Genomic DNA, 115343 nt, shown 5'->3' on the forward strand with positions numbered 1-115343 from the left:
GGCGCAAAGCGCCCCGGGATCTCAAGCCAGTGGCGAATTCAGATCATTCAATCTGACCATGGCAATGCTTGAATTTCTTGCCCGAACCACACCAGCACGGCTCGTTGCGGCCCAGCTTCATGTCGTTGCGAACCGGCGCGGAGGCCACGGCGACTTCGGCGCCCTCCTCGGCCAGCTGCTCGCCTTCCAGGCCCGGGGCGGCGGCGTGCTGGAACTGCATGCGGCTGGCCAGCTCCTCGGCCTCGCGGCGCAGGCGCGCCTCTTCCTCGGCCGGGTCTTCGCGGCGTACCTGGACGTGCGAGAGCACACGGATGGTGTCGCGCTTGATCGACTCCAGCAGCTCCTGGAACAGGGTGAACGACTCGCGCTTGTACTCCTGCTTCGGGTTCTTCTGCGCATAGCCGCGCAGGTGGATACCGTGACGCAGGTGGTCCATGGTCGACAGATGGTCTTTCCACAGGTCGTCCAGCACGCGCAGCAGGATCTGCTTCTCGAAGGTGCGCAGGGCGTCGATGCCGGCCTGATCTTCCTTCTCGTTGTAGGCGTCGGTGATTTCCTTGATCAGCCGCTCGCGCAGGGTCTCCTCGTAGAGGTGATCGTCCTCGTCGAGCCACTGCTGGATCGGCAGCTTGATGGCGAAGTCGCTGGCCAGCGAAGCTTCCAGGCCGGCCACGTCCCACTGCTCGGGCAGCGATTGCGGCGGGATGTGCTGGCTGATGGTGGCATCGAGCACTTCCTGGCGGAACTCGGCGATGGTGTCGCCGATGTTCTCGGCGGCCAGCAGGCTGTTGCGCATGTGGTAGATCACCTTGCGCTGCTCGTTGGCCACGTCGTCGTATTCGAGCAGCTGCTTGCGGATGTCGAAGTTGCGGCCTTCGACCTTGCGCTGCGCCTTCTCGATGGCGTTGGTCACCATGCGGTGCTCGATGGCCTCGCCGGACTGCATCCCCAGCGCCTTCATGAAGTTCTTCACCCGGTCGGAGGCGAAGATGCGCATCAGGCTGTCTTCCAGCGACAGGTAGAAGCGGCTGGAACCGGCATCGCCCTGACGGCCGGCACGGCCACGCAGCTGGTTGTCGATACGGCGCGACTCGTGGCGCTCGGAGGCGATCACGTGCAGGCCACCGGCCTCCAGCACCTGCTGGTGACGCTTCTGCCAGTCTGCCTTGATCTGGGCGATCTGCTCGGCGGTCGGGTTGTCCAGGGCGGCCACTTCGGCCTCCCAGTTACCGCCCAGCAGGATGTCGGTACCACGGCCGGCCATGTTGGTGGCGATGGTCAGTGCGCCCGGAGCACCGGCTTGCGCGATGATCTCGGCTTCTTTCTCGTGGTACTTGGCGTTCAGGACCTTGTGGTCGATACCTTCCTTCTTGAGCAGGTTGGACATGTGCTCGGAAGTTTCGATGGTCGCGGTACCGACCAGGACCGGACGGCCATGGGCCATGCTTTCCTTGATGTCGGCGATGATCGCCGCGTACTTCTCGTCGGCGGTCAGGTACACCAGGTCGTTGAAGTCCTTGCGGGCCAACGGCTTGTTCGGTGGGATGACCATCACGTTGAGGTTGTAGATCTGGGCGAACTCGAACGCCTCGGTGTCGGCGGTACCGGTCATGCCGGACAGCTTGGTGTAGAGGCGGAAATAGTTCTGGAAGGTGGTCGAGGCCAGGGTCTGGCTCTCGGCCTGGATGTTCAGGTTTTCCTTGGCCTCGATGGCCTGGTGCAGGCCTTCGGACAGCCGGCGGCCCGGCATGGTGCGGCCAGTGTGCTCGTCGATCAGGAGGATCTGGCCTTCCTGGACGATGTACTCGACGTTGCGGTGGAACAGCTTGTGCGCGCGCAGGCCGGCGTAGACGTGGGTCAGCAGGCTCAGGTTGTGCGCCGAGTACAGGCTCTCGCCCTCGGCCAGCAGGCCGGACTGGGTCAGCATGTCCTCGATGAACTGGTGGCCGGCCTCGTTCAGTTCGACCTGGCGGCTCTTCTCGTCGATGGTGTAGTGGCCCTCTTGGGTCACCTGGCCTTCGACTTCCTCGATGTGCTGGGTCAGACGCGGGATCAGGCGGTTGATCTCGATGTACAGCTTGGAGCTGTCCTCGGCCTGGCCGGAGATGATCAGCGGGGTGCGCGCTTCATCGATGAGGATCGAGTCGACTTCGTCGATCACGGCGAAGTTCAGCTCACGCTGGAACTTCTCGTCCTGGCTGAACGCCATGTTGTCGCGCAGGTAGTCGAAACCGAATTCGTTGTTGGTGCCGTAGGTGATGTCGGCGGCATAGGCGGCGCGCTTTTCTTCCGGCGGCTGGAAGGCCGAGACGATGCCGACGTTGAGGCCGAGGAACTCGTACAGCGGACGCATCCAGTTGGCGTCGCGGCGGGCCAGGTAGTCGTTGACGGTGACCACGTGCACGCCCTTGCCGGACAATGCGTTGAGGTACACGGCCAGGGTACCGACCAAGGTCTTGCCTTCACCGGTGCGCATTTCTGCGATCATGCCTTCGTGCAAGGTCATGCCGCCGATCAGCTGGACATCGAAGTGACGCATGCCCATCACGCGCTTGCCGGCCTCGCGGGCCACGGCGAAGGCTTCGGGCAGCAGCTGGTCTAGAGTCTCGCCTTTGGCCAGACGCTCCTTGAACTCTGCGGTCTTGCCCCGCAGCTGCTCGTCGGAGAGGGCCACCATCTTCTCTTCGAAGGCATTGACGGTGCTCACCGTCTTGAGCATGCGTTTGATTTCACGCTCGTTCTTGCTTCCAAAAAGTTTTTTTAACAAAGGCGCAAACATATCGGCAGGATCTTCCACACGTAGGGATGGAGGGCGGCCCCGTGAGTCGCCCGTGCAGCCCTGAGGCCGCATGCGAACGAGCATTCTACCCGGAAACGATGGTGAGGAAAGTGGTGGATTTCCACGATGCTGGCACAGCGCTTTTAGGGGGCCTGACTAACATAGGGGCTTTTTGCGCAAGTTCAAGGTGCGCGAAGATGAAACGTATCGCGAATGACTTGCATCAAGATCCGGCGACCGCTCGCGGGGCAAGCCCGCTCCCACGCCCGGCCACACGCTGGCGTGGGAGCGGGCTTGCCCCGCGATGAATGCCCAACTGGTAGACTGTCGATCCTGTAACCCTCTGCAGACCTCCATGGCCTACAAACCCACCCCTGCCCGCCCGCCCGCCGACCTGCTGCGCAAGGCCCGGCCACTGCGCCTGCTGCTCAACCAGGCCGAGCGCCTCGAGCACCTGCAGCGCCTGCTGGAAAGCCAACTGCAACCGGCCGCCCGCGAGCACTGCCACGTGGCCTCCTGGAAGGAAGGGACTTTGTTGCTGGTGGTGACCGACGGCCATTGGGCCACCCGCCTGCGCTACCAGCAGAAGCGCCTGCAACGCCAGCTGCAAGCCATGGAGGCGTTCGCCAACCTGAGCCGCATCCAGTTCAAGGTACAGCCGCCGCTGGTGGCGGCAAAACATGAAGGCCAGGGGCCTGAACTGTCGGAATCTGCCGCAGACAGCATCCGCGGCTCGGCCGAAGGCATCAGCGATCCGAAGTTGCGCGCAGCGCTGGAGCGCCTGGCGACGCATGCGCAGGTAAAGGATAAGAGCTGAAAGGTCCTGTATATTTCTACATTGCCCACGCGGTCCTTTGCAGAGCAGGTTTGGTGCTGAAAACTCCAGATCCGCATTGTGCCTACAGATCATAAGTAACAGCCCCTAACCAAGCTGCTCAAAGTAATTCGTTTTTCCGTTTTCCTCGGGGTTCATTCCTGGAGGGCATCGCGCCACAGTGCAGAATGGCGCCGATTAGGCACCCCCAACCTACGACGGGATTCGCGCTCAAGAAATCCGGATGATATCCAAAGAACAGAAAATAGGAACGATCAATCACACGCATATAATATGTTATAAAAAACATGTTATAGAAAAAGCATAGGAAAAACAGGCCATAGCCAAGTCGTGCACCCGAACATTTGAAGCGCAATGCATAAGCACTCCACACCCCCAAAGCGACAGCCGAGACAAAGACCAGAGCCATCATCGTTTGCCCCACTCTATCAGCACCTGCTCCCCCGTCAGCATGTCAATGCCAACTTCAAACATTATCGCGCCCTTACCCATTTCCTTATAGGCCCTGACCTTATCCGCCTGAATATATCTAAAAAGTCGCCAAGCCCCCTCTTTCAGAACCATACGGCTCAGTCCAAAGCCTGACAAGGCGATATCAGCAGCCCCATAGGCGACATTACCATGTGAAGCGCGCCCTCCGGACAATTCCGCAAACTTTTGATAGCCTCTGCGAATGGGACCTACCGTGTCGTTTCGCCTACTGATAACATTCCTGCCATTCTCATAGACATTATTGACACCATGCAGTATCAGAGGTATGCCTCCTGCAACACAGCCAACACCCAGTGATAGCTTACAAACTGCCAAGCCGGTACCTACCTGTAACACCCCAGCAGCAACTCCCGCCACAAGCTTTAAATACTCATCAACTTGCGCATAAAGCTCTCTATGTTCACGTCTCAGCGCAACTGACGCTTGCTCAGCAGTAAGCTCTCCCCTTCGAACACCCTCCACAACAGCCTTGGAGCTGGATGAGACCTCTTGGATGAACTGCACCCTCAAACCGTCATCACTTATGTATCGAGCACCAATCTCGCATGCATAACTGTTAAGTCTGCCAGCCAGATGGCTTACTTCCCAGAGCTCGCGTTCCCCCGAGGAGCCGTCTCTTCGCGCCCTGTTCAATCTCCTCCACCCCAGTTTGCATAGCCGCTAGTACCAGAGATCAAATGTTGCCAACATATAGAGCTGTAGCGAATGGCAAGGTACTCCTGCGGGTCCTGATCATTGAGCAAGACCGAGTGCGGCATTTCTATACGCTGATCAACAAGTAGCCCACCAGTGAGCTCAATGTGAAGAAATCGCTCTTGCTCACCACTAGCGTTTATCCGATAAAAAATTAATCTTGCAGTCTACAATTTCACGACTGACCAGTGCTTCCGCGAGCAACGGGGTAGACTTATCGAGATGCTTAGTAATTAAAACGGGACGATGTGTCGCCCGATCAGTGTTATCTATATTCGAGAGATTGTGCGAAAACGAGAGCACCATGATTTCATCTGTATGCCCAGCCTGATACCGATTGCCAAGAGAGTCCTGAGTTGAACATCCTGCCGAAAGCAGCCCTCGGAACCGCCCCTTGATAGCCATATATCCGTGATAAGCCATTCGCAAACTCCTTGTAGATGGACCTCACTAGACTGCACAGCCATATGCTTAATGTATGTAGGATGCGTCCGAAACATCCAAAACAAAATGATTAAAACTATGTCCGTAACGAGACGCATACAACATTTGTAAAGCAGCGCCCCCTCTGCAACCGACGACCTATGGAACTCCAGCTGACACACTGTAGTTTTCACGAAGCATAAAAAAGGCCACCCGAAGGTGGCCTTAATCACACTAGAGAGAGTGTTCGAACTTACACGGCCGCAACAGGGCGCATGTACGAGATCGGTGCCGTGCTGGCATCTTCGAAGGTGACCACTTCCCAAGCGTCCGTTTCAGCGATCAGCTTGCGCAGCAGCTGGTTGTTCAGCGCGTGTCCGGACTTGTAGCCCTTGAACTCGCCGATCAGGCTGTTGCCCAGCAGATAAAGGTCGCCGATGGCGTCGAGGATCTTGTGCTTGACGAATTCGTCTTCGGAACGAAGGCCGTCTTCGTTGAGCACGCCATCTTCGTCGACCACGATGGCATTTTCCACGCTACCGCCCAGCGCAAGGTTATGCTTGCGCAGGTACTCGATGTCACGCATGAAGCCGAACGTGCGGGCACGGCTGACTTCCTTGACGAACGAGGTGCTGGAGAAATCGACGACCGCGCTCTGGGTCTGGCCCTTGAGGACCGGGTGATCGAAGTCGATCTCGAAGCTCACCTTGAACCCGTCGAAAGGCAGGAAAGTGGCGCGCTTGTCGCCCTCTTCCACCGTCACTTCGCGCAGGATGCGGATGAACTTCTTGGCTGCGTCCTGTTCTTCCAGGCCGGCCGATTGGATCAGGAATACGAAGGGTCCGGCGCTGCCATCCATGATCGGCACTTCCGAGGCGGAGAGCTCGACGTAGGCGTTATCGATGCCCAGGCCCGCCATGGCGGAGAGCAGGTGCTCGACCGTATCGACTTTGACGTCACCGTTGACCAATGTCGTGGACATGGTGGTCTCACCGACGTTGGCCGCGCGCGCCGGGATTTCGACCACAGGGTCAAGGTCGGCGCGACGGAAGACGATGCCGGTGTCGACAGGCGCAGGCTTGAGGGTCAGGTAGACCTTCTCCCCGGAGTGCAGGCCGACACCTGTGGCACGGATGGTATTCTTCAGGGTGCGTTGTCTAATCATGGCATTGGCCGCTTCAGCGCAAATTGCGAACAGGTATCAACAAAGGCTGGGGATGATAACAGACCCGGCCTTTGCTGAACACCAATCACCCTAATACCCCTGATAAATTCCATTAATCGGCCTGACGACGCAGGAACGCCGGGATATCCAGGTAGTCCAGATCATCCTGAGGGTTGAGTTTAGCTGCCGCCGCGGCACCCGCGTGGGCCTGGTTGCGCATCACGGTCGGACGCTCCAGGTCACGGTAGTTGACCGCCGACTGCTCCTGGCGAACCGGGGCCGGGTTGGAAGCCTCGTACGCCTGCTGAGCGGTCTGCAGGGTGTTGTCGACCACCTTGACCGGTTTCTCGATGCGCGCGCCCAGGCCAGTGGCCACCACGGTCACGTGCAGCTCGTCACGCATGTCCGGATCGATCACGGTGCCGACCTTGACCATCGCGTGGTCGGAGGCGAAGGCTTCGATGATGCTACCCACGTCGGAGTACTCGCCCAGCGACAGGTCTGGACCTGCGGTGATGTTTACCAGGATGCCGCGGGCGCCCTGCAGGTTGACGTCTTCGAGCAGCGGGTTGCGGATCGCCGCCTCGGTGGCTTCGCGCGCACGGTTCGGGCCGCTGGCGCAACCGGTCCCCATCATCGCCATGCCCATCTCGCCCATCACGGTGCGCACGTCGGCAAAGTCGACGTTGATCATGCCCGGACGCTTGATGATGTCGGAGATACCGCGAACGGCACCGGCCAGCACGTCGTCGGCCTTGGCGAAGGCGGACAAGAGGCTTGCATCCTTGCCCAGGATGGTCAGCAGCTTCTCGTTGGGGATGGTGATCAGCGAGTCGACGCTTTCAGCCAGCATGCGGATGCCTTCGTCGGCGATCTGCATGCGCTTGCGGCCCTCGAACGGGAACGGACGGGTCACCACCGCAACGGTGAGGATGCCCATTTCCTTGGCCACTTCGGCGATGATCGGCGCCGCGCCGGTACCGGTACCGCCGCCCATGCCGGTGGTGATGAACACCATGTTGGTGCCTTGCAGCACTTCGGCGATGCGCTCACGGTCTTCCAGCGCGGCCTGACGGCCGACTTCCGGATTGGCGCCGGCACCCAGGCCCTTGGTCACGCCGGTGCCCAGTTGCAGGATGGTGCGCGCGCCGATGTTCTTCAGCGCCTGGGCATCGGTGTTGGCGCAGATGAACTCGACGCCTTCGATGTTGCTTTTGACCATGTGGTTGACGGCGTTGCCGCCACCACCGCCAACGCCGATCACCTTGATGACCGGACTCTGCGGGACGTTGTCTACGAGCTCGAACATTTTCCCTCTCCTTACAGTTCTCTAGTTGTCGCGCCTACCACTACTGCTTTGAAACTTAGAAGTTGCTCTGGACCCAACGCTTGAGTCGTTCAAGCACAGGGCCCTTCGGTTCATCGCCATAGCTGTTGTTGCTGCTGTTGCTGTTGCTGATACCGGTCAGGGACGGATCCTCGGACTGCTTCTGCAGCCCGTAGGTGAGCAGGCCCACACCGGTGGAATAGATCGGGTTGCGCACCACGTCGCTCAGGCCCCGAACGCTGTGCGGCACGCCCAGGCGTACCGGCATGTGGAAGATTTCCTCGGCCAGTTCCACGGCGCCTTCCATCTTCGCGGTGCCGCCGGTGAGGACGATGCCGGCCGGCACCAGGTCCTCGAAGCCGCTGCGACGCAGTTCGGCCTGGATCAGGGTGAACAGCTCGTCGTAACGCGGCTCCACCACTTCGGCCAGGGCCTGGCGCGACAGCTCGCGCGGCGGGCGGTCGCCGACACTTGGCACCTTGATGGTCTCGCCGGCGCCGGCCAGCTTGGCCAGGGCGCAGGCGTAGCGGATCTTGATTTCCTCGGCGTACTGCGTGGGGGTGCGCAGGGCCATGGCGATGTCGTTGGTGACCTGGTCGCCGGCGATCGGGATCACTGCGGTGTGACGGATCGCGCCCTCGGTGAAGATGGCGATGTCGGTGGTGCCGCCGCCGATGTCCACCAGGCACACGCCCAGCTCTTTCTCGTCGTCGGTCAGCACCGAGTAGGCCGAGGCCAGTTGCTCGAGGATGATGTCGTCGATTTCCAGGCCGCAGCGACGCACGCACTTCTCGATGTTCTGCGCCGCGTTGACCGCGCAGGTGACCACGTGGACCTTGGCTTCCAGACGCACGCCCGACATGCCCAGGGGCTCGCGCACGCCTTCCTGGTTGTCGATCACGTAGTCCTGCGGCAGGGTGTGCAGCACCCGCTGGTCGGCCGGAATGGCCACGGCCTGGGCGGCGTCGAGCACACGCTCGAGGTCGGCGGTGCTGACTTCGCGGTCGCGAATGGCGACGATGCCGTGGGAGTTCAGGCTGCGGATGTGGTTGCCGGCCACGCCGACGAACGCCGAGTGGATGCGGCAGCCGGCCATCAGCTGGGCCTCTTCGACGGCGCGCTGGATCGACTGCACGGTCGATTCGATGTTCACCACCACGCCCTTCTTCAGGCCGCGGGACGGATGGGTGCCGATCCCGACGATCTCCAGGGTGCCGTCCTCGCCGACCTCACCTACCAGCGCCACCACCTTGGAGGTGCCGATGTCCAGCCCGACGATCATTTTGCCGCTATGCGCGTTTGCCATGGTCCTGCCTCTCTCTAATTCTTCGCAACGGCGGGTTGGGCCGTCGTCGGTGCATTCGGTTCCCGCCAACCAACGGCAAGTCCGTTGGAATAACGCAGATCGATGCGGGCGATATTGGTGATCTGGTCTTTAAGCGATTTGTCGTAAATGGCAATGAAACGGCGCATCTTCTCCACCAGATGGTCGCGCCCCAGCAGCAGCTCTACGCCCGGACCGGCGCTGCCCGCACCGGTGGTCAGGAACCAGCTGCCTCGCTCGCGCAGCTCCAGGCGAGCGATGGAAAAGCCCATGGGGCGCAGCATCTGGCTCAATACCTGATACTGCTGCATGACTTGTTGCTGAGCGCGCTGCGGCCCGAACAGCTGCGGCAGGTGCTCGTAGTTGGCCAGTTCGCGCGGGGTGAAGGCCTGGCCCTGGTTGTTGAGCAAGGCCTCGTCGCCCCAGCGCGCCACCGGCAACTGTTCTTCCAGGCGGATCACCACCTCGTCCGGCCACACCCGGCGCACTTCGGCGTGGGCGATCCAGGGCATCTGCTCCAGTTCCACGCGCATCGCCGCCAGGTCGACGGTGAAGAAACTCGCCGCCACATAGGGGGCGATCCGCTGCTGCACCGACTGCTGGCTGATGTAGCTGAGGTCGCCCTGCACGTCGATCTTGGTGATCGGCCGGTCGGCGTAGGGCATCAGGCGGATGGCGCCCTCATAGGCGCCAAAGCCCGCGGCCACCAGCAGCACCGGCCACAACAGGCGCTTGAGACCGCCGAAGCTTGGCCGTGGCAGGCGCGCCGATACGGGCTCGTCGGCCACCAGTCGGCTGGCACCACGTGGCACCGGCTTGCTGCGGCCGGTAACGGGTGGTTGCTGACGTATCATCGCGCCTTGCATGGCTGGTTAACCTCGCTTCGCTACGCTGTCGGCCAGGATCGCCAGCACCAGCTGCTGGAAGTCCAGACCGGCGGCGCGGGCCGCCATGGGCACCAGGCTATGGTCGGTCATGCCCGGTGCGGTGTTGACCTCGAGCAGCCAGAATCGGCCCTGCTCGTCCTGCATCACGTCCAGACGGCCCCAGCCCTCGATGCCAACGGCATCGCAGGCGCGCGCGGTCAGGTCGATCAGCTCTTGCTCCTTGGCACTGTCCAGGCCACACGGGATGCGGTACTGGGTGTCATTGGCGATGTACTTGGCGTCGTAGTCGTAGAACACATGCGGGGTGCCAAGCGCGATCGGCGGCAGTACCTGGCCACGCAGCACGGCGACGGTGAACTCCGGACCGTGGATCCACTGCTCGACCAGTACCTGCGAATCGTATTTGGCGGCGTCTTTCCAGGCGGCAACCAGCTCTTGCTCGCTGTTCACCTTGGCCATGCCGATGCTCGAACCTTCATGGGCAGGTTTGACGATCAACGGGAAGCCCAGTTCCGCACTGGCGGCAACACAATCCTGCTCGCTGCCCAGCACCGCGTGACGCGGGGTCGGGATGCCCAGGCTCTGCCACACCTGCTTGGTGCGCAGCTTGTCCATGGCCAGCGCCGAGGCAAGGATGCCGCTGCCGGTGTAGGGAATCCCCAGGCACTCGAGCAGGCCCTGCATGCTGCCGTCCTCGCCGCCACGGCCGTGGAGGATGATGAAGGCGCGGTCGATCTTCTCGCGCTGCAGGCGATCCAGCAGGTCGTCACCGACATCGATGGCGACGACGTCGACACCGGCGCTGGTCAGCGCCTCGATCACGGCCTTGCCCGACTTGAGCGAAACCTCGCGCTCGGCGCTCTTGCCACCGTACAACACGGCGACGCGGCCGAAGGCCTTGACGTCGAGGGTGGAATGCAGCGTGTCGTAGGCGCTGGTCATTTCGACTTCTCCTGCTTGGCGCCAGCGAACAGCGGGCTTTTCATCAGTTGCGGGGCCAGGCCGCCGACATCACCGGCACCCTGGCAGATCAGGATGTCGCCAGCGCGCAGCAGCGGCTTGACCAGCGGCGCGAGCTCGGCGCCGCGTTCGATGTAGATCGGGTCGAGCTTGCCGCGCTGGCGGATGCTGTGGCACAGCTGGCGGCTGTCGGCGCCGGGGATCGGCTCTTCGCCGGCCGGGTAGACCTCCATCAGCAGCAGTACGTTGGCATCACCCAGCACTTGCACGAAATCGTCGTACAGGTCGCGGGTACGGCTGTAGCGGTGCGGCTGGTAGACGATCACCAGGCGACGGCTCGGCCAGCCGCCACGCACGGCCTTGATCACCGCGGCGACTTCGGTCGGGTGGTGGCCGTAGTCGTCGACCAGCATCACGCTGCCGCCGTCGACCGGCAGCTCGCCGTACACCTGGAAGCGCCGACCGACGCCCTGGAAGCCCGACAGGCCCTGGACGATGGCCTCGTCACTGATGCCTTCGTCGGTGGCGATGGCGATGGTGGCCAGAGCGTTGAGCACGTTGTGGTTGCCCGGCATGTTTACCGACACCTCGAGCGGCTCGCAGTCGCGGCGCAGCACGGTGAAGTGGGTCTGCATGCCCTGCTGGCGCACGTTGATGGCGCGGATGTCGGCCTCTTCGCTGAAGCCGTAGGTCACGGTCGGACGCTTGACCTGCGGCAGGATCTCGCGCACCACCGGGTCGTCCAGGCACATCACCGCCAGCCCGTAGAACGGCAGGTTGTGCAGGAACTCGACGAAGGTCTTCTTCAGCTTGTTGAAGTCGCCCTCGTAGGTGGCCATGTGGTCGGCGTCGATATTGGTGACCACGGCGACCATCGGCTGCAGGTGCAGGAAGCTGGCGTCGCTCTCGTCGGCCTCGGCGATCAGGTAGCGGCTGGTGCCCAACTGCGCGTTGGTGCCGGCCGCGGTCAGGCGACCGCCGATGACGAAAGTCGGGTCCAGGCCACCGGCGGCGAACACCGAGGCCAGCAGGCTGGTGGTGGTAGTCTTGCCGTGGGTGCCGGCCACCGCCACACCGTGGCGATAGCGCATCAGCTCGGCGAGCATCTCGGCGCGCGGCACCACGGGAATACGCCGCTCCAGCGCGGTGGCGACTTCCGGGTTGGCCGGGTTGATCGCGCTGGACACCACCAGCACATCGGCGTTGGCGGCGTTCTCGGCGCGGTGGCCGACGAAGATCTGCGCGCCGAACGACTGCAGGCGCTCGGTCACCGGCGACTCTTTCAGGTCGGAACCGGACACTTCATAGCCCAGGTTCAACAGCACTTCGGCGATGCCGCACATGCCCACGCCGCCGATACCGACGAAGTGGATGCGGCGAATACGGCCCATTTTCGGGTGGGGCATGGCTTTCTGGCTCTCAACCATTGGCCACCTCCAGGCAGATATCGACCACGGTGCTGGTTGCGCCAGGTTTGGCCAGGCGGCGGGCGGTGCCGGCCATGGCGTTGAGTTTCTCGGGTTGCATCAGCACCTCGTTCAGGCGTTCAGCGAGCTGCGCTGCGCCAGTAGTCGCTTGTGGCATCAGGAAGGCGGCGCCTTCGCGAGCCAGGTATTGGGCGTTGTGGGTCTGGTGGTCGTCGATGGCATGGGGCAAGGGCACCAGCATCGAGGGCAGGCCCGCCGCCGCGAGTTCGCTGACGGTCAGGGCGCCGGCCCGGCACACCACCATATCGGCCCAGCCATAGGCATGGGCCATGTCCTTGATGAACGGTTCGACCTGGGCCTCGACACCCGCCTCGTGATAACGCTCGGCGGTGACGGGGGCGTGGTTTTTCCCGGCCTGGTGGAACACCTCGGGGCGCAGGTTTTCCGGCACTTCGGACAGGGCCTTAGGCAACAATTTGTTCAATGGTTCCGCACCCAGGCTGCCGCCCATGACCAGCAGGCGCGCACGGCGCTCGGCCAGGGGCGCGCGCGCCGCGTCCATGAACAGCTCCGGGCGCACCGGATTGCCGGTGGTGCGCAGCTTGTCGCTGGCGGCGAAGGTGTCCGGGAAGGCTTCGCAGACACGCGCGGCCAACGGCAGCAGCAGGCGGTTGGTAGTGCCGGCGCGGGCATTCTGCTCGTGGATCACCAGCGGCACCCCGCACAACCGGGCGGCAACACCGCCGGGGCCGGTCACATAGCCACCGAAGCCGACCACGCAGACCGGCTTGAGCTCACGCACGATGCGCCGCGCCTGCAGCACGGCTTTGACCAGGGTGAACGGCGCCTTGAGCAGCGACAGCTTGCCCTTGCCGCGCAGGCCGGTGACCTGGATCAGGTGCAGCGGCAGGCCGGCCTGGGGTACCAGTTCGTTCTCGATGCCACGCGGGGTTCCCAGCCAGTGCACCTTGTAGCCACGGGCCTGGAACTCGCGGGCGCAGGCCAGGGCCGGGAACACGTGGCCCCCGGTACCGCCAGCCATGATCAGGATGTTCTTGCCGTCAGCGGCCATGACTGGTCTCCTCGGCAAAATCGCTCTCCTTGAATTCGTGTTCCTCGCTGCCCAGGTGCGTGCGGCTCTCCCACTCGATCCGCAGCAACAGCCCCACGCAGGCGCAGCAGATCACCAGCGAGCTGCCGCCGTAGCTGAGGAACGGCAGGGTCAGACCCTTGGTCGGCAGCAAGCCGACGTTCACGCCGATGTTGATCAGAAACTGGCCGATCCACAGGAACGACAGGCCAAAGGCCATGTAGGCGGCAAAGAACTGCTTGGCCTTCTCGGCCCACAGGCCGATGTACAGCGCGCGCACGGTAATGAAGACGAACAGCGCGATGGTCAGCAGCGAGCCGATCACGCCGAGCTCTTCGGCCAGCACCGAGAACACGAAGTCGGTATGCGCCTCGGGCAGGTAGAACTGCTTCTGCACGCTGTTGCCCAGGCCCACGCCCAGCCACTCGCCGCGGCCGAAGGCGATCAGCGCCTGGGTCAGCTGGTAGCCGGAACCGAACTGGTCGGACCAGGGGTCGGTGAAGGTGATCAGTCGCGCCATGCGGTACGGCTGGGCCTGGACCAGCACCACCACCGAAATGACCGCCAGTACCACCATCAGCGAGAAGCGGAACAACCCCACCCCGCCAAGGAACAACATGGCCGCCGCGGCGCCCATCATCACCACTGTGGCGCCGAAGTCCGGCTCCATCAGCAGCAGGCCGGCCATCGGCAGCAGCACGATGAACGGTTTGAAGAAGCCCATCCAGCTCTCGCGCACCTCAGTCTGCCGGCGCACCAAGTAGCCAGCGAGGTAGATGACCACGAAGACCTTGGCGATCTCCGACGGCTGCACGTTGAAGAAGCTGAAGCCGATCCAGCGCATCGAGCCGTTCACCTCGCGGCCGATGCCCGGCACCAGCACCAGCACCAGCAGGCCGAAGGCACCGATCAGCATGAGGAAGCCCATGCGCTGCCAAGTGGCGATCGGCACCAGCATGGTCATCAGCCCGGCGCCCAGGCCGAGGGTGACGTACACCAGGTGGCGGATCATGTGGTACAGCGGGTTGCCCGACTGCACCGCGGCCACTTCCGAGGAGGCCGAGGTGATCATCACCAGGCCCAGGCCGAGCAGCGCCAGGCAGCCGGCCAGCAGCGGGAAGTCGAGGTCGATGCCACGGCCGCTGATCAGCGGCGACGGGTACGGCTTGAGGATGCCGAAGATCATGCCAGCCCCTCCGCCGCCTGGGCGAACAGGCGCCCGCGTTCTTCGAAGTTCTTGAACATGTCCAGGCTGGCGCAGGCAGGTGACAGCAGGACCGCGTCACCCGGCTGGGCCAGTTCGGCGCAACGCTGCACGGCTTCGTCGAGGGTCTTGACCCGGACTTGCGCCACGGCATCGCCCAAGGTTTCAGCCAGACGCTCGGCGTCACGACCAAGCAGAACCACGGCACGGCAGTGTTGAGCCACCGGCTCGCGCAGGGCGTCGAAGTCGGCGCCCTTGCCATCGCCACCGGCGATCAGCACCAGCTTGCCTTCGATATCGGCACCCAGGCCTTCGATGGCGGCCAGGGCGGCACCGACGTTGGTGGCCTTGGAGTCGTCGTACCAGTTCACCCCGTTGCGCTCGCGCACCCACTGGCAGCGATGGGCCAGGCCCTTGAATTCACGCAGCGCCTCGAGCATCGGCTCGAAGGGCAGGCCGGCGGCATGGCCGAGGGCCAGCGCGGCCAGGGCGTTGCTCTGGTTGTGGGCACCACGGATCTTCAGCTCACGCACCGGCATGAGGGTCTGGAATTCGAACGCCAGGTACTTCTCGCCCTCGACCTCGCGCAGGCCAAAGGCCTTGAAGTCCGGCGCGTTGAGACCGAAGCTCCAGCTCGGCCGGCCTTCGACCGGCAACGGACGGCTCAGGGCATCCTGGCGGTTCACCACCACCTGGCGGGCACCGCGGAAGATCCGGTGCTTGGCCAGGTGATAGGCCGGCAGGCCGCTGTAGCGGTCCATGTGGTCTTCGCTGATGTTCAGCACGGTGGCCACTTCGGCGTTGAGCTGGTCGGTGGTCTCCAGCTGGAAGCTCGACAGCTCCAGCACGTACAGCTCGACGTCGTCGGCCAGCAGGTCGAGGGCCGGGGTGCCGAGGTTGCCGCCGACCGCCACACGTTTGCCTGCCTTGGCGGCCATCTCGCCGACCAGGGTGGTGACGGTGCTCTTGGCGTTGGAGCCGCTGATGGCAACGATCGGTGCCTTGGCATGGCGGGCGAACAGTTCGATGTCGCCGGACAACTTCACGCCCCGCGCGGCGGCCTGCTGCAGGGCAGGCGTGGCCAGGGCCAGGCCGGGGCTCACGTAGAGCTCGTTGGCCCGGCACAGGAAGTCCACGTCCAGCTCGCCACAGCGCACTTCCACCTGCGGGTATTCACGGCGCAGGGTGTCCAGTTCCGGCGGTTGCTCGCGGGTGTCGGCGACCGCAAAGGCAATGCCCCGGTTCGCCAGGAAGCGAACCAGGGACATGCCGCTCTTGCCGAGGCCGACAACGATGCGGAATTGGTCGGAAGCGATCAGTGACACGCTCGTTTACCTCAGTTTCAGGGTGGCAAGGCCAATCAGCACCAGAATCACTGTGATGATCCAGAAGCGGACGATCACCCGTGGCTCGGGCCAACCCTTGAGTTCAAAGTGGTGGTGGATAGGCGCCATGCGGAACACGCGCTTGCCGGTGAGCTTGAACGAAGCCACCTGGATGACCACCGACAGGGTTTCCATCACGAACACGCCGCCCATGATGAACAGGACGATTTCCTGACGGACGATCACCGCGATGGTGCCCAGGGCCGCACCCAGCGCCAGGGCGCCGACGTCGCCCATGAACACCTGGGCCGGATAGGTGTTGAACCACAGGAAGCCCAGGCCGGCGCCGATCAGCGCGCCGCAGAACACGATCAGCTCGCCCGCGCCCGGCACGTAAGGGATCAGCAGGTATTCGGCGAACTTCACGTTACCCGACAGGTAGCAGAAGATGCCCAGGGCACCGCCGACCATCACCGTCGGCATGATCGCCAGGCCATCGAGGCCGTCGGTCAGGTTGACCGCGTTGCTCGAACCGACGATGACGAAATAGGTCAGCACGATGAACCCGGCGCCCAGCGGAATCGCCAGGTCCTTGAACATCGGGATGATCAGCGTGGTCTCGACGCTGGTCGGCGCGGTCTTGTACAGGAAGATCGCCGCGGCCAGGCCGAACACCGACTGCCAGAAATACTTCCAGCGGCTTGGCAGGCCGCGGGAGTTCTTCTCGATCACCTTGCGGTAGTCATCGACCCAGCCGATGGCGCCGAACGCCAGGGTGACAATCAGGACCACCCATACGTAGCGGTTGCTCAGGTCGGCCCACAGCAGGGTGCTGATGGCGATGGCCGACAGGATCAGCGCGCCGCCCATGGTCGGGGTGCCGGACTTGGACAGGTGCGATTGCGGGCCGTCGTTGCGCACGGCCTGACCGATCTGGCGGATCTGCAGGGTACGGATCATCCACGGGCCCAACCACAGGGCCAGGGACAACGCGGTCAGCACACCCAGGATCCCGCGCAGGGTCAGGTACTGGAAGACCGCGAAGCCCTTGTGGAACTGTTGCAGATACTCAGCCAACAGCAGCAGCATTAATGTTTCTCCCCGCTGGCACCACACAGTGCGGCCACGACGTTTTCCATCGCAGCGCTGCGCGAGCCCTTGATCAAGATAGTGGTATCGCTGGTATTCTCGGCGCCAACGGCAGCGATAAGCTCAGCTTGATTAGCGAAATGGCGGCCATTGGCGCCGAACGCCTTGACCGCATGGACCATGTTGGTGCCCACCGCGTACAGCGCATCGACCTTGCCGCGTGCGTAGTCACCCACCTGGCGGTGGCCTTCCTCGGCCCATTGCCCCAGTTCGCCGATATCCCCGAGCACCAGAACGGTGCGTCCGGAAAAGCCGGCGAGTATATCAATGGCGGCGCACATCGAGGTGGGATTTGCGTTGTAGCTGTCGTCGATGACCCGCACGCCGTTCGGCGCGATCTGCGCCACGGTGCGGCCCTTGACCGGCTGCACGGCGGCAAGGCCGGCGGCGATGCCGCTCAGGCTCAGACCAACGGCATGAGCGGCGGCGGCGGCGGCCAGGGCGTTGCTGACGTTGTGGGTGCCGAGCAGGTTCAACTGCACCGGGACGCTGCCAGTCGGACCGTGCAGGGTGAACGACGGGCAGCCACGAGCGTCGCGCCCGATATCACTGGCGTGGAAGTCCGCCTGCGAGTTGTCCAGGGCGAAACTGAAGATCCGGTGAGCGCCCGCCCGTTTGCGCCAGATCTCGAACGCCTTGTCGGCCAGGTTAAGGATGGCCGTGCCGCCCTCGCCCAGGCCTTCGAGGATCTCGCCCTTGGCTTCGACGATCTTCTCCGGGCCACCGAACTCGCCAACGTGGGCGGTACCGGCGTTATTGATGATCACCACCTGCGGCTGGGTCAGGCCAACGGTGTAGCGAATCTCGCCAATACGCGATGCGCCCAGCTCGATCACCGCGGCGCTGTGCTCCGGGGCGATCTCCAGCAGGGTCAGCGGTGCGCCGAGGTCATTGTTCAGGTTGCCCCGGGTGGCATGCACCGGCCCGCGGGTACGCAGGATCGCGGCGAGCATTTCCTTGACCGTGGTCTTGCCGCTGGAGCCGGTGATGGCCACCACCGGCTTGTCGAAGGCGGCACGGTTCAGGGCGCCGAGCTGACCGAGGGCGACGCGGCAGTCGGCGACCAGCAGCTGCGGCAGGTCGACACCGGCGACTTCGCGCTCGACCAGCGCAGCGACCGCGCCCTTGGCTTTCACGTCGGCCAGGTAGTCGTGGCCATCGAAGCGCGGGCCGGTCAGGGCGACGAACAGTTGGCCGGCAGCGACGGTGCGGCTGTCGATGCTCACCCCGGTGAAGCTGGCGTCGGCGCCTGCCAGGCGCGCACTCAGGGCACCGGTCAGTTGGCTGAGAATCATCGGCTTAAGCATGTGGCGCCTCCCAGGCTGCAAGTGCCTTGTCGGCTTCGACCAGGTCGGAGAAATCATGGCGCTGGCCATTGATCTCCTGGTAATCCTCATGACCCTTGCCAGCCAGGACGACCACATCGTCGGCAGCGGCAGTGGCGATCAGGTGGGCGATGGCCTCGCCACGACCGGCGACGAACTCGACGTCGGCGAGGCGGACGAAACCAGGGCGAATATCGTCGAAGATGCGCAGCGGATCTTCGCTACGCGGATTGTCGTCGGTGACCAGCACGCGGTCGGCCAGGCGTTCGGCCACTTCGGCCATCAGCGGACGCTTGCCGCTGTCGCGGTCACCGCCGCAGCCGAACAGGCACAGCAGTTTGCCATGGGCGTGCGGGCGCAGGGCCTCGAGCACTTTCTCCAGGGCATCCGGGGTATGGGCATAGTCGACCACCACCAGCGGCTTGTCACCGCCACCCAGGCGCTGCATGCGGCCGATCGGCCCTTGCAACTGCGGGATGACCTTGAGGATTTCATCCAGCGGATAGTCCAGCGCCAGCAGGGTGGCCACCGCCGCGAGCATGTTGCTCAGGTTGAAACGACCGAGCAGACGGCTGCGCAGGACATGCTCGCCCTGCGGGGTGACGATCACGGCGTGCACGCCATCGTCGCTGAACGTGGCCTGTTTGCAATACAGCGTCGCCTCAGGATCCTGCAGGCTGTAGCTGATCAGGCGCGATGTGGCAGGAGCGTCTGCCAGGCGACGGCCAAAGTCATCATCCAGGTTGACCACCCGGGCACGCAGCCCCGACCACGCGAACAGCTTGGCCTTGGCGGCCTCGTAGGCCTCCATGCTGCCGTGGTAGTCCAGGTGATCACGGGACAGGTTGGTCATCACCGCGATATCGAAATCGAGCGCGGCCACCCGGCCTTGCTCGAGCGCGTGGGACGACACTTCCATGGCCACGGCCTTGGCACCTGCGCTCTTCAGGTCGGCGAGGGTCGACTGTACGGCGATCGGATCGGGCGTGGTCAGGCGGCCGCTCTGCAGCTCGCCGTAGAAGCCGGTGCCGAGGGTGCCGATCAGGCCACAGCGCTTGCCCAAAGCGTCGAGCGCCTGGGCCAGCAATTGGGTCACGCTGGTCTTGCCGTTGGTACCGGTGACGCCGACCAGGTCGAGCTGACGGCTCGGCTCGCCATAGAAGCGCCCGGCGATCTGCGACAACTGGCCAATCAAACCCTTGACCGGAATCAGCGGTGCATCGGTGAGCGGCAGCACGCTGGCGCCCTGCTCTTCATAGGCCACCGCGGCGGCGCCACGGCCCAGGGCATCGGCGATATGCGCGCGACCGTCGACCTTGGCGCCCGGCACGGCCAGGAACAGGTCGCCTGGACGCACGGCGCGGCTGTCCAGGGTCAGCTCGCGGATCAACGGATCGCGGCTGGCATGGGCGAACAGTTTGCTCAATGGCATCGTCATCAACCTCGCCCTCCCTTGGCGGGTACTGCGCTGGCTTGCTGCGTCGAAGGCGGCAGGTTGTCCGGCGGTACATTCATCAGGCGCAAGGTGCCCGACATTACTTTGCTGAATACGGGGGCCGAGACCAGGCCGCCGAAGTAGCCGCCCTTGCTCGGCTCGTCGATGACCACGACGATGGCGTAGCGCGGGTCGCTCATCGGGCCGAAGCCGGCAAACAGCGAACGGTAGGCGTTCTCGGTGTAGCCCTTGGAGCCGACGGTGGCCTTGCGCGCGGTACCCGACTTGCCACCCACGTGATAGAACGGCACCTGGGCGCGGAACACCCCGCGCGGCGCCTCGATCACCTGCTGCAGCATGGCCTGCACGGTTTCGGCGGTTTCCTTGGGGATCGCCTGCACGGCTTCCGGCGCCTTGTCGACCTTGAGAATCGACAGCGGCACCATCTTGCCGTCGTTGGCCAGCGCGGCGTAGGCATGCACCAGTTGCAGGGCGGTCACCGACACGCCGTAGCCGTACGACAGGGTCGCGGTCTCGGCCTTGCGCCACTCGCGGTGGTTGGGCAGGTTGCCGACGCGCTCACCAGGGAAGCCCAGGCCGGTGTACTGGCCCAGACCGACCTGGGACATCACCCGGTAGATGGCCTCACCACCGATATCGAAGGCGATCTTGCTCATGCCGACGTTGGACGAGTTGATCAGGATGCCAGTCAGGTCGAGGATCGGGCCCTCGCTTCTGGACACGTCCTTGATGGTATAGCGACCAATTTGCAGGCTGCCCGGATACACCTCGACCTTGTCGGTGGGTTTCCAGCGGCCGCTCTGCAGCGCGGCGCTCATGGAGATCGGCTTGACCGTCGAGCCCGGTTCGAAGACGTCGATGATCGCCCGGTTGCGCATGGCCGCCGGGAACATGCTGCGGCGGTTGTTCGGGTTGTAGGTCGGTTGGTTGACCATGGCCAGGACCTCGCCGGTCTTGACGTCCATGATCACCAGGCTGCCGGCCTTGGCTTCCTGTTCGGCGATGGCGTTGCGCAGTTCGCGGGTGGCCAGGTATTGCAGACGCAGGTCTATCGACAACGCCAAGGTCTTGCCGGCCTTGGCGTTCTTGGTTACCTGGATGTCCTTGATCAGCCGGCCGCGCCGGTCCTTGATCACCTGCCGCTTGCCGGGCACCCCGGCGAGCCACTCGTCGTAGGCCAGCTCGACGCCTTCACGACCATGGTCGTCCAGGTCGGTGAAGCCGACCATGTGCGCGGTGACGTCGCCGGCCGGATAGAAGCGGCGGAACTCTTCCAGGCCGTAGACGCCCGGCACCTTCAGGTCGAGCACGTGCTGGCCCTGCTCCGGGGTCAGGCCACGGACCAGGTAGATGAATTCCTTGCTGGCCTGCTGGGTGAGGCGTTCGGTCAGTTGCTGCGGGTTCTGCCCGAGCGCGGCGGCCAGTTGCGGCCAGCGCTCCTTGGCTGCCTGCATTTCCTTGGGGTTGGCCCACAAGGTGGTGACCGGGGTACTGACCGCCAGCGGCTCACCGTTGCGGTCGGTGATCAGGCCACGGTGCGCGGGAATGGGAATATGGCGCAGGCTGCGGGCATCGCCCTGGCCCTTGAGGAAGTCACGGTCGACCACCTGCAGGTCGATGATGCGCCAGCAGATGGCACCGACCATCAGCGCCAGCAAGCCGATCACCACCCTGAACCGCCAGGGGTAGAGTGCACCCTCGAGCTTCATCATGGCGCCACCATCCGCACTTCGTCAGCGGCGGGTACGCGCATCTTGAGCTGCTCGGAGGCCAGGCTCTCGATACGGCTGGACGCGGTCCAGGTGCTTTGTTCGAGGATCAGTCGCCCCCACTCGGCCTGGGCCTTGTCGCGCTCGCTCAGTTCACCGTACAGGGTGTTGAGCAGTTGGCGGTTCCAGTGGGCGCTATAGGAGACGGCAATGGCCGAAATCAGGACGGCAACGAACAGCAGAAGCATCAGGAAGCTTCCGCCTGGCAAAGGTTTGGCAAACAGCCGGCTCACCGCAACTTCTCCGCCACCCGCATCACGGCGCTGCGCGATCGCGGGTTGGCCTTGAGTTCGGCTTCGGAGGCGAACTGCGCCTTGCCGATGAGCTTGATCTTCGGCTCGAAGGTCTTGTGCTGCACCGGCAGGTTGCGCGGCAGGTTGTCCGCCTCGCCCTTGACCAGCTTGCGCATGAACAGTTTGACGATACGGTCTTCCAGCGAGTGGAAGCTGATCACCGCCAGGCGACCACCCACTTCGAGGGCATCGAGCGCGGCGTCAAGGCCCGTCTCGAGGTCACCCAGTTCGTTGTTGACGTGAATGCGCAGACCCTGGAAGGCGCGGGTTGCCGGGTTCTTGCCCTTTTCCCAGGCCGGGTTGGCGACCTTGAGCACTTCGGCAAGGTCGGCGGTACGGGTGAACGGCTGCTTCTCGCGACGCTCGACCACGGCACGCGCCATGCGCCCGGCGAAACGCTCCTCGCCATACTCCTTGAACACGCGGGCGATTTCCTCGACCGGCGCAGTGGCGATGAACTCGGCGGCGCTGATGCCCTGGTTCGGGTTCATGCGCATGTCCAACGGGCCGTCGTTGAGGAAACTGAAGCCACGCTCGGGGTCATCGAGCTGCGGCGAAGACACGCCCAGGTCAAGCAGGATGCCGCTGACCTTGCCTGCCAGGCCGCGCTCGGCCACCTCGGCGCCCAGCTCGGCAAAGCTGCGCTGCACAATGACAAAGCGGCCGTCTTCGGCCGCCAGCGCTTGCCCGGTGGCAATCGCCTGTGGATCCTTGTCGAACCCCAGCAGCCGCCCTTGCGGCCCGAGCTTGCTGAGGATCAGGCGGCTGTGGCCGCCGCGCCCGAAGGTGCCGTCCAGATAGCAACCGTCGGCGCGCAGGGCCAAGGCCTCGACGGCTTCGTCGAGGAGGACGGTGATGTGGTTGAAGCCGCTATCTATGGTCACAGGATCAGGTCACGCAAATCATCGGGCATGGCGCCCGGTTGTTGAATAGCTGCAAGGTCGGCTGCCGAAACCGCGTTCCAGGCATCCTCATCCCACAGCTGGAATTTGTTCAGCTGCCCCACCAGCATCGCCTTCTTGTCCAGCTTGGCGTACTCACGCAGGCGTGGCGGCACCAGGAAACGCCCGCTGCCATCGAGCTCCAGGTCAACCGCGTTACCGATCAGCAAACGCTGCAGGCGACGGTTTTCCTCACGCAACGACGGCAAGGCGCGCAACTTGGCTTCTATCTGTTCCCACTCATCGAGGGGATAAACACACAAGCAGGGGTCAACGGCGTCGATGGTCACGATCAACTGACCATTGCAACGCGAATCGAGCTCGTCACGGTACCGGCTCGGCATGGCGAGACGGCCCTTGGCATCGAGGCTGACGGCGTTGGCTCCGCGGAACACGGCTGCGATTCCCCACAATGTTAGCTTTTTTGTGTCAGAAAACCCACTTCATCCCACTTTCTGCCACTTGCGCACACTATAGGAATCCGCCCGCCACACCGTCAAGGCACGTTCATAAGGAAATCCCTTACAGGACGGCGATTTAGCTCAACAAAGGAAGGTGGAAGGACTACCAGAGAAGAAAACTGACGGGAAAAATCAAACACACTCAAGTGGATAGAGTGCGAAGTTAAAGTGATTTATTAAGAGTAAGAATTTTTCGGTATTACCAGGACGCATCTGCTATCGATTCAAGCAGGGAAGGAAGGGGTGGAGAGTCGATCTGTAAGCCGGGTTTTGTCGAGGACAGTCATTCCTCTACGACGGCCATCACTGGACGCCTCTAGCAACCTACCCGGTTCCGACGCGGGCCACGCCGTATGGAACCCTATTTGGTCTTGCTCCGAGTGGGGTTTACCTAGCCACGGACTGTTGCCAGCCGCGCGGTGCGCTCTTACCGCACCTTTTCACCCTTACCGGCACCGAAGTGCTTAGGCGGTTGTTTTCTGTGGCACTTTCCGTAGGCTCGCGCCTCCCAGGCGTTACCTGGCACTCTGCCCTATGGAGCCCGGACTTTCCTCCCCCGCCTCTTGCGGAACAAAAGACGGCAGCGACTGTCCGATCGACTCTCCGCCGCCAAGGTTACCGGTAGGCGCGCTCAAGAACAAGCGATGTGACAAACAATGTCATTACGCTATCAATGGGTTTTCTGTTTTTCCAGCGCCAACTGGTAGAGCAGGTTCTTGCGAACACCGGTGATCTCGGCCGCCAAAGCCGCAGCCTTCTTCAACGGCAGCTCGGCCAGCAGCAGGTCAAGCACGCGCTGGGCCTCGGTGCTGATCGCCTGCTCGCCCTCCGGCACGCTCCAGCCAGCCACCAGCACCACGCACTCGCCGCGCTGCTGGTTGCTGTCGCCCTGCACGAACGCGCGCAACTCGGTCAGGGGAAGCCCCTTCAGGGTCTCGAAGGTCTTGGTGATCTCGCGGGCCAATACCGCCGGACGCTCGCCACCGAACACCGCCTCCATGTCCTCCAGGCACTCGAGGATGCGATGCGGCGCCTCATAGAAGATCAGCGTGCGCGGCTCTTCCTTGACCTGCTCCAGGCGCGCCCGACGCCCGGCGGCCTTGGCCGGCAGGAAACCCTCGAAGATGAAGCGGTCCGAGGGCAGTCCCGCCGCCGACAGCGCGGCGATCAGCGCGCAGGCGCCGGGCACCGGCACCACCTGCACCCCGGCGGCGCGCGCCTGGCGCACCAGGTGATAGCCCGGGTCGGAAATCAGCGGCGTGCCGGCATCGGACACCAACGCCACATCGTCGCCGGCCAGCAGGCGAGTGATGAAGCGCCCGCCTTCGTCGCGCTCGTTGTGCTCATGGCAGGCCGCCAGCGGTGTGTCGATGCCGAAGTGTTGCAGCAGGCGCACCGAGTGACGGGTGTCCTCGGCGGCGATCAGGCTCACGTCGGCCAGCACCTTCAGCGCCCGGGCACTCATGTCGTCGAGGTTGCCGATGGGCGTGGCGACGACGTAAAGCTTACCCAACGTGGATTTCGAAACCCCTGCAACATCAGTCACTGCGCACACCTGCTTTCCGGATCAAAGGTCGCATTGTAGCCCGAGCACCGGTAACAGGGCGCAAAGAACTTCACCCCCGGCGCAGCCGGCGGCCACCTATAGTGAAGGATCAGTGTCGACGAGATCGCGCCCTGCCCCCCGCTTGGGTACAATTGCCGGCCAACTTGATCGAGTAACAGGACCTTTACATGATCGCTTGTCTGCGGCTGCTCTCAGCCCTCTGCCTTGCTGCCCTGCTGGCAGCCTGCGCCAGCTCGCCCTCATCCAGCCTGGGCGAACTGCCGCGCACCCCGGACGCCAGCATCGAGCAACTGCTCGAGAAGGCAGCCTCCAGCAAGTCCGCCGAGGACGCGGCCCTGCTGCGCCTGAGCGCCGCGGACCTGGCATACAAGCAGAAGGACTTCCCGCGTGCGGCCCGGATCCTCGAGCAGGTCCCGCTGGAACCGCTCAAGCCCGCCCAGCAGGTGTTCGCCTCGACCCTGGCCGCGGAACTGGCCATGAGCCGCAACCAGCCCAAGGCCGCCCTGACCGCCCTCGGCCACCCGAGCCTGCAGCGCGTCGGCGAACTGCCGGCCGAGCAGCAGGCACGCACCTACAGCGTCCACGCCGCCGCCCTCGAAGCCGATGGCCAGGCCCTGGCCGCCGCCCAGCAGCGCGTGCTGCTGGCGCCGCTGCTCAGCGAGCAGGCCGCCGCCGCCAACAACGACGCGACCTGGGCCCTGGTCGCCTCGCTGCCCGCCGAACAGCTGCAGCAGCCCGCCGCCAACGAGACCCTGGCCGGCTGGACCAGCCTGGCCCTCGCCGTCAAGCGCGCCGGCACCCTGGAGCAGCAACAAGCCGCCATCGACAGCTGGCGCCAGCAACACCCCGAGCACCCGGCGGCCAGGCAACTGCCGACCGCCCTGGTCAAGCTCAAGGAACTGGCCAGCCAGCCGCTGACCAAGATCGCCCTGCTGCTGCCTCAGGAAGGCCCGCTGGCCGGTGTCGCCCGCGCCCTGCGCGACGGCTTCATGGCCGCCCACTTCCAGGCCCAGCAAGGTGGCCAGCCGGCCCCGGCCGTGCAGGTGTTCGACAGCTCGCGCATCACCTCGCTCGATGACTTCTACCGCCAGGCCCAGGCCGCCGGCGTGCAACTGGTGGTCGGCCCGCTGGAAAAACCGCTGGTCAAGAAACTCGCCGCCTACCCGCAACTGCCCATCACCACCCTGGCCCTGAACTACGCCGACGCCGGCCAGAAAGCCCCGCCGCAACTGTTCCAGTTCGGCCTGGCCGCCGAAGACGAAGCCCGCGAAGTCGCCCGCCGCGCACGCGCCGATGGCATGGTCCGCGCCGTGGCCCTGGTGCCGAGCGGTGAATGGGGTGATCGTGTGCTCGCTGCCTTCCGCCAGGACTGGGAAGGCAATGGCGGCACCCTGATCAGCGCCCAGCGCATCGCCCAGCCGGTCGCCCTCGCCCAGCAGATCGCCGACCTGTTCCAGCTGCGTCAGAGCGAAGGCCGCGCCAAGAGCCTGCAGAGCACCGTCGGCGGCAACATCGCCGCCCAGCCTTCGCGTCGCCAGGACATCGACTTCATCTTCCTCGCCTCGACGCCGCAGCAAGCCCAGCAGATCAAGCCGACGCTGAACTTCCAGTACGCCGGCGACGTGCCGGTCTACGCCACCTCCAACCTGTACAGCGCCAGCGGCGACGTGAACCAGTACAACGACATGAACGGCATCCGCTTCTGCGAAACGCCGTGGCTGCTGGACAGCAGCAACAGCCTGCGCCAGCAGGTCGTGCAGCAGTGGCCGCAGGCCGCTGGCAGCCTCGGCCGCCTGTATGCCATGGGCGTCGACGCCTACAGCCTGGCGCCACGCCTGGGCCAGCTCAAGGCACTGCCGGACAACCGCGTCGAAGGGCTGTCGGGCAGCCTGAGCATGAACGCCAGCCAGCGCGTCGAGCGCCAGTTGCCGTGGGCCGAGTTCGCTGGCGGCCAGGTCAAGCGCCTGCCGGACACGCCGCGCTGATGCCCGGCGCATCGCCCAGCCACGCCGGCCAGGCCGCCGAAGACCACGCCCTTGAATACCTTCAGGGGCAAGGTCTGCGGCTGCTGGCGCGCAACTGGCGATGCAAGCGGGGCGAGCTCGATCTGGTCATGCTCGATGTCGATACAGTAGTATTCGTCGAAGTCCGCTACCGGTTGAATGCGGAGTTCGGCGGAGCGCTCGCCAGTATCGATGGGCGCAAGCAGCAGCGACTGGCGCTGGCCGCCAACCTCTTCCTGCAGCAAGCGCCCCGCTGGGCCACCCACCCCTGCCGTTTCGACGTTGTCGCCCTGCAGGGCCAGGGACATGCGGGGCAACCGCTTCAATGGCTGAAAAACGCCTTCGAATGCTGAACCCAATTCGATTTTCTAGCTCTATGTTTCGCGGGCTGGTCACTGTTGCGCCTAGCAAAGGCCACCGCCCCTCTTAAGGTCACCCAGATGGACATGCAATCCCGAATCCGCCGACTGTTCCAGAACAGCATCGACACCAAGCAACAGGCAATGGACATCCTGGCACCCTACATCGAGCAGGCCAGCCTGGTCATGGTCAACACCCTGCTCAACGACGGCAAGATGCTCGCCTGCGGCAACGGCGGCTCGGCCGGCGACGCCCAGCACTTCTCGTCGGAGCTGCTCAACCGCTTCGAGCGCGAGCGCCCGAGCCTGCCGGCCATCGCCCTGACCACCGACAGCTCCACGCTCACCTCGATCGCCAACGACTACAGCTACAACGAAGTCTTCTCCAAGCAGATCCGCGCCCTGGGCCAGCCCGGCGACGTTCTGTTGGCGATCTCCACCAGCGGCAACTCGGCCAACGTGATCCAGGCGATCCAGGCCGCCCATGACCGCGAAATGATCGTCGTAGCCCTGACCGGGCGCGACGGCGGCGGCATGGCCTCGCTGCTGCTGCCCGAGGACGTGGAAATCCGCGTACCCTCGACCGTGACCGCACGCATCCAGGAAGTCCACCTGCTGGCGATCCACTGTCTGTGCGACCTGATCGACAGCCAACTGTTCGGGAGTGAAGAATGATCTCCAAGCGTCTCGGCCTGATGGCCCTAACCCTGTGCCTGGGTGTCTCCGGGTGCAGTTCCGTGCTGACCTCGACCCGCAATTCGCCCATCGAGGACGACCGCGGCACCCGCACCATCGGCAGCAAGATCGACGATTCGCTGATCGAGACCAAGGTCTCGGTCAACATCGCCAAGGCCAACCCGGAGCTGGACAAGGGCTCGCACATCGTCGTCAGCAGCTACAACGGTGTGGTGCTGCTCGCCGGCCAGACCCCGCGCGCCGACCTCAAGTCCCTCGCCGAGCAGACCGCCGGCCAGGTGCAACGGGTCAAGAAGGTGCATAACGAGTTGCAGGTGATACAACCGTCGTCGATCCTGGCGCGCAACAACGACGCCTGGCTGACCACCAAGATCAAGACCCAGATGCTGACCGACGAAAGCGTCCCCAGCTCGCGCATCAAGGTGATCACCGAGAATGGCATCGTCTACCTGCTCGGCCTGGTCCGGCAGCAGGAGGCCAACGCCGCCACCAACGTGGTGCAGGGCGTGTCGGGCGTGCAGAAGATCGTCAAGCTGTTCGAATACATCGACTGACAACCCTTCGGCGGGCGTCATGACGCTCGCCTTTTCCCTCTAATCCAGGAAGTACCCCATGAAAAAGCTGCTGCTGCCTGCCCTGCTGATCGGCGCCTTCGCCACCCTGGCCGGCTGTTCCACCCCGAGCGTGATCACCCTCAACGATGGTCGCGAACTGCAGACTACCGACACGCCGCACTTCGACCGCAACTCCGGCTTCTACGAGTTCAAGCAACTGGACGGCAAGCCGACCCGCATCAACAAGGACCAGGTGCAGAGCATCAAGGACCTGTAATTGCAAATGGCTGTTCAAGCAAAACGCCCGATGCACAGCATCGGGCGTTTTGCTTTTCAGGGCCTCAGAACGCCCAGTCCAGGGTCAGGCCGACCCCGTGGCTCTTGTCGCGGCTACCCAGCAGTCCGTTGTAGTCGAGGTTGACCCGGGCCTGACGCCCCAGGCTGATCCCCGCCCGTGCGCCGACCACCGCCGCATCACGGTCCAGGGACAGCGCCTGGACCTTGTAGCTATCGCCCTGGCCGGCAAAGGCCAGGTGCTGGTCGGACCCGGTGGAGCTCAGGTTGTGCTGCCAGCCCAGGGTGGCGGAAAGCTCCACCGCCTGGCCGCTGGACAACTGCAGCTGCTTGCCGGCGCGCATGCCCAGGGTCGAGAGCCAGGCATCACGGTTATCCCGCCCACCCTCGAGCGCGGCGGCGCCGCCATGTTCCTTGAAGCTGTCGCTGGCGATATGCACATAGGCCAGGTTGGCGAACGGCTCCAGGGCCATGCCCGGCACCGCGACCTTCCAGGCGGCCTCGCCGAACACCTGGGTGCTCTGCGCATCACGCTTGCTCTTCTGGCGATCGCTGACCTCGTTGTACTGCAGCTCGCGCTTGGTCTCGATGCGGTGCCAGCTGTGGCTGCCGCCCAGGCTCAGGCGCACCTGCTCCAGTTCCTTGCCGGCATAGGCACCCAGGTGGTAGCTGTCGACGCTGGCCGAGGAATGACGACCATCGCCCATGCTCAGCGAGCTGTCGCTATAACCGGTGAAGACGCCGAGGCGGGTATCCTCGCTCATCTGCCCATCGACACCCAGCAGCATGCCGCCGATCGAACTGCTGTAGCGCGCATGCCCGGAATCACCGTCGGCCTTGCCCCAGGCTCCCAAAGCCTTTACCCACAGGCCGTTGCCCTGGCCGTCCACGACGGGTGCGGCGGCGACGCCCTGCTGGCGGGTACGCTCGCCCACGGCGTCGCGCAACTGGCGGCTGTCGTTGAGCAGCAGGTTGCCCACCGCCGGGTGGATTTCACCGGACAGCTGATCGAACGCCCGCTGGGCGCTGCCGGCATCGGCCGACAACAGCAGACTCTCGTAAACCGGGTTGCCCGCGCCGAGCCGTTCGGCGGCCGCAGCCACCGAACGCTGGTTGGCGGTCAAGCCGACACTGTCGAAGCTGGCGCTACGTTGCACCGCCAGCTGCACCCCGTTTCCGGTATAGGCCAGGCCACCATCGAGGAACAGCAAGTTGGACTGGACAGCAGAGAAACCGCCTTGCACGCCGCCTGCGGCCTGCAGGATATCGAACTGACGCCCCACCAGGCTGGTTGCCTGCTGCGACTGCAGTGAAACCCCAGGGTTCTGCAGATCCAGGGCCAGGTTCGCGCCGTTTACGGAAACCGTGCCATCACTGACCAGACGGTCGGCGCCAGTGGCATCCACTTCCACGGCATAGGTCGAGCCCGGCTGGAAGGTCACGTCGGAGCCCACGCGCAAGGTACCGATGGAGTTGCCTGGCGCCACCACGCCACCACGGTTGACCACCAACGCACCGATCCGGCCATTGCCGCCCAGCACGCCGCCGTCATTGACCGTCACCGTCGATTGCAGCGAGCCATTGACCGCCAGCCGCCCCTGGTTGACCAGGGTCGGCCCGGCATAGGTGTTGTTGCCGCTGAGCACCAGGGTACCGATACCCTGCTTGGTCAGGCCGCCATGACCGGAAATATCGTTGCTCCACAGGTCCAGCACGCAGCTCAGGTCGTTGCAGCGTCGCTGGGTCGGCCTGCCGGCGTCCACCACGGCGCCTACACCCGGCAGATCGACCACGAACTGGCTCGGGCCGTAGCCACCGGCGATGCGGAACTCCTCGGGGATATCCTGCTCGGTGACCAACATGCCCGGACCGCGGATCCCCTTGTCCAGGTTGATCATGCCCCAACCGTACAAGGCGTCGATGCCAGGCGCGCCCATGTCGGTGGCGGTGGTGCGCAGCACGCTGGCGATCTGTGCACCGCTCATGTAGGGGAAGCGCTCCATCAATACCGCCGCCGCACCGGCGGCATGGGGCGCGGCCATGGATGTGCCGTTCTTGTTGGCGTAGCCCTGGGTCAGGTCTTCCAGGCTGGTGCCGCCGATCACCGCGCTGTAGATGCGGGTGCCGGGGGCCGATACGCAGAAGCTCGCGGTATAGCCGCAACGGGAAGAGAACGTGCTGGCCAGGTACGGGTTGGCGCTGCTGGTGTCGGGGTTCTGCTGCAACGCCGCCACGGTCATCCAGTTCGGGGCGATGTCCGGGACGAAATAGGCCAGACCGGCAATCGCATCGGGGTTGTTCAGGTTGTAGTCGTTGCCGGCGGCGAAGATCGTCAGGACCCCGCTGCGAGCGGCGGCGATAGCCCCGTCATAGGCACCGCCGGGCAAGGTGCCCAGCAGCGGCTGGATCTGCGCGAACTGTGCCCGGGCATCGTCCACGGTGAAATGCGGGAAGTCCGGATTGCGCCCACCCTTGGCGAAGCGGTCGGTAATGCCGATGCCCCAGCTGTTGTTGATGATCCGCGCGCCGCTGGCCACCAGGCTGTCCCAGCCGGCCTTGTACACCGCGCCATCGTTGCCCAGTACGATGCCATCCTCGGGGCCGGGGTCGCCGTTGTCGGCGCTGATGATCTGCGCATCGTAGGCCACGCCGTGCATCGACTCGCCATCCCGGTTGCCGGCGGCGATCCCGCCGACGTGGGTGCCGTGGGAGCCGAGCTTGCCGTCCGAGCCCACCGACGGGCTGCCGTCATAGCGGAACGCATCGCCGGCCTTCACCGGGATGTAGGGGTCGGTGTACTGGCGGATGCCGCTGGTGACCAGGGTCACGATCTTGTCCTTGCCGGCGAACTCGGGGTGCTTGGCGTAGACCGGCTGGTCGAAGATCCCCAGCTTCACCCCCTTGCCGCTGTAGCCGGCGGCATAGGCGCTGTCGGCGTGGATCGCCCCCAGCCCCCAGTCGGCCTTGAACTCGCTGCTGCGCCAGCTGCCGGCATCACCTAGGCGCCCACTCTCCACGTAAGGCGCGGCCTGGGCCGTGCCCATGAGCGCCACCCAACCCACCAATGCCCGCCCCAATGGGGCCAGGGCCCAGCCCTGCGCGAGTGCGCTGTCATCCTTTCTGACTTGCTTCACTACAACCTTCCTTAGTTTTGTTTTGGTTTAGTACCGCGTTGGTCACACTCCGTGTTGCAACGCCTGGCCCGTTTCACGCCAGGGCGCTTCAGAACCGCCATTGCAGGTTGAGCCCTGCGCCATGCTGTTGCTCGCGACTGGCCAGGCGCCCCTGGTAGTCCAGGCTCAGGTCCAGGTCGCGGGTCAGCCCTACCCGTGCCTGCAGCCCCACCAGCGCGGCATCGCGCAAGGCCGGCGCAGTCTCCACCCGGAACGGTTGGTCGCTGCCGGCGAAAGCCAGGTGCTCGCGATCCTGGGTGCCGCTCAGACGGTGCTGCCAGCCCAGGCTTGCCGCCAACTGCAGATCTTGCTGCGGGCCCAGTTGCCATTGCTGCCGCCCACGCAGGCCCAAGGTGCTCAGCCAGGCATCACGCTGCTCGTCACCGGCATGCAGCGCCGCGGCGTCGCCTTTCTCGTGGAAGCCGTCGCGGTCCAGGTGCTGGTAGGTCAGGTTGGCGAAGGGCTCCAGCTGCACCGCCGGCAACGCCAGGCGATAGGCCGCCTCGGCAAACAGCTGCTGGCTGCGGGCATCGATCCGTGCGCGCTGGCGGCCGGACACCTCGCCATAGGCCAGGTCGCGCCGGACCTCGGCACGGTGCCAGCTGTGGCTGGCGCCCAGGCTCAGGCGCAGCTGGTCCAGGTCATGGCGGACATAGGCGCCCAGGTGGTAGCTGTCGACCGTGGCCCGGGAGTGGCTACCGCCCATGCTCAGGGAGCTGTCGCTGTAGCCTGCGGCCAGGCCGGCCCGGGTCTGCTCGTCAAGGTCATGGTCCACGCCCAGCAGCATGCCGCCCAGGGAGCTGGTGTAGGACTCGCTGCCCTGCACGCCCTCGATGCGCCCCCAGCTGCCCAGGCCCTTGAGCCAGAGCTGGGTCGAACCTGGCTCGCTGGCACTCGTTCCAGAAACGCTGGCATTCAGTGCAGGACCTTGCACGCGCTCGCCCAAGGTGTCGCGCAAGACCGAGCCCTGGCTGAGCAGCATCGAGTCCAGCGCCGGGTAGATCTCTCCGGCCAGCTGTCGCAGGCCGTCCCGGGCCTGGTCCGCCGAGGTCGAGAGCAGCAGGCTTTCATACACGGGATTGCCCGGTCCCAGCCGCTCCACGGCGCCGCCGCTGGCGCGCTGGTTGGGCGTGGCACCAACACTGGCGAACGTCGTGGCGCTGCGCGTCACGTCCAGTTGCACGCCGTTGGCCGAATAATCGAGGAGGGTCCCCAGGAACAGGTAAGCGGGCTGTACCTGGGCGAAGCGCCCGTTGACACCACCCGCCGCCTGCAGGATGTCGAACTGGCGCCCCACCAGGCTGGATACCGGACCACCGGCCAACAGGTTCGGCCGCGCCTGGGGCTCCAGGCTGAGATTGGCGCCACCGACACTGGCCTGGCCAGCAACGATGAGCCGGTCGCTGGCCGCAGGCGACAGCTCCACCCGATAGCTCGAACCCGGCTGCAGGTCCATGCTGCCGGCGACATTCAAGGTGCCGATGGAGTTACCCGGGGCCACCACGCCCCCGGCACTGGCTGTCAGGGCACCGACTCGCCCGTTGCCGCCCAGGGTGCCACCCGCGTTGACCGTCACCGCCGATTGCAGGCTGCCGTTGACCGCCAGCAAGCCGCCATCGACGCGGGTCGGTCCGCGGTAGCTGCTGTCACCCGTGAGCTCGAGCCAGCCGCCCCCGGACTTGACCAGGCTGCCCTGGTAGACCCGCTGCGCGGCAGCCGCGTCACGGGCCATTCCCAGGGCATAGTCGCTGCGATCCTGCTGGCTGGCACCCGCTGCCAGGCCATGCTCCCAGCCGCGATCCTTGAGGGTCTGCTGCCAGGCCTGGCGTTCCGCGGCGTCCTCGGCCTGACGCTGCGCCAGGGCCTGGTCGGAAATGCCGTTGCTCCAGGTATCGCCCTGCCCCCGCCCCAGGTTGACGTCGAACTCACCCAGCAACTGCCCGGGGCCGTGCAGCGCCCGGCCCAGGTCCGGAACGCCCCAGCCTACCCGCTCGCTGGGTCCCTGGGTCGGCGAGCCGTCGAGCTGGCGCGAGGTGGTCAGCAGCACTTGCAGGGCCTGCTGGTTGTTCAGGTAGGGATAGCGCTCCATGACCAGGGCCAAGGCCCCTGTGGCATGGGGCGCGGCCATCGAGGTGCCGTTGTAGGTGGCGTAGCCGCCACCGGGCACGGTACTGCTGATCGCCGCGCCCGGAGTCGCCAGGCACCAGTACTTGGCGATGCCGCACTGGTTGTATTTCTGCTGGTTGTTCTTGTCCAGGCCCGACACTGCCAGCCAGTGGCCTTCCAGTTCCGGCTGGAAGTACGGCAGCGCCGAGCGCACGCTGGCATTGGCATAGCCGCTGTTGCCAGCGCTGAATACGTTGATCACGCCACGGCGCGCCACATCGCCCGCAGCGTCGAGCCAGGTGTCCTGCTGGAAATGCTGGGCGTAGGCCGCGCGCAAGTCGCCGAGGGTCTGGTAGCTGACATCCTTGGGCTGGCTGCCCCAGCTGTTGTTGATGGCCCGCACCCCGGCATCCACCAAGGCATCGTAGACCGCCTTGAAATACTTGGGATCGGGGCTGGGTCCGAACAGGAACTTGTCGTTGTGGTTGGTATTGCCCACATACACCTGGGCATTGAAGGCCACGCCATGCATGCCAGCGCCATCACGGGCCGCGCCCATGGTGCCGGTGACATGGGTGCCATGGCTGTCGTTGGCACCATTGAGCACCCCGGACACACTGAAAGGGATACCGTCCAGGTACTGGCCAGTGGCGGTAACGGCGTGAAAACGTAGGGGGCTGGCTTCGGGGTGAGCGGCATCGAATCCCGAGTCCAGGGCGCCGATGCTGACGCCGGCGCCGGTGATACCGGCGGCATAGGCCTGACTCGCCTGCATGCGCTCCAGGCCCCAGTCCTGCTGGTACTCGGCCGACCGCCAGCTGGCGGGGTCGCCCGGGCGACCGGTTTCCTGATAGGCCGCCGCAGCAGACAGCGGCAGTCCGGTGGCGAACGCCAGGCACAGGGTGCCCGTCAGCGCCTTGAGCTGATCACATCTCACATCCATGTCGATGACTACTCTTGTTTTTGTTGTCGGGTCGCCCGTCCTGGGTCGACCGGTGTGTCGCTGCATTGCCTGGCCGCAAGGCCCCATCGAGCCAGAGGCGGTTTCCCGCCCCTGGCCAGGTTACTTCGGCCTCAGGCCTGGAGGCAGCCTTCGGCTGCAAGTCGTGAGCTTCTGAAATTGATTACGATATGTCAATCGGCGTTAATAAATAGCCAACAGCTGTCACAAAACACAGGCATGCGCTCCATGAGGCTCGCGCAGAGGCCGGGATCGTCTTGCGGCGTAGTTACTTGACCACCTTCAGGCTTGGACGGCCACTCGGGCGCGGCGGCTCGGGCGGACCTTGGTCATCCGGTTCCACGGCGTCGTCATCCAGGTCATCCTCGTCCTCGAGCGGCGGCTCCAGCTCGAAGACCATGCCCTGGCCGTTCTCCCGGGCGTAGATCCCGAGGATGGCGCCGACCGGCACATAGAGCGAGTGTGCCACGCCGCCGAAGCGGCCTTCGAAGCTCACCGCCTCGTTGTCCATGTGCAGGCTGCGCACGGCACTGGGGGAGATGTTCAGGACGATCTGGCCATCGCTGGCGAAACCTTGGGGCACCTGGACTGCCGGATACTCGGCATTGACCAGCATATGCGGCGTGCAATCGTTGTCGACGATCCACTCGTACAGCGCACGAACCAGATAAGGGCGACTGGAGTTCATCAACGGTTCCTCTTAAACCTTGCGCATTTCACGTTCGGCAGCAGACAGGCTCGCCTGGAAAGGCTCGCGGGCGAACTGTCGCTCCATGTAATCCAGCAGCGGCTTGGCCTGCCGTGGCAATTCGATCCCCATCACCGGCAAACGCCAGAGAATGGGCAGTAGACAGCAATCGACCAGGCTTTGCTCCTCGCTCATGAAGCAGGCCATCTCGCCGAACAGCGGGGCCACGCCGGTCAGGCTCTCGCGCAGCTCCTTGCGCGCCTGAGTGCGTGCCGCATCGCTGCTGCGCGCATCGAGCACGGTGTCGGCCAGGGCGCACCAGTCACGCTGGATGCGGTGCATCAGCAGGCGGCTGTTGCCACGGGCCACCGGGTAGACCGGCATCAGCGGCGGATGCGGGTAACGCTCCTCGAGGTACTCCATCACCACGGTCGACTCGTACAGCGCCAGGTCGCGATCGACCAGGGTCGGCAAGCTGCCGTAAGGGTTCACTTCAATCAGCTTGGGCGGCAGGCGATTGGCGTCGACATCGATGATCTGCACCGTGACGCCTTTCTCCGCGAGCACCAGGCGGACCCGATGAGAGTAATGATCAGCGGGGTCGGAATAGCAGGCTAACCTGTTGGTTGCGCCCATGTAGCGCCTCCTCGCACGGGATGCTTGTAAAACTTAAATGAAAACGCGCCCGGGGCGCCCCAGCGATATCGCTGAGGCCCCCCGGGCGCGTTCAACTACCAGAAACTACTGCGTGATCAGTGCACGTCCTTCCAGTATTCGCGCTTGAGCAAGTAGGCGAACACGAAGAAGAAAGCCAGGTACAGCAACACGTAGGTACCGATGCGCTGGCTTTCCAGTTTGACCGGGTTGGCCGAATAGGCCAGGAAGGTCACCAGGTTCTTGACCTTCTCGTCGAACTGCTCGGCCGTCAGGTTACCGGATTTCTCCTCCACGGTCAGCTGGTCGCACGCCTCATGGGTCAGCGGGCTGCCGGTCAGCGGATCGAACTGCTTCTTGCCATCGACCTCGGTCTGCACCTGCTTGCAACCGATCACCTGGTTGCCCTGCAGGCCCACCAGCACGTTGGGCATGCCGACGTTGGGGAAGACCTTGTTGTTCACCCCGTAAGGCCGCGACTTGTCCTCGTAGAAGCTGCGCAGGTAGGTGTACAGCCAGTCGCTGCCGCGCACCCGGGCGACCAGGGTCAGGTCGGGCGGCGCGGCGCCGAACCAGGTCTTGGCATCGTTCGGCTGCATGCCGATCTTCATGTGGTCGCCGATCTTGGCGCCGGTGAACACCAGGTTCTCGAGCATCAGCTCATGCGGGATCCCCAGATCGTCGGCGACGCGCTCGTAACGTTGGAACTTGGCGCTGTGGCAACCCATGCAATAGTTGGCGAAGGTGCGCGCGCCATCCTGCATCGCGGCCTTGTCGGTCAGGTCGATATCGACCTTGTCCAGCTCCAGGCCATGTTCGGCGGCGAACGACAGGCTAGGCATCAGTGCCAGCAAGCATACTGCAATCAACTTTTTCATCAGCCAGTCACCCTTTCCGGAACCGGTTTGGTCTTCTCGAGCCTTGTGTAGAACGGCATCAGCAGGAAGTAGGCGAAGTACAACACCGTGCACACCTGCGACAGCAAGGTACGCCCCGGGGTTGGCGCCAGTACGCCCAGCACGCCAAGGATGACGAAGGACACGCAGAACACCAGCAACCAGATCTTGCTCAGCCAGCCCTTGTAGCGCATGGAGCGCACGGGACTGCGGTCAAGCCAGGGCAACACGAACAGCACGGCGATCGCCGCACCCATGGCGATGACCCCGAACAGCTTGTCAGGCACCGCACGGAGAATCGCGTAGAACGGCGTGAAGTACCAAACCGGCGCGATGTGCTCAGGAGTCTTGAAGGCGTTAGCCTGTTCGAAGTTCGGTTTTTCCAGGAAGTAGCCACCCATTTCCGGGAAGAAGAACACCACCGCGCAGAACACGAAGAGGAACACCACCACGCCGACGATATCCTTGACGGTGTAGTACGGGTGGAACGGGATACCATCCAGCGGGATGCCGTTCTCGTCCTTTTTCTTCTTGATGTCCACGCCATCGGGGTTGTTCGAACCCACTTCGTGCAGCGCCAGGATGTGCAGCACCACCAGGCCGAGGATCACGATCGGCAAGGCCACCACATGCAGGGCGAAGAAGCGGTTCAGGGTGATACCGGAGATCAGGTAGTCACCGCGGATCCACTGGGTCAGGTCGTCACCGATGACCGGGATCGCGCCGAACAGCGAGATGATCACCTGGGCGCCCCAGTAGGACATCTGGCCCCACGGCAGCAGGTAGCCCATGAACGCCTCGGCCATCAGCGCCAGGTAGATCAGCATGCCGAACAGCCAGACCAGCTCGCGCGGCTTCTGGTAGGAGCCGTAGAGCAGCCCGCGGAACATGTGCAGGTAGACCACGATGAAGAACGCCGAGGCTCCGGTGGAGTGCAGGTAGCGCAGGATCCAGCCGTACTCGACGTCGCGCATGATGTACTCGACCGAGGCGAAGGCCTCTTCCGCCGAGGGGGTGAAACTCATGGTCAGCCACACGCCGGTGACGATCTGGTTGACCAGCACCAGCAGTGCCAGGGAGCCGAAGAAGTACAGGAAGTTGAAGTTCTTGGGCGCGTAATACTTGCTCAGATGGTCTTCCCACATCTTCGTCGCGGGGAAGCGCGCATCGATCCACTCCATGAACTTGCTCATCATGCGTTCTCCTGATCGACGCCGATGACGATGATTTCGTCCGACTCGTACGAGTGCGGTGGCACTGGCAGGTTGAGAGGCGCCGGCTGGGACTTGTAGACCCGGCCAGCCAGGTCGTAGTGCGAACCGTGGCACGGGCAGAAATAGCCACCGACCCATTTCGGGCCGAGGTCGGCGGGAGCGACTTCAGGGCGGAACGTCGGCGAGCAGCCCAGGTGCGTGCACAGACCGACCAGGATGAGAATCTCGGGCTTGATCGAACGAACTTGCGGATCGACGTAGGTCGGCTGCACCGACGCCTTGGATTCGGGGTCGGACAGCTCGCCGGTGATCTTTTTCAGATTACCGAGGATCTCTTCCGTTCGACGCACGATGAATACAGGTTGACCGCGCCACTCGGCCACCATCTGCTGGCCGGGCTCGACCTTGGCGATATTGACCTTCACCGGTGCCCCTGCGGCTTTCGCCTTGGCACTGGGAAACCATGACCCCACGAACGGTACCGCAGCCCCCACTGCCCCCGCTGCCCCGACCACGGATGTCGCGGCTACGAGGAAGCGGCGCCGGCCTGCGTTGACGCCGTCATTGCTCATTCAGTCCTCTCCCATCAGCTTGCTTGGCCTGCTCTAACAGGCATCTACTTAGGTATGTCTGTGGCACTAAAAATTGGCCGCAATGGTAAGGAACAAATCCACACGCTGACAAGGTGATTACCCGCTCGTCGGGCTACAACCCTCGCTTTGCTTGATCTGTGTCTATGCGACAAACGGCCACGGACTGACAGAGAGGTTAGTTCAAGACATAAAAAAAGCCCGGTTCCAAAAAGGAACCGGGCTTTTTTCGACTGCCGAAGCGGTATTAACGCTTGGAGTACTGAGGACGCTTACGCGCTTTACGCAGACCCACTTTCTTACGCTCGACTTCACGAGCGTCGCGGGTGACGTAGCCAGCACGACGCAGAGCGCCACGCAGGGTTTCGTCGTATTCCATCAGGGCGCGGGTGATGCCGTGGCGGATTGCACCGGCTTGACCGCTGACACCACCACCGGAAACGGTGACGTAGATGTCGAACTTCTCAACGGTCTCGGTCAGTTCCAGCGGCTGGCGAACAACCATGCGAGCGGTTTCGCGGCCGAAGAACACGTCCAGAGAACGGTTGTTGATGGAAATGTTGCCAGTGCCCGGACGCAGGAATACACGTGCGGTTGCGGTCTTGCGACGGCCAGTGCCGTAGTTTTGAGTCGCCGACATAATGAACTATCCCGTTAGATCTTCAGTTCTTGAGGCTGCTGAGCAGTGTGTGGGTGAGCAGCACCCGCGTACACTTTCAGCTTGCGGTACATGTCGCGACCCAGCGGGTTCTTCGGCAGCATGCCTTTGACCGCGGTTTCGATAACACGCTCAGGGGCCTTGGCGATCAACTTCTCGAAGTTGATTTCCTTGATACCGCCCGGGAAGCCGGAGTGGGAGTAGTACATCTTGTCGGAAGACTTGGCACCAGTCACACGCACTTGCTCGGCGTTGATAACGACGATGTAGTCGCCGGTGTCAACGTGAGGGGTGTATTCTGGCTTGTGCTTGCCACGCAGGCGGCTAGCGATTTCGGTAGCCAGACGACCCAGGGTCTGACCAGCGGCGTCGACTACGAACCACTCGCGCTTTACTGTTTCCGGTTTAGCAGTAAAAGTTTTCATTCTCTAAAGCCTCAGAGGCCGCCCAGCGAAAAATAGACGGCGAATCTTACTGGATAGTGCACAGCTTGCCAAGGGCAAGCGCGCAGCCGAACGCTGACGCTTTTGGGGGCTCGGGTCGGGCACGCCAATGTTCGACAAGGGTTCCCCTGCATGGTGGTGCATCACTTCCGCCACACGGAGAGGGGCCGAATTATCCAGATTGCAGGAAAAATTTCAACCTGCTTTTATGGGCCTCTTTGCCATGGAGCGTCTTCCCGATGGAATACCGCAAGCTCGGCCGTACCGACCTCAACGTCAGCGCCCTGTGCCTGGGCACCATGACCTGGGGCGAGCAGAACACCCAGGACCAGGCCTTCGCCCAGATCGCCCTGGCCAAGGCCCGCGGCATCAACTTCATCGACACCGCCGAGATGTACCCGGTGCCACCGCGCCCGGAAACCTACGCCGCCACCGAGCGCATCATCGGCAACTGGTTCGCCGCCAACGGCGACCGTGACGACTGGATCCTGGCCAGCAAGGTCGCCGGCCCCGGCAACGGCATCAGCCATATCCGCGACGGCCAGCTCAGGCACAATCGCCAGCACATCGTCGCCGCTCTGGACGAGAGCCTGAAGCGCCTGCAGACCGACCGCATCGACCTGTACCAGCTGCACTGGCCCGAGCGCAGCACCAACTTCTTCGGCAAGCTCGGCTACCAGCACCTGCCCCAGGACATCTTCACCCCGCTGGAAGAAACCCTGGAAGTGCTCGATGAACAGGTGCGCGCCGGCAAGATCCGCCATGTCGGCCTGTCCAACGAAACCCCATGGGGCACCCTGAAGTTCCTGCACCTGGCCGAGACCCGCGGCTGGCCACGGGCGGTGTCGATCCAGAACCCCTACAACCTGCTCAACCGCAGCTTCGAGGTGGGCCTGGCGGAGGTGGCGATCCGCGAGCAGTGCGGCCTGCTGGCCTATTCGCCGCTGGCCTTCGGCATGCTCTCGGGCAAGTATGAAAACGGCGCCCGCCCGGCAAATTCCCGCCTGACCCTGTTCAGCCGCTTCGCCCGCTACTCCAACCCGCAGACCGTGGCCGCCTGCAGCCGCTATGTACAGCTGGCCCGCGAGCACGGGCTGGACCCGGCGCAGATGGCGCTGGCCTTCGTGACGCGCCAGCCGTTCGTGACCAGCAACATCATCGGCGCCACCAGCCTCGAGCAGTTGCGCAGCAATATCGACAGCCAGGCGCTGAACCTGGGCGATGAGCTGCTGGCGGCGATCGAGGCGACTCATCAGGAGCAGCCTAATCCGGCGCCTTGAGCTGACGGCCCATCGCGGGGCAAGCCCGCTCCCACGAGTCTTTGCGATTAACGTGGGAGCGGGCTTGCCGCGCGATGGCGATCGTACTTTGGCGGGGTAGACACAATCGCCAAAAAATAAGACGATCCAGCCGGTGATTGACCACTCTACCCTATAAGAACAATGACAATGATGTTTACCCAACCCTCCGCGTCCTTGCGGCGCGTCAGCATCCTGGCCGTGGACAAAGTGTTCGCCTCGACACTGATGCAGGCCAAGGATTTCTTCCACCTGGCCAGCCTGCGCTACAGCAAGCAGCTGGGCCTGGGCCTGCAGCCGATGTTCGAGATCGGCCTGGTGAGCCCGGACGGCTTGCCCGTGGACAGCTTCAGCAACGTGCAGTTGCCGGTCGACAGCGGCCTGAACGACGCCGACGTGATCATCCTGCCGGCCTTCTGGGACGACTTCGACAACCTGCTGCAGCGCTACCCCCAGGTCCTGCCCTGGCTGCGCGAGCAGCATGCCCGGGGCGCGGTGCTGTGCGCCGAGGCCAGCGGCGTGTTCTGGCTGGCCGAATCCGGGCTGCTCGATGGCAAGGAGGCGACCACCTACTGGCGCTTCTTCGCCAGTTTCGCCGAGCGCTTCCCGAAGATCCGCCTGAACCAGGACAAGCACCTGACCGACGCCGACAACCTGTACTGCGCCGGCGGCACCACCTCGGCCTGCGACCTGTACATCTACCTGATCGAGCGTTTCTGCGGCGCCAACGTGGCCCGTGCCGTGGCCCGCGACATCCTCTACGAGGTGCAGCGTAGCTACACCCCGGGGCGCATGGGCTTCGGCGGCCAGAAGCTGCACCAGGACCTGATCATCCTGCAGATCCAGCACTGGCTCGAGGAACACTTCGCCGACAAGTTCCGCTTCGAGGACGTGGCCCGCAACCACGGCATGAGCATCCGCAACTTCATGCGCCGCTTCCAGAGCGCCACCGGCGACAAGCCCCTGCACTACCTGCAACGGCTACGGATCGAGACGGCCAAGGGCCTGCTGTCGAGCACGCGCAAGAGCATCAAGACCATCAGCTACGAGGTGGGGTACGACGACGCGAGCTTCTTCGCTCGGTTGTTCCGCCAGCATACCGAGCTGTCGCCGAACCAGTATCGGCAGCAGTTCATGCAGGAAGCCTGAAAATCGCCGGGGCTGCTTTGCAGCCCTATCGCGACACAAGGCCGCTCCTACAGGAGTCACGCGATCCCTGTAGGAGCGGCCTTGTGTCGCGATAGGGCCGCAAAGCGGCCCCAGATTCTTACGGCTTGTGCGCCCGCGACAGGAACTCGTGGGACTGCATCTCCAGCAACCGGCTAAGGGTCCGCTGGAACTCGAAGCTCAGGCGTCCGCCGGTATACAGGTCCTTGAGCTCCACCTCGGCCGAGATGATCAGCTTCACGTTACGGTCGTAGAACTCATCGACCATGTTGATAAAGCGCCGGGCGATGTCGTCGGTGGTCACGCCCATCTGCTCGACGTTGCTCAGCAGCACGGCGTGGAAGATCTTGCCCAATTCGATGTAGTCGTTCTGGCTGCGCGGCCCGTCGCACAGGGCGCGGAAGTCGAACCAGGCGACATCGTCGCAGGTGCGCAGGGCGTGGATCTCGCGATTTTCGATCATCAGCACGTCGTTCTCGACGGCCTGGGTGCACTCCGGGGTCAGTGCCTTGAAGCTCGCCCGCAGGCTCTCATGGGCTGCGGCGTCGAGCGGGAAGTGGTACAGCTCAGCCTGCTCCAGGTGACGCAGGCGGTAGTCGACGCCGCTGTCGACGTTCACCACGTCGGTGTACTGCTTGATCATGGCGATGGCCGGCAGGAAGCGCGCGCGCTGCAGGCCGTCCTTGTACAGGCCGTCAGGGACGATGTTGGAGGTGGCCACTAGCGACACGCCGTTCTTGAACAGCTCTTCCATCAGGGTGCCGAGGATCATCGCATCGGTAATGTCGGAGACGAAGAACTCGTCGAAGCAGATCACCTTGGCCTCTTCGCTGAAGCGCTTGGCGATGATGGTCAGCGGGTTCTTCTCGCCCTTGAGGGTCTTCATCTCCTCGTGGACGCGCTTCATGAAGCGGTGGAAGTGCGTGCGCATCTTCTGCTTGAACGGCAGTGCTTCATAGAAGGTGTCGACCAGGTAGGTCTTGCCTCGCCCTACCCCACCCCAGAAATACAGGCCCTTGACCGGCGTCTGCTCCTTCTTGCCGAACAGCTTGCCGAACATGCCCGGCTTGTTGTTCTGCGCGCGCACCAGGTCGTCGTACAGGCGCTGCAGGTGACGCACCGCAGTTTCCTGCGCCGCGTCATGGAAGAAGTCGGGACGTTTCAGATCTGCTTGATATCGTTCTAGGGGCGTCATGATTTCGTTAGCGAGGCAACAAAAAACGGGCCGTCACTGTAGCGACCGGCCCGCCTGATGGCAATGATACATGCGACCACTTGCCTCATTACCTGCACCTGTAGGAGCGGCCTTGTGCCGCGAAAGGGCCGCAAAGCGGCCCCAGCAGTTCTGCATGAACCAGAGATCTCGGGGCCGCTTCGCGCCCCTTTCGCGGCACAAGGCCGCTCCTACAGGGTAGGCATATCAGTCCTGCTGTGGCGCCAGGGCCTCGCGCAAGCTCACGATGGCTGCGTCACGGGCCTCGGCATTGTCGAACTGCGGCCCATCGGCAACCTGCTCGCCCTCCAGCCACAAGCTGAAGCTCAAGCCCTCGACCCGCACATCGGCCTCGCAACCTTGCTGCAGTTGTTTGCTCACCGCACCGGCGCTCTTGCCATCGGCGAAGCTGCGCGACAGCAGCAGTTGCTCGCCATCGGCGGCCAGCAGGCGGAAGCGGAAGCTGCCGTCTTCATCGCGGAAACTGACGAAGCGGGCGGTCTTCGCGGCCTTTTTCTTCACTTCGGCATTTGCCTGGACCACCGTGCGGAACGAACGCAGACCAACCGCTTCACGCAGCTGCTCGAGGAACGGCGTAGCGGTCTTGCGGGCCTTGGCGGCGCCAGCGAGGAGAATGTCCTCCAGGTCCGACGGGCGCGAGATCAGCTGGTGATAGTGCTCGCGCTTTTCGGCCAGCTGGCCGTCGAGCAGCTGGAACAGGCGCTGCTTGGCCTCGCCCCAGCCCAGGCCCTGCACCAGCTCTTCGCGGAATTCGGCGCATTGCGCCGGCGTGGAGAAGGCCTGGAACAGGGTGAACAGGTGCGCATTGTCCGGATCCTTGGCCTCGCCCGGCGCCTTGGAGTCGGTGACGATGCGCGAGATGGCGTCCTTCATGTCCTTGGCGCTGGTGAACAGCGGGATGGTGTTGTCGTAGCTCTTGGACATCTTGCGACCGTCCAGGCCCGGCAGGGTGGCGACACTCTCCTCGATCACCGCCTCCGGCAGGGCGAAGAAGTCCTTGCCCTGGCCGAACAGGTGGTTGAAGCGCTGGCCGATGTCACGGGCCATTTCCACGTGCTGGATCTGGTCGCGGCCGACCGGCACCTTGTTGGCGTTGAACATCAGGATGTCGGCGGCCATCAGCACCGGGTAGCTGAACAGGCCCATGGTGACGCCGGCGTCCGGGTCTTCGCCGGCCTCGACGTTCTTGTCCACCGAGGCCTTGTAGGCGTGGGCGCGGTTGAGCAGGCCCTTGGCGGCGACGCAGGTCAGCAGCCAGGTCAGCTCGGGGATCTCGGGGATGTCCGACTGACGGTAGAAGGTCACCTTGTCCGGATCCAGGCCACCGGCCAGCCAAGTGGCGGCGATTTCCAGGCGCGAGCGCTGGATGCGCTGCGGGTCGTCGCACTTGATCAGGGCGTGGTAGTCGGCCAGGAAGTAGAACGAGTCGACGCCAGGCTGCTGGCTGGCGAGGATGGCCGGGCGGATGGCGCCGGCGTAGTTGCCCAGGTGCGGGGTGCCGGTGGTGGTGATACCGGTGAGGATGCGCGTGGTCATGGGTGTTCGCTTATTCAGGCTTGGCTCAGTTCGAAAGGCGCGGCAGCAGCAGATCCTTCAGATCGGTCAGCTTGCCATGGAAGAAGTGTCCGCATTCTGCCACTTTCAGCAGCTCATGGGGGCGCGACAGGTCATTCGACCAGTCGTAGACCAGCTGCGGATCGACCACCTCGTCGGTGTCCGGCTGTACCACCGTGAGGGCGACGCGCTCGGGCAACGGGAACTGCTCGCTCAGGCGCATCACCGCCGGGGCAATCATGAACAGGTGCTGCAGGGCCACGCCCCCGGACTCCAGGCGCCCGGCCAGGCTGGCGGCGACGAAACCTCCGAAAGAGAAGCCCATCAGCACCAACGGCAGCTCGGGATGCTGCGCGCGCAGCCAGGCGGCGGCGGCTTCGGCGTCGGCCACCTCACCGGCGCCCATGTCGTGGCTGCCGGCGCTCTGGCCGACACCGCGATAGTTGAAGCGCAGGGTGACGTAGCCGGCGTCGCGGGCGGTGCGTTGCAGGGTCGACACCACCTTGTTGAGCATGGTGCCGCCCTGGACCGGGTTGGGGTGGCAGATCAGCACCGCGCCACGGGCGTCGGCCACGTCCAGGTACAAGGCTTCCAGCTGGCCGCACGGGCCATCGATGAACAAGGGTGTTTCGCGGATAAGCAAGGCACTACTCCGTGACCTCGAGGAGGGTCGACTCGTCTAGCTGAGGAAATCTGTTCTGATTTGCGATCGCTCGCGGTATACAGCGCAGGTCTGAGCCGTTAACGTAAAGCAAAGCCGTTTATAGAGGAAGGACTCGTGGAACACTCGCTCCTTGTTTGGTTGCTGCCGACCCTGGCCCTGGTTGTCGGCGTCGTCGTCGGTTTCGCGCTGGCCCGCCTGCTGCCCAACGCGGCACCGAGCAACACCCAACGCCAGCTGGATGACATCCAGCAGCGCTTCGACAATTACCAGAATGAAGTGGTGACCCACTTCAACAGCACCGCCTCGCTGGTCAAGAAACTGACCCAGAGCTACCAGGACGTCCAGGACCACCTGGCCGACGGCGCCAACCGCCTGGCCCTGGACGAGCTGACCCGTCAGCGCCTGCTGGCCGCGCTGCACTCGGAAGCCGCGCAAGGCCCGCGTGATCGCCTGACGCCGCCGAAGGACACCGCCGAGGTACCACGCGACTACGCACCCAAGGCCCCGAACTCGCCGGGCATGCTCGACGAGAGCTACGGGCTCAAGCGTTGAGTCGATGACATGAAGAAGGCCTCGAAAGAGGCCTTTTTTGTGAGCGTGATCTACCAGACATATCACTCCGTGGGAGCGGGCTTGCCCCGCGACAGGGCCAGCCCAGATCACCTCACCGATACCAGGCCGCCCCCTCCTCGCCAATCCCATACCGCGCCCTCGCCTCCCCCAGCACATCCGCCGGCAACACGCCCTGGCACACCAGCCCGTACAACGCCGCCAGCACCACCGCATGCCGATCCACCTCAAAGAACCGCCGCAGTTGCTGACGCGTATCGCTGCGCCCGAACCCATCGGTGCCCAGGGTGATGTAGGGCGCCTGCACATACTCGGCAATCAGCTGCGGCCAGGCACGCACATAGTCGCTGGCCGCAATCACCGGGGCATCACCAGGCAGGCAACGACGCACGTGGCAATCCCCCTGTTCCCCGGCCATCGCCAGGCGCTGCGCATCCCTTGCCCCACGCGCCAGCTCGCTGAAGCTGGTAACGCTGAACACTTCGCTGTCGATCTGCCAATCACTGGCCAGCAACTCGCCGGCGGCGATCACCTCGCGCAGGATGGTGCCCGAGCCCAACAAGCGCACCTGGCCACGAGGTGCCGCCGACGCATGCCGGGCAAACCGGTACATCCCTCGCAACACATCCTCGTGCACGTCCTCGGGCAAGGACGGCTGCGAATAGTTTTCATTCATCACCGCCACGTAGTGGAACTCGTCCCGCTGCTCCACCAGCATGCGCCGTGCGGCATGGTCGAGGATAACCGACAGCTCGCCGGCAAAGCACGGGTCCCAGGCGCGACAGTTGGGCACCATGGCGGCCATGACCAGGCTCGAGCCGTCCTGGTGCTGCAGCCCCTCGCCACCCAGCGTGGTACGCCCCGCGGTGGCGCCGAGCAACAGGCCGCGGGCGCGCTGGTCGGCGGCGGCCCAGATCAGGTCGCCGACCCGCTGGAAGCCGAACATCGAGTAATAGATATACACCGGCAACATCGCCTCGCCATGCACCGCGTAGGCGGTCGCCGCCGCGATCCAGGAAGAGATCGCCCCGGCCTCGGTGATGCCCTCCTCCAGCAACTGGCCGTCGCGCGCTTCCTTGTAGACCAGCAGCGAGCCGGCGTCCTCCGGCTCGTAGCGTTGCCCCTGGGGCGAGTAGATGCCGATCTGGCGGAACAGGCTGGCCATTCCGAAGGTCCGCGCTTCGTCGGCGACGATCGGCACCACCCGCGGCCCCAGCCCCGGCACCTTGAGCCAGTTGCCGAGCAGGCGCACGGCGGCCATAGTGGTGGACATTTCCTTGTCCTCGGCGCGCAGGGCGAAGCCGGCGAAGCTGTCCAGGTCCGGCACGGGCAGGCCGGCGCAGTCGCTGCGCCGCACCGGCAGCGGCCCGCCCAGTGCCTCGCGGCGCTGGCGCAAGTAGATCATCTCCGGGCTGTCGGCAGCCGGACGGTAGAAGCGCAGCTGCTCCACGTCCTCGTCCGACAGCGGCAGGTGGAAGCGGTCGCGGAAGGCCAGCAGCGCCTGCACATCGAGCTTCTTGGCCTGGTGCGCGGTCATCCGCGACTCACCGGCACTGCTCATGCCGTAGCCTTTCTTGGTCTTGGCCAGGATCACCGTCGGCCGGCCCTTGCAGGCCTTGGCCGCGGCATAGGCAGCATGCAGCTTGCGAAAATCGTGGCCACCACGCTTGAGGGCGTTAATCTCGTCGGCGCTCATGTGCGCCACCAGGCGCTGCAAGGCCGGGTTCTGCTTGAAGAAGTGCTCGAGGTTGTAGCTGCCGTCCTTGGCGCCGAGGGTCTGGAACTGCCCGTCGGGTGTCGCCGCCAGCTGGCGCAGCAGCGCATGCTCATGATCCCGGGCGAACAGCGCGTCCCACTCCGAGCCCCAGAGCACCTTGATCACGTTCCAGCCGGCGCCGCTGAACAGCGCTTCAAGCTCCTGGATGATCTGGCCGTTGCCACGCACCGGGCCGTCCAGGCGCTGCAGGTTGCAGTTAACGATGAAGGTCAGGTTGTCCAGGCCTTCGCGGGCCGCCAGGGTCAGGCCGGCGATCGATTCCGGCTCGTCCATCTCGCCATCGCCGAACACGCCCCACACATGCCGCGTCGAGGTGTCGAGCAGGCCGCGGTGCTGGAGGTAGCGCATGAACCGGGCCTGGTAGATGGCATTGAGCGGGCCGATGCCCATGGAGCCGGTGGGAAACTGCCAGAAATCGGGCATCAGCCAGGGATGAGGATAGGAGCACAGGCCGTTGCCGGCGACCTCCTGGCGGTAGTTGGCCAGTTGCGCCTCGCTCAGGCGCCCCTCGAGGAAGGCGCGGGCATAAATGCCCGGCGCCGAGTGCGGCTGGAAGAACACCAGATCGCCACTGCGCTGCGCGTCGCCGCCCTCGCCCCGGAAGAAATGCTGGAAACCGACCTCGAAGATTTCCGCCGCCGAGGCATAGCTGGCGATATGCCCGCCCAGCTCGCCGTAGGCATGGTTGGCCCGCACCACCATGGCCAGGGCGTTCCAGCGCAGGATGCCGGTGATTCGCTCGTCCAGTTCCAGGTCGCCCGGATAGTTGCCCTGCTGCTCCACCGGCAAGGTGTTGCGGTAGGCCGAGAAGGCCTGGGCCTCACGCTCCAGGCCCAGCTCCAGGGCATGAGCCTGCAGGCGCTGCAGCAGGTAGCGCGCCCGTGCCGGGCCGCAGTGGGCCAGGGTCGAGGACAGGGCCTCGCACCACTCGGCGGTTTCCCCGGGGTCACTGTCCAGGGCGGCTTCCAGGGCCGTCAACGGCTCGTTCGGGTTCATCATCGCTACCATCGCGCAGGCCTCGTCCGTGGCGGTTCAGGCGCAGGCCCTCAGGGCCTGGGCAATGTCGGCAAGCAGGTCGTCGATGTCTTCCAGCCCCACCGACAGGCGCACCAGCCCTTCCGAGATGCCATGCTCGGCACGCTCCTGCTGGGTATAGCTGGAGTGGGTCATGCTCGCCGGGTGCTGGGCCAGCGACTCGGCATCGCCCAGGCTCACAGCGCGACTGAACAGCTGCATGGCGTTCATGAAGCGACGGCCGGCCTCGATCCCGCCCTTGAGTTCGAAGGCGATCATGCCGCCCGGCAGGCGCATCTGCCGCTGGGCCAGCGCGTACTGCGGGAAGGATGGCAGGCCCGGGTAGTGCAGCAGCTCGACCTGTGATTGTTCGGCGAGGAACTCGGCCACCTGCTGGGCATTGGCGCAGTGGCGGTCCATGCGCAGGGCCAGGGTCTTGAGGCCGCGCATCAGCAGCGCCGCGTCATGGGGCGACAAGACCGCGCCGGTCATGTCCTTGAGCCCTTCCAGGCGGATGCGGTCGACCAACGCCTTGCGCCCGACCACCAGCCCGGCGGTGATGTCGCCATGCCCGGACAGGTACTTGGTGGCCGAATGCACCACCAGGTCCACGCCCAATTCCAGCGGGCGTTGCAGGTAGGGCGTGCAGTAGGTGTTGTCGACCACGATGCTCAGGTCGTGGCCGCGGGCGGCATCGACCACCGCGGCGATATCCACCAGCTGCATGTTGGGGTTGGCCGGGGTTTCGAAATAGATCATCCGCGTCTTCGGCGTGATCGCGGCCCGCAGCGCCGGGATGTCGTTGAGGTCAACATGGCGGATCTTCACGCCGAACTCGCCGATGCCGTGGTGCAGGTAGGCGAAGGTGCAGCCGTACAGGGTGCTGCCGACGATCAGCTCGTCACCGGGGCGTAGCAGGGTCCATAGCGTGGCGGTGATGGCACCCATGCCCGAGGCCAGCGCCAGCCCGGCCTCGCCCCCTTCCAGGGAGGCCATGCGCTGCTCGAGCAGTGCCAGGGTCGGATTGGAAATGCGGCTATAGAAATGCCCCGGTTCTTCGCCTGCAAAGCAGGCGGCGCCGTACTCGACGGTGGGGAAGGCATAGGTGGCGGTCTGGTACACCGGCGGCACCAGGGCGCCGCCGTGGGACAGCGGGTCATAGCCATGGTGGATGGCCCGCGTGGAGAAACCGGTGTTCTTGTTGGAGTCGCGCATGGCAACAGCCTCTTGTGGTTTGTTATAAGCTTATGCCACCAAGCTGCCGCGCTTTTTCCAAACTTGCCCACGCAATTGCGCAAGTTTTGAAAGAAAAACAACAAAAACAGAACCAGGAGGGCAAGATATGCCTTCAGCTCTTGACCGTACCGACCGCGCCCTGCTCGCCGCCCTGCAGGACAACGCCCGCCTGACCGTTTCCGAACTCGCCGACCAGGTCGCCCTGACCACTTCGCCCTGCTGGCGGCGGGTGAAGTTGTTGGAGGACAACGGCTACATCACCGGCTACCAGGCCATTCTTTCGCCCAAGTCGCTGGGCTTCGGGGTGACCGCGTTCGTCAGCATCATGATGGACTCGCATACCAAGGAGATGGCCCTGGCGTTCGAGCAGCGGCTGATGGAGATTCCCGAGATCGTCGCCTGCCACAACATCTCCGGGCGCTATGACTTTTTGCTGGAGATCCTGGCGCGGGACCTGGAGTCGTTCGGCGAATTCACCCGGGAGGTGCTGCAGCGGTTGCCGGGAGTGAAGGAGATCTATTCGAGCTTTTCGTACAAAGCGGTGAAGGAGCGGCGGGTGATTCCCGTTACCGAGAAACATATCTAGCAAGCCGGGGGCGCGCTGCGCCCCATTCGCGGCACAAGGCCGCTCCTATAGGGGACCGCGCAGTCCTGTAGGAGCGGCCTTGTGCCGCGAAAGGGCTGCACAGCAGCCCCAGCTCTCCCGATCCAAACAAAAAACCCCGCCGAAGCGGGGTTTCTCAGATCACGCGAACACTCAGATCGCGCCACGCTGACGCAGCACATCCAGCACCAGCTTCACACCTTCATCGACACTGACCGACTGGGTGTCGATCACCAGGTCCGCATCCAGCGGCACGTCGAACGGGAAGCTCTCACCCGGGATGTTGTCGCCACCGGCCGCGTACAGCCCCTGCGGATCACGCTCACGGCACACCAGCGGCGACGCCTGGACGTAGACGGTGACCAGACGCTCCTTGCCGATCAGCGCCCTGGCCTGCTCGCGGCCCTCGGCATCCGGGGCAACGAACGCGGCCAGGGTCAGCAGGCCGGCTTCGTTGAACTGGCGCGCCACATGGGCGGCGCGGCGCCAGTTCTCGGTGCGACCGGCGCGGTCCTGCGGCAGGCCCTTGTTCAGGTCGTGGCGCAGGTTCTGGCCATCGAGCACGTAGACCGCACGGCCCATGTCGAACAGCTTGCGCTCCACGGCGTAGGCCAGGGTGCTCTTGCCAGCGCCGGACAGGCCGCTGAACAGCACGGTGGCCGGCTGCTGGCCGAAGCGCAGGGCACGCTCCTCGGTGGACACATGGGCCAGCTTGCCGTGCTGGCCAGTGCTGCCGTGCGGCAGTACCGGCGGGGCGATGATCATGCCGGCGCCGACGGTGCCGTTGGTCAGGCGGTCGATGACGATGAACGCGCCGGTGGTGCGGTTGCTCTCGTAGCCGTCCAGGGCAATGGCGCTGTCCAGCGCGACCTTGACCCGGCCGATCTCGTTGAGCTGCAGCGCGCTGGCGGCGCCCTGCTCCAGGGTATTCACATCGACCTTGTGGGTAATGCTGGCAATCGAGCCCGGCACGTAGCTGGTGGCGCGCTTGATGTCGTACTTCTTGCCCGGGAGCATCGGCTCCTCGGCCATCCACACCAGCATGGCGTCGAACTGGTCGGTCACAGCCGGAACATTGTCGGCATGCACCAGCAGGTCGCCACGGGAGATGTCGATCTCGTCTTCCATGGTCAGGGTCACGGCCTGGCCGGGGCCGGCGTTCTCCAGCTCGCCTTCGTAGGTGACGATGGACTTGACCCGGCTGCTCTTGCCCGACGGCAGCACGACGATCTCGTCACCCTTGTGCACCACGCCACCGGCGATGGTGCCGGCGAAGCCACGGAAGTTCAGGTTCGGACGGTTGACGTACTGCACCGGGAAACGCAGGTCGGTGACGTTGCGGTCGGCGGCGATCTCGACGGTCTCGAGGATCTCCATCAGCGCCGGGCCCGTGTACCACGGCGAACGCTCGCTGCGGTTGACCACGTTGTCGCCCTTGAGCGCCGACATCGGCACGAAGTGCAGGCTGCTCGGCTTGAGGTTGATGCCCTCGGCGAACTTCAGGTAGTCGGCCTTGATCGACTCGAAGACCTGCTCGTCGAAGCCCTTGAGGTCCATCTTGTTGACCGCGACGACGATGTGCTTGATGCCCAGCAACGAGGCGATGTAGCTGTGCCGGCGGGTCTGGGTCTGCACGCCGTAGCGGGCATCGACCAGGATGATCGCCAGGTCGCAGGTGGACGCGCCGGTGGCCATGTTGCGGGTGTACTGCTCGTGGCCCGGGGTGTCGGCAATGATGAACTTGCGCTTGGCGGTGGAGAAGTAGCGGTAGGCGACATCGATGGTGATGCCCTGCTCGCGCTCGGCCTGAAGACCGTCCACCAGCAGCGCCAGGTCGACTTCCTCGCCGGTGGTGCCGGACTTTTTCGAGTCGCGGGTGATGGCCTCGAGGTGATCCTCGTAGATCATCTTCGAATCGTGCAGCAGGCGCCCGATCAGGGTGCTCTTGCCGTCGTCCACGTTACCGCAGGTCAGGAAGCGCAGCAGTTCTTTACGCTCGTGCTGGGCCAGGTAGGCGAGGATGTCCTCGCTGATCAAATCGGATTGGTGCGACATGAGGAAACCCTGAAATTAGAAGTAGCCTTGGCGTTTTTTGTCTTCCATGGAACCGGCGCCATCGTGGTCGATGACACGGCCCTGGCGCTCGGACGTTCGGGTCAGGAGCATTTCCTGGATGATGTCCGTCAGGGTCTCGGCTTCAGACTCGACCGCGCCCGTCAGCGGGTAGCAGCCCAGGGTACGGAAACGCACTTTCTTCTTGACGATGCGCGCCTTCTCCTCGTCGCTCAGGTGCTCGAGGATGCGCTCGTCGTCGATCATGATCAGGGTGCCGTTCTTCTCGATCACTTCGCGCTCGGCGGCGAAGTACAGCGGCACGATCGGGATGCCTTCGAGGTAGATGTACTGCCAGATGTCCAGCTCGGTCCAGTTCGACAGCGGGAACACGCGGATCGACTCGCCCTTGTTGACCTTGCCGTTGTAGATGTTCCACAGCTCCGGGCGCTGGTTCTTCGGGTCCCAACGGTGCTTGCTGTCACGGAACGAGTAGACACGCTCTTTCGCCCGCGACTTCTCTTCGTCGCGGCGCGCGCCACCGAAGGCGGCGTCGAAGCCATGCTTGTCCAGCGCCTGCTTCAGGCCCTGGGTCTTCATGATGTCGGTGTGCTTGGAGCTGCCATGGGTGAACGGGTTGATGCCCTGCGCCACACCCTCGGGGTTGACGTGGGTGATCAGCTCCAGGCCCATCTCTTCGACCATCTTGTCGCGGAAGCGGTACATCTCCTGGAACTTCCACTGGGTGTCGACGTGCATCACCGGGAACGGCAGCTTGCCCGGGAAGAACGCCTTGCGCGCCAGGTGCAGCATGACCGCGGAATCCTTGCCGATCGAGTACAGCATCACCGGGTTGTCGAACTCGGCGGCCACCTCGCGGATGATGTGGATGCTCTCCGCCTCCAGCTGTTTCAAGTGCGTCAGATTGTCGACCATGGCTACTCACGAAAAACGATCTTATGGACGGCCTGCGGGCCGTGTTCGAGCGAGCCACTTTATCACAGCGCCTGATTCTATTTAGGAGGCTGCCTAGATCGAAACAATCTAACGATATGACTGGGGGTTTGGGTCATGCGAGGTCCCTGTAGGAGCGGCCTTGTGTCGCGAAAGGGCTGCAAAGCAGCCCCGGCGATCTATGCATCAACGCTGAAATCCTGGGGCTGCTGCGCAGCCCTTTCGCGACACAAGGCCGCTCCTACAGGAAAGCGTATCCGCCGCTTGCGGTGGATCAGATCGGATTCGGGCAATCGATGAACAGGTGCTCGACCGCGAACCGCCGCGCCAGGTAATCCCCCAGCGCCTGCACGCCATAGCGTTCGGTGGCGTGGTGCCCGGCGGCGATGAAGCTCACGCCGTTCTCGCGGGCACTGTGGAAGGTCTGCTCGGACGCCTCGCCACTGATGAACAGGTCGACCCCGGCGGCGATGGCGGTGTCGATGTAGCCCTGCCCGCCGCCGGTGCACCAACCAACCCGACGGATCATCTGCTCACCCTCGACGACCAACGGCTCGCGCCCCAGCGCCTCGCGTACCCGACGGGCGAAATCCCGCGCCGACACAGGTTCCGCCAGCGAACCGACCAGGCCGACCACCTTGGGATTGTTCGGGTCCAGCGGGCCCTCGACGGTGATGTCCAGCTGGCGCGCCAGTTGCACGTTGTTGCCCACTTCCGGGTGCACGTCCAGCGGCAGGTGGAAGGCCAGCAGGCTGATGTCGTGCTTGAGCAGGGTCTTCAGGCGCCGCTGCTTGATCCCGGTGATGCACGGTTTTTCGCCCTTCCAGAAGTAGCCATGGTGCACCAGCACCAGGTCGGCCTCGGCCTCGACCGCCGCGTCCAGCAGCGCCTGGCTGGCGGTCACGCCGCTGACGATGCGGCTGACCTGGGGGCGGCCCTCGACCTGCAGGCCGTTGGGGCAGTAGTCCTGGATCTTCGCGCTGCTCAGGTAGCGCTCGGCTTCCTCGACCAGGGTATTGAGGGCGACGGCCATGAAAAATCTCCTCGAATTCGGCGTTGCGACAGGGCGCGAGGCCCTATAATGGCCGCCATTATGGGCCGTCGCCGGTTTCGGGGGAACCGGCGACAGTCGTCTGGGGGATCCAAGCCATCGCTGATCGTTGTGTTCACGTGTATGATCGCGCGCGCTCGCCCCGGGCCGAACTGACATGGCCCCCGCCCTACTCCCAGGATTCATTCATGTTCAAGGCTCTGCGTTACTTCGGCTGGCCCCTGCTCACCGGCGTGCTGATCGCCATCCTGATCATCCAGCGCTTCCCGCAATGGGTCGGCCTGCCCAGCCAGGACGTCAACCTGCAGCAGGCCCCACAAACCACGAAGATCATGCAGGGCCCGGTGTCCTACGCCGATGCCGTGACCCTCGCCGCGCCCGCAGTGGTCAACCTGTACACCACCAAGGTGGTGAACAAGAGCGCCCACCCGCTGTTCGAAGACCCGCAGTTCCGCCGCTTCTTCGGCGACAACCTGCCCAAGCAGCGGCGCTGGGAGTCGAGCCTGGGCTCGGCGGTGATCATGAGCCCGGAAGGCTACCTGCTGACCAACAACCACGTCACCAGCGGCGCCGACCAGATCGTCGTGGCCCTCAAGGACGGCCGCGAGACCCTCGCCCGGGTGATCGGCAGCGACCCGGAGACCGACCTGGCGGTGCTGAAGATCGACCTCAAGAGCCTGCCGGCGATCACCATCGGCCGCTCCGACAACATCCACATCGGTGACGTGACCCTGGCCATCGGCAACCCGTTCGGCGTCGGCCAGACCGTGACCATGGGCATCATCAGCGCCACCGGCCGCAACCAGCTGGGCCTGAACAACTACGAAGACTTCATCCAGACCGACGCGGCGATCAACCCGGGCAACTCCGGCGGCGCGCTGGTGGATGCCAACGGCAACCTGGTGGGTATCAACACGGCGATCTTCTCCAAGTCCGGCGGTTCCCAGGGCATCGGCTTCGCCATTCCGGTCAAGCTGGCGCTGGAGGTGATGAAGTCGATCGTCGAGCACGGCCAGGTGATCCGTGGCTGGCTGGGCATCGAGGTGCAGCCACTGAGCCAGGAGCTGGCCGAATCGTTCGGCATGCAGGGCCGCCCGGGGATCGTCGTGGCGGGCATCTTCCGCGATGGCCCGGCGGCGCGCGCGGGGCTGCAGCTGGGTGACGTGATCCTGAGCATCAATGGCGAGCCAGCCGGTGACGGGCGCAAATCGATGAACCAGGTGGCGCGGATCAAGCCCAACGAGAAGATCACCATCGAGGTGGTGCGCAATGGGCAGCAGCTGAAGCTGGTGGCCGAGGTGGGGCTGCGACCGCCGCCGGCGCCGGTGGCCACGAAGGAAGAGAAGTAAACCAGCACATGCGCGATCCCTGTAGGAGCGGCCTTGCGTCGCGATGGGGCGCGTAAGCGGCCCCAGGTTTTCAGCTTCGCAGCACATATCCCCGGGGCCGCTACGCGGCCCATCGCGACGCAAGGCCGCTCCTACAGGGGCCGCGTCAGCCGCCCCGGTGGGGCGGCCCCGATTGCATCAATGCAGGATCTGGCTCAGGAACAGCTTGGTCCGATCACTGCGCGGCCGGTCGAAGAAGTCATCCGGCGCGGCCTGCTCGACGATCTCCCCCTTGTCCATGAAGATCACCCGGTTCGCCACGGTGCGGGCAAAGCCCATCTCGTGGGTCACGCAGAGCATGGTCATGCCGTCTTCGGCCAGACTCACCATGGTGTCGAGCACCTCCTTGACCATCTCCGGGTCCAGCGCAGAAGTCGGCTCGTCGAACAGCATGATCTTCGGCTTCATGCACAGCGCCCGGGCAATCGCCACCCGCTGCTGCTGACCACCGGACAACTGCCCCGGGTACTTGTGCGCCTGCTCCGGAATGCGCACGCGCTCGAGGAAGTGCATGGCGATTTCCTCGGCCTTGCGCCGCGGCAGCTTGCGCACCCACATCGGCGCCAGGGTGCAGTTCTCCAGGATAGTCAGGTGCGGGAACAGGTTGAAGTGCTGGAACACCATGCCCACCTCGCGGCGGATCGCCTCGATCTGCTTGAGGTCGTTGGTCAGCTCCACGCCATCGACGACGATGCGCCCCTGCTGGTGCTCCTCCAGCCGGTTGAGGCAGCGGATGGTGGTCGACTTGCCCGAGCCGGACGGCCCGCACAGGACGATGCGCTCGCCCTGGCGCACGTTCAGGTTGATGTCCTTGAGCACATGGAACTGGCCGTACCACTTGTTCACGCCCTGCATCTGGATGATGCCTTCGGGGCCGGCAGGCTGCTTGATCGCTTCACTCATTTCGAAACTCCTAACGCTTGTGGCCAGTGTCCAGCTTGCGCTCCAGGTGCATGGAGTAGCGGGACATACCGAAACAGAAAATCCAGAACACCAGGGCGGCGAACACATAGCCCTCGGTGGCCATGCCCAGCCAGGCCGGGTCAGCCGCCGCCTGCTTGACGCTGTTGAGCAGGTCGAACAGGCCGATGATGATTACCAGGCTGGTGTCCTTGAACAGGGCGATGAAGGTGTTGACGATGCCGGGGATCACCAGCTTGAGCGCCTGGGGCAGGATCACCAGGCCCATCGCCCGCCAGTAGCCCAGGCCCATGGCCGCGGCGGCTTCGTACTGGCCCTTGGGGATGGCCTGCAGGCCGCCACGCACCACCTCGGCGATGTACGCCGACTGGAACAGGATCACGCCGATCATCGCCCGCAGCAGCTTGTCGAAGCTCATGCCCTCGGGCAGGAACAGCGGCAGCATCACCGACGACATGAACAGCACGGTGATCAGCGGCACGCCGCGCCAGAACTCGATGAAGGTCACGCAGACCACCTTCACCGCCGGCATGTTCGAGCGACGCCCCAGCGCCAGCAGGATGCCCAGCGGCAAGGCGCCGACGATACCGACCGTGGCGATCACCAGGGTCAGCATCAGGCCGCCCCACTGGCTGGTGGGCACCGTGTCCAGGCCCAGCGCGCCGCCGTGCAGCAGGATGTAGGCGAGGATCGGGTACAGCACCAGGAAGCCCAGACCGTACACCGCCTTGCGCGGGAAGCGCTTGATGAACAGCGGTGCGGCACCGAGCACGGCGAGCCACACGGTCAGGTCGACGCGCCAGCGCAGTTCCGCCGGGTAGTAGCCGTACATGAACTGGCCGAAGCGCTGCTGGATGAACACCCAGCAGGCGCCCTCCTTGGTGCAGTCGGCGCGGGTGGTGCCGACCCAGTTGGCGTCGATGAACGCCCACTGCACCAGCGGTGGCACGATCAGCCAGACTAGGTACAGGGCGAACAATGTCAGCAGGGTGTTGAGCCAGCTGGAGAACAGGTTGGACCGCATCCAGGCGAGCACGCCAACGGTCTTCACCGGTGGCGGCATGTCGGGTTTGAAAACATGGGCTGTCACGGAAGTACCCTCACCGCTCGATCAGCGCAATGCGCTTGTTGTACCAGTTCATCAGCAGCGAAATGCTGATGCTGATGGCGAGATAGACGCTCATGGTGATGGCGATCACCTCGATGGCCTGGCCGGTCTGGTTGAGCACGGTACCGGCGAACAGCGAGACCATCTCCGGGTAGCCGATACCGGCGGCCAGCGACGAGTTCTTCGCCAGGTTCAGGTACTGGCTGGTCAGCGGCGGAATGATCACCCGCAAGGCCTGGGGAATGATCACCTTGCGCAGCGTCGGGCCTTCACGCAGGCCCAGCGAACGGGCCGCCTCGGTTTGGCCATGGCTGACCGAACGGATGCCGGAACGCACGATCTCGGCGATGAACGCCGCGGTGTAGATGGTCAGCGCCAGGGTCAGCGCCAGCAGCTCGGGGATCAGCACCCAGCCACCGACGAAGTTGAAGCCCTTGAGCTGCGGCACCTCCCAGTGCACCGGGCTGCCGAACAGCAGCGCGCAGACGCCGGGGATGCCGATGAACAGCAGCAGGCCGACCCAGAACTTGTGGAACGGCTCGCCGGTTTCGTCGAAACGCTTGTTGGCGAAACGCACCATCACCACGATGGCGACGATCGCCAGCGCCAGCGCGATGACGAACGGCCAGAAGCCCTCGGCCATCGAGGCGCCGGGCATGTTCAGGCCGCGATTGCTGATGAAGAAGGTGTCGTCGATGTTGATGCTGCCCCGCGGCCCCGGCAGGGTCAGGAACACGGCGAAGTACCAGAACAGGATCTGCAGCAGCGGCGGAATGTTGCGGAAGGTCTCCACGTACACCGTCGCCAGCTTGTTGATCATCCAGTTCGGCGACAGCCGCGCCACGCCGATGATGAAGCCCAGCAGTGTCGCCAGGATGATGCCGATGAAGGTCACCAGCAGGGTGTTGAGCAGGCCGATGACGAACACCCGGGCGTAGCTGTCCGATTCCACGTAGGGGATCAGGTGCTGGGCGATGCCGAAGCCGGCGCTGCGCTCGAGGAAATCGAAGCCCGAGGTGATGCCCCGGTGCTGCAGGTTGGTCTGCGTATTGTGGAACAGGTACCAGCCCAGGCCCACCACGAAGAGCACCGTGAGGATCTGGAACAGCCACGCGCGCACACGTGGATCACTAAGGGAAAACCCTTTCCGTGCGCCGATTTGATTTTGCATGAAGTGCCCCGAAAAGAAGGGAGTCGAACGACCTGCGGCGGCTGGATGCCGCCGCAGGGTGCAGGCATCAGCGCACTGGCGGTGCGTACTGGATGCCGCCGTTGTTCCACAGGGCGTTCAAGCCGCGGTCGATCTGCAGCGGGGTTTCCTTGCCCAGGTTCTTCTCGAACACTTCACCGTAGTTGCCGACCTGCTTGACGATCTGTACGACCCAGTCCTTAGGCAGCTTCAAGTCCTTGCCATACTCGCCGTCGGCGCCGAGCATACGGGCGACGTCGGGATTCTTGGTGGCTTTGGCTTCGGCCTCGACGTTCTTCGAAGTGATGCCCATCTCTTCGGCATTGAGCATGGCGAACAGGGTCCACTTGACGATGCTGAACCACTCTTCGTCGCCTTTACGCACCACCGGGCCCAATGGCTCCTTGGAGATGGTTTCCGGCAGTACCACGTAGTCGGCCGGCGCGGCCAGCTTGGAGCGCTGCGCGTAGAGCTGCGACTTGTCGGAGGTCAGCACGTCGCAACGGCCCGACTCCAGCGACTTGGCGCTCTCGTCGGAGGTGTCGAAGGTAATCGGGGTGTACTTCAGCCCATTGGCGCGGAAGTAGTCAGAAACGTTCAGCTCGGTAGTGGTGCCGGCCTGGATGCAGATGGTCGCACCATCGAGTTCCTTGGCGCTGGACACGCCGAGCTTCTTGTTGACCAGGAAACCGATGCCGTCGTAGTAGGTGACACCGGCGAACACCAGGCCCATGCCGGCATCGCGCGAGCTGGTCCAGGTGGTGTTGCGCGACAGCACGTCGACTTCGCCGGACTGCAGCGCGGTGAAGCGCTCCTTGGCGTTGAGCTGGCTGAACTTGACCTTCTTCGCGTCGCCGAATACCGCAGCGGCTACGGCGCGGCACACATCGGCGTCGATACCGACGATGTTGCCCTTGGCGTCAGGGACGGAGAATCCTGGAAGACCATCGCTCACGCCACACTGGACGAAGCCCTTCTTCTGCACCGCGTCGAGGGTGGCGCCGGCCTGGGCGAAGCTGGTGGCGCCCAGCGCGGCGGCGGCGGTCAGGACGGCCAGGGTGGTTTTCAACATCTTCATCAACAACCTCCAAATCGCTCTTGTTGTATGAGCCGGAATTGCACCGCACCCTTATGAGGCGCATCCGACCCCTTGTTGGCTTGTTTTTGGGTCAATTGGCGCAATGGGCTGTTCTGTGACAGCCTTCTATCCACACGAGGGGTGTTACCGTCAGCGGTTCACCCCTACGCATAACTGATACATAGCAAAGGCCGTACCACAGTCGAGGGCTTAAGCGATTAAGCGGGCGTCAAGTAGGAAAAGTTGTAGAGTTGCGACATTCTTTTCTGGCATTAACCGTCATCGCCTTCTTTTTACGCACTCAATCCGTACGCACGCACTCTTTCGGAGCAGTCATGACCCAGCCGTTAATCCTCGAACCCCAGAAACCCGCCGACGCCTGTGTGATCTGGTTGCACGGCCTGGGGGCCGACCGTTACGACTTCCTACCGGTGGCCGAATTTCTCCAGGAACGCCTGCTCAGTACGCGTTTCGTCATGCCCCAGGCGCCTACCCGCGCGGTGACCATCAACGGTGGCTACCAGATGCCCAGCTGGTATGACATCAAGGCCATGACCCCGGCGCGAGCCATCGACGAAGCGCAGCTGGAAGAATCCGCTGACCAGGTCATCGCCTTGATCAAGGACGAGCAGGCCAAGGGCATCAGCCTGTCGCGCATATTCCTCGCCGGTTTCTCCCAGGGCGGCGCGGTGGTGCTGCACACCGCCTATATAAAGTGGCAGGAAGCCCTGGGCGGGGTGATCGCCCTGTCCACCTACGCACCGACCTTCACCGACAGCCAGCAGTTGAGCGCCTGCCAACAGCGCACCCCGGCCCTGTGCCTGCACGGCGTGCACGACCCGGTGGTGATCCCGTCGATGGGCCGCACCGCGTTCGAGTACCTCAACACCTGGGGTGTCGCCGCCCGCTGGTACGAGTACCCGATGGAGCACGAAGTGGTGGTCGAGGAGCTCAACGACATCCATGAATGGCTGAGCCGCCAGCTGCAGTAACCCTGTAGCCCGCCATGCATTGCACTACGCCGCGCCCGATTCTTGCATTACACTGCCCGGCGTACATTCCTTAACCAGTTGACGAGACGACCGTGCTCAAGGCACTCAAGAAAATATTCGCCAAGGGAGACGCCGCGCCGCAGGCCGCCGAGCCCGTCGCCGTGACCCCGCCCGCGCCGGCCGCGCAACCGCCTGTCGAGAAGGCGCCAGCGCGCCAGCATGCCAAGCCCAGGGCCGCGGCAAAACCACAGGCCGAGCCCCAACCCGCCGAACAGCCGCGCGCCGAGCAGCCCGCCCGGGACAAGCCGCGCCGCGAACGCAAGCCCAAGCCCCAGGCCAGCCTGTGGAAGCCCGAGGACTTCGTGGTAGAGCCGCAGGAGGGCAAGACCCGCTTCCACGACTTCAAGCTCTCCAATGAGCTGATGCACGCCATCCACGACCTCGGCTTCCCCTACTGCACGCCGATCCAGGCCCAGGTCCTGGGCCACACCCTGCGTGGCCAGGACGCCATCGGCCGGGCCCAGACCGGCACCGGCAAGACCGCCGCGTTCCTGATCTCGATCATCTCGCAGCTGCAGCAGGTGCCGCCGCCCAAGGAGCGCTACATGGGCGAGCCGCGGGCGCTGATCATCGCCCCGACCCGCGAGCTGGTGGTGCAGATCGCCAAGGATGCCCAGGCCCTGACCAAGTACAGCGGCCTGAACGTGATGAGCTTCGTCGGCGGCATGGACTTCGACAAGCAGCTGAAATCGCTGGAAGCCCGCCACTGCGACATCCTGGTGGCCACCCCCGGCCGCCTGCTGGACTTCAACCAGCGCGGCGAGGTGCACCTGGACATGGTCGAAGTGCTGGTGCTGGACGAGGCCGACCGCATGCTCGACATGGGCTTCATCCCCCAGGTCCGCCAGATCATCCGCCAGACCCCGCCGAAGAGCGAGCGCCAGACCCTGCTGTTCTCCGCCACCTTCACCGACGACGTGATGAACCTGGCCAAGCAGTGGACCACCGACCCGGCCATCGTCGAGATCGAGCCGGAGAACGTGGCCAGCGAGACCGTCGAGCAGCACGTCTATGCCGTGGCCGGCAGCGACAAGTACAAGCTGCTGTACAACCTGGTCACGCAGAACAAGTGGGAACGGGTGATGGTGTTTGCCAACCGCAAGGACGAAGTGCGGCGCATCGAGGAGAAACTGGTGCGCGACGGCATCAACGCCGCCCAATTGTCGGGTGACGTGCCGCAGCACAAGCGCATCCGCACCCTGGAGAACTTCCGCGAGGGGCGCATCAGCGTGCTGGTGGCCACCGACGTGGCCGGGCGTGGCATTCATATCGACGGCATCAGCCATGTGATCAACTTCACCCTGCCGGAAGATCCGGACGACTACGTGCACCGCATCGGCCGTACCGGTCGTGCGGGCAGCAGCGGTGTGTCGATCAGCTTTGCCGGTGAGGACGATTCGTACCAGCTGCCGGCGATCGAGGAGCTGCTGGGGCGCAAGATCAAGTGCGAGATGCCGCCGGACGAGCTGTTGAAGCCGGTGCCGCGCAAGCATCATTGATCCTCAAGGCCGCTTACCTCCCTGTAGGAGCGGCCTTGCGCCGCGAAAGGGCCGCGCAGCGGCCCATGGATCTCAGCATCGAGCAGATATTGCCGGGGCCGCTTTGCGGCCCTTTCGCGGCACAAGGCCGCTCCTACAGAAAGCGACCTTTCCCTAGGACTCCCAACGTCCCGCCGCATCCTGATCACTCTGCTTCCCCTCCACCCAGCGCGGCCCTTCCCGGGTGTTCTCCTTCTTCCAGAACGGCGCCCGGGTCTTCAGGTAATCCATGATGAAGTTGCAGGCATCGAACGCCGCCTGGCGGTGCGCGCTGGCCACGCCGACGAAGACGATCGGCTCGCCCGGCTCCAGGGCGCCGATGCGGTGCAGCACCTCGACCTTGAGCAACGGCCAGCGCTGCTCGGCCTCGACCACGATCTTGGCCAGGGCCTTCTCGGTCATCCCCGGGTAGTGCTCGAGGAACATCCCGGCCACGTCCAGGCCATCGTTGAAGTCGCGCACGTAGCCGACGAAGCCGACCACCGCGCCCACGCCGACATTGGCGGCATGCATGGCGTTGACCTCGACGCCCGGGTCGAAGGCCGCCTGCTGAACACGTACGGCCACGATCAACCTCCAGTCACGGGTGGGAAGAACGCAATCTCGTCACCCTCTTCCAATGGCTCATCGAGCCGACACAGCTCTTCGTTGCGGGCGCACATCAGGTTCTGCTCGGCCAGCACCGCGTAGTGCCCACCCTTGCCCACCAAGGCCTGGCGCACATCGTCCAGCACCTTGAAGTCGCCTTCCAGTCGCTCGGCGTCGACGCCCAGCAACTCACGGTAGCGGGCGAAATACATGACCTTGACCTTCATCACCCCTCCACCTTGTAGTGGCCGCTCTTGCCGCCGGTCTTCTCCAGCAGGCGCACCTGCTCGATGACCATGCCCTTGTCCACCGCCTTGCACATGTCGTAGATGGTCAGCGCGGCAACGCTGGCGGCGGTCAGGGCTTCCATCTCGACGCCGGTCTGCCCGGCCAGCTTGCAGCGGGCGACGATATGCACCACGTCCTCGCCTTCGGCGGCCAGTTCGACCTTGACGCCGGTGAGCATCAGCGGATGGCACAGCGGGATCAGGTCGCTGGTCTTCTTCGCCGCCTGGATACCGGCAATGCGCGCCACGGCGAACACGTCGCCCTTGGGATGTTGGCCATCGACGATCATGCGCAGGGTGTCCGGCAACATGCGCACCCGTGCCTCGGCAATCGCCTCGCGGGCGGTCACGGCCTTTTCAGTGACGTCGACCATGTTGGCGCGCCCCTGGGAATCAAGATGAGTCAGCACTGCTCTGCTCCTGGGTAGGGAATACAGAGTGTAAACCTGCAGGTCAGCTTTGAGCAGAGGGCAGATCAGCGCATCGCGGGGCAAGTCCGCTCCCACGACGAATCGTGGGAGCGGGCTTGGGTTACAGGTGCGACTCGGCGTACTCGGCCAGCACCGAGCGCGGCACGCCCTGCAGGGTGATGTGAACGCCGTGGGGGAAGTCCTTGAAGCGTTCGGTCAGGTAGGTCAGCCCGGAGCTAGTGGCCGACAGGTACGGCGTGTCGATCTGCGCCAGGTTGCCCAGGCAGACCACCTTGGACCCGTTCCCCGCGCGGGTGATGATGGTCTTGATCTGGTGCGGCGTGAGGTTTTGGCACTCGTCGATGAGGATCAGGCTCTGCTGGAAGCTGCGGCCACGGATGTAGTTCAGCGACTTGAACTGCAACGGCACCCGCTCGAGGATGTACTCGACGCTGCCGTGGGTGCTCTCGTCGTCCATGTGCAGTGCTTCGAGGTTGTCGGTGATGGCGCCCAGCCACGGCTCCATCTTCTCCGCCTCGGTGCCCGGCAGGAAGCCGATCTCCTGGTCAAGCCCCTGCACGCTGCGGGTGGCGATGATGCGCCGGTAGCGCTTGCTGACCATGGTCTGCTCGATGGCCGCGGCCAGCGCCAGGATGGTCTTGCCGGAGCCGGCGGCGCCGGTCAGGTTGACCAGGTGGATATCCGGGTCGAGCAGGGCGAACAGCGCCAGGCTCTGGTGGATGTCCCGTGGCTTGAGGCCCCAGGCTTCCTGGTGCAGCAGCGGCTCCTGGTGCAGGTCGAGCAGTAGCAGCTCGTCGTTGCGAATGCCCTTGATCCAGCCAACGAATCCTTGTTCGTCGATGATGAACTCGTTGATGTGCACCGCCGGCAGGTTGTCGATCAGTTGCACCCGGTGCCAGGTGCGACCACGTTCCTGACGAGTGTCGACCTTGCTCACCCGGTCCCAGAACGACCCTGTGACCGAGTGGTAGCCCTTGGACAGCAAGGACACATCATCGACCAACTGGTCGGTGCTGTAGTCCTCGGCGGCGATCCCGCAGGCACGCGCCTTCAGGCGCATGTTGATGTCCTTGGTCACCAGCACCACGTCGAGGTCCTTGCGCTTGGCGCGCAGGTCCAGCAGCTGGTTGATGATGATGTTGTCGGCGAGGTTTTCGGGGAGCAGGCGGTTCGGCTCGTTACGCGTGCTCATGAGGATGGACAGGAAACCCTTGGGCCCGCTCTTGCCGCGCTGGATCGGCACGCCCTGCTCGACATCGCTGGGCGAAGCGTCGCCTAAGGTCTGGTCGATCAGGCGGATGGCCTGGCGACATTCGGCGGCGATGGTGTGTTTGCCGGTCTTGAGCTTGTCGAGTTCCTCCAGCACCGTCATCGGTATGGCGACGTGGTGCTCCTCGAAGTTGAGCAGGGCGTTGGGGTCGTGAATCAGGACGTTGGTATCGAGCACATACAGGATTGGCTGGTTGGAGGAAGGGTTGCGTCCTTGGTCATCCATACTCGTTCACCTTATGTGAAAGCCACACGGCGCGAACGGCTGCGCCGCAGAGTGACTGCCGTTCTTCCCGTATCCGCGTCGTTACGGGCGGGAAGCTCACCTGGCAAGGAGGGCGTGGATGACGCCACCTGTGCTGCAGGGTTCGGCTGTCTGGTTCCTTGATACCGCAAAAACCATGACCGAAAAAAGTCTTTTTACGCTCCGGTGAAGTTTATTTTTCGGATTGACGAACAGGGCTTGGCGCGAGGCCTGAGCGGGACTACAGTCAGAGATCAGGTACCGCATCAAGCCCGTTCAGGCGCGCACGAAACGCTGGCGCAGCACATCGCTCAGGGCATCAACCAGCAGCACCAGCAACAGCATGGCGATGATCACCGTGCTGGCCTGGGCCTCCTGGAACAGGCTCAGGGTCGCATAGAGCATCTGCCCCAGCCCACCCGCCCCCACGAAGCCCAGCACGCTGGCCATGCGGATATTGTTCTCCCAGCGATACAGGCTGTACGCCAGCAGTTGCGGCCACAGGTTGGGCAGCGTGCCGAAACAGAACGCCGCCACCTGGCTGCCACCCTGCAGGCGGATCGCCGCCGCCGGTTCAGGCGGTGCATTCTCCAGCGCCTCGGCGAACAGCCGGCCCAGTACCCCGGCAGTGTGCAGCGCCAGCGCCAGGGTGCCCGCATTCGGCCCCAGGCCCGCCGCCAGCACGGTCAGCGCCGCCCAGACCAGCTCCGGAATCGCCCGCAGCGCATTGAGCAGCAGACGCACCGCGCCCTGCAACGGCCAGCCGAAGCGGCCGGCGGCCGGCAGCGCCAGCAACAGGCCGAGCAGCATCGCCAGCAACGTCCCCATACCCGACATCGCCAGCGTTTCCAGGGCGCCCTGCCCTACCGCCCGCAGATGCACCACAGACAGGTCCGGGTGCAGGAAACGCGCCGCGTATTCGCCCATCTGCGCCGGCCCGCCGCTGCCGACAACCGCTGCCAGGTCCAGCTCCAGGTAGGCGAACGACGCCAGCACCGCTGCCAGGATCGCAACGATCACCAGCCCATTGATCACCCGCCTCATGCGAGCCTCCCGCGCAGGAAGCGGCTGAGCAGGTCCGCAAGCACCACCAGCAACAGGAAGGTCAGCAGCATGCTCGCCACCTCGGCGCCGGCGAACATGCGCATCGACAGGTCGATCTGCTGGCCCAGGCCGCCGGCGCCGACGAAGCCCATCACCACTGAGGCGCGCACCGCGCATTCCCAGCGATACACGGTGTAGGACACCACTTCGCTCGCGGCCTCGGGCAGGGTGCCGTAGAGAAACGCCGACAACCGGCTGCTGCCGGACTGGAGCAAGGCATGGGCCGGGCGCTGGTCCACCGACTCGAAGATTTCTGCGTAGACCTTGCCGAGCATGCCGCTGTAGGTGATGGCGATGGCCAGCCCCCCGGCAGTCGGGCCCAGGCCCACGGCGCGGACGAACAGCAGGGCCCAGACGATCTCGGGCACGCTGCGCAGGAAGATCAGCACGCCGCGCACCGGCAGGCGCGCAGCGCGTGACCACGGTCCCAAACGTCCACCATTGGAAGCCGCCCGCAGCGACAGCGCCCGGCTGGCCAGCAGGCTGGCCGGTACCGCCAGCAGCAGCGCCAGGGTCATGCCCGCCGTGGCCACGGCCAGGGTCTGCACGGTGGCGGTGAACAGCAGGTCGAGAAACCCGGCGTCATGGGCCGGGGGCCAGAACGCGCTGACAAAACCGGCCATCTGCTGACGGTTCTCGGCCTGCAACAGCACGCCGGGGTTAAGCTCGCTCAAGCGCAGGCCCGGCCACAGCAGGGACAGGCACAGCAGGGTCAGCAACATGCGAGGGATGGCAGCAGGATCGCGTTGGTCAGTGCTCAGCATCGCGGGATCTGCACCTGCAGGCTCGCCGTCGCGGCAACAGGCGAGGCCAGTTGCTCGTTGGCGTACAAGGCATCGAGCATCGCTTCGCTGACCGCTGCTGCCGGGCAGTCGAACGCCACCTGCCCGGCACGAATGCCGACGATGCGCGGAAAATGCGCCAGGGCGAGCTCAACCGCGTGCAGGCTGGCGACCAGGGTCACGCCATGGGCCTGGGCATGGCGGTTGAGCAGCGCCAAGCTATGGTCGGCCAGCACCGGGTCCATGGCCGAGACCGGCTCGTCGGTCAACAACACTTCGGGTCGCTGGTACAAGGCGCGAGCAATGCCGACCCGCTGCAACTGGCCACCGGACAACTGCCCGCATTGGGCGAACAGCTTGTCGGCCATGCCCAGCTCGGCCAGCGCCGCACGGGCACCGGGCACATCGCCGGGGTGGATCAAGTTGAGCAGCCCGCGCAATGTGCCCCACTGCCCCAGGCGCCCCGCCAGCACGGCGGTGACCACCCGCTGGCGCGGCGGCAGGGGCGGCGCCTGGTGCACCAGGCCAACCCGTGCGCGCAAGCGCTGGCGGGCCCGGGCAGACAATGCCCAGGGCTGCTCGCCCAACAACTCCAGGCGCCCGCCACTGAGCGGCACGGCGGTGCCCATCAGGTGCAGCAGGCTGGACTTGCCGGCCCCGGACGGGCCGATGATCGCCACCCGCTCGCCATGGCCGATCAACAGGTCCACCGCGCCCAAGGCCTGGACCTGGCCGTGGCGCACGCCGGCGCCCTGAACACGGATACTCACTTGAGCAGGCCGGCCTCACGCGCGGCTTGCTCGGTGCCCGCGTAGTTCTCGGGCCTGGTCTCGATGAAGCGGCTGGCGGCCTGCAGGTCGAGGATCGCCTTGTCCGCAGGCTTGGCCGGGTCCAGGGCGAGGAAGGCCTGCTTGATCTTCTCTTTAAGCGCCGGGTCCATGTTGCCACGCACGGTCCAGTTGTAGTCGAAGTACTCCGGCGTGGTGGCGAACACCTTCACTTTGCTGGTGTCGACCTTGCCGGCCGCGACCAGCTTGTCCCAGACGCTGGCGTTGAGCACGCCGGCATCGGCCTTGCCGGCCTGGACCCAGGCGGCGGTGGCATCGTGGGCGCCGGAATAGGCGACGCGGCTGAAGTACTCCTCGGGCTTGATGTTGTCGTTCTTGAGCATGAAGTAACGCGGCATCAGGCTGCCCGAGGTGGACGAAATCGAACCGAAGGCGAAGGTCTTGCCCTTCAGGTCCTTGAGGCTCTTCACGTCCGGGTTGGCGGTGATGAACTTGCTGGTGAACTTGGCATCCTGCTCTCGCTGCACCAGCGGCGTGGCCTTGGGGTCCTTCAGGTGCACCTGGACGAAGGTGAAGCCCCCCAGCCAGGCCAGGTCCAGGCGATCGCTGGCCAGCGACTCGACCACCGCCGGGTAGTCGGCCACCGGCACGAACTGCACCTTCATGCCCAGTTGCTGCTCGAGGTACTCGCCCAGCGGCTTGAACTTGCGCAGCAGTTCAGTCGGAGCCTCGTCGGGGATGGCGCTGACGCGCAGCACATCGGCGGCCTGGGCGACCACCGCGCAGCAGGACAGCACGAGGCCAGCAAACAGGGCCAAGGGGCGTTTGAGCATGGGGGATTCTCCGGTTCGATAGCGGGGCATGAGTCGGTGTCGCATCGCGGGTCTGCGTGGGAGCGGGCCTGCCCCGCGATGCTGGCAAACGAGGGAAGTATAAGAGCCGCAGGCACAAAGGCCAGCTTTGCTACAATCGCGCATCACGAAAAGTCGAGGTGCACATGAGCGAGCCGATTCGTCTGACACAGTACAGCCACGGCGCTGGCTGTGGCTGCAAGATTTCTCCCAAGGTCCTGGATGTGATCCTCGCCGAAAGCGGCACCCAGGCCCTCGACCCGAAACTCTGGGTCGGCAACGCCTCGCGTGACGACGCCGCCGTCTACGCCCTGGATGACGAGCGCGGCGTGGTCTCGACCACCGACTTCTTCATGCCCATCGTCGACGACCCGTACGACTTCGGCCGCATCGCCGCCACCAACGCCATCAGCGACATCTACGCCATGGGCGGCGACCCGCTGATGGCCATCGCCATCCTCGGCTGGCCGGTCAACGTGCTGCCGCCGGAGGTCGCCCGCGAGGTGATCCGCGGTGGCCGCGCCGTCTGCACAGAGGCAGGCATCCCGCTGGCCGGCGGCCATTCCATCGATGCTCCCGAGCCGATCTTCGGCCTGGCCGTGACCGGCGTGGTGAGCAAGCGCCACCTCAAGCGCAACGACACCGCCAGCGTCGGCTGCCGCCTGTACCTGACCAAACCGCTGGGCATCGGCATTCTCACCACCGCCGAGAAAAAGGCCAAGCTGCGCGAGCAGGACCAGGGCCTGGCCCGTGACTGGATGTGCACCCTCAACACCCCGGGCAGCCGCTTCGGCAAGCTCGACGGCGTACAGGCGATGACCGACGTCACCGGTTTCGGCCTGCTCGGCCACCTGGTCGAAGTCGCCGAAGGCAGCGGCCTCACCGCCCGCCTGCAGTTCGCTGCCGTGCCGCGCCTGCCCAGCGTCGAACACTACCTGGCCGAAGGCTGCATCCCTGGCGGCACCCTGCGCAACTTCGACAGCTACGGCCACAAGATCGGCGCGCTGAGCGACGAGCAGAAGCACCTGCTGTGCGACCCGCAGACCAGCGGCGGCCTGCTGGTGGCGGTCACCCCGCAGGGCGAGGCCGAATTCCTCGCCGTGGCCCGGGAACTCGGACTCGAACTGGCGCCGATCGGCGAGCTGGTCGAGCGACAGAGCCACGCAGTCGAGGTGATCTGATGCGCCCCGACTGCACCGAGCTGAAACAGCTGTTCCTCGACGACGTGCCGATGATGGACATGCGCGCGCCGGTCGAATTCACCAAGGGCGCCTTCCCCGGCGCGGTCAACCTGCCGCTGATGAACGACCAGGAGCGGCAGAAGGTCGGCACCTGCTACAAGCAGCAGGGCCAGGCCGCCGCCATCGCCCTGGGCCACCAGTTGGTCAACGGGGCGCTCAAGCAACAGCGCCTGGAGGCCTGGGCCGCGTTCACCCAGGCCCATCCCGACGGCTACCTCTACTGCTTCCGTGGCGGCCTGCGCTCGCAGATCGTCCAGGGCTGGCTCAAGGACGCCGGCATCCAGTATCCGAAGGTGGTGGGCGGCTACAAGGCCATGCGCACCCTGCTGATGGATACCACGCTGCGGGCGGTGCAGCAGTGCGAGTTCGTTTTGCTGGGCGGACTGACCGGCACCGGCAAGACCGATGTACTGCACCAACTGGACAACGTGCTCGACCTCGAAGGCCACGCCAACCACCGCGGCTCCAGCTTCGGCAAGCGCGCCACGGCGCAGCCGGCGCAGATCGATTTCGAGAATGCGCTGGCCATCGACATCCTCAAGAAACGCGAGCGTGGCATCGGCCAGTTCGTGCTCGAGGATGAAGGCCGCGTGGTCGGCAGCTGCGCGGTGCCGCTGGAGCTGTACCAGGGCATGCAGCGCTATCCGCTGGTGTGGCTTGAAGACAGCTTCGCGCATCGCGTGGAACGCATCCTGCGCGATTACGTGATCAACCTGTGCGCCGAGTACATCGCCGTGCACGGTGAAGAGGCCGGCGGCCCGCTGTTCGCCGAGCGCATGCGCCAGAGCATGGCCAACATCTACAAGCGCCTGGGCGGCGAACGCTTCCAGCGCCTGTCGGCGTTGCTCGACCAGGCGCTGGAGGAGCAGTTGCGCAGTGGCGACGTGAGCTTGCACCGAGAGTGGATCGAGGGGCTGCTCAAGGAATACTACGACCCGATGTACGCCTACCAGCGTGCGGCCAAGGCACAGCGGATCGAGTTCGCCGGAGACGGCGTGGAGGTGCGCGAGTACCTGAAGGCACGGGCACAACGCGAGCACCACAGCGCCTGAATCGCTGCCCCGTTCCTACCCCCTGTGGGAGCGGGCTTGCCCCGCTCCCACAGAGTCAGGCTTGAACCTTCAGCATCAGTGATGCTCGCGAGTAGCGCGGAACTTGATGTCCGGCCAGCGCTCTTCCATCAGCGACAGGTTGACCCGGGTCGGGGCCAGGTAGGTCAGGTGACCGCCACCGTCGATGGCCAGGTTCTCCATGGCCTTGGTCTGGAATTCCTCGAGCTTCTTCTTGTCATCGCAGCTGATCCAGCGTGCCGACCAGACGGTGATCGGCTCGTAGGCGCATTCGACCTTGTACTCTTCCTTCAGGCGGCTGGCGACCACGTCGAACTGCAGCACACCGACCGCGCCGAGGATGATGTCGTTGCTGCGCTCGGGGAAGAACACCTGGGTGGCGCCCTCTTCGGCCAGCTGCTGCAGGCCCTGGCGCAGTTGCTTGGATTTCAGCGGGTCCTTCAGGCGCACACGGCGGAACAGCTCCGGGGCGAAGTGCGGGATACCGGTGAAACCCAGCGCCTCGCCTTCGGTGAAGGTGTCGCCGATCTGGATGGTGCCGTGGTTGTGCAGGCCGATGATGTCGCCGGCATAGGCCTCTTCCAGCTGCTCGCGCTCGGAGGAGAAGAAGGTCAGCGCATCACCGATGCGCAGGTCCTTGCCGGTGCGCACATGGCGCATCTTCATGCCTTTCTCGTACTTGCCCGAGCAGATGCGCATGAAGGCGATGCGGTCGCGGTGTTTCGGGTCCATGTTCGCCTGGATCTTGAACACGAAGCCGGTGAACTTCTCTTCCACCGGCTCCACGGTACGCTCATGGGCGGCCCGGGCCAGCGGGCGCGGCGCCCAGTCGACAACGGCGTCGAGCACATGGTCGACCCCGAAGTTGCCCAATGCCGTACCGAAGAACACTGGTGTCAATTGACCATTGATGAATTCGTCCTGATCGAACTCATGGCAGGCACCCTGTACCAGCTCAAGCTGCTCAAGGAAACGCTCGTACTCGTCACCCAGGTGCGCACGGGCCTCATCGGAATCAAGCTTCTCGATGATCTTCGCCTCGGTACGCTCGTGGCCGTGGCCCGGGGTGTAGACGATGATGTAGTCGCCGGCCAGGTGGTACACGCCCTTGAAGTCACGGTAGCAACCAATCGGCCAGGTGATCGGCGCGGCCTTGATCTTCAGGACCGCCTCGATCTCGTCGAGCAGTTCGATCGGATCGCGGATGTCACGGTCGAGTTTGTTGATGAAGCTGACGATCGGCGTGTCGCGCAAGCGGCAGACGTCCATCAGGGCGATGGTACGCGGCTCTACACCCTTACCGCCGTCGAGCACCATCAGCGCCGAGTCCACCGCGGTCAGGGTGCGGTAGGTATCTTCAGAGAAGTCCTCGTGGCCGGGGGTGTCGAGCAGGTTGATCATGTGCTCGCGGTAGGGGAACTGCATCACCGAGGTGGTGATGGAGATGCCGCGCTGCTTCTCCATTTCCATCCAGTCGGAGGTGGCGTGGCGGTCGGACTTGCGCGACTTCACGGTACCCGCGACGGAGATCGCCTTGCCCATCAGCAGGAGCTTCTCGGTGATGGTGGTCTTACCGGCGTCGGGGTGGGAAATGATTGCGAAAGTGCGGCGCTTCGCGACTTCGGCGGCCTGGTTGGTCATGGGAAATCGCCTGACTGGGGATTCAAAAAGGGGCGATATCATACCTGAAGTCGGGCGTCAGGCCAAAACAAGCCCCAACGGTTCGACCCAACTCGCCCCTGCCGCATTGGTTAACCATCGACAAGCGAATCGCCGGCAAGCCCCTCGATGGTTATAGGAGCGCGGCCAGGCAGATGAGCGACAAGCTCCAGTCTTCCCCCCATGGCTTCCAGATAGTCACGCAACGTAGAGATCAACATATCGCTACGGTTCTCGAACCTGGAAACATTGCCCTGACGAACGTCAAGGCGCTCGGCCATGTTTTCCTGGGTGATCTCGAGTTGTTTACGCAAGGCCTGAAGCGTCATTTCCTCACGAATCAGTTCGCGACCACGCTCCTCGATTCTTGCCCTGCGCTCAGGTGTCAGCTCGTTCATCACGTCTTCAAGTGTCTTGTACATTTCTCAACCTCTGGACAAATGTCGATCAAACCGTTCATCGGCACGGGTAATCAGGCTTCCATAAAATCTACGCTCATTGATGCCAGCCTTGTCCCCCGCAACGAGCAGCAACGCGGAGCGCGAACGATCGAAAGCGAATGCGACTCGCCATACACCGCCATCTGCGTTGAACCTCAACTCTTTCATGTTCGAATGCCTCGAGCCCTTCAGCGTGTCCACATGTGGACGCCCCAATGCGGGGCCAAAATGCTTGAGCAGATGAAGCTGCGCCAGCAATTCATCCTGTACCACCTCGGTCAACACCTGTAGCTCGGCATTGAACTCCCGGCACATTCCAATAGACCACCCCATTAAAATACCTCCAAGGGAATATCCCCTCAAGCGCATATCAAGATTCTTCCAGAAGAAATTCTGAACATCTGCAAGATGCCTCGATAGCAGGTACTTCAACGTCTCAACGTAATATTCACGCTTGATTTTCGCGTGAAATTTCCTACAACCCAGTGATTAGCACTGGCCAAATGCCGCCCCAGATGGGAACCTTTCCCTTCACGGAGACGTCCACTCCCCTGCAACCCGCTTCGGTTCAGGGCTGGTTTCACCTGCTTCACGAGCCCGACGGGGTTCGGCTCATGGCCTGATGCCGCGCATCGGGCTGCTGCTCGCGACCACGCTGCCCGCCGCCAGGAATGGCCGGCCACACGGGAGCTGATCGCCGACTATAAAAAAGGAGTCCGCCTGTGGCTGCACGCTACGGAAAAGGGCTGTTGGGATGGGCCGCCGTGCTCGTCATCCTGGCCCTGCTGGTCCACTGGATCGGCATCGACACGATCGCCCGCTACCGCGACGATCTTGGGTTCTACCTGCAAGCGCACCTGGTCCTGGTGCTGGCTTCGATGGTGGCGGCGCTGGCCGTGGGCATCCCCGCTGGCATTGCCTTGAGTCGACCGCACCGGGTCGACAAGGCAGAGCGCTTCATGCAGTTTTTCAACGTTGGCAACACCATCCCTCCCCTGGCCGTCCTGGCCATCGCCCTGAGTATCCTGGGCATCGGCGCCGGTCCCGCAATTTTCGCGCTGTTCCTCGCCTCCCTGCTGCCCATCGTGCGCAATACCTACGAGGGCCTGAAAAACGTCCCCGCCTCGCTCAAGGAAGCCGCCACCGGCATCGGCATGACCCCGCGCCAGCAGCTGTGGCAGGTGGAACTGCCCAATGCCGTGCCGATCATCGTCGGCGGGGTACGCGTGGCCCTGGCGCTGAACGTCGGCACTGCGCCGCTGGCGTTTTTGATCGGCGCCAACAGCCTGGGCAGCCTGATCTTCCCCGGCATCGCCCTGAACAACCAGCCGCAGCTGTTGCTGGGCGCCGCGTGCACCGCGCTGCTGGCCCTGGCGCTCGACGCGCTGGTGAGTTTCTCCAGCAAGCGCTGGCTGGAACGTGGCCTGGCCCGATAACGAGAGGGAAACCATGAAGAAGACAATCGCCCTGTTGCTGGGCGCGGCCCTGCTATGGGCAGGCTTTGCCCAGGCAGCGGAAAAGCCGCTGATCCGCATCGGCGCCCGGGTGTTCACTGAACAGACCGTGCTCGCCGAAATCACCGCCCAGTACCTGCGCGCCAACGGCTTCGACGTGCGGGTGACCGCCGGCCTTGGCAGCAACATCGCCCGACAGGCCCAGGAAACCGGTCAGCTCGACCTGATGTGGGAATACACCGGCGTCTCGCTGGTGTCCTACAACCATATCGACGAGCGCATGCCCAGCGCCGAAGCCACCTACGCCCGGGTCAAGGCACTCGATGCCAAGAAAGGGCTGGTCTGGCTGACTCCGTCGAAATTCAGCAACACCTACGCACTGGGGCTGCCCAGGCAGGTCGCCGCGGCCTACCCCCAGGTCAACACCATCAGCGATCTCAACCAGGTGCTGCGTGACGAGCCCGCCCGCAACCACCTGGTGGCCCTGGACACCGAATTCGCCAACCGCCCCGATGGCCTGGTCGGCCTGCGCGAGATGTACGGGCTGCCTCTGGACCGGCGCAACATCCGCCAGATGGATGGCGGCCTGGTCTACACCGCGATGCGCAACAACCAGGTGTTCGCCGGCCTGGTCTACACCACCGACGGGCGCCTGGACGCCTTCGACCTCAAGCTGCTGGAAGACGACAAGCACTACTTCCCCGACTACACCGCGGCGCCCGTGCTGCGCAAGGCGGTGCTCGACGCCCACCCGCAACTGGCCACCCTGCTCGAACCGCTGGCCAGCCAGCTCGACGACCAGACCATGCGCAAGCTCAACGCCCAGGTCGATGTCGAACACCAGAGCCCGACTGTGGTCGCCGCGGCATTCCTGCGTGAGCACTCACTCGGCGAGGTACAGCCATGAACCTGCTCGACACCTTTGCCCACCTCGACTGGGCGCAAGTCCTGCAACTGACCGGGCAGCACATCACCCTGGTCGGCATCGCCGTGGGCCTGGCCATCGTCGTCGGCGTGCCGCTGGGCATCCTGATGACCCGTTTCCCGGTATTCGCCGGCCCCCTGCAGGCCAGCGCCACGGTGCTGCTGACCATCCCCTCGATCGCCCTGTTCGGCCTGCTGCTGCCGTTCTACTCGAAGTTCGGCCAGGGCCTGGGGCCATTGCCGGCGATCACCGCCGTGTTCCTTTATTCACTGCTGCCGATTCTGCGCAACACCTACCTGGCCCTGACCAACGTCGAGCCGGGCATCCGCGAGGCCGCCCGCGGCATTGGCATGACCTTCGGCCAGCGCCTGCGCATGGTCGAGTTGCCCATCGCCGTGCCGGTGATCCTGGCCGGCGTGCGCACCGCCGTGGTGATGAACATCGGCGTGATGACCATCGCCGCGACCATCGGCGCCGGTGGCCTGGGCGTGCTCATCCTCACCGCCATCAGCCGCAGCGACATGTCGATGCTGCTGGTCGGCGCCGTGCTGGTCAGCCTGCTGGCGATCATCGCCGACCTGCTCCTGCAAACCCTGCAACGTGCCCTGACTCCGGAAGGACTGCGCCCATGATCGAACTGAAGAACCTCAGCAAGACCTTCAACGTCAATGGCAAGGACGTCAAAGCCGTCGACGCGGTCAGCCTCACCGTCAACGAGGGCGAAATCTGCGTGTTCCTCGGCCCCTCGGGCTGCGGCAAGAGCACCACGCTGAAGATGATCAACCGCCTGATCACCCCGACTTCCGGCCAGGTGTTCATCAATGGCGAGGACACCAGCGCGCTGGACGAAGTCACCCTGCGTCGTCATATCGGCTATGTGATCCAGCAGATCGGCCTGTTCCCCAACATGACCATCGAGGAGAACATCACCGTGGTCCCGCGCCTGCTTGGCTGGGACAAGCAGAAATGCCACGACCGCGCCCGCGAGCTGATGCACATGATCAAGCTCGAACCCAAGCAGTACCTGCAGCGCTACCCCCGTGAGCTCTCCGGCGGCCAGCAGCAGCGCATCGGCGTGATCCGCGCCCTGGCCGCCGAGGCGCCGGTACTGCTGATGGACGAGCCGTTCGGCGCGGTCGACCCGATCAACCGCGAGATGATCCAGAACGAGTTCTTCGAGATGCAGCGGGCGCTGAACAAGACGGTAATCATGGTCAGCCATGACATCGACGAGGCGATCAAGCTGGGCGACAAGATCGCCATCTTCCGCGCCGGCAAGTTGCTGCAGCTGGATCACCCGGACACCTTGCTGGCCCATCCGGTGGACGATTTCGTCAGCAACTTCGTCGGCCAGGACAGCACGCTCAAGCGCCTGCTGCTGGTCCGCGCCGAGGATGCCGCGGACAACGCACCGTCGGTGAGCCTGGAAACGCCGGTGAACGACGCGCTGGAACTGCTGGACGAGCATGACCGGCGCTACGTGGTGGTCACCGATGGGCAGAACAAGGCGCTGGGCTATGTGCGTCGGCGCGACATGCACCGCCAGCAGGGGACGTGCGGGGATTTCCTGCGGCCGTTCAATGCCACCGCGGCGCATGACGAGCACCTGCGCATCCTGCTGTCGCGGATGTACGAGTTCAACCGGGCGTGGTTGCCGGTGCTGGATGCCGAAGGGATGTTTTTGGGGGAGGTGACGCAGGAGTCGATTGCGGCGTACCTGAGTTCTGGACGCTCGCGAGGTGGCAAGACCAGTATCGTGTCGCCTGCCGAAGCAGTGACCTCCTGATAGAAAGCCGGGGGCGCTTTGCGCCCCTTTCGCGGCACAAAGCCGCTCCTACAGAGGAATGCGATCTCCTGTAGGAGCGGCCTTGTGCCGCGAAAGGACCGCAAAGCGGTCCCATTCAGAACCCTACACTGGCCTGCACATAAAACGTGCGCGGCTCACCCACATAGAGCCCGGCGTTGTTGTCGCTGGAGCGGGTGAAGTACTGCTTGTCGAAGAGGTTCTTCACCCCCGCCGCCAGCTTCAGGTTCGACAGCTGCGGCCCAAAGTCATACCCGCCACGGGCATGCCAGGTCACATACCCCGGAATATCGCCATACTGCCCGTCGGCACTCGGCTCGGTGATGTAGTTGCCGTTGAAACTGCCGTCGGCATTCATGCCGGTGCCTGGTGCGCGCTGCTTGGATTGGGCATAGGCGTCCAGGTTCCAGGTCCAGCGATTGACGGAGTAACGCAGCCCGGCAGTGGCCACCGTACGCGAGTAGAACGGCAGGTCGCGACCCTTGAAGCCGGGAATCTCCCCTTCATAGGTAGCGCGGGTATAGGTGTAGCCACCATTGACCGACAGGCCTTCCAGGCGCGGATCGAGCCCGGCCAGGTCGTAGCGCACCGAGGCCTCGATGCCCTGGTGCTTGGTCGCCCCCAGGTTGGTCCAGCCGACATCGTTGCTGATGTACTGCAGCTCGTCGTCGAAGTCGATGTAGAACGCGGTCAGCTCACCGGCAAAACCGCCGTTGTCGTAGCGCGTACCCACTTCGTAGGTCTTGGCTTTCTCCGGCTCCAGGCCATTGGCCGTGCTGTTGCCGGTACCGCCCTGGCCCAGCTGGAAGTACTGCAGGCTGCCGAACGAGGTCTCGTAGTTGGCAAACAGCTTCCAGGCGTCGGACATGTGGTACATCACGCTCAACGCCGGCAGCGGTTCGTTGCTGGTGATGCTGCGGTTCTTCTCCGGCACCGGGCGGTAGTTGGCGTCCATCACCGGGCGGTCGCGCCAGTCGGTATTGATGTGCTCGAAGCGGATGCCCGGGGTGATGGTCCAGTTGCCGACGTCGATCTTGTCGTCGATGTAATAGGCGCTGGCCTCGGTGCCGCCGCTGCGGTCCTGGAACACATGGCCGTCGGAGGTCGGGGTGACCGTGGGCACATTGTCGACCAGGGCCAGGCGCGTGGATTGCTCGCGCATGGCTTCCTTCAGGTAGCGATAGCCGACGCTGACTTCCTGGGTGGTCGGGCCGACGAAGAAGATCCGCGACAGGCGTGGCTCGATGGCGAAGGTGTGGTAGTTGCGCGGGTACGACGACAGGGTCTTCATGTCGCGTGCAGCGATGGCGCTGCCACGGAAGCTGTCGGTGTAGTAGGTCAGCACCTCGAGCTGGGTGGCGTCGTCGATCTGCCGCAACCACTTGAACGACACGTCCTTGCGCCGGCCGCTGAAGTAGTCGTAGTCACGCACCGACTGGTAGGGGTCGTGGTCGTACTGGGCCTGGGTCAGCCCGCCGGGCATGTCGGCACGGCCGTCGTAGTAGTGGAAGTTGAGCCAGAACTCGTCGACATCGGTCGGCGCCCAGTGGGTCTTGAGCATCACGTCGTCTATATCGTTGTCGTTGTTGCTGCTGCGATAGCCGTCACCGTTCACGCCGGTGTACAGCAGCGCCACGCCCATGCCGTTGTCGGCTGTGCCGCCGACGAAGGCCGACTCGGTGTGCTTCCAGCCGCCATGGCGGGAAGTCTCCAGGGTGGTGGACAACTCGCCGGTGGCCTTCTCGGGAATCGCCCGGGTCACGAAGTTGATCACCCCGCCGACGTTCTGCGGGCCATAGCGCACGGAACCGGCGCCGCGCACCACATCGATACTGTCGAGGTTGCCCGAGGAGATCGGCGCCATCGACAGCTGCGGCTGGCCGTAAGGGGCAAAGGCCGCCGGGATGCCGTCGATCAGCACGGTCGAGCGCGGCGACAGGCGCGAGGTAAGGCCGCGCACGCCGACGTTCAGCGACAGGTCGCTGCCGCCGGTGCCGTTGGAGTCCTGCACCTGCACGCCCGGGATGCCGCGCAGGGCGTCACGCACGTTCATCGTGCCCTTCTCCACCATCGCTTCGCGGCGCACCACGGTACGAGCGCCGGGATGGTTCTGCACCACGCTCTGCTGGGCGTCGCCCAGCCAATCACCGACCACTTTCACATCGGTGGGCGCCAGCTCCAGGCTGCCGGTGGTCAGGCTGCCGGCAGCCTGGACCGGCTTGACCACCACGGTGTCCGCAGACTGCTCGAAGGTCAGCCCGCTGCCCTGCAGCAGTTGCTGCAGGGCCTGCTCCGGCGCCAGGTTGCCGGACACCGCCGGGGCCTGCTTGCCGTCCACCAGTTCGGGGCTGAAGAACAGCTGCAGGTGGGTCTGCTGACCCAGCTGCTTGAGTGCGCCCGCCAATGGCTGGGCCTGGATCTGGATGCTGTCGGCGTAGCTGTTGCCGGCGGCGGCGCTGACCGCCAGGGCCAGCGCCAGGCGGCGCAGCTGGAGAAGGGGCTTATTGTTGTTCACGTCTTCGAGGGGTCCTGAGAGTCGGGATAAACGCCAACCGCATGCAAATGGAAATGCTTGGCAGTTGCAGCTGGCGGGGAAGACGAACGAACGGAAAAAAACCTGAATTTATTTCAGAACAATTTCGCTGGAGCCATCCGGGCGGGTCTTCACCTGCACCGGCAGGATGCTCGGCAGCGCCCGCAGCAGCGCGTCCGGGTCGTCGGTGCTGAAGGTGCTCGACAGGCGCAGCGCGGCGGCCTTGCCGGGTGCCACGTGCAGCGGATGGGCGCGATAGCGGGAGACTTCCGCCACCACCTCGCTCAACGGCGCGTTGTCGAACACCAGCTTGCCCTGGCGCCAGGCGGTCACGGCGTTGGCATCGATGGCATAGGGTGCGGCGACCTTGCCCTGGGCGTCGATATGCGAACCCTGCCCGGCACCGAGCAGCGCCAGCGACTCGGACGCGCCCTGCACCTTCACCGAACCCTGCTCCACGGCCACGCGGGTGCTGGTCGGCTCCTGGCGTACATCGAAACGGGTGCCGGTGACGGTGACTTCACCCTGTGCGGTGCTCACCACGAAAGGCCGGCCACTGTCGTGGGCAACGATGAACATCGCCTCGCCCGCCCCCAGGCGCACATGGCGTTGCCCCGAAGAGAACATCACCTGCACCTGGGTGGCACTGTTGAGTTCCAGCCGTGATCCGTCCGGCAGTTCGACCTGACGCCGCTCGCCCTGGGCCGTAGTCAACGTGTCCTGATGGTTGAGCTGCTGGTACTGCCAACCTGTCCAGCCCAGCCCCAGCGCGACCACCGCCACGCCGGCCGCCAAGGCCTGACGCAGCAGACGGCGGCGTGGAAGCTGGCGCACCGGCTCGGGCTGGCACAGCGCTTCGAGGCGTTGTCGGGGGATGAAATCGGCGGCGCGCCACAGCTGTACCAGGCGCTGGTACTCCTCGCGATGGCGTGGGTGCTGCGCCAGCCATGCCTGCAAGGCCTGCTGCACGGCGCTGTCATGCGGCGCCTCCTGGGCCCGGGCGAACCAGCTGGCCGCCTGCTCGCCCACGGGGTCGGGCGCGTGCTGTCTGAACAATGGGGTCTCCTGACTCATCTGGCCGACACATCCAGGTGCTCACGCAGATGTCGGAGCGTGCGGATCATATACTTTTCGACCATGTTCTTGGTCAAACCCATGCGCTCGGCGATCTCGGCCTGGGTCAGGCCCTCGAGCTTCTGCCAGATGAACACCCGGCGGCAGTTGAGCGGCAACTCGGCCAGCGCCCGCTCGACGCTGTCGGCCAGTTCCAGGGCATGCACATAGGCCTCCGGATCGCTGCCATTGGCGGCGCCGTCGGCGAACCCCTCAAATTCGAGTGCCTGGCGACGGTCCTCGCGGCGAAAGCCATCGACGGCGATGTTGCGGGCGGTCTGGTGCAGGTAGGCACGCGGCTGCTCGACCTGCTCGTTCGGGTTTTCCAGAACCCGGACAAAAGCGTCGTGAGTGAGGTCCTCGGCCTGCTGACGACTGCGCAACTTGCGCGTCCAGGTGCCGATCAGCTCATGGTAGTGGTCGAGGAAGCCTTTGTGTCCGGACACGTTCGGGGTCGTCAGGGAGGCAGATGAGGTCGCGAATAGTAATGCTTCTCATCAAGGACGGCAATCGGCCCATGCCTAAGCCGACCAAGGGTGGTTTCCGGTGTCGGTAACAAAAAATTTATGGTGATTTCGAAAAAAATGACGGGCGTCGCGCCGTGGCCATAAATATGAACACTCTCCGGAAAAACCCCGTTCACCACACAACCCCGACAAACGGTCTTCTGCCGATTCTTCGGCTCTTTCGCAGCGAAAGCCAGCCAACATGCAAAGAACCCAGCTATCAGCCGTTCGCGACCAGATCGCCACCTATTCCACAATTTTTAACGCTTGTGGCCTTTTCCGGAACATCCACGTCACGCATCGGTCGGTTATTGCAGTGGTGGGGCGTCGATACACGACGAACACCCCGGACCTGCCTGTTGATCTTGCGGTTTTCACGTCCTAAAGTGCGCGCCGAACGTCCATGCTGGAAACGATCCATCCGGCTCAAGTACTGACGACGAGACAGCAAGGTCACCCGCCGCCCTTTCCCGGCACGGTTGACCTTTTTGCTTTCGGCGACATGCCTTGGGAAGTAGGCGAACCAAAGTGGGGATACGGAGGACGTTCAGTTTGCTGCCACTTATCTTTTCAGTTTGCCCATGGAGCCCTTGAGCATGTCGATCCAGGTCGAAGACTACTTTGCGCGTGACACCTTCCAGAAGATGAAGGCGTTCGCCGACAAGCAGGAAACCCCGTTCGTACTCATCGATACCCAGATGATCAGCCAGGCCTATGACGACCTGCGCGCCGGTTTCGAATTTGCCAAGGTCTACTACGCGGTCAAGGCCAACCCGGCGGTCGAGATCATCGACCTGCTCAAGGAGAAAGGCTCGAGCTTCGACATCGCCTCGATCTACGAGCTGGACAAGGTGCTGGGCCGTGGCGTCAGCCCCGACCGCATCAGCTACGGCAACACCATCAAGAAGTCCAAGGACATCCGCTACTTCTTCGAGAAAGGCGTGCGCCTGTACGCCACCGACTCCGAAGCCGACCTGCGCAACATCGCCAAGGCCGCGCCGGGCTCGAAAGTCTACGTGCGTATCCTCACCGAAGGCTCCACCACCGCCGACTGGCCACTGTCGCGCAAATTCGGCTGCCAGACCGACATGGCCATGGACCTGCTGATCCTCGCCCGCGACCTGGGCCTGGTGCCCTATGGTATCTCCTTCCACGTCGGCTCCCAGCAGCGCGACATCAGCGTGTGGGACGCGGCCATCGCCAAGGTCAAGGTGATCTTCGAGCGCCTGAAGGAAGAAGACGGCATCGAGCTGAAGCTGATCAACATGGGCGGCGGCTTCCCGGCCAACTACATCACCCGCACCAACAGCCTCGAGACCTATGCCGAGGAGATCATCCGCTTCCTCAAGGAAGACTTCGGCGACGACCTGCCGGAAATCATCCTCGAGCCCGGCCGCTCGCTGATCGCCAACGCTGGCATCCTGGTCAGTGAAGTGGTGCTGGTGGCGCGCAAGTCGCGCACCGCGGTCGAGCGCTGGATCTACACCGACGTGGGCAAGTTCTCCGGCCTGATCGAAACCATGGACGAGGCGATCAAGTTCCCGATCTGGACCGAGAAGAAAGGCGAGACCGAGGAAGTGGTGATCGCCGGCCCGACCTGCGACAGCGCCGACATCATGTACGAGAACTACAAGTACGGCCTGCCGCTGAACCTGGCGATCGGCGACCGCCTGTACTGGCTGTCCACCGGTGCCTACACCACCAGCTACAGCGCGGTGGAGTTCAACGGCTTCCCGCCGCTGAAGGCCTACTACCTGTAATGCACAACGGGGCCGCAAGGCCCCGTTTTCATTTGCCGCCTCGCCCCCCCACTCTGTAGGAGCGGCCTTGTGCCGCGAAAGGGCCGCATGGCGGCCCCAGGGTTTCAGCGTTGACGCATCAATCGCCGGGGCCGCTGCGCGGCCCTTTCGCGGCGCAAGGCCGCTCCTACAGGGGTGGCGCCGGCCTTAGTTCGATCTCCTCGGCATAGCGCGCCGCATGGGCCATCAGCGCCGGCCCCGCCCCCTGCAACGTCACCAACGCACTGCGCAGGAAATTCAGGTTGCCCTCGACCCTGGCCCGTTCCAGCCAAGGCCCGGCCTCCCCGATCTCCCCGCGTTCGACCAGCACCAGCGCCAGGCTGAACATCCCGCGAAAATCCCCCGCCTCGGCCGAACGCCGATACCAGCGCACGGCCCGGGCAGGGCTCGGCGCGGTGGCAATACCCTGCTCCAGATAGCGCCCATACAGGTTCATCGACTTGGCATGCCCTAGCTGCGCGGCCTTCTCGTAGCACATCAACGCCTGGGCCTGGTCGGCCGGCACCCCGCGCCCGGTGGCCAGCAGGTTGGCCAGGTTGTACATCCCCCAGTCCAAGCCGGCGTCGGCCGCACGGGCATAGTGAATGGCCGCCTGCGCGAGATCCACATCGCCACCCCAGCCGTGCTCCAGGCACCGGCCAAGCATGTTGTGGGCCATGGCGCTGCCGGCCTGGGCAGCGATGGCGAACCAACGGCGGGCCACACCAGCATCCTCTTCGATACCGCGCCCATCGAGCAGGATCTGCCCGAGCAACAGCTGTGCCTCGACCACCCCCTGCCCCGCCGCCGCCAGGATCGCCTGGGCAGCCTGGCCCGGGCTGTGCTCGAGCATCGCCTGCAACTCGGCCACATCCACCACATCCTCACGTCGCAACTGATAGGACACGGATCAGACCTCGGCCCAGCGGCGCAGCAGGTTGTGATAGGTGCCGGTCAGCTGCAGCAGCGACGGGTGCCCGGGCACATCGGCAGTGAGCTGGCGGACCGCGTTGTCCATCTCGAACAGCAAGGTGCGCTGGCTGTCCTCGCGCACCAGGCTCTGGGTCCAGAAAAACGCCGCATAGCGCGCCCCGCGGGTGACCGGGTTGACCTTGTGCAGGCTGGTGCCGGGGTACAGCACCATGTCGCCCGCGGCCAGCTTGACCTCGCGCACGCCATAGGTGTCCTGGATCACCAGTTCGCCGCCGTCGTAGCTGTCCGGGTCACTGAGGAACAGCGTCGAGGACAGGTCGGTGCGCACCCGCTCCGGGCTGCCCTTGGGCTGGCGCAGGGCGTTGTCGATGTGGAAATCGAAATTGCCCCCTTCGCGGTAGCAGTTGATCAGCGGCGGGAACACCTTGTGCGGCAGCGCCGCCGACATGAACAACGGGTTACGCCACAGCCGTTCGATCAGCGCACTGCCGATCTCCTTGGCCAGCGCATGGCCTTCGGGCAACTGCAGGTTGTGCTTGGCCTTGGCCGACTGGTATCCCGCAGTGATCTTGCCATCGGCCCAGTCGGCCTGCTCCAGGGCCTCGCGAATGCGCGCGATCTCGTCGGCGTCGAACAGCCCGGGAATATGAAGCAGCATGGCGGCGGCACCAAGTATGACTGAAGGGACGCCAATGATATTGATTCCCTTTTACCTACCACAAGCCCCTTTCTCCATGGCACGACGGATGAGACCGTAAAAACCGTAAGGCGAAATTGTAAAGAATGTAAATTTATGGCGAATGGAAACGCTTCTCAATTGTTCGTTACAATCACTTACATTATGCTCCGCGGCCTTCATACCTTGGGGAAGGTCTACAACAATGCGTCACGTGCCATCTGCTGTGAGTTCACCACGTCTGCTCGCCTCCGCCATCGGCATGGCGATCACCGCCACCTCGGCCTATGCCGCCGACCCGGCCGCCAATAACGCCATCACCCTCGACGCCACCAGCGTCAATGGCAAGGCCGAACAGGCAAGCACCGAGTACAAGGTCGACAAGGCCTCGTCGCAGAAGTACACCGCGCCGCTGGTGGACACCCCACGGTCGGTCACCGTGATCCCGCAGCAGGTGATCAAGGACACCAACGCCATGTCCCTGCAGGATGCCCTGCGCACCGTGCCGGGTATCACCTTCGGTGCCGGTGAAGGCGGCAACCCGCAAGGCGACCGCCCCTTCATCCGTGGCTTCGACGCCCAGGGCGACACCTACCTGGACGGCGTGCGCGATACCGGCGCCCAGACCCGCGAAATCTTCGCCATCGAGTCTGTCGAAGTGGCCAAGGGGCCGAACTCGGCGGTCGGTGGGCGGGGCGCCGCAGGCGGCACCATCAACCTGGTGAGCAAGCGCGCACACCTGGGCAACTCGCTGGACGGCGCCTGGACCTGGGGCAGTGACCAGACCCAACGCTACACCTTCGACGGCAACTACCAGTTCAGCGACAGCGTTGCCGGGCGCCTGAACCTGATGACCCACGAAAGCAACGTCGCCGGCCGCGACAAGGTCAACTACGACCGCTGGGGCATCGCCCCCTCGCTGGCCTTCGGCCTGGGTACGCCGACCCGCGTCAACCTCGACTATTACCACCTCGAAAGCGACGACCTGCCGGACTCCGGCATCCCCTACAGCGTGCCGCGCGCAGGCAGCACCGCACGGACATCGGCGCATCCGGACAAGCCGGTCGACGGTGGCGACAGCGACAACTTCTACGGCCTGACCGGACGCGACTTCCGCAAGACCCGCGTCGATATCGCGACCTTCGCCATCGAGCACGACCTGACCGACACGCTGACCATCAAGAACACCCTGCGCCACGGCAACAGCATGCAGGACTACGTGCTGACCCAGCCCGATGACAGCGCCGGCAACGTCAACAACAACGGCGTCTGGCGTCGCGCCAACACCCGTGTGGGCAACACCGCCACCACCACCAACCAGACCGACCTGTTCGGCGAGTTCTACCTGGGCGGCCTGAAGAACAGCTTCTCCACCGGCGTCGAGTTCACCAAGGAAGAGTCCGACCGCCAGAGCTACACCGTCACCCCCAACAGCAAACTCACCTGCACCGGCCCGGGTAGTGGCGGCAGCTGCACCTCTCTGGACAACCCGAACCCGGACGACAACTGGGTCGGCACCGTCGCGCGCAACTACGCCGGCACCAGGACCAGCAGCAAGACCCGCGCGCTCTATGTGTTCGACACCCTGGAGCTGACCCCGCAATGGCTGCTGAACATGGGCCTGCGCTATGACCACTTCGACACCGACTACCGTGGCTACAACGCCGACGGCAGCACCGCGGTGAGCAGCAAGGGCGTACCCGCCAAAGGCTCGGACACCAGCGAGTTCATCACCGGCCAGCTGGGCCTGGTGTGGAAGCCGGCGGACAACGGCAGCATCTATGTGTCCTACGCCACCTCCGCCACACCACCTGGCGCCATGCTCGGCGAGGGTACCGAAGGCAACCCGCTGGGCAACACCACCGACCGTTCCGGCAACCTGCTGGGCAGTGACATGGAGCCGGAAGAGACCACCAACTACGAGCTCGGCACCAAGTGGGACCTGCTCGACCAGCGCCTGTCCCTGGCCGCCGCGCTGTTCCGCACCGAGAAGGAAAACGCACGGGTCCAGGTCAACACCAACACCTACGAGAACGTCGGTGAAACCCGCGTGCAAGGCATCGAGCTGTCGGCCAGCGGCAAGCTGACCGACAAGTGGCAAGTGTTCGCCGGCTACACCTACATGCAGGCCCGCCAGATCGACGGCGGCCCGCTGGGCAAGGCGAACGACGGCAACCAACTGCCCAACACGCCGAACAACAGCGCCAGCCTGTGGACCACCTACCAGCTGACGCCGAAGCTGACCGTCGGTGGCGGCGCCTTCTATGTCGATGACGTCTACGGCAGCGTGGCCAACACCACCATGGTCGACAGCTACGTACGCTACGACGCCATGGCCGCCTACAAGCTGACCAAGAACATCGACCTGCAGCTGAACGTGCAGAACCTCACCAACGAGGTCTACTACGACAAGGCGTACTCCACCCACTTCGCCAACCAGGCGGCGGGGCGCACGGCGTTGCTGACCACCAGCGTGCACTTCTAAACAGCCGCACCCCGAGCCCCGTTCATTCGCTTGAACGGGGCTTTTGCGTATCAAGGCATAATGCACGCCGCGCAGTTCCTGGCGGCAATACAAGGTGATCGATGTGGTGAAGAAGACGCTGTTCCAATTGCACTGGTTCTTTGGCATCACCGCCGGCCTGGTGCTGGCGCTGATGGGCGTGACCGGCGCGATCTGGTCGTTCCAGGAAGAACTGCTGCGCGCATTCAACGCCGAGGTACTCAAGGTCGAGGTACGCCAGGAAGGTGTGCTGCCACCGGCCGAGCTGGTCCGCCGGGTCGAGGCCGCGCAAGGCGACAAGGTCTCCATGCTCTGGGTCGATACCCGCGAGGGCAACGCCGCGCGAATCTTCTTCACCCCCGCCCCCGGCGAGCGCCGTGGCGAGCTGCGCTACGCCGACCCGTACACCGGCGAGCTCAAGGGTGACGTCGCCGGCCTGGGCTTCTTCAACCTCATGCTCAACCTGCACCGGTTCCTGGCCATGGGCGACACAGGCCGGCAGATCACCGGCGCCTGCACCCTGATGCTGATCTTCTTCAGCCTGTCCGGGCTGTACCTGCGCTGGCCGCGCAAGGCACTGAACTGGCGGACCTGGCTGACGCTGGACTGGGCGAAGAAAGGCCGCGCCTTTAACTGGGACCTGCACGCGGTGTTCGGCACCTGGTGCCTGCTGTTCTACCTGCTGTTCGCCCTGACCGGGCTGTTCTGGTCCTACGAGTGGTACCGCGAAGGCCTCAATCGCCTGCTGGCCGACCAGCCCGTAGCCGGCGAGCAGAAGCGTGGCGAAGGTCGCGGCGGTCGCCATGGCCCGCCCAAGGTGGACAAGAACGCCCCGCCCCTGGTGGTCGACTATGACGCCATCTGGACCAACCTCAAGGCCGCCGCAGGCCCCGGCCTGTCTACCTACAACCTGCGCCTGCCACCGGCCGGCGGGCAACCGGCGACCCTGTTCTACCTGCTCCAGGGCGCCGACCATGAGCGCGCTCTCAACACCCTCACCCTCGACCCGGCCAGCGGCCAGGTCAAGCGTCACGAGCGCTATACCGACAAGTCGTTCAAGGCCCAGTTGCTGCAGAGCGTCTACGCCCTGCACGTGGGCAGCTACTTCGGCCTGCCGGGGCGGATCATCGTCACCCTCGCCAGCCTGACCATGCCGCTGTTCTTCGTCACCGGCTGGCTGCTGTACCTCGACCGTCGACGCAAGAAGCGCCAGGTTCGCGCCGCACGTGGCGCGGTGGCCCCGCAGTCGAATGACGGCGACCGCTGGCTGATCGGTTTCGCCAGCCAGAGCGGCTTCGCCGAACAGCTCGCCTGGCAGAGCGCCGGTCAACTGCAAGCCGCCGGCTTGCCGGTGCAGGTACGCCCGCTGGCCGAGCTGGGCGAAGCCGAATTGCGCCAGGCCAACCGCGCACTGTTCGTGGTCAGCACCTTCGGCGACGGCGAGGCCCCGGACAGCGCCCGTGGCTTCGAGCGCAAGGTTCTGGGTCAAGCCTGGCCGCTGGACCACCTGGACTACGCCCTGCTGGCCCTGGGCGACCGCCAGTACCCGCACTTCTGCGGCTTCGCCCGCCGACTCCAGGCCTGGCTTGGCGAGCGTGGCGCCAGCTGCGCCTTCAGCCCGGTGGAGGTGGACAACGCCGACCCCGTCGCCCTGCAGCTGTGGCAACAGGAACTGACGCAACTGACCGGCGCCCGCCCGGTCGCCGCCTGGCAGCCGCCAAGCTTCGGCAACTGGCGCCTGTCGCGCCGCGAACGGATCAACCCCGGCAGCCAGGGGGCGCCGGTGTACCTGCTGGGCCTGCAGGCAGAAGCGCCCGCAACCTGGGAAGCCGGTGACCTGATCGAAATCCTGCCACGCAACGGCCAGCCCCGTGTCGATGCCTTCCTTGCCGGCCTGGGCCTCGACCCAAACAGCCCGGTGCAGCTCGATGGTCTGCGGGAGACCCTGGCGCAGGCGCTGGCCAGCCGCCAGTTGCCGGTCGGCCGCGAACACCTGGTCGGCCTGCATGCCCAGGCGCTGGTCGATGCGCTGATCCCGCTCACCGCCCGTGAATACTCGATTGCCTCCATCGCCAGCGATGGCGTGCTGGAGCTGATCGTGCGACAGGAACGCCACGCCGATGGCAACCTGGGCCTGGGCTCCGGCTGGCTGACCGAGTACCTGCCGCTGGAAGGCAGCGTCAGCGCGCGCCTGCGTCGCAATAGCGGCTTCCACTTGCCCGCCGAGTCGGCGCCCATGGTGCTGATCGGCAATGGCACCGGCCTGGCCGGTCTGCGCAGCCTGCTCAAGGCCCGTATTGCCGGGGGCGAACAACGCAACTGGCTGCTGTTCGGCGAGCGCAACCGGACGCACGACCTGCTGTGCGGTGAGGAACTGCAGGGCTGGGTGGAAAGCGGCGATCTGCAACGGCTGGACCTGGCGTTCTCGCGGGACCAGGCGCAGAAGATCTATGTGCAGGATGTGCTGTTGCAGCAGGCCGCCGAGTTCAAGCGCTGGGTCGAGGATGGCGCTTGCGTGTATGTCTGCGGCAGCCTGCAAGGGATGGCAGCCGGGGTGGATGCGGCGTTGCAGGGGGTGCTGGGTGAAGCTGTCGTGCAGCGGCTGATCGAGGATGGGCGGTATCGGCGAGATGTGTATTGAACAGTCGCATCCCCGGGGGCGCGTTGCGCCCCTTTCGCGGCACAAGGCCGCTCCTACACGGGGTTGTGATCGCCTGTAGGAGCGGCCTTGTGCCGCGAAAGCGCCTCATGACCTTCAATGCAGGTCGAAGGTATCGGCATCCAGGTTCGCCGGGAACCGCGCCCGGTACGCCGCCAGCTCCGCCGCCCGCAGCACCACGGTGAACACCCCATCGGCCTCGCCCGCGCTCAGCAGGCTCTCGCCCTGGAAGTCCAGCACCTGGCTGTCGCCGGAATAGGCGAAGCCCTTGCCATCGGTGCCCACCCGGTTAACCGCCGCGACGAAGCACAGGTTCTCGATCCCCCGCGCCGGCAGCAGGCGGTTCCAGTGCAGGCGCCGCGCCGCCGGCCAGTTGGCGGTGTACAGCAGCAGGTCGGTGTCCTGGGCGTCGCGGCTCCACACCGGGAAGCGCAGGTCGTAGCAGATCAGCGGGCGGATCCGCCAACCCTTGAGCTCGAACTGCACCTGGCGCTCGCCTGGGGTGTAGTGCTTGTGCTCACCAGCCATGCGGAACAGGTGACGCTTGTCGTAGTGCAGGATCTCGCCGTCGGGCCGCGCCCACAGCAGGCGGTTGCGGTGGCTGCCGTCGGCGGCCTGGATGATCACGCTGCCGGTGATCACCGCGTTGGCTTTCTTCGCCTGGGCCTTGAGCCACTTGTAGGTCGGGCCGTTCTCCGGCTCCGCCAGGCTTTCGGACTCCATCGAAAAACCGGTGGTGAACATTTCCGGCAGGACCACCAGGTCCACCTCGCCGGCCTGGCCGATCAGCTCCTCGAAATGCGCGTAGTTGGCCTCGCGGTCGTGCCAGGCCAGGGTGGTCTGCACCAGGGCGATTTTCAGGTTCGGCAGTTGGCTCAGATCGCGCATAGTTTCTCCGCTGCCTGGCGCAGCGTCTCCTCGCGTTTGGCAAAGCACAGGCGCACCAGGCGTTGCTCGGGGATGGGTTGCTGGTAGAACACCGACACCGGGATGCTGGCCACGCCATGCTCACGGGTCAGCCACAGGGCCATGTCGACATCGTTCAGGTCGGGCCGGATCTGCGAATAGTCCACCAATTGGAAATAGGTGCCCGGCGTGCGGGTGAAGGTGAAACGCGAGGCCTGCAGCAGGTCGCAGAACAGATCGCGCTTGGCCTGGTAGAAGGCCGGCAACTCGTCGATATGCTCGGGGTGCTCGGCCATGAAGTCGGCCAGCGCGCACTGCAAGGGCGTCACGCCACAGAAATTGACGTACTGGTGCACCTTGCGCAGTTCCGCGCTGAGGGCCGGCGGGGCGACCACGTAGCCGGTCTTCCAGCCGGTGACGTGATAAGTCTTGCCGAACGAGCTGACGACGAACGCCCGCGAATAGAGCTGCGGGTGGGCCAGCACGCTGGCATGGCGCACACCGTCGTAGATCAGGTGTTCGTAGACCTCGTCGCTGACCAGGTAGATATCGCGGTCACCGATCAGCCTGGCCAGCTGCTCCAGGTCGTCACGGCTGATCAGCGCGCCGCTGGGATTGTGCGGCGAGTTGAGGATGACCATGCGCGTGCGCGGGCTTAGGGCATCGCTGAACTTCTGCCAATCGATACTGAAACTGCCGTCGGCCAGCGGCACATGCACGCAGCGCCCGCCGGCCAGTTCCACGGACGGCTCGTAGCTGTCGTAGCTGGGGTCAAAGACGATCACCTCGTCGCCGGCATGGATGACCGCCTGGATGGCGCAGAAGATCGCCTCGGTGGCACCGGGGGTGATGGTCACTTCCTGGTCGGCATCGACGTTCGCGCCGTACAACCGTGCAATCTTCGCCGCCACCTGCTGGCGCAGCGCCGGCAGGCCGGTCATGGGCGAATACTGGTTGTGCCCGGCGGCCACATGGCGACCGACGGCATCGAGCAAGGCCTGGGGGCCGTTGAAGTCAGGGAAGCCCTGGGAGAGGTTGAGCGCACCGGTCTGCATGGCCAGTTGCGACATGGTGGTGAAGATGGTCGTGCCGACGTTCGGCAGTTTGCTGCGGATCATGGAGCCCTCTTTCCTGGGGTTTGTCCGGCACGGGATTGGGTCCGAGCATAGCGGATCAAGCAGTCAGGAAAAAGGTTGAAACAATAGGGGGATTGCGGTGGGTCAACCCGTAGAGGGAGATCAGGATTTACGCGTGTCCCTGTAGGAGCGGCCTTGTGTCGCGAAAGGGCTGCGTAGCAGCCCCGGCTATCTTGCAGTCCTGATGAACCCTGGGGCTGCTGCGCAGCCCTTTCGCGACACAAGGCCGCTCCTACAGGGGTTTCGCATGGCGTGACAAGCGGTTGTTAACGCTTGTCGCGACGCTTCTTCTCGGCCTTCTTGTGGTGCGACATCAGGCGGCGCTTCTTGTTGACCTGGCGATCGGTGAGGGTGTTTTTCTTGCCCTCGAACGGGTTGTCACCGCCCTTGTACTCGATGCGGATCGGCGTGCCGACCAGCTTGAGCACCCGGCGGTAGGTGTTCTCCAGGTAACGCGAGTAGGAGTTGGGGATCTTGTCGGTCTGGTTGCCGTGGATCACGATGAGCGGCGGGTTGGCGCCACCAAGGTGGGCATAGCGCAGCTTGATGCGGCGACCGTTGACCAGCGGCGGCTGGTGCACGCTGATGGCGTCTTCGAGGATCTGCGTCAGGCGGCTGGTCGGCCAGCGGGTGACCGCCGACTTGAACGCGGCCTGCACCGACTTGTACAGGTGGCCCACGCCGGTGCCGTGCAGCGCCGAGATGAAGTGGATGTCGGCGAAGTCGACGAAGAACAGCCGGCGCTCCAGCTCGGTCTTCACGTAGTCGCGCTCGCCTGGCTCCATGCCATCCCACTTGTTCAGGGCGATGACCACGGCGCGGCCGGCGTCCAGGGCGAAGCCCAGCAGGTTGAGGTCGTGGTCGACCACGCCTTCGCGGGCGTCCATGACGAAGATCACCACGTTGGCGTCCTTGATCGCCTGCAGGGTCTTCACCACCGAGAACTTCTCGACTTCCTCGTGGATCTTGCCGCGCTTGCGCACGCCGGCGGTGTCGATGAAGGTGTACTTCTCGCCATCACGCTCGAACGGGATGTAGATACTGTCACGGGTGGTACCCGGCTGGTCGTACACCACCACGCGCTCTTCGCCGAGCATGCGGTTGACCAGGGTCGACTTGCCCACGTTGGGGCGACCGATGATGGCGATCTTGATGCCGTCTTTCTCGCTCGGGCCGGGGATGCGCGTGGCCTCCTCGCCTTCGGCGACATCCTCGTCGAGGGCTTCTTCCTCGGGATCACGGGGAATATGGCCGAGCAGCGACTCCATCAGGGCGTTGATACCGCGGCCCTGGGAGCCCGCCACCGGGATGGCGTTGCCCATGCCCAGCGGCGAGAACTCGGCGCGGGCGATATCGGGATCGATGTTGTCGATCTTGTTGGCGACCAGGATCGCTTCCTTGTTCCGCTTGCGCAGGTGATCGGCGATCATCTGGTCGGCGGCGGTCATGCCGGCACGGGCATCGACCAGGAACAGCACGTAGTCGGCTTCCTCGATGGCCATCAGCGACTGCTCGGCCATCTTCTCGTCCATGCCGACTTCGTCACCGGTGATACCGCCGGTGTCGATCAGGATGTAGGAACGACCCTGCCAGCTGGCATCGCCGTACTGGCGGTCACGGGTCAGGCCCGACAGGTCGCCGACGATGGCGTCGCGGGTCTTGGTCAGGCGGTTGAACATGGTGGATTTACCGACGTTCGGCCGGCCCACCAGGGCGATTACGGGAACCATGCGGCTCTCCACTCTTGAATTCTTGAAAATGCAAAGGCCGCTGCAAGGCAGCGGCCGGAGTTCGGGCGGCGCGTCATGCGCCGCGGCCTGAGCCCGCGAGCGAGCTCAAGCATAGCTTCAGCGGATGGTCAGTGCCTCGAGCTTGCCGCTGTTGCCGAAGACGTAGATGGTGTCGCCGACCACCAAGGGTCGGGCGCGCAGGCCATCGCTGTCGATACGCTCACGGCCGACGAAGCGGCCATCGACCTGGCTGAGCAGGTGCAGGTAACCCTCGAAGTCGCCCACCGCCACATAGCTGGAGAACACTTCCGGCGCCGACAGCTGACGGCGGGCCATCGAGTCGTTGCTCCACAGCGAGCTGGAAGAACGCTCGTCGACGCTCTGCACGGTACCCGACGCTTCGCTCACGTAGACGTTGCCGAAGCCCTGGGCGACACCCACATAGCTGGAGGCATCGCGCTGCCACAGCACACGGCCGCTTTCCAGCTCCAGACCGGCGACGCGGCCCTGGTACGTGCCGACGTACAGCGTGCCACCGGACAGCAGCAGGCCGCCGTCGATGTCCACCACCCGGTCCAGCTCGGAACGGCCCTGCGGAATCGCCACGCGGCTCTCCCACACCGGCACGCCGTTGCTGATGTCGACCGCTACCACCTTGCCGGTGGAAAGGCCGGCCACGGCCAGGCGGTTGGTCACCACCGGCGCGCCGGTGCCACGCAGGGTCAGCACGGCCGGGCTGTTCTCGTAGATCCAGCGGCGGTCGCCGGTGGCGGCGTCGAAGCCGACCAGACGGTCGTCCTGGGTCTGCACCACCACCACGTCGCCGTTGTTGGCGGGCGGCGCCAGCACTTCGCTGCTGACGCGCGAGCGCCAGCGCTCCTCGCCGGTGCTGGAGTCCAGGGCGATGACCTCGCCCTTGAGGGTACCCAGCATGACCAGGCCGTAGCCCACGCCCACGGCGCCGGATACCGGCAGCTCGAGGTCCTTCTTCCACACCACGTCGCCGGTGATGCGGTTCAGCGCGAAGACCTCGCCGTTGACGTCGGAGGCATAGATGCGGTCGTTCTCGATGGCCGGCACCAGGGTGTTGTAGGTCTCACCCTGGCCGTCACCGATCGAACGGCTCCACTGCTTCTTCAGCACCACTTCCTCGGTGAACTTGGTCAGCTCGGCCGGGGGCAGTTCCTTCTTGCTGTTGCTGCTGCAACCCGCCGCCAGCACGGCGAGGGTGAGCACTGCTGCTTGTTTCCAACCCTTCACTTCAGGCGTCCCCTTTGGCCAGGTCATCCAGCTTCAGTTGCAGGCCACCGATCGCGGCGTCGTCGGACAGCGCGGCCTTGGCTTTTTCGTAGGCGCTGTGCGCGTCGTCGGCGCGGCCCAGCTGTACCAGCAGGTCGCCCTTGAGTTCTTCGCGGCTGGCCAGGAAGGCCTTGTCGGTGTCGCCCTCGAGCAGCTTGAGCGCGTCCTCGGCCTTGTCCTGGGCCGCGAGCACGCGGGCCAGGCGCTGGCGCGAGATCTCGCCGAGGGTGGCGTCGGCCGGCTTGTCCAGCACGCTCTTCAGCTCGCTGGCCGCGTCGTCCAGTTTGCCGCTCTCGACCGCGACCTTGGCCACGAACAGGCTGCCGTACTGGGCGTAGGCGGTGCCGCCGAACTCGCTCTTGAGCTTGCCGGACAGCTCGGCGACCTTGCTCGCGTCGGGCTTGCCGTCAGGCGTCAACGAGGTTTCCAGCAGCGCCTGGTACAGCACCGAGGCGCCCTGGGACTGGTTGGCCTGATACTTGTGCCAAGTCTGCCAGCCCAACACCACCACGCCGGCCAGCAGGGCGCCGGTCAGCAGCGGCTTGCCGTTGCGGTTCCACCAGTCCTTGGCTGCTGCCAGGCTCTCATCATCGGTACTCGACACCCCAATACTCCTATTCGCCTATTCGTTGTCAGACCGCGTCACGCCTGGGCGATCGCGGTTTCCAGGTGCGCGGCAAGCGCATCCCAGGCAATGTTCTGTTGTTCGCCCTGGCCACGCAGGGGCTTCAGGCCGATCTGCTGCTTCTCGAGCTCGTCGTCGCCCAGAATCAGCGCGAACAGCGCGCCGCTCTTGTCGGCTTTCTTGAACTGGCTCTTGAAGCTGCCGCCACCGGCATTGACCGCCAGGCGCAGGCCCGGCAGGCGATCGCGCAGGCTTTCGCTCAGGCGCAGGCCGGCCAGCTCTGCCGGCTCGCCGAAGGCGCACAGGTAGACGTCGATGGTGCGGCTGATCGACTCGGGCACCTTGCCCAAGGTCTCCAGCAGCAGGATCAGGCGCTCGATGCCCATGGCGAAACCCACGCCCGGGGTCGGCTTGCCGCCCATCTGCTCGACCAGGCCGTCATAGCGGCCACCGGCGCAGACGGTGCCCTGGGCGCCGAGCTTGTCGGTGACCCACTCGAACACGGTCTTGCTGTAGTAGTCCAGGCCGCGCACCAGCTTGGTATTGATCACGAACGGAATGCCGGCGGCGTCGAGGCGGGCCTTCAGGCCCTCGAAGTGCACACGGGATTCTTCGTCCAGGTAGTCTTCCAGCTTCGGCGCGCCGACCAGTACCGCCTGGGTGTTCGCATCCTTGCTGTCGAGAATGCGCAGCGGGTTGCTTTTCAGGCGGCGCTGGCTGTCCTCGTCCAGTTGCTCGAGGCGAGCCGAGAGGAACTCGACCAGCGCGTCGCGATAGCGGGCGCGGGCTTCGCTGGTGCCCAGGCTGTTGAGCTGCAGCTCGACTGCGTCCTGGATGCCCAGCAGGCCCCACAGGCGCCAGGTCAGCATGATCAGTTCGGCGTCGACGTCCGGGCCATCGAGGTTGAACACCTCAACGCCGATCTGGTGGAACTGTCGATAGCGGCCCTTCTGCGGACGCTCGTGACGGAACATCTGGCCGATGTACCAGAGCTTCTGCACCTGGCCGTTGCCGGTGATGCCGTGCTCAAGCACGGCACGCACGCAGGCTGCGGTGCCTTCGGGGCGCAGGGTGAGCGAGTCGCTGTTGCGGTCCTCGAAGGTGTACATCTCCTTCTCGACGATATCGGTGACTTCACCGATCGAGCGCTTGAACAGCTCGGTGAACTCGACGATCGGCGTGCGGATCTGGCTGTAGCCGTAGCTGTCCAGCAAGCCGGCCACGGTGCCCTCGAAATAGCGCCACAGCGGCGACTGGTCGGGCAGGATGTCGTTCATGCCACGGATGGCTTGCAGCGATTTGCTCACGAGTAGTCCTTACGAATCTGTGTCTCAGCCGCGGGCGATCAGCGCCGCGTCGGCCTCGGCCTTCTCGGCCGCTTTCTGGCGGATGAGCTTTTCCAGCTCGTCGACCAGGTTGTCGTTGTTCAGTTTCTGCGATGGCTTGCCATCGATGTAGACCAGGTTCGGCGTGCCGCCGGTCAGGCCCACGTGCGATTCCTTGGCCTCGCCCGGGCCGTTGACCACGCAACCGATTACCGCCACGTCCAGCGGCACCAGCAGGTCTTCCAGGCGCCCTTCCAGTTCGTTCATGGTCTTGACCACATCGAAGTTCTGCCGCGAGCAGCTCGGGCAGGCGATGAAGTTGATGCCACGGGAACGCAGGTGCAGCGACTTGAGGATGTCGTAGCCGACCTTCACTTCCTCGACCGGATCAGCGGCCAGGGAGATGCGGATGGTGTCACCGATGCCTTCGGCCAGCAGCATACCTAGGCCGACGGCGGATTTCACCGTCCCCGAGCGCAGGCCGCCGGCTTCGGTGATCCCCAGGTGCAGCGGCTGGATGATCTGCTTGGCCAGCAGGCGGTAGGCCTCGACGGCCATGAACACGTCGGAGGCCTTGACGCTGACCTTGAAGTCCTGGAAATCCAGGCGGTCGAGGTGCTCGACATGGCGCAGCGCCGACTCGACCAGCGCCGCCGGGGTGGGCTCGCCGTACTTCTTCTGCAGGTCCTTTTCCAGGGAACCGGCGTTGACGCCGATGCGGATCGGGATGCCACGGTCGCGGGCTGCGTCGACCACGGCGCGCACGCGATCTTCGCGGCCGATGTTGCCCGGGTTGATGCGCAGGCAGTCGACGCCAAGCTCAGCCACGCGCAGGGCGATCTTGTAGTCGAAGTGGATGTCGGCGACCAGCGGCACACTGACCAGTTTCTTGATGCGGCCGAACGCCTCGGCGGCGTCCATGTCCGGCACCGAGACCCGCACGATGTCCACGCCGGCATCGACCAGGCGCTGGATCTGCGCCACGGTGGCGGCGACATCGTTGGTGTCGGTGTTGGTCATGCTCTGCACCGCGATGGGCGCATCACCACCCACCGGCACATTGCCGACCCAGATTTTGCGGGATTCGCGACGTTTGATCGGAGATTCGCCGTGCATGACTTACTGTCCCAACTTCAGGCGAGCGGTTTCGCCACTGGTGAACGGGGCGACATCGACCGCCTGGCCGTTGTAGCTCACCTGGGCGCCGCGGGCGAAGCCCAGGCGCACCGCGAACGGTGGCTTGCCGGTCAGTTCCAGGCTGTCGCCCTTGCGCTTGATGGCGCTGAACAGCACCTTGCCGTTGCCGTCGGTGACCTGGGTCCAGCAATCGGCGGTGAATTGGATATGGACCTTGGCGCTGCCGGCCGGGGCCGGTGCGGCGTCAGCGGGCGCAGGCGCTGCGACTGGCGCGGTCGACGCGACCGGTGCGACTGGCGCTGCGGCAACAGGCGCGGTGGGCGTGACCACGGCAGGAGCGGTTGGCGCGGCAGCCGGTGCCACAGGTGCGGCGGCGGCCGCTGCCGGCGCGGTGCTGGTGGCTGGCGCGGCGGGTGCCACGGCCGCAACTGGCGCCTGGGTCTCGGCGACCGGCGCCTGCTCGGTAGCGTTCGGCTCCAGTGGCAGGACCTCGCCCTCGGGCTGCTGGCCTTCGCTTACGGCCTGGTCTTCCGGCTCGTCCAGCGGATGAATCTGCGTGGTGCCGTCGGCGCTCTCGACCTCGACGTGCTCCAGGGCGATCTTGGCCAGGTCCTTGCCGCGCAGGCTGCTCTGGTCCTGCCACCAGAAGAAGCCACCGCCGACCACCGCGACCAACAGCAACAGGCTGACCACCCGCAGGATATTGTGCGACAGCCGCACCGGCTCTTCGATGCGGCCAAGGGCGTGCACTTCGCTGCCCTGGGCGTGGGTGCCGGTGATCTGGTCGAAGGCCTCGACCAGGGGCGCCTGGTCCATGTCCATAAGCTTGGCGTAGGCACGGATGTAGCCACGGGCGAAGGTGTGCCCGGGCAGCTTGTCGAAGGCGCCGTTTTCCAGGTTGTTCAGCGAAGATACCGTGAGGTTGAGCTTGCGAGCGACCTCGGCCTGGCTCCATTCGCGTTTTTCGCGGGCCTGGCGCAAGACATCACCGGGGTTCTGGCGAGTCGCTGCTGCTACTTCAGTGTGCGCGGCTTTCATCGTTGCTCCGACAGGTATTGCTGATATTCCGGCGTACCGGGATAAAGTCGTTGTAATTGCTGGCCCAAACGGGTCGCGGTGCCCTGTTCGTCGAGGGCGAGTGCCAGGCGATGGCCCAGCAGCAAGCTACGGGCATCCTGGTCGCTCAGCTGGCTGAATCGATCGTAGTAATCCTGGGCCGGCACATAATGCCTGTTTTCGTAGGACAACTCAGCCATTTCGAGCAATGCCTTCGGTTGCCGCTGATTGAGCCGAAGGGCTTTTTCCAGGTAGGCACGCGCCTGATTACCCTGCCCCTGCTTCAGGGCGGTGAGCCCCAGGTTCTCGTAAACGCGGGAACGCTCAGGATACAAGGTATCGGCGGCAGCCTGGAGGAACATCGCCCGGGCTTCGTCGAAACGGCCCTGAGCATATAGGAAACTGCCGTAATTGTTGCGGATTCGTGTGTCATCCGGGCGGATGGCCAAGGCCTTGGCGAAGTGCTCGCCGGCCAGTGCGGGCTCATCCTCGGCCTGGAACACCAGGGCCAGTGCCGCATGAGCCTCGCCGTCACGGGCGTCCAGGGCCAGGGCCTTGCCCAGCGGCGCCTTGGCGCGCTCAGTTAAACCTTGTTGCAAATACCCCAGCCCCAACTGCACGTAGGCCCGCCCCGCCGCCTCACGCCCCTGGCGGCTGGCCAGGGGGTCGCCCGCGCCGCCGGACACGCAGCCGGCCAGCAGCGAAAGCGTCAGGATCGACAGCGCGGCGCGCAGGCTCATGGGGCAGGTGCTCGTCAGGGGCGCGCGGCGCTGTCTTGCGGCTCGTCGGCAGCCAGCTGGCGCACGGCGATGTAGCGCTCGCTGCGGCGGGTACGGTCGTTGACCTGACCTACCAGCTGACCGCAGGCGGCGTCGATGTCGTCACCGCGGGTGGTGCGCGTGGTCACGTTGAAGCCGCCGTGGTGCAGCAGGTCCTGGAAGCGACGGATGGCATTGTTGCTCGGTCGCTCGTAGCCCGAGTGCGGGAACGGGTTGAACGGGATCAGGTTGATCTTGCACGGCACATCACGCAGCAGCTCGATCATCTGCGCGGCGTGCTCGGGCTGGTCGTTGACGTCCTTGAGCAGGGTGTACTCGATGGTGAGCACGCGCTTGCCGCCGAGGGTGGACATGTAGCCCATGCACGACTCCAGCAGCATCTTCAGCGGGTACTTCTTGTTGATCGGCACCAGCTTGTTGCGCAGTTCGTCGTTCGGCGCGTGCAGCGACAGGGCCAGCGACACGTCGATGTGCTTGGCCAGCTCGTCGATCATCGGCACCACGCCCGAGGTGGACAGGGTGACGCGACGCTTGGAAATGCCATAGCCCAGATCTTCCATCATGATCTTCATGGCGGCGATGACATTGTCGAAATTCAGCAGGGGTTCGCCCATGCCCATCATGACCACGTTGGTGATGGCGCGGTCGATCTTGGCCGGAACGGTCCCGAAGGATTTGTTGGCAAGCCACACCTGGCCGATCACTTCGGCGGCGGTGAGGTTGCTATTGAAGCCTTGCTTGCCGGTGGAGCAGAAGCTGCAGTCCAGGGCACAGCCGGCTTGCGACGACACGCACAGGGTGCCGCGATCGTCGGTGGGGATGTAGACGGTCTCGACGCAGCTGCCAGAGGCAACGCGGACCACCCACTTGCGGGTGCCGTCGGCGGAAATGTCTTCACTGACCACTTCCGGACCGCGAATCTCGGCAACGGCCTCGAGCTTTTCGCGCAAGACCTTGCCGACATTGGTCATGGCGGCGAAATCATCGACGCCAAAATGGTGAATCCATTTCATCACCTGACCGGCACGGAAGCGCTTCTCCCCGATTGAGTCGAAGAACTGTTCCATTTCCGCCAGGGTCAGCCCCAGCAGGTTGATCTTGTCAGTCGATGTCGTCATGGATTCACCCTCACCCGTAAGCTTTCGCTTAGCGAGTGGTTACCTCGGTAGCAGCGAAGAAGTAAGCGATTTCGCGAGCAGCAGCGGCTTCGGAGTCCGAACCGTGAACGGCGTTGGCGTCGATCGACTCGGCGAAGTCGGCGCGGATGGTGCCTGGAGCAGCTTCTTTAGGGTTGGTGGCGCCCATCAGCTCACGGTTCAGAGCGATGGCGTTTTCGCCTTCCAGAACCTGAACGACGACAGGGCCCGAAGTCATGAAGGCAACCAGGTCACCGAAGAAGCCACGAGCGCTGTGCTCGGCGTAGAAGCCTTCGGCCTCGGCCTTGGACAGTTGCTTGATTTTCGAAGCAACGATTTTCAGGCCGGCTTCTTCAAAGCGAGTGGTGATCTTGCCGATGACGTTTTTAGCGACGGCGTCAGGCTTGATGATCGAGAAAGTACGTTGAACAGCCATGGAAAACTCCAGAATATTGAGTGTTGCGAAAAATTAAACCCGCGAATTATACGCGGGTTCCAGGGGATTGCCTAACCTGCGGCGTGCGCTCAGTCGGCTTCTTCGATCCAGGCCGCCTGGATGGCCTCGAGAACCTTCTCGCCGCAACGCGACGGATCGTCATCGAAGTCCGGCAGGGCCATGACCCAAGCGCGCAGATCGACGAAATTCACGTAATGAGGATCGACCTCGGGCTTGCTTTCCGCAAGCTGGATGGCGATCTCAAGTACATCAACCCATTTCAGACTCATGTACAGACCCTCAGTGCGGCGCTTCGGCGGCGTGGTTGAGCGAATATTTGGGGATCTCTATGGTGAGGTCCTCATCGCCGACGACCACCTGGCAACCCAGGCGCGACTGCGCCTCCAGGCCCCAGGCCTTGTCCAGCATGTCCTCTTCGAGCTCGTCCGCTTCTTCAAGGGAGTCGAAGCCTTTGCGGATGATGCAGTGGCAGGTGGTGCAGGCCTTGACGCCGCCGCAGGCGCTTTCCATCTCGATGTGATGGTCGTGGGCCAGTTCCAGGATGTTGGTCCCGGTCGGCACTTCCACGGTCAAGCCCTCGGGGCAGAACTTCTCGTGCGGCAGGAATGTCACCAGCGGCATCGGTTACTCCTCGATCTCATTCAGGTTGCGCCCGGCCAGTGCGGCTTTGACCGTCGAATCAAGGCGACGGGCGGCAAATGCATCGGTCACCTGCGACAGACGCTTGGTCTGTTGCTCGATGGCGGCGCCATCGGTGCCGGTCAGCAAATCACGTAGTTCTTGCATCTGGAATTCGATCGCGTCGCGCTCGTCGCTGCTGAGCAGGCGCTCGCCATCGGCGTCCAGGGCGCCCTGCACCGCCTCGAGCAGGCGCTCGGCGTCGACCTGGTGCTCGCGCAGCTGGCGCGCATGCTTGTCGGAGCCGGCGTGCTCGAAGGAGTCCTTGAGCATGCGGGCGATCTCGCCGTCGGTCAGGCCGTAGGACGGCTTGACCTGGATGCTCGACTCCACGCCCGAGCCCAATTCACGGGCCGCGACACTGAGCAGGCCATCGGCGTCGACCTGGAAGGTCACGCGGATCTTCGCCGCGCCCGCGACCATGGCCGGGATGCCGCGCAGTTCGAAGCGCGCCAGGGAACGGCAGTCGCTGATCAGCTCGCGCTCGCCCTGCAGCACGTGGATCATCATGGCCGACTGGCCATCTTTATACGTGGTGAATTCCTGGGCGCGGGCCACCGGGATGGTGGTGTTGCGCGGGATCACCTTCTCCATCAGCCCGCCCATGGTCTCAAGACCCAGGGACAGCGGGATGACGTCGAGCAGCAGCAGCTCACCGCCTTCGCGGCGGTTGCCGGCGAGGGTGTCGGCCTGGATGGCAGCACCGATGGCCACCACCTGGTCCGGGTCGATCGAGGTCAGCGGGGTACGGCCGAACAGCGCGCCAACCGCCTCGCGCACACGCGGCACGCGGGTCGAACCACCGACCATGACCACCGCGCCGACCTCTTCCAGCTCGATGCCGCTGTCGCGCACGGCGCGGCGGCAAGCCTTGAGACTGCGGGCGATCATCGGTTCGATCATGGCTTCGAAGGCGGCACGGGTCAGCTCGCCCTGCCAGGCACCATGCTGGACGCTGACCGCTTCACTGTCGGTCAAGGCTTCCTTGGCCGCGCAAGCGGTCTGCAGCAGCAGGCGCTGGGTGGCCGGATCGAGGTCGGCGGACAAACCGGCCTGCTCGATGATCCAGCCGGCGATGGCATGGTCGAAATCATCGCCACCCAGGGCAGTGTCGCCACCGGTAGCCAGCACTTCGAAGACACCGGCGGTCAGGCGCAGGATGGAGATATCGAAGGTACCGCCGCCCAGGTCGAAAATCGCCACGACGCCTTCGGCATCCTGGTCCAGGCCATAGGCCACGGCAGCTGCGGTCGGCTCGTTGAGCAAGCGCAGGACGTTGAGGCCGGCCAGCTTGGCGGCGTCCTTGGTCGCCTGGCGCTGGGCATCGTCGAAATAGGCCGGGACGGTGATCACCGCGCCGACCAGCTCGCCACCGAGGGTTTCCTCGGCTCGCTGACGCAGCACCTTGAGAATATCGGCCGACACTTCCACCGGGCTTTTCGGGCCCTGGACCGTGTCGATGAACGGCATGTGCGATTCACCGCCGACAAAGCGGTACGGCAGTTGCTCGCCCAGCTGCTTGACGTCCGCCAGGCCACGCCCCATCAGGCGCTTGACCGACAGGATGCTGTTGAGCGGGTCGCTGGGGGCCGCCTCGCGCGCGGCCAGGCCGACTTCGACAGCGTTGTCGAGATAACGCACGGCGGAAGGCAGGATGACACTGCCCCGGGCATCGGGCAGCGGTTCGCTGCGCCCGCTGCGCACGGCGGCGACGAGAGAATTGGTGGTGCCCAGGTCGATGCCCACCGCCAGGCGGCGCTGGTGCGGCTGGGGGCTCTGACCGGGTTCGGCGATCTGCAGTAGGGCCATGCTTATCTGAGTACCTTAGGCGTCATCACGGGCAACGCCGGGGTTAATCGTCGAGGCGCTCTTCGAGTTGGCGCACTTCTTGGGCGAGCTTGTCGAGGAACTGCATGCGGCGCATCAGGCGCTCGGCCTGCTCACGCTGCGCAGCAACATCCCAGCAGGCGGCGAAATCCTCGTTCAGCGTGTCCTGGGCGACCTTGAGGCGCTTCTTGAACACGGCGACACCGTCGAGATCGGCTTCGTCCTGCAGGTCTTCGAGCTCTTCGCGCCACTGCATCTGCTGCAGCAGGAAGTCCGGGTCGTGCACCGTGACTTCCTGAGGCACCTCGTGGCCGCCGATGGCCAGCAGGTAGCGGGCCCGGCGCGGCGCGCTGCGCAAGGTCTGGTAGGCGTCGTTGAGGGCCGCCGACTTTTCCAGGGCTACGCGCTGCTCGCGCTCGGAAGCGTCGGCGAAACGGTCCGGATGGACCTCGCGGGCCAGCTCGCGGTAGCGAACGGCCAGCTTGTCGAGGTCCAGGCGAAAACCGGGTTGCAGCTCAAACAGGGCGAAATGACAGGGAGTACCCACGGCCAGCCTCAAACGTTGAAGCTTTCGCCGCAGCCACACTCACCGCGCACGTTGGGGTTGTTGAACTTGAAGCCTTCGTTCAACCCTTCCTTGACGAAGTCCAGCTCGGTGCCATCGAGGTAGACCAGGCTTTTCGGGTCGATGATGACCTTCACGCCATGGTTCTCGAACACCTGGTCTTCGGCGGCGAGCTCGTCGACGAACTCCAGCACGTAGGCCAGGCCCGAGCAGCCGGTGGTGCGCACGCCCAGGCGAATGCCCTCACCCTTGCCGCGCCCGTCGAGGGAGCGGCGAATGTGGTTGGCGGCGGCTTCTGTCATGCTGATAGCCATCGGAACTCCTTACCTCGCGACAGTCGACTTAGATCAAGCCTTTCTTCTGCTTGTAATCGCGAACAGCGGCCTTGATGGCATCTTCGGCGAGCACGGAGCAGTGGATCTTGACCGGCGGCAGTGCCAGCTCTTCAGCCAGCTGGGTGTTCTTGATGGTCTCGGCCTCGTCCAGGGTCTTGCCCTTCATCCACTCGGTGGCGAGGGAGCTGGAGGCGATGGCCGAACCGCAGCCGTAGGTCTTGAACTTGGCGTCTTCGATGACGCCCTGCTCGTTGACCTTGATCTGCAGGCGCATCACGTCGCCGCAAGCCGGGGCGCCGACCATGCCGGTGCCGACATCCGGATCGTCGGCGTTCATCTTGCCGACGTTGCGCGGGTTTTCGTAGTGGTCGATGACCTTTTCACTGTATGCCATGGTGCAATTCCTTCCTCATCAGGGAGCCGCTCTTGCCGGCGACTGCTTAGTGGGCGGCCCACTCGATCTTGGAGATGTCGACGCCGTCTTTGTACATGTCCCACAGCGGCGACAATTCACGCAGCTTGTTCACGGCTTCGCAGACTTTCTGCGCGGCGTAGTCGACTTCTTCTTCGGTGGTGAAGCGGCCGAAGGAGAAGCGGATCGAGCTGTGCGCCAGCTCGTCGTTGCGGCCCAGGGCGCGCAGGACGTAGGACGGCTCGAGCGAAGCGGAGGTGCAGGCCGAACCGGACGAAACGGCGATGTCCTTCAGCGACATCAGCAGCGACTCGCCCTCGACGTAGTTGAAGCTCAGGTTCAGGTTGTGCGGCACGCGCTGGGTCTGGCTGCCGTTGACGTACAGCTCTTCGAGGTCCGAGACCTGCTTGAAGAAGCGGTCGCTCAGGGCCTTGATGCGCACGTTTTCAGCGGCCATTTCCTGCTTGGCGATGGCGAAGGCCTCGCCCATGCCGACGATCTGGTGGGTCGGCAGGGTGCCCGAACGCATGCCGCGCTCGTGGCCGCCGCCGTGAATGATGGCTTCCAGGCGTACCCGCGGCTTGCGGCTGACGTACAGCGCGCCGATGCCTTTCGGGCCGTAGACCTTGTGCGCGGAGAACGACATCAGGTCGACCTTGAGCTTCTGCAGGTCGATTTCGACGCGACCGGCCGACTGGGCGGCATCGACGTGGAACAGTACGCCGCGCGAGCGGGTCAGTTCACCGATGGCGGCGATGTCGTTGATCGAGCCGACTTCGTTGTTCACGTGCATCAGCGAGACCAGGATGGTGTCGTCGCGCAGCACGGCCTCGACCATGGCCGGGGTGACGATGCCGTCTTCTCCGGGCTCGAGGTAGGTGACTTCGAAACCTTCACGCTCGAGCTGGCGAGCGGTGTCCAGGACCGCCTTGTGCTCGATCTTGGAGGTGATGATGTGCTTGCCCTTGGTCTGATAGAAGTGCGCCACGCCTTTCAGGGCGAGGTTGTCGGACTCGGTGGCACCGCTGGTCCAGACGATCTCGCGCGGGTCGGCGTTGATCAGTTCGGCGACCTGGCGGCGGCCGTTCTCGACTGCTTCCTCGGCCTTCCAGCCGAACACGTGGGAGCGCGAGGCCGGGTTGCCGAAGTTCCCGTCGACCAGCAGGCACTCGGCCATCTTCTGGGCGACACGGGGATCGACCGGCGTGGTCGCGGAGTAATCGAGGTAGATCGGCAACTTCATTGAGTATCTCCTATCAGGCGGTGGCGTCGCTCGTCGCTGTGGTTTCAGTCGACGGCGGACGTCTCAATCTTGTCCAGCTGGGCAACTCGGCCTGCGACACGGCGCAGGTCCTGGCGCTGGGCGACTTCCTGCACCTCACGGCGCATGACGAGGTCGGCCAGGCTGATGCCACTGAGGAATTCATGGATCTGCTGGCTCAGGTCGCACCACAGGTGGTGAGTCAGGCAGGTATCACCGGCGTGGCAGTCCCCCAGGCCCTGGCAACGGGTGGCATCGACCGATTCGTTGACCGCGTCGATGACCTGGGCCACCTGGATGGTTTCCATGCCCCGCGACAGCTGGTAGCCGCCGCCCGGACCGCGAACGCTGGATACCAGGCTGCTGCGGCGCAGCTTGGCGAACAGCTGTTCCAGATAAGAGAGGGAAATGCCCTGGCGCTCGGAAATGTCGGCCAAAGACACCGGCCCATGCTGCGCGTGCAACGCCAGGTCGAGCATGGCGGTCACGGCGTATCGGCCTTTGGTAGTCAGTCGCATGGCGTATGGGTACCACGGGAGTTACAGGATGTGTGCGAGTATGCGATTCCCGAGCATTTAAGTCAACTATTAGACCTAGTGCTTTAGTCGGGTATGCATGCGGGAGGCGGGCGCGAGTGTAGCAGACAAGGGGCGCAAGCACACGCCCCTTGTGTCGGGCCGGCGCAATCAATGCGACTGAGTGTCGCCCTGCTTGAGTTCGGCGCAGGCCGCGGCGAAGTCGTCGTCGGGCAGCGCCGGCAGCTCCTTGGCACAGTAGTCACTGCCCATCCGGGTCAGCGCGCCGCACATGCCCTCCAGGCGCTCGTCGACGGCCTGCAGGTGGTCGAGCATCTGGCCGATGGCGCGGGCCACCGGGTCCGGCATGTCGCCGCTGACGCCGTAGGCATCGAAGCCGATCTTCTCGGCCATGGCCTTGCGCTTGGCCTCGACGGCGTCATCCTCGGTCTTGACGATGATCCGCCCCGGGATGCCCACCGCCGTGGCGCCGGCCGGCACCGCCTTGGTGACCACCGCGTTGGAGCCGATCTTGGCCCCGGCGCCAACGGTGAACGGACCCAGCACCTTGGCCCCGGCACCGACCACCACGCCGTTTTCCAGGGTCGGGTGCCGCTTGCCCTTGTTCCAGCTGGTGCCACCGAGGGTGACGCCCTGGTAGAGGGTCACGTCGTCGCCGATCTCGGCGGTCTCGCCGATGACGATGCCCATGCCGTGGTCGATGAAGAAGCGCCGGCCGATGGTCGCGCCCGGGTGGATCTCGATGCCGGTCATCCAGCGACCGAAGTTCGACACCAACCGCGCCAGCCACTTGAAGTCGCGCCGCCACAGGGCATTGCCCAGGCGGTGCAGCCAGATGGCATGCATCCCCGGGTAGCAGGTCAGGACCTCGAAGGCGTTGCGCGCCGCCGGGTCACGATGGAAAACGCTCTGGATATCTTCACGCAGACGCTCGAACATCTGTCAGTCCTTCCTTTTATGCGGCTCGCCCCGTGCGACCTTCTGGGTCTCGGTAAGAATGCCGCGCAAAATGCTCATTTCCGGACGCTCGACCGAGCTTCGCCCATACAGCCGGCGCAGGCGCGCCATCAGGTGCTTGGGTTTCTCGGGATCGAGGAAGCCGATGTCCACCAGGGTCTTTTCCAGGTGGTCGTAGAACAGCTCCATTTCGTCCATGGTCGCCAGCTCGCTGGCGTCGACCTTCTCGACCTTTGCCGCACTACCCTGCCCTGCCAACCAGGCCATGCGCACCTCATAGGAGAGCACCTGGACGGCGGCGGCCAGATTCAGCGAGCTGAAGTCGGGGTTCGAGGGAATGTGCACGTGGAAGTGACATCGCTGCAGTTCTTCGTTGGTCAGGCCGGCGTGCTCGCGCCCGAACACCAGGGCGATCTCTTCGCCGCCCATGGCCTGGGCCACGGCCTTGGCCCCGCACTCGCGCGGATCGATCAGCGGCCAGGGGATGCTGCGCTCACGGGCGCTGGTGCCCATGACCAGGCTGCAGCCGACCAGCGCCTGTTCAAGGCTGTCGACCACCTGGGCGTTGTCCAGCACGTCGTCGGCGCCCGAGGCGCGGGCGCTGGCGTCCGCGGTCGGAAACTCTTTTGGCTGCACCAGCACCAGGCGCGACAAGCCCATGTTTTTCATGGCACGCGCAGCGCCGCCGATGTTGCCGGGGTGGCTGGTATTGACCAGAACAACACGAATATTTTGCAGCAAGGTGTCGTGCTCTCGGATGCGGAAACAGGAGGGTTCGATCTTACAGAACCGACCAGCGTAACGCCATGAAAGCAAATGTGACACTTCTGTCGTCAAAGATTTCTGCTAGAATGATCGGCTTTCCTCTTTAACATCTCCAGGTGACCTTCCCATGCAGCCTATGCTGAATATCGCCCTGCGCGCCGCTCGCAGCGCCAGTGAACTGATTTTCCGCTCCATCGAACGCCTGGATAGCATCAAAGTCGACGAAAAGCAGGCCAAGGACTACGTGTCCGAGGTTGACCGCGCCGCCGAGAAGGTCATCGTCGAGGCCCTGCGCAAGGCCTACCCGAACCACTCGATCCAGGGCGAAGAGACCGGCCTGCACGCCGGCACCGGTGAAGAAGGCAAGGATTACCTGTGGATCATTGATCCGCTGGACGGCACCACCAACTTCCTGCGCGGTGTTCCGCACTTCGCCGTCAGCATCGCCTGCAAATACCGTGGCCGCCTCGAGCACGCCGTGATCGTCGACCCGGTTCGCCAGGAAGAATTCACCGCCAGCCGTGGCCGTGGCGCCCAGCTCAATGGCCGCCGCCTGCGCGTCAGCTCGCGCACCAGCCTGGAAGGCGCGCTGCTGGGCACCGGCTTCCCGTTCCGTGACAACCAGATGGCCGACCTGGACAACTACCTGGGCATGTTCCGCGCCCTGACCGGCCAGACCGCCGGCATCCGCCGCGCCGGCTCCGCCAGCCTGGACCTCGCTTATGTAGCCGCCGGCCGTTTCGACGCCTTCTGGGAGTCGGGCCTGTCCGAGTGGGACATGGCCGCGGGCGTACTGCTGATCCAGGAAGCCGGTGGCCTGGTGAGCGACTTCAACGGTGGCCACGACTTCCTCGAGAAGGGCCACATCGTCGCGGGCAACATCAAGTGCTTCAAGGCCGTGCTGACTGCCATCCAGCCGCACCTGCCAGAGCACATGAAGCGCTAAGCGCTGATTGCGGACACAAAAAAAGCACCTCTCGAGGTGCTTTTTTTGTGCCTGCACGATGACCTGTAGGAGCGGCCTTGTGCCGCGAAAGGGCTGCGAAGCAGCCCCGGCAATCTTGATACATACCGAAGATCTCGGGGCCGCTTCGCGCCCCTTTCGCGGCACAAGGCCGCTCCTACAGGGGGGCACTTGCCGCTTATTGCCCCGGCTGGTTCTGCCCCAGGATCAACTTGCCATTCTTGTCCAGCGGGATGGTCGAGCCCGGCTCGTGATCCATCTTCACCTTGCCCACCTGGTCACCGATGGAATAGGTCACGTTGTAGCCGACCACCTTCTCGCTGATGTCGTTGACCGTGTTGCAGCGCGTCTGCGTGGTGGTGTAGGTATCACGCTCCTGCATGTACTCCTGGGCCTTGTTGCCCGCGTAGCCACCACCCACCGCACCGGCCACGGTGGCGATCTTCTTGCCAGTACCACCGCCGATCTGGTTGCCCAGCAGGCCGCCAGCCAGCGCACCGACCACGGTACCGGCGATCTGGTGCTGGTCCTTGACCGGCGCCTGGCGCGTCACCGCGACATCCTTGCACACCTCACGCGGGGTCTTGACCTGCTGCTTGATCGGCTGCACGTCGGTGACCTGGGCGTACTCAGGCCCTTTGTTCACCAAGCTGTAGGTCGCCACAGCACCTCCGGCAGTTACACCGACAGCACCCAGAACCGCACCCACCAGCATTGATTTGTTCACGTGAACCTCCTGATCGTACCCGCGGGCTCCGGCCCGCCTTCTCCCTGCCTTGGAGCAAAAAAAAAGGCGCGAGTTCAACACTCGCGCCTCTCTTTGCGCCAAATGGCGCGGGACAAGCCTTACGGACGCTCGTCCACACCCTCGGTCTTGACCGGCGGGATCAGGTCTTCACTGCTCAGGTTCAGCCAGATCAACACCACGTTGGCGATGTAGATCGACGAGTAGGTACCCGCCATGACACCGATGAACAGCGCCAGGGAGAAGCCGAACAGGTTGTCGCCGCCGAAGAACAGCAGCGCGGCAATGGCCAGCAAGGTCGACACCGAGGTGGCGACGGTCCGCAGCAGGGTCTGGGTGGTCGAGATGTTGATGTTCTCGATCAGCGAAGCCTTGCGCAGCACGCGGAAGTTCTCGCGCACCCGGTCGAACACGACGATGGTGTCGTTGAGCGAGTAGCCGATGATCGCCAGCACCGCCGCCAGCACCGTCAGGTCGAAGGTGATCTGGAAGAACGACAGGATGCCCAAGGTGACCACAACGTCGTGGATCAGCGAGATGATCGCGCCCACGGCGAACTTCCACTGGAAGCGGAAGGCCAGGTAGATGAGGATGCCGCCCAGCGCCAGGAGCATGCCGAGGCCGCCCTGGTCACGCAGTTCCTCGCCCACCTGCGGGCCAACGAACTCGACGCGCTTGACCGTGGCCGGGTTGTCGCCGCCGATCTTCTGCAGCGCCTCAGCCACGCGGTTGCCCAACTGCGGGTCATCGCCCGGCATGCGCACCAGCAGGTCGGTGGTGGCGCCGAAGCTCTGCACCACAGCATCGTGGAAGCCGGAGCCGACCAGCTCGGTACGGACCTTTTCCAGGTCCGCCGGACGCTCGTAGGTGAGCTCGATCAGCGTACCGCCGGTGAAGTCCAGGCCGAAGTTCAGGCCCTTGTGCCACCAGCTGAACAGCGCCAGCACGGTGAGGAGCACGGTAATGGCGAACGCGACATTGCGCACGCCCATGAAGTTGATGGTTTTCATCGCAGCTCCCTCAAACCCACAGCTTCTTGATGTCACGCCCGCCGCAGGTCAGGTTGACCAGTGCGCGGGTCACCATGACGGCGGTGAACATCGAGGTGAAAATCCCGAGGGACATGGTGACCGCGAAGCCCTTGACCGGGCCGGTACCCATGGCGAACAGGATGCCGCCGACCAGCAGGGTGGTCAGGTTGGCGTCGACGATCGCCGAGTAGGCGCGGTTGAAACCTTCGTGGATGGCGCGCTGCACCGACATGCCGGCGGCGATCTCTTCGCGAATACGCGAGAAGATCAGCACGTTGGCGTCCACCGCCATGCCCATGGTCAGCACGATACCGGCGATGCCCGGCAGGGTCAGGGTGGCGCCCAGCAGCGACATCAGCGCCAGCAGCAGGACCATGTTGCCCGCCAGGGCGATGGTCGCCAGCACGCCGAAGGCGCGGTAGATGGCGATGATGAACAGCGAGACGAACAGCATGCCCCACAGGGACGCGTCGATACCCTTGGTGATGTTGTCGGCACCCAGGCTTGGGCCAATGGTACGTTCTTCAGCGAAGTACATCGGCGCGGCCAGGCCACCGGCACGCAGCAGCAGGGCCAGTTCGGACGATTCGCCCTGGCCGTTCAGGCCGGTGATGCGGAACTGGCTGCCCAGCGGCGACTGGATGGTCGCCAGGCTGATGATCTTCTTCTCTTCCTGGAAGGTCTGCACCGCGACTTCTTTCTCGACGCCGTCGACCACCTGCTTCTGGTAGCGGGTGACCGGCTTCTGCTCGATGAAGATCACCGCCATGCTGCGCCCGACGTTGGTACGGGTGGCGCGGCTCATCAGCTCGCCGCCGTGGCCGTCGAGGCGGATATTCACCTGCGGGCGACCGTGCTCGTCGAAGCTGGCCTGGGCGTCGGTAACCTGGTCACCGGTGATGATCAGGCCGCGCTCTACAGGGGCGGAGCGGCCGCCTTCGCGGAACTCGAACACCTCGGTGGTGGCCTTGGACGCGCCTGGCTCGGCACCGAAGCGGAACTCCAGGTTGGCGGTCTTGCCGAGGATTCGCTTGGCCTCGGCGGTGTCCTGCACGCCCGGCAGCTCGACCACGATGCGGTTGGCGCCCTGGCGCTGGACCAGCGGCTCGGCCACGCCCAGCTCGTTGACCCGGTTGCGCACGGTGGTCAGGTTCTGCTTGATCGAGTATTCGCGGATCTCGGCGACTTTCGCCTGGGTCAGCGCCAGACGCAGCACGGCGAGCTCGTTGCGCTCGGTGGTGGTCAGGTCGAAATCATTGAAATTCTTGCGGATCAGGCTGCGGGCCTGTTCGCGGGTAGCATCGTCGGCGAAGCCCAGCATGATGCCGCCATCCTGCTGGGGCAGGCTGCGGTAGCGGACGCGCTCTTTGCGCAGCAAGGTCTTGACCTCGCCTTCGTAGACTTTCATGCGAGCGGTCATGGCCTTGTCCATGTCCACTTCCAGCAGGAAGTGCACACCACCGGACAGGTCCAGGCCCAGCTTCATCGGGCTGGCACCCAGGTTGCGCAGCCACTGCGGGGTGGTCTGGGCCAGGTTCAGGGCCACGACGTAATCGTCGCCGAGGGCCTTGCGCGCCACATCCTTGGCCGGCAGCTGGTCTTCCTGGTTGGTCAGGCGTACCAGGGCACTGCCCTTCTCGCCCAGGCTGCCGCCTTTGACGGCGATACCGGCATCGGTCAGCGCCTTGGTCACGCGATCGAGGTCGGCCTGGCTGACATGCAGGGCGGAACTGGCGCCGCTGATCTGCACCGCCGGATCATCCGGATAGAGGTTGGGTGCGGAATAAATGAAGCCGACCGCCAGTACCACCACGATCAGCAGGTATTTCCACAGAGGGTATTTGTTCAGCATCACGCCGCCCGTTCAAGACGCGGGGCGCTTTGCGCGCCCCGACTGGAAAAGAAAACCGGTAACTCAGATAGCCTTGAGCGTACCTTTCGGCAGGGTCGCCGCCACGGCGCCCTTCTGGAACTTCAGCTCAACGTTGTCGGACACTTCCAGGACCACGAAGTCATCGGCAACCTTGACGATCTTGCCGGCGATGCCGCCGGTGGTGACCACTTCGTCACCTTTTTGCAGGTTGCTCAGCAGGTTTTTCTGCTCTTTGGCACGCTTGGCCTGCGGGCGCCAGATCATCAGGTAGAAGATGACCAGGAAACCAACCAGGAAGATCCACTCGAAGCCGGTACCGGCTGGGCCGGCGGCTGGGGCTGCAGCGTCCGCGTAGGCGGCGGGAATCAAGAAGCTCATTGGGCACTCCTAATGAATATTTTCTAATAATGGATGCGAACAGTCAGTCCAAGGGCGGCACAGGCAGCCCGCGCTTGGCGTAGAAGGCGTCGACAAAGGCGGCCAATTTACCCTGTTGAATAGCCTCGCGTAAACCGGCCATCAAGCGCTGGTAATGGCGCA

General features: G+C 64.4%; 105 protein-coding genes, 1 other RNA gene and 1 pseudogene (1 of these 107 running past the window's edge). 23 read left to right on the forward strand and 84 right to left on the reverse strand.

Features of this window, described 5'->3' with window-relative positions:
* Positions 1-43: 43 nt before the first annotated feature.
* Positions 44-2779 carry a preprotein translocase subunit SecA gene (secA, locus tag V0R62_RS09555; RefSeq protein ID WP_028689731.1) on the reverse strand — a complete coding sequence of 912 codons (2736 nt, stop codon included), beginning with the start codon at positions 2777-2779 and terminating at the stop codon, positions 44-46.
* 355 nt (positions 2780-3134) lie between these two features.
* Between secA and V0R62_RS09560 the strand changes: the two genes are divergently transcribed.
* Positions 3135-3596 (forward strand): DUF721 domain-containing protein, encoded by a 462-nt coding sequence (locus V0R62_RS09560; RefSeq protein ID WP_330103560.1) that lies wholly within the window; start codon positions 3135-3137, stop codon positions 3594-3596.
* Positions 3597-4022: 426 nt separating this feature from the next.
* On the opposite strand, the gene V0R62_RS09565 is transcribed toward V0R62_RS09560, so the two are convergent.
* The 20 genes and pseudogenes from V0R62_RS09565 to rsmI form a co-directional block, all read right to left on the reverse strand.
* Positions 4023-4610, reverse strand: coding sequence for a DUF4225 domain-containing protein (locus tag V0R62_RS09565; protein ID WP_330103561.1), 588 nt, complete (start codon positions 4608-4610; stop codon positions 4023-4025).
* Positions 4611-4735: 125 nt separating this feature from the next.
* Positions 4736-5222: pseudogene (locus V0R62_RS26790) on the reverse strand (Hcp family type VI secretion system effector).
* Between the two features lie 253 nt (positions 5223-5475).
* Complete coding sequence (gene lpxC, locus V0R62_RS09580; RefSeq protein WP_110736706.1) at positions 5476-6387, reverse strand: UDP-3-O-acyl-N-acetylglucosamine deacetylase; 912 nt, start codon at positions 6385-6387, stop codon at positions 5476-5478.
* Positions 6388-6499: 112 nt separating this feature from the next.
* Positions 6500-7696 (reverse strand): cell division protein FtsZ, encoded by a 1197-nt coding sequence (gene ftsZ / locus V0R62_RS09585; protein WP_028689734.1) that lies wholly within the window; start codon positions 7694-7696, stop codon positions 6500-6502.
* Positions 7697-7751: 55 nt separating this feature from the next.
* Positions 7752-9020 (reverse strand): cell division protein FtsA, encoded by a 1269-nt coding sequence (gene ftsA / locus V0R62_RS09590; protein WP_028689735.1) that lies wholly within the window; start codon positions 9018-9020, stop codon positions 7752-7754.
* A gap of 14 nt (positions 9021-9034) precedes the next feature.
* The gene (locus V0R62_RS09595) at positions 9035-9904 is read right to left on the reverse strand and encodes a cell division protein FtsQ/DivIB (RefSeq protein ID WP_110736708.1); all 870 of its coding nucleotides are present in this window, start codon (positions 9902-9904) and stop codon (positions 9035-9037) included.
* Positions 9905-9910: 6 nt separating this feature from the next.
* The gene (locus V0R62_RS09600) at positions 9911-10867 is read right to left on the reverse strand and encodes a D-alanine--D-alanine ligase (RefSeq protein ID WP_050703852.1); all 957 of its coding nucleotides are present in this window, start codon (positions 10865-10867) and stop codon (positions 9911-9913) included.
* Positions 10864-12312: a UDP-N-acetylmuramate--L-alanine ligase gene (gene murC, locus V0R62_RS09605; protein ID WP_186713255.1), complete on the reverse strand. Its 1449-nt coding sequence runs from the start codon at positions 12310-12312 to the stop codon at positions 10864-10866. Before murC ends, V0R62_RS09600 begins: the two co-directional genes overlap by 4 nt.
* Positions 12305-13384, reverse strand: coding sequence for an undecaprenyldiphospho-muramoylpentapeptide beta-N-acetylglucosaminyltransferase (gene murG, locus V0R62_RS09610; RefSeq protein WP_330103563.1), 1080 nt, complete (start codon positions 13382-13384; stop codon positions 12305-12307). Before murG ends, murC begins: the two co-directional genes overlap by 8 nt.
* Positions 13374-14588 carry a putative lipid II flippase FtsW gene (gene ftsW, locus V0R62_RS09615; protein ID WP_408005652.1) on the reverse strand — a complete coding sequence of 405 codons (1215 nt, stop codon included), beginning with the start codon at positions 14586-14588 and terminating at the stop codon, positions 13374-13376. The genes murG and ftsW overlap by 11 nt, the downstream gene beginning before the upstream one ends.
* Positions 14585-15931 carry a UDP-N-acetylmuramoyl-L-alanine--D-glutamate ligase gene (gene murD, locus V0R62_RS09620; protein WP_330103564.1) on the reverse strand — a complete coding sequence of 449 codons (1347 nt, stop codon included), beginning with the start codon at positions 15929-15931 and terminating at the stop codon, positions 14585-14587. The genes ftsW and murD overlap by 4 nt, the downstream gene beginning before the upstream one ends.
* A 6-nt stretch (positions 15932-15937) precedes the next feature.
* On the reverse strand, positions 15938-17020 hold the full coding sequence (mraY, locus tag V0R62_RS09625; RefSeq protein ID WP_330103565.1) for a phospho-N-acetylmuramoyl-pentapeptide-transferase: 1083 nt from the start codon (positions 17018-17020) through the stop codon (positions 15938-15940).
* Positions 17020-18387 carry a UDP-N-acetylmuramoyl-tripeptide--D-alanyl-D-alanine ligase gene (locus tag V0R62_RS09630; RefSeq protein WP_330103566.1) on the reverse strand — a complete coding sequence of 456 codons (1368 nt, stop codon included), beginning with the start codon at positions 18385-18387 and terminating at the stop codon, positions 17020-17022. The genes mraY and V0R62_RS09630 overlap by 1 nt, the downstream gene beginning before the upstream one ends.
* A complete protein-coding gene (locus V0R62_RS09635) occupies positions 18380-19843 on the reverse strand; it encodes a UDP-N-acetylmuramoyl-L-alanyl-D-glutamate--2,6-diaminopimelate ligase (protein ID WP_330103567.1) in 1464 nt (487 codons plus the stop codon). The genes V0R62_RS09630 and V0R62_RS09635 overlap by 8 nt, the downstream gene beginning before the upstream one ends.
* A complete protein-coding gene (locus V0R62_RS09640; protein ID WP_162232950.1) occupies positions 19843-21570 on the reverse strand; it encodes a peptidoglycan D,D-transpeptidase FtsI family protein in 1728 nt (575 codons plus the stop codon). The genes V0R62_RS09635 and V0R62_RS09640 overlap by 1 nt, the downstream gene beginning before the upstream one ends.
* Positions 21570-21863 (reverse strand): cell division protein FtsL, encoded by a 294-nt coding sequence (gene ftsL, locus V0R62_RS09645; RefSeq protein WP_028689746.1) that lies wholly within the window; start codon positions 21861-21863, stop codon positions 21570-21572. The genes V0R62_RS09640 and ftsL overlap by 1 nt, the downstream gene beginning before the upstream one ends.
* A complete protein-coding gene (rsmH, locus tag V0R62_RS09650) occupies positions 21860-22807 on the reverse strand; it encodes a 16S rRNA (cytosine(1402)-N(4))-methyltransferase RsmH (RefSeq protein ID WP_408005654.1) in 948 nt (315 codons plus the stop codon). Before rsmH ends, ftsL begins: the two co-directional genes overlap by 4 nt.
* Complete coding sequence (mraZ, locus tag V0R62_RS09655; RefSeq protein WP_011535546.1) at positions 22804-23259, reverse strand: division/cell wall cluster transcriptional repressor MraZ; 456 nt, start codon at positions 23257-23259, stop codon at positions 22804-22806. Before mraZ ends, rsmH begins: the two co-directional genes overlap by 4 nt.
* Before the next feature lie 309 nt (positions 23260-23568).
* Positions 23569-23928, reverse strand: an RNA gene (gene rnpB / locus V0R62_RS09660) — RNase P RNA component class A.
* Between the two features lie 67 nt (positions 23929-23995).
* The gene (gene rsmI, locus V0R62_RS09665) at positions 23996-24871 is read right to left on the reverse strand and encodes a 16S rRNA (cytidine(1402)-2'-O)-methyltransferase (RefSeq protein ID WP_330103568.1); all 876 of its coding nucleotides are present in this window, start codon (positions 24869-24871) and stop codon (positions 23996-23998) included.
* Between the two features lie 188 nt (positions 24872-25059).
* Between rsmI and V0R62_RS09670 the strand changes: the two genes are divergently transcribed.
* The 5 genes from V0R62_RS09670 to V0R62_RS09690 all read left to right on the forward strand — a co-directional run bounded on the left by V0R62_RS09670 (position 25060) and on the right by V0R62_RS09690 (position 28781).
* Complete coding sequence (locus V0R62_RS09670) at positions 25060-26877, forward strand: penicillin-binding protein activator (RefSeq protein ID WP_330103569.1); 1818 nt, start codon at positions 25060-25062, stop codon at positions 26875-26877.
* Positions 26877-27248 carry a YraN family protein gene (locus V0R62_RS09675; protein WP_330103570.1) on the forward strand — a complete coding sequence of 124 codons (372 nt, stop codon included), beginning with the start codon at positions 26877-26879 and terminating at the stop codon, positions 27246-27248. The genes V0R62_RS09670 and V0R62_RS09675 overlap by 1 nt, the downstream gene beginning before the upstream one ends.
* A gap of 87 nt (positions 27249-27335) precedes the next feature.
* A complete protein-coding gene (locus V0R62_RS09680) occupies positions 27336-27929 on the forward strand; it encodes a phosphoheptose isomerase (protein ID WP_050703840.1) in 594 nt (197 codons plus the stop codon).
* Entirely contained in the window at positions 27926-28504 is a 579-nt protein-coding gene (locus tag V0R62_RS09685; protein WP_050703839.1) for a BON domain-containing protein, read from the forward strand. The genes V0R62_RS09680 and V0R62_RS09685 overlap by 4 nt, the downstream gene beginning before the upstream one ends.
* A 58-nt stretch (positions 28505-28562) precedes the next feature.
* Entirely contained in the window at positions 28563-28781 is a 219-nt protein-coding gene (locus tag V0R62_RS09690) for a YgdI/YgdR family lipoprotein (RefSeq protein WP_028689754.1), read from the forward strand.
* A 64-nt stretch (positions 28782-28845) separates the two neighbouring features.
* On the opposite strand, the gene V0R62_RS09695 is transcribed toward V0R62_RS09690, so the two are convergent.
* The 9 genes from V0R62_RS09695 to rplM all read right to left on the reverse strand — a co-directional run bounded on the left by V0R62_RS09695 (position 28846) and on the right by rplM (position 40163).
* Positions 28846-31842: an autotransporter domain-containing protein gene (locus V0R62_RS09695; RefSeq protein ID WP_330103640.1), complete on the reverse strand. Its 2997-nt coding sequence runs from the start codon at positions 31840-31842 to the stop codon at positions 28846-28848.
* Between the two features lie 178 nt (positions 31843-32020).
* Positions 32021-35020 (reverse strand): autotransporter serine peptidase EprS, encoded by a 3000-nt coding sequence (gene eprS / locus V0R62_RS09700; protein WP_330103571.1) that lies wholly within the window; start codon positions 35018-35020, stop codon positions 32021-32023.
* Positions 35021-35306: 286 nt separating this feature from the next.
* Entirely contained in the window at positions 35307-35726 is a 420-nt protein-coding gene (locus V0R62_RS09705; RefSeq protein ID WP_330103572.1) for a ClpXP protease specificity-enhancing factor, read from the reverse strand.
* Positions 35727-35738: 12 nt separating this feature from the next.
* Positions 35739-36362, reverse strand: a complete 624-nt coding sequence (locus tag V0R62_RS09710; RefSeq protein ID WP_050703834.1) for a glutathione S-transferase N-terminal domain-containing protein — start codon at positions 36360-36362, stop codon at positions 35739-35741.
* A 116-nt stretch (positions 36363-36478) separates the two neighbouring features.
* Entirely contained in the window at positions 36479-37258 is a 780-nt protein-coding gene (locus tag V0R62_RS09715) for a cytochrome c1 (RefSeq protein ID WP_330103573.1), read from the reverse strand.
* On the reverse strand, positions 37258-38469 hold the full coding sequence (locus V0R62_RS09720) for a cytochrome b (RefSeq protein ID WP_198744442.1): 1212 nt from the start codon (positions 38467-38469) through the stop codon (positions 37258-37260). The genes V0R62_RS09715 and V0R62_RS09720 overlap by 1 nt, the downstream gene beginning before the upstream one ends.
* The gene (petA, locus tag V0R62_RS09725; protein WP_023628711.1) at positions 38469-39062 is read right to left on the reverse strand and encodes a ubiquinol-cytochrome c reductase iron-sulfur subunit; all 594 of its coding nucleotides are present in this window, start codon (positions 39060-39062) and stop codon (positions 38469-38471) included. Before petA ends, V0R62_RS09720 begins: the two co-directional genes overlap by 1 nt.
* A gap of 265 nt (positions 39063-39327) precedes the next feature.
* Positions 39328-39720 (reverse strand): 30S ribosomal protein S9, encoded by a 393-nt coding sequence (gene rpsI / locus V0R62_RS09730; protein ID WP_003260797.1) that lies wholly within the window; start codon positions 39718-39720, stop codon positions 39328-39330.
* Between the two features lie 14 nt (positions 39721-39734).
* Positions 39735-40163 (reverse strand): 50S ribosomal protein L13, encoded by a 429-nt coding sequence (gene rplM, locus V0R62_RS09735; RefSeq protein ID WP_003260798.1) that lies wholly within the window; start codon positions 40161-40163, stop codon positions 39735-39737.
* 257 nt (positions 40164-40420) lie between these two features.
* Between rplM and V0R62_RS09740 the strand changes: the two genes are divergently transcribed.
* Together V0R62_RS09740 and V0R62_RS09745 are read left to right on the forward strand one after the other, a co-directional pair.
* Positions 40421-41461, forward strand: coding sequence for an NADP(H)-dependent aldo-keto reductase (locus V0R62_RS09740; RefSeq protein ID WP_330103574.1), 1041 nt, complete (start codon positions 40421-40423; stop codon positions 41459-41461).
* Positions 41462-41731: 270 nt separating this feature from the next.
* Positions 41732-42628, forward strand: a complete 897-nt coding sequence (locus V0R62_RS09745) for a GlxA family transcriptional regulator (protein WP_167388431.1) — start codon at positions 41732-41734, stop codon at positions 42626-42628.
* Positions 42629-42746: 118 nt separating this feature from the next.
* On the opposite strand, the gene zapE is transcribed toward V0R62_RS09745, so the two are convergent.
* From zapE to V0R62_RS09760, 3 genes are all read right to left on the reverse strand, one after another.
* Positions 42747-43841 (reverse strand): cell division protein ZapE, encoded by a 1095-nt coding sequence (gene zapE, locus V0R62_RS09750; RefSeq protein ID WP_330103575.1) that lies wholly within the window; start codon positions 43839-43841, stop codon positions 42747-42749.
* A 225-nt stretch (positions 43842-44066) separates the two neighbouring features.
* Positions 44067-45416 carry a tryptophan--tRNA ligase gene (locus V0R62_RS09755; protein WP_330103576.1) on the reverse strand — a complete coding sequence of 450 codons (1350 nt, stop codon included), beginning with the start codon at positions 45414-45416 and terminating at the stop codon, positions 44067-44069.
* Between the two features lie 25 nt (positions 45417-45441).
* The gene (locus V0R62_RS09760) at positions 45442-46077 is read right to left on the reverse strand and encodes an alpha/beta hydrolase (protein WP_330103577.1); all 636 of its coding nucleotides are present in this window, start codon (positions 46075-46077) and stop codon (positions 45442-45444) included.
* A 135-nt stretch (positions 46078-46212) separates the two neighbouring features.
* On the opposite strand from V0R62_RS09760, the gene V0R62_RS09765 reads away from it, so the two are divergent.
* The gene (locus V0R62_RS09765) at positions 46213-46650 is read left to right on the forward strand and encodes a YhcB family protein (protein ID WP_028689766.1); all 438 of its coding nucleotides are present in this window, start codon (positions 46213-46215) and stop codon (positions 46648-46650) included.
* Between the two features lie 112 nt (positions 46651-46762).
* Here the strand turns inward: V0R62_RS09765 and mdeB are convergent, their stop codons facing one another.
* Positions 46763-49453: an alpha-ketoglutarate dehydrogenase gene (gene mdeB / locus V0R62_RS09770; RefSeq protein ID WP_330103578.1), complete on the reverse strand. Its 2691-nt coding sequence runs from the start codon at positions 49451-49453 to the stop codon at positions 46763-46765.
* 24 nt (positions 49454-49477) lie between these two features.
* Positions 49478-50674, reverse strand: a complete 1197-nt coding sequence (locus V0R62_RS09775; RefSeq protein WP_330103579.1) for a methionine gamma-lyase — start codon at positions 50672-50674, stop codon at positions 49478-49480.
* A 127-nt stretch (positions 50675-50801) separates the two neighbouring features.
* Here V0R62_RS09775 and V0R62_RS09780 point away from each other — a divergent pair, with 127 nt between their 5' ends.
* On the forward strand, positions 50802-51281 hold the full coding sequence (locus tag V0R62_RS09780) for an Lrp/AsnC family transcriptional regulator (protein WP_186713238.1): 480 nt from the start codon (positions 50802-50804) through the stop codon (positions 51279-51281).
* Between the two features lie 171 nt (positions 51282-51452).
* On the opposite strand, the gene cysN is transcribed toward V0R62_RS09780, so the two are convergent.
* The 3 genes from cysN to V0R62_RS09795 all read right to left on the reverse strand — a co-directional run bounded on the left by cysN (position 51453) and on the right by V0R62_RS09795 (position 55338).
* Complete coding sequence (gene cysN / locus V0R62_RS09785) at positions 51453-53354, reverse strand: sulfate adenylyltransferase subunit CysN (RefSeq protein ID WP_330103580.1); 1902 nt, start codon at positions 53352-53354, stop codon at positions 51453-51455.
* A gap of 15 nt (positions 53355-53369) precedes the next feature.
* Positions 53370-54287, reverse strand: coding sequence for a sulfate adenylyltransferase subunit CysD (gene cysD, locus V0R62_RS09790; protein ID WP_011535568.1), 918 nt, complete (start codon positions 54285-54287; stop codon positions 53370-53372).
* A gap of 292 nt (positions 54288-54579) precedes the next feature.
* Positions 54580-55338, reverse strand: coding sequence for a Nif3-like dinuclear metal center hexameric protein (locus V0R62_RS09795; protein ID WP_330103581.1), 759 nt, complete (start codon positions 55336-55338; stop codon positions 54580-54582).
* Positions 55339-55544: 206 nt separating this feature from the next.
* On the opposite strand from V0R62_RS09795, the gene algW reads away from it, so the two are divergent.
* A complete protein-coding gene (gene algW, locus V0R62_RS09800; RefSeq protein WP_198745891.1) occupies positions 55545-56705 on the forward strand; it encodes a Do family serine endopeptidase AlgW in 1161 nt (386 codons plus the stop codon).
* 177 nt (positions 56706-56882) lie between these two features.
* Here the strand turns inward: algW and V0R62_RS09805 are convergent, their stop codons facing one another.
* From V0R62_RS09805 to V0R62_RS09820, 4 genes are all read right to left on the reverse strand, one after another.
* Complete coding sequence (locus V0R62_RS09805; RefSeq protein WP_050703824.1) at positions 56883-57647, reverse strand: amino acid ABC transporter ATP-binding protein; 765 nt, start codon at positions 57645-57647, stop codon at positions 56883-56885.
* Between the two features lie 10 nt (positions 57648-57657).
* Positions 57658-58755: an amino acid ABC transporter permease gene (locus tag V0R62_RS09810; RefSeq protein ID WP_062575088.1), complete on the reverse strand. Its 1098-nt coding sequence runs from the start codon at positions 58753-58755 to the stop codon at positions 57658-57660.
* Between the two features lie 10 nt (positions 58756-58765).
* Positions 58766-59944, reverse strand: a complete 1179-nt coding sequence (locus V0R62_RS09815) for an amino acid ABC transporter permease (protein WP_330103582.1) — start codon at positions 59942-59944, stop codon at positions 58766-58768.
* A gap of 67 nt (positions 59945-60011) precedes the next feature.
* On the reverse strand, positions 60012-61040 hold the full coding sequence (locus V0R62_RS09820) for an amino acid ABC transporter substrate-binding protein (RefSeq protein WP_330103583.1): 1029 nt from the start codon (positions 61038-61040) through the stop codon (positions 60012-60014).
* A gap of 335 nt (positions 61041-61375) precedes the next feature.
* Here V0R62_RS09820 and V0R62_RS09825 point away from each other — a divergent pair, with 335 nt between their 5' ends.
* A complete protein-coding gene (locus V0R62_RS09825) occupies positions 61376-62032 on the forward strand; it encodes an alpha/beta hydrolase (protein WP_330103584.1) in 657 nt (218 codons plus the stop codon).
* 92 nt (positions 62033-62124) lie between these two features.
* Positions 62125-63591, forward strand: a complete 1467-nt coding sequence (rhlB, locus tag V0R62_RS09830; protein ID WP_330103585.1) for an ATP-dependent RNA helicase RhlB — start codon at positions 62125-62127, stop codon at positions 63589-63591.
* Between the two features lie 153 nt (positions 63592-63744).
* Here rhlB and moaE read toward each other — a convergent pair whose 3' ends face one another.
* The 8 genes from moaE to V0R62_RS09870 form a co-directional block, all read right to left on the reverse strand.
* Positions 63745-64197: a molybdopterin synthase catalytic subunit MoaE gene (moaE, locus tag V0R62_RS09835; protein ID WP_330103586.1), complete on the reverse strand. Its 453-nt coding sequence runs from the start codon at positions 64195-64197 to the stop codon at positions 63745-63747.
* Positions 64198-64199: 2 nt separating this feature from the next.
* A complete protein-coding gene (moaD, locus tag V0R62_RS09840) occupies positions 64200-64445 on the reverse strand; it encodes a molybdopterin converting factor subunit 1 (RefSeq protein ID WP_280081672.1) in 246 nt (81 codons plus the stop codon).
* Positions 64445-64915, reverse strand: coding sequence for a cyclic pyranopterin monophosphate synthase MoaC (moaC, locus tag V0R62_RS09845; protein ID WP_046857035.1), 471 nt, complete (start codon positions 64913-64915; stop codon positions 64445-64447). Before moaC ends, moaD begins: the two co-directional genes overlap by 1 nt.
* 121 nt (positions 64916-65036) lie before the next feature.
* Entirely contained in the window at positions 65037-66431 is a 1395-nt protein-coding gene (locus V0R62_RS09850; protein ID WP_011535580.1) for a PhoH family protein, read from the reverse strand.
* Positions 66432-66725: 294 nt separating this feature from the next.
* Positions 66726-67493: a phosphonate ABC transporter, permease protein PhnE gene (gene phnE / locus V0R62_RS09855; RefSeq protein ID WP_330103587.1), complete on the reverse strand. Its 768-nt coding sequence runs from the start codon at positions 67491-67493 to the stop codon at positions 66726-66728.
* The gene (locus V0R62_RS09860) at positions 67490-68317 is read right to left on the reverse strand and encodes a PhnE/PtxC family ABC transporter permease (protein WP_330103588.1); all 828 of its coding nucleotides are present in this window, start codon (positions 68315-68317) and stop codon (positions 67490-67492) included. The genes phnE and V0R62_RS09860 overlap by 4 nt, the downstream gene beginning before the upstream one ends.
* On the reverse strand, positions 68311-69105 hold the full coding sequence (locus tag V0R62_RS09865) for a phosphonate ABC transporter ATP-binding protein (protein ID WP_330103589.1): 795 nt from the start codon (positions 69103-69105) through the stop codon (positions 68311-68313). The genes V0R62_RS09860 and V0R62_RS09865 overlap by 7 nt, the downstream gene beginning before the upstream one ends.
* Positions 69102-69956 carry a putative selenate ABC transporter substrate-binding protein gene (locus V0R62_RS09870; RefSeq protein WP_330103590.1) on the reverse strand — a complete coding sequence of 285 codons (855 nt, stop codon included), beginning with the start codon at positions 69954-69956 and terminating at the stop codon, positions 69102-69104. The genes V0R62_RS09865 and V0R62_RS09870 overlap by 4 nt, the downstream gene beginning before the upstream one ends.
* A 164-nt stretch (positions 69957-70120) precedes the next feature.
* On the opposite strand from V0R62_RS09870, the gene selD reads away from it, so the two are divergent.
* Positions 70121-71155: a selenide, water dikinase SelD gene (gene selD / locus V0R62_RS09875; protein ID WP_330103591.1), complete on the forward strand. Its 1035-nt coding sequence runs from the start codon at positions 70121-70123 to the stop codon at positions 71153-71155.
* On the forward strand, positions 71155-72267 hold the full coding sequence (gene mnmH, locus V0R62_RS09880; RefSeq protein WP_330103592.1) for a tRNA 2-selenouridine(34) synthase MnmH: 1113 nt from the start codon (positions 71155-71157) through the stop codon (positions 72265-72267). The genes selD and mnmH overlap by 1 nt, the downstream gene beginning before the upstream one ends.
* A gap of 75 nt (positions 72268-72342) precedes the next feature.
* On the opposite strand, the gene V0R62_RS09885 is transcribed toward mnmH, so the two are convergent.
* The 3 genes from V0R62_RS09885 to V0R62_RS09895 form a co-directional block, all read right to left on the reverse strand.
* Complete coding sequence (locus V0R62_RS09885; protein ID WP_330103593.1) at positions 72343-73926, reverse strand: peptide chain release factor 3; 1584 nt, start codon at positions 73924-73926, stop codon at positions 72343-72345.
* A 110-nt stretch (positions 73927-74036) separates the two neighbouring features.
* Complete coding sequence (locus tag V0R62_RS09890; protein WP_330103594.1) at positions 74037-74366, reverse strand: XRE family transcriptional regulator; 330 nt, start codon at positions 74364-74366, stop codon at positions 74037-74039.
* Between the two features lie 3 nt (positions 74367-74369).
* Positions 74370-74816 carry a type II toxin-antitoxin system RelE/ParE family toxin gene (locus tag V0R62_RS09895; protein WP_330103595.1) on the reverse strand — a complete coding sequence of 149 codons (447 nt, stop codon included), beginning with the start codon at positions 74814-74816 and terminating at the stop codon, positions 74370-74372.
* A gap of 290 nt (positions 74817-75106) precedes the next feature.
* Between V0R62_RS09895 and V0R62_RS09900 the strand changes: the two genes are divergently transcribed.
* The 4 genes from V0R62_RS09900 to V0R62_RS09915 are packed head-to-tail and all read left to right on the forward strand — an operon-like array spanning position 75107 to position 78549.
* A complete protein-coding gene (locus V0R62_RS09900; RefSeq protein WP_330103596.1) occupies positions 75107-75820 on the forward strand; it encodes an ABC transporter permease in 714 nt (237 codons plus the stop codon).
* A gap of 13 nt (positions 75821-75833) precedes the next feature.
* Positions 75834-76745, forward strand: a complete 912-nt coding sequence (locus tag V0R62_RS09905) for a glycine betaine ABC transporter substrate-binding protein (protein ID WP_330103597.1) — start codon at positions 75834-75836, stop codon at positions 76743-76745.
* Entirely contained in the window at positions 76742-77395 is a 654-nt protein-coding gene (locus V0R62_RS09910) for an ABC transporter permease (protein WP_011532365.1), read from the forward strand. Before V0R62_RS09905 ends, V0R62_RS09910 begins: the two co-directional genes overlap by 4 nt.
* Positions 77392-78549 carry an osmoprotectant ABC transporter ATP-binding protein OsmV gene (locus tag V0R62_RS09915; RefSeq protein WP_330103598.1) on the forward strand — a complete coding sequence of 386 codons (1158 nt, stop codon included), beginning with the start codon at positions 77392-77394 and terminating at the stop codon, positions 78547-78549. Before V0R62_RS09910 ends, V0R62_RS09915 begins: the two co-directional genes overlap by 4 nt.
* A gap of 115 nt (positions 78550-78664) precedes the next feature.
* Here the strand turns inward: V0R62_RS09915 and V0R62_RS09920 are convergent, their stop codons facing one another.
* From V0R62_RS09920 to V0R62_RS09930, 3 genes are all read right to left on the reverse strand, one after another.
* Positions 78665-81082, reverse strand: coding sequence for a TonB-dependent siderophore receptor (locus V0R62_RS09920; RefSeq protein ID WP_330103599.1), 2418 nt, complete (start codon positions 81080-81082; stop codon positions 78665-78667).
* Between the two features lie 108 nt (positions 81083-81190).
* Positions 81191-82174, reverse strand: a complete 984-nt coding sequence (locus tag V0R62_RS09925) for a FecR family protein (protein ID WP_330103600.1) — start codon at positions 82172-82174, stop codon at positions 81191-81193.
* Positions 82171-82659, reverse strand: coding sequence for an RNA polymerase sigma factor (locus tag V0R62_RS09930; RefSeq protein ID WP_330103601.1), 489 nt, complete (start codon positions 82657-82659; stop codon positions 82171-82173). Before V0R62_RS09930 ends, V0R62_RS09925 begins: the two co-directional genes overlap by 4 nt.
* Positions 82660-83315: 656 nt before the next feature.
* On the opposite strand from V0R62_RS09930, the gene V0R62_RS09935 reads away from it, so the two are divergent.
* Entirely contained in the window at positions 83316-84479 is a 1164-nt protein-coding gene (locus V0R62_RS09935) for a type III PLP-dependent enzyme (protein WP_028689608.1), read from the forward strand.
* A gap of 166 nt (positions 84480-84645) precedes the next feature.
* Here the strand turns inward: V0R62_RS09935 and V0R62_RS09940 are convergent, their stop codons facing one another.
* A complete protein-coding gene (locus V0R62_RS09940) occupies positions 84646-85404 on the reverse strand; it encodes a tetratricopeptide repeat protein (RefSeq protein WP_330103602.1) in 759 nt (252 codons plus the stop codon).
* Positions 85405-85407: 3 nt separating this feature from the next.
* The gene (locus tag V0R62_RS09945) at positions 85408-86088 is read right to left on the reverse strand and encodes a Fe2+-dependent dioxygenase (RefSeq protein WP_330103603.1); all 681 of its coding nucleotides are present in this window, start codon (positions 86086-86088) and stop codon (positions 85408-85410) included.
* 223 nt (positions 86089-86311) lie between these two features.
* Here V0R62_RS09945 and V0R62_RS09950 point away from each other — a divergent pair, with 223 nt between their 5' ends.
* Complete coding sequence (locus tag V0R62_RS09950) at positions 86312-88591, forward strand: TonB-dependent receptor (RefSeq protein WP_262951880.1); 2280 nt, start codon at positions 86312-86314, stop codon at positions 88589-88591.
* Positions 88592-88694: 103 nt separating this feature from the next.
* Positions 88695-91250, forward strand: coding sequence for a sulfite reductase flavoprotein subunit alpha (locus V0R62_RS09955; protein WP_330103604.1), 2556 nt, complete (start codon positions 88695-88697; stop codon positions 91248-91250).
* 114 nt (positions 91251-91364) lie between these two features.
* Here the strand turns inward: V0R62_RS09955 and V0R62_RS09960 are convergent, their stop codons facing one another.
* The 21 genes from V0R62_RS09960 to trmJ form a co-directional block, all read right to left on the reverse strand.
* Positions 91365-92156 carry an amidohydrolase gene (locus V0R62_RS09960; RefSeq protein ID WP_050704052.1) on the reverse strand — a complete coding sequence of 264 codons (792 nt, stop codon included), beginning with the start codon at positions 92154-92156 and terminating at the stop codon, positions 91365-91367.
* Positions 92144-93292 carry a pyridoxal phosphate-dependent aminotransferase gene (locus V0R62_RS09965; protein WP_330103605.1) on the reverse strand — a complete coding sequence of 383 codons (1149 nt, stop codon included), beginning with the start codon at positions 93290-93292 and terminating at the stop codon, positions 92144-92146. The genes V0R62_RS09960 and V0R62_RS09965 overlap by 13 nt, the downstream gene beginning before the upstream one ends.
* A gap of 284 nt (positions 93293-93576) precedes the next feature.
* Positions 93577-95040, reverse strand: coding sequence for a ribosome biogenesis GTPase Der (der, locus tag V0R62_RS09970; RefSeq protein WP_023630727.1), 1464 nt, complete (start codon positions 95038-95040; stop codon positions 93577-93579).
* 117 nt (positions 95041-95157) lie between these two features.
* Positions 95158-96327 (reverse strand): outer membrane protein assembly factor BamB, encoded by a 1170-nt coding sequence (gene bamB, locus V0R62_RS09975; RefSeq protein WP_189656930.1) that lies wholly within the window; start codon positions 96325-96327, stop codon positions 95158-95160.
* A complete protein-coding gene (locus V0R62_RS09980; RefSeq protein ID WP_050704050.1) occupies positions 96302-96943 on the reverse strand; it encodes a tetratricopeptide repeat protein in 642 nt (213 codons plus the stop codon). The genes bamB and V0R62_RS09980 overlap by 26 nt, the downstream gene beginning before the upstream one ends.
* Before the next feature lie 38 nt (positions 96944-96981).
* On the reverse strand, positions 96982-98271 hold the full coding sequence (gene hisS, locus V0R62_RS09985) for a histidine--tRNA ligase (RefSeq protein WP_330103606.1): 1290 nt from the start codon (positions 98269-98271) through the stop codon (positions 96982-96984).
* Positions 98272-98295: 24 nt separating this feature from the next.
* Positions 98296-99405 carry a flavodoxin-dependent (E)-4-hydroxy-3-methylbut-2-enyl-diphosphate synthase gene (ispG, locus tag V0R62_RS09990; protein ID WP_028689597.1) on the reverse strand — a complete coding sequence of 370 codons (1110 nt, stop codon included), beginning with the start codon at positions 99403-99405 and terminating at the stop codon, positions 98296-98298.
* Positions 99406-99408: 3 nt separating this feature from the next.
* Positions 99409-100464, reverse strand: coding sequence for a RodZ domain-containing protein (locus V0R62_RS09995; RefSeq protein WP_330103607.1), 1056 nt, complete (start codon positions 100462-100464; stop codon positions 99409-99411).
* On the reverse strand, positions 100461-101222 hold the full coding sequence (pilW, locus tag V0R62_RS10000) for a type IV pilus biogenesis/stability protein PilW (protein WP_330103608.1): 762 nt from the start codon (positions 101220-101222) through the stop codon (positions 100461-100463). Before pilW ends, V0R62_RS09995 begins: the two co-directional genes overlap by 4 nt.
* Before the next feature lie 14 nt (positions 101223-101236).
* Positions 101237-102379 carry a 23S rRNA (adenine(2503)-C(2))-methyltransferase RlmN gene (gene rlmN, locus V0R62_RS10005; protein ID WP_028689594.1) on the reverse strand — a complete coding sequence of 381 codons (1143 nt, stop codon included), beginning with the start codon at positions 102377-102379 and terminating at the stop codon, positions 101237-101239.
* A 28-nt stretch (positions 102380-102407) separates the two neighbouring features.
* Positions 102408-102833, reverse strand: a complete 426-nt coding sequence (gene ndk, locus V0R62_RS10010; protein WP_011532343.1) for a nucleoside-diphosphate kinase — start codon at positions 102831-102833, stop codon at positions 102408-102410.
* A gap of 89 nt (positions 102834-102922) precedes the next feature.
* A complete protein-coding gene (gene iscX, locus V0R62_RS10015) occupies positions 102923-103123 on the reverse strand; it encodes a Fe-S cluster assembly protein IscX (RefSeq protein WP_028689593.1) in 201 nt (66 codons plus the stop codon).
* 10 nt (positions 103124-103133) lie between these two features.
* A complete protein-coding gene (gene fdx / locus V0R62_RS10020) occupies positions 103134-103475 on the reverse strand; it encodes an ISC system 2Fe-2S type ferredoxin (protein ID WP_028689592.1) in 342 nt (113 codons plus the stop codon).
* A 3-nt stretch (positions 103476-103478) separates the two neighbouring features.
* A complete protein-coding gene (hscA, locus tag V0R62_RS10025) occupies positions 103479-105341 on the reverse strand; it encodes a Fe-S protein assembly chaperone HscA (RefSeq protein ID WP_050704360.1) in 1863 nt (620 codons plus the stop codon).
* Positions 105342-105384: 43 nt separating this feature from the next.
* A complete protein-coding gene (gene hscB / locus V0R62_RS10030; protein WP_186733520.1) occupies positions 105385-105906 on the reverse strand; it encodes a co-chaperone HscB in 522 nt (173 codons plus the stop codon).
* 8 nt (positions 105907-105914) lie between these two features.
* Positions 105915-106238, reverse strand: a complete 324-nt coding sequence (iscA, locus tag V0R62_RS10035; protein ID WP_023630636.1) for an iron-sulfur cluster assembly protein IscA — start codon at positions 106236-106238, stop codon at positions 105915-105917.
* 28 nt (positions 106239-106266) lie between these two features.
* Complete coding sequence (gene iscU, locus V0R62_RS10040) at positions 106267-106653, reverse strand: Fe-S cluster assembly scaffold IscU (RefSeq protein ID WP_011532337.1); 387 nt, start codon at positions 106651-106653, stop codon at positions 106267-106269.
* Positions 106654-106699: 46 nt separating this feature from the next.
* Positions 106700-107914, reverse strand: coding sequence for an IscS subfamily cysteine desulfurase (locus V0R62_RS10045; protein ID WP_046854251.1), 1215 nt, complete (start codon positions 107912-107914; stop codon positions 106700-106702).
* Positions 107915-107958: 44 nt separating this feature from the next.
* Positions 107959-108450 (reverse strand): Fe-S cluster assembly transcriptional regulator IscR, encoded by a 492-nt coding sequence (gene iscR / locus V0R62_RS10050; protein WP_050704358.1) that lies wholly within the window; start codon positions 108448-108450, stop codon positions 107959-107961.
* Positions 108451-108618: 168 nt separating this feature from the next.
* On the reverse strand, positions 108619-109407 hold the full coding sequence (cysE, locus tag V0R62_RS10055; RefSeq protein ID WP_028689587.1) for a serine O-acetyltransferase: 789 nt from the start codon (positions 109405-109407) through the stop codon (positions 108619-108621).
* Positions 109408-109410: 3 nt separating this feature from the next.
* Positions 109411-110166 carry a tRNA (cytosine(32)/uridine(32)-2'-O)-methyltransferase TrmJ gene (trmJ, locus tag V0R62_RS10060; protein ID WP_330103609.1) on the reverse strand — a complete coding sequence of 252 codons (756 nt, stop codon included), beginning with the start codon at positions 110164-110166 and terminating at the stop codon, positions 109411-109413.
* Between the two features lie 151 nt (positions 110167-110317).
* Between trmJ and suhB the strand changes: the two genes are divergently transcribed.
* On the forward strand, positions 110318-111136 hold the full coding sequence (gene suhB, locus V0R62_RS10065; protein ID WP_028689585.1) for a type III secretion system regulator SuhB: 819 nt from the start codon (positions 110318-110320) through the stop codon (positions 111134-111136).
* 196 nt (positions 111137-111332) lie between these two features.
* On the opposite strand, the gene V0R62_RS10070 is transcribed toward suhB, so the two are convergent.
* The 5 genes from V0R62_RS10070 to tgt form a co-directional block, all read right to left on the reverse strand.
* The gene (locus V0R62_RS10070) at positions 111333-111881 is read right to left on the reverse strand and encodes a glycine zipper 2TM domain-containing protein (protein ID WP_330103610.1); all 549 of its coding nucleotides are present in this window, start codon (positions 111879-111881) and stop codon (positions 111333-111335) included.
* A gap of 119 nt (positions 111882-112000) precedes the next feature.
* Positions 112001-112909, reverse strand: coding sequence for a protein translocase subunit SecF (gene secF / locus V0R62_RS10075; protein WP_110735797.1), 909 nt, complete (start codon positions 112907-112909; stop codon positions 112001-112003).
* A gap of 10 nt (positions 112910-112919) precedes the next feature.
* Entirely contained in the window at positions 112920-114782 is a 1863-nt protein-coding gene (secD, locus tag V0R62_RS10080; protein ID WP_330103611.1) for a protein translocase subunit SecD, read from the reverse strand.
* 63 nt (positions 114783-114845) lie between these two features.
* Positions 114846-115181: a preprotein translocase subunit YajC gene (gene yajC / locus V0R62_RS10085; RefSeq protein ID WP_050704350.1), complete on the reverse strand. Its 336-nt coding sequence runs from the start codon at positions 115179-115181 to the stop codon at positions 114846-114848.
* A 43-nt stretch (positions 115182-115224) separates the two neighbouring features.
* A protein-coding gene (gene tgt, locus V0R62_RS10090) for a tRNA guanosine(34) transglycosylase Tgt (protein WP_023629281.1) crosses the window boundary here: on the reverse strand, positions 115225-115343 show its 3' end. Its footprint extends 997 nt past the window's final position; only the last 119 of its 1116 coding nucleotides appear in the window; its start codon lies off the right edge, out of view; the stop codon is at positions 115225-115227.

The organism is Pseudomonas carassii (genome assembly GCF_036324045.1).
GTDB classification, from domain to species: domain Bacteria; phylum Pseudomonadota; class Gammaproteobacteria; order Pseudomonadales; family Pseudomonadaceae; genus Aquipseudomonas; species Aquipseudomonas peradeniyensis.

Bases quoted from the DNA above. Each gene is read 5' to 3' on its own strand.
- V0R62_RS09675 (WP_330103570.1), top strand. From the start codon at position 26,877: ATGCCCGGCGCATCGCCCAGCCACGCCGGCCAGGCCGCCGAAGACCAC.
- mraY (WP_330103565.1), bottom strand. From the start codon at position 17,020: ATGCTGCTGCTGTTGGCTGAGTATCTGCAACAGTTCCACAAGGGCTTC.
- secA (WP_028689731.1), bottom strand. From the start codon at position 2,779: ATGTTTGCGCCTTTGTTAAAAAAACTTTTTGGAAGCAAGAACGAGCGT.
- V0R62_RS09670 (WP_330103569.1), top strand. From the start codon at position 25,060: ATGATCGCTTGTCTGCGGCTGCTCTCAGCCCTCTGCCTTGCTGCCCTG.
- V0R62_RS09995 (WP_330103607.1), bottom strand. From the start codon at position 100,464: ATGAAAGCCGCGCACACTGAAGTAGCAGCAGCGACTCGCCAGAACCCC.
- ftsA (WP_028689735.1), bottom strand. From the start codon at position 9,020: ATGGCAAACGCGCATAGCGGCAAAATGATCGTCGGGCTGGACATCGGC.
- V0R62_RS09640 (WP_162232950.1), bottom strand. From the start codon at position 21,570: ATGAAGCTCGAGGGTGCACTCTACCCCTGGCGGTTCAGGGTGGTGATC.
- V0R62_RS09905 (WP_330103597.1), top strand. From the start codon at position 75,834: ATGAAGAAGACAATCGCCCTGTTGCTGGGCGCGGCCCTGCTATGGGCA.
- V0R62_RS09690 (WP_028689754.1), top strand. From the start codon at position 28,563: ATGAAAAAGCTGCTGCTGCCTGCCCTGCTGATCGGCGCCTTCGCCACC.
- V0R62_RS09820 (WP_330103583.1), bottom strand. From the start codon at position 61,040: ATGAAGATGTTGAAAACCACCCTGGCCGTCCTGACCGCCGCCGCCGCG.
- ispG (WP_028689597.1), bottom strand. From the start codon at position 99,405: ATGCACGGCGAATCTCCGATCAAACGTCGCGAATCCCGCAAAATCTGG.
- V0R62_RS09950 (WP_262951880.1), top strand. From the start codon at position 86,312: ATGCGTCACGTGCCATCTGCTGTGAGTTCACCACGTCTGCTCGCCTCC.
- V0R62_RS09635 (WP_330103567.1), bottom strand. From the start codon at position 19,843: ATGACGATGCCATTGAGCAAACTGTTCGCCCATGCCAGCCGCGATCCG.
- cysN (WP_330103580.1), bottom strand. From the start codon at position 53,354: ATGTCGCACCAATCCGATTTGATCAGCGAGGACATCCTCGCCTACCTG.
- pilW (WP_330103608.1), bottom strand. From the start codon at position 101,222: ATGAGCCTGCGCGCCGCGCTGTCGATCCTGACGCTTTCGCTGCTGGCC.
- rlmN (WP_028689594.1), bottom strand. From the start codon at position 102,379: ATGACGACATCGACTGACAAGATCAACCTGCTGGGGCTGACCCTGGCG.
- phnE (WP_330103587.1), bottom strand. From the start codon at position 67,493: ATGAGGCGGGTGATCAATGGGCTGGTGATCGTTGCGATCCTGGCAGCG.
- V0R62_RS09715 (WP_330103573.1), bottom strand. From the start codon at position 37,258: ATGAAAAAGTTGATTGCAGTATGCTTGCTGGCACTGATGCCTAGCCTG.
- V0R62_RS09705 (WP_330103572.1), bottom strand. From the start codon at position 35,726: ATGAACTCCAGTCGCCCTTATCTGGTTCGTGCGCTGTACGAGTGGATC.
- V0R62_RS09595 (WP_110736708.1), bottom strand. From the start codon at position 9,904: ATGCAAGGCGCGATGATACGTCAGCAACCACCCGTTACCGGCCGCAGC.
- V0R62_RS09630 (WP_330103566.1), bottom strand. From the start codon at position 18,387: ATGCTTAAGCCGATGATTCTCAGCCAACTGACCGGTGCCCTGAGTGCG.
- V0R62_RS09910 (WP_011532365.1), top strand. From the start codon at position 76,742: ATGAACCTGCTCGACACCTTTGCCCACCTCGACTGGGCGCAAGTCCTG.
- mdeB (WP_330103578.1), bottom strand. From the start codon at position 49,453: ATGGTAGCGATGATGAACCCGAACGAGCCGTTGACGGCCCTGGAAGCC.
- V0R62_RS10045 (WP_046854251.1), bottom strand. From the start codon at position 107,914: ATGAAGTTGCCGATCTACCTCGATTACTCCGCGACCACGCCGGTCGAT.
- der (WP_023630727.1), bottom strand. From the start codon at position 95,040: ATGGTTCCCGTAATCGCCCTGGTGGGCCGGCCGAACGTCGGTAAATCC.
- V0R62_RS09860 (WP_330103588.1), bottom strand. From the start codon at position 68,317: ATGCTGAGCACTGACCAACGCGATCCTGCTGCCATCCCTCGCATGTTG.
- V0R62_RS09915 (WP_330103598.1), top strand. From the start codon at position 77,392: ATGATCGAACTGAAGAACCTCAGCAAGACCTTCAACGTCAATGGCAAG.
- murG (WP_330103563.1), bottom strand. From the start codon at position 13,384: ATGGCCGCTGACGGCAAGAACATCCTGATCATGGCTGGCGGTACCGGG.
- V0R62_RS09680 (WP_050703840.1), top strand. From the start codon at position 27,336: ATGGACATGCAATCCCGAATCCGCCGACTGTTCCAGAACAGCATCGAC.
- V0R62_RS09780 (WP_186713238.1), top strand. From the start codon at position 50,802: ATGCCTTCAGCTCTTGACCGTACCGACCGCGCCCTGCTCGCCGCCCTG.
- V0R62_RS09825 (WP_330103584.1), top strand. From the start codon at position 61,376: ATGACCCAGCCGTTAATCCTCGAACCCCAGAAACCCGCCGACGCCTGT.
- V0R62_RS09945 (WP_330103603.1), bottom strand. From the start codon at position 86,088: ATGCTGCTTCATATTCCCGGGCTGTTCGACGCCGACGAGATCGCGCGC.
- iscX (WP_028689593.1), bottom strand. From the start codon at position 103,123: ATGAGTCTGAAATGGGTTGATGTACTTGAGATCGCCATCCAGCTTGCG.
- V0R62_RS09755 (WP_330103576.1), bottom strand. From the start codon at position 45,416: ATGACCACGCGCATCCTCACCGGTATCACCACCACCGGCACCCCGCAC.
- mnmH (WP_330103592.1), top strand. From the start codon at position 71,155: ATGCGCCCCGACTGCACCGAGCTGAAACAGCTGTTCCTCGACGACGTG.
- iscU (WP_011532337.1), bottom strand. From the start codon at position 106,653: ATGGCATACAGTGAAAAGGTCATCGACCACTACGAAAACCCGCGCAAC.
- V0R62_RS09815 (WP_330103582.1), bottom strand. From the start codon at position 59,944: ATGCAAAATCAAATCGGCGCACGGAAAGGGTTTTCCCTTAGTGATCCA.
- V0R62_RS09720 (WP_198744442.1), bottom strand. From the start codon at position 38,469: ATGAGCAAGTTCATGGAGTGGATCGATGCGCGCTTCCCCGCGACGAAG.
- iscA (WP_023630636.1), bottom strand. From the start codon at position 106,238: ATGGCTATCAGCATGACAGAAGCCGCCGCCAACCACATTCGCCGCTCC.
- V0R62_RS09805 (WP_050703824.1), bottom strand. From the start codon at position 57,647: ATGAGTGAAGCGATCAAGCAGCCTGCCGGCCCCGAAGGCATCATCCAG.
- V0R62_RS09685 (WP_050703839.1), top strand. From the start codon at position 27,926: ATGATCTCCAAGCGTCTCGGCCTGATGGCCCTAACCCTGTGCCTGGGT.
- V0R62_RS09935 (WP_028689608.1), top strand. From the start codon at position 83,316: ATGTCGATCCAGGTCGAAGACTACTTTGCGCGTGACACCTTCCAGAAG.
- bamB (WP_189656930.1), bottom strand. From the start codon at position 96,327: ATGACCTGGCCAAAGGGGACGCCTGAAGTGAAGGGTTGGAAACAAGCA.
- V0R62_RS09600 (WP_050703852.1), bottom strand. From the start codon at position 10,867: ATGACCAGCGCCTACGACACGCTGCATTCCACCCTCGACGTCAAGGCC.
- murC (WP_186713255.1), bottom strand. From the start codon at position 12,312: ATGGTTGAGAGCCAGAAAGCCATGCCCCACCCGAAAATGGGCCGTATT.
- selD (WP_330103591.1), top strand. From the start codon at position 70,121: ATGAGCGAGCCGATTCGTCTGACACAGTACAGCCACGGCGCTGGCTGT.
- secD (WP_330103611.1), bottom strand. From the start codon at position 114,782: ATGCTGAACAAATACCCTCTGTGGAAATACCTGCTGATCGTGGTGGTA.
- V0R62_RS09560 (WP_330103560.1), top strand. From the start codon at position 3,135: ATGGCCTACAAACCCACCCCTGCCCGCCCGCCCGCCGACCTGCTGCGC.
- ndk (WP_011532343.1), bottom strand. From the start codon at position 102,833: ATGGCTGTTCAACGTACTTTCTCGATCATCAAGCCTGACGCCGTCGCT.
- algW (WP_198745891.1), top strand. From the start codon at position 55,545: ATGTTCAAGGCTCTGCGTTACTTCGGCTGGCCCCTGCTCACCGGCGTG.
- V0R62_RS09925 (WP_330103600.1), bottom strand. From the start codon at position 82,174: ATGAGTCAGGAGACCCCATTGTTCAGACAGCACGCGCCCGACCCCGTG.
- V0R62_RS09885 (WP_330103593.1), bottom strand. From the start codon at position 73,926: ATGACCAACCAGGCCGCCGAAGTCGCGAAGCGCCGCACTTTCGCAATC.
- V0R62_RS09890 (WP_330103594.1), bottom strand. From the start codon at position 74,366: ATGTACAAGACACTTGAAGACGTGATGAACGAGCTGACACCTGAGCGC.
- cysD (WP_011535568.1), bottom strand. From the start codon at position 54,287: ATGGTCGACAATCTGACGCACTTGAAACAGCTGGAGGCGGAGAGCATC.
- V0R62_RS09965 (WP_330103605.1), bottom strand. From the start codon at position 93,292: ATGATCCGCAGCAAACTGCCGAACGTCGGCACGACCATCTTCACCACC.
- rplM (WP_003260798.1), bottom strand. From the start codon at position 40,163: ATGAAAACTTTTACTGCTAAACCGGAAACAGTAAAGCGCGAGTGGTTC.
- V0R62_RS09795 (WP_330103581.1), bottom strand. From the start codon at position 55,338: ATGGCCGTCGCCCTCAATACCCTGGTCGAGGAAGCCGAGCGCTACCTG.
- cysE (WP_028689587.1), bottom strand. From the start codon at position 109,407: ATGTTCGAGCGTCTGCGTGAAGATATCCAGAGCGTTTTCCATCGTGAC.
- fdx (WP_028689592.1), bottom strand. From the start codon at position 103,475: ATGCCGCTGGTGACATTCCTGCCGCACGAGAAGTTCTGCCCCGAGGGC.
- ftsZ (WP_028689734.1), bottom strand. From the start codon at position 7,696: ATGTTCGAGCTCGTAGACAACGTCCCGCAGAGTCCGGTCATCAAGGTG.
- ftsW (WP_408005652.1), bottom strand. From the start codon at position 14,588: ATGATCTTCGGCATCCTCAAGCCGTACCCGTCGCCGCTGATCAGCGGC.
- yajC (WP_050704350.1), bottom strand. From the start codon at position 115,181: ATGAGCTTCTTGATTCCCGCCGCCTACGCGGACGCTGCAGCCCCAGCC.
- lpxC (WP_110736706.1), bottom strand. From the start codon at position 6,387: ATGATTAGACAACGCACCCTGAAGAATACCATCCGTGCCACAGGTGTC.
- V0R62_RS09850 (WP_011535580.1), bottom strand. From the start codon at position 66,431: ATGGATGACCAAGGACGCAACCCTTCCTCCAACCAGCCAATCCTGTAT.
- eprS (WP_330103571.1), bottom strand. From the start codon at position 35,020: ATGGATGTGAGATGTGATCAGCTCAAGGCGCTGACGGGCACCCTGTGC.
- V0R62_RS09775 (WP_330103579.1), bottom strand. From the start codon at position 50,674: ATGCGCGACTCCAACAAGAACACCGGTTTCTCCACGCGGGCCATCCAC.
- petA (WP_023628711.1), bottom strand. From the start codon at position 39,062: ATGAGCAATGACGGCGTCAACGCAGGCCGGCGCCGCTTCCTCGTAGCC.
- V0R62_RS09960 (WP_050704052.1), bottom strand. From the start codon at position 92,156: ATGCGCGATCTGAGCCAACTGCCGAACCTGAAAATCGCCCTGGTGCAG.
- zapE (WP_330103575.1), bottom strand. From the start codon at position 43,841: ATGACGCCCCTAGAACGATATCAAGCAGATCTGAAACGTCCCGACTTC.
- suhB (WP_028689585.1), top strand. From the start codon at position 110,318: ATGCAGCCTATGCTGAATATCGCCCTGCGCGCCGCTCGCAGCGCCAGT.
- hscA (WP_050704360.1), bottom strand. From the start codon at position 105,341: ATGGCCCTACTGCAGATCGCCGAACCCGGTCAGAGCCCCCAGCCGCAC.
- iscR (WP_050704358.1), bottom strand. From the start codon at position 108,450: ATGCGACTGACTACCAAAGGCCGATACGCCGTGACCGCCATGCTCGAC.
- V0R62_RS09740 (WP_330103574.1), top strand. From the start codon at position 40,421: ATGGAATACCGCAAGCTCGGCCGTACCGACCTCAACGTCAGCGCCCTG.
- moaD (WP_280081672.1), bottom strand. From the start codon at position 64,445: ATGAAGGTCAAGGTCATGTATTTCGCCCGCTACCGTGAGTTGCTGGGC.
- secF (WP_110735797.1), bottom strand. From the start codon at position 112,909: ATGAAAACCATCAACTTCATGGGCGTGCGCAATGTCGCGTTCGCCATT.
- rpsI (WP_003260797.1), bottom strand. From the start codon at position 39,720: ATGTCGGCGACTCAAAACTACGGCACTGGCCGTCGCAAGACCGCAACC.
- V0R62_RS09695 (WP_330103640.1), bottom strand. From the start codon at position 31,842: ATGGGCACGGCCCAGGCCGCGCCTTACGTGGAGAGTGGGCGCCTAGGT.
- V0R62_RS09710 (WP_050703834.1), bottom strand. From the start codon at position 36,362: ATGGGCGCAACCAACAGGTTAGCCTGCTATTCCGACCCCGCTGATCAT.
- V0R62_RS09870 (WP_330103590.1), bottom strand. From the start codon at position 69,956: ATGCTCAAACGCCCCTTGGCCCTGTTTGCTGGCCTCGTGCTGTCCTGC.